Here is a 115,343-nt window from a genome sequence, read left to right as displayed (position 1 = left end):
GCCGCCCGTCGTAAATCCGGCCATCAGCAAGTTTCTTTACTTCTTCAACGGGCATATTTCTGCCTTCGGAGATCACCTTGACAAAACCTTGATATGAATTGTTAATCATATCCTGAAGGATTTTTCTTTCCGCATCGGTCATCTCTCTCGTCGGACTCATGATATCCTTGTATGGGCCACTTTTGATTGTTGTAAATTCAACCCCATATTTTTCGGCGAGCCCTTCATAATTGATTCCCTGCATGATAACGCCTAACGAACCAGTCAAGGTTTCCTGGCTGGCAAAAATTTTATCTGCAGGTGCCGATATGTAATAGCCTCCGGAAGCAGCCATCGATCCCATTGAAATATAGACAGGCTTTTTCGTTTCTTTTTGAATTTCTACGATCCGATCATGGATTTCAGCGCTTTCGACAACACCGCCACCTGGTGAATTTACTCTAATAATGATTCCTTTAACAGCGTCATCCTCCTTGGCACTGTCAAGCTGTTCAAGAAACGTGCGATGATTATATGCAGGGCTTTCAAGCAAAGAAACAGCATCTCCCGTATCCTGAATGGTTCCATTTACATCAAGAACCGCGATTTTTTCAAATTCACTGCCTTCTTCAATAACTTCCTCTACAAATCCTTGTTCTGCTCCAGCAAAGATATCTGTAAAATCGCTTTCGATACCTGCGGAAGCAAAAGAAGATAAGAAACTAATAACTACGGAAAAGAAAAACAATACAGCTGCGATTCCAATCGCGGCCCAGCGTTTTCCATTCATATGCAGGTCCCCCTTTTTTGCTAATTTTCTGTTTCGTTTTTAAAATGTACCAAGACATGCTAAACTTGGTAATAAACAATACTAGTTTATCAAATCGGGTGTTTATTTGATACAAATAACTCTAGCCCTTTGAGGAGGAAATGTGATGCCAAATCGTAAGAATCTTTATCTATATCATAGCAGGGATGCTGAAATCCTGAAGAAGGTTAAGCCCATTTATGACCAGGCAGAGAAATATGGCTTTACGCTGGTTAAGGATTATCACGATGCAAACATCATTACCAGCATAGGCGGTGAGGGAACCTTCCTTCAGGCAGTTCAAAAAACGGGTTTTCGGGATGACTGTCTCTACGTAGGCATATCAACATCAGAGAGCTTAAGCATGTATTGCGATTTTCAAATTGACAACCTTGAAGGTTTGGTTGAAGCTGCTTCCCAAAATGACCAGATCGAGGTACGCCGCTATCCAACCATTGAGGTAACTGTGGATAACGAAAGTACATTCCAGTGCCTGAATGAATTTAGCATCAAGTCCTCCATAATCAAAACGTTCGTCCTTGATGTGTACATAGATGATTTGTACTTTGAAACCTTCCGGGGAGACGGAATGATTGTCGCTACACCAACAGGAAGTACAGCTTACAACAAATCTGTCAACGGTGCCATTGTTGACCCGCTCCTTCCATGTATGCAGGTGAGCGAGCTGGCTTCCGTGAATAACAACCGTTTCAGGACTCTCGGCTCCTCTTTTATCCTGAGCGGCGACCGCACCCTTACCCTTAAGGTGGTTAAAGACGGGAACGATTATCCAACAATGGGTATGGACAACGAGGCATTAAGCGTCCAGCATGTTGAAAAGGTTCAAGTAAAGCTGAGCAATAAAATCATTAAGACTGTAAAGCTAAAGGACAATTCTTTCTGGGAAAAAGTTAAACGGACGTTTCTTTAATATAAAGCGTAAGCGCCTTGGTAAGGCGAGCTTAATAAAAAAAGGCATTCTCCGGTATTTCTACTGGGAATGCCTTTTTTTAGTTAGTGTTTCCTAAGCCTTAGCCCAATCGTTGTAAACAGTTTTGACTTTGACAAGGAGTAAATGGTAAGAGCTGACCAAATGAACATAAATGCCAGAAGCTGTATGCCGCTGAAATGTTCTTCATATACAAATACACCAAGAATTAGAGTTAAAGTCGGTGCAATGTATTGAAGGAACCCTAGCATAGACAGCGGTATTCTTTGCGCCCCTCCAGCAAAAAGCAGGAGCGGCAACGCGGTAGCAGGGCCGGCGGCTGCAAGGAGAAGATTTGTCCCAATCCCATTATGAAGGAATGCCGATGTGCCTTCCATTAGTAGGAATCCGAGATATACAGCCGCAATAGGCGTCACAACCATTGTCTCAAGTGTTAACCCTATAGCCGCCTCTACCTTGATCAGCTTTTTGGCCAGCCCATAAATACCGAATGAAATTGCTAGGGTTAAAGCAATCCATGGGAAATGTCCATAAGAGAACGAAATAATTAACACACCTGTAAGAGCTAAAATAAAGGAAACGTATTGGGCAAGGCTTAATTTTTCCTTTAGAACAATCACACCGAGAAGAACACTGACTAACGGATTCATATAATAGCCAAGGCTTGTTTCTATCATTTGTCCTGAATTGACAGCCCAAATGTAGACAAACCAATTGATTGTAATCAACACAGACGCACAAGCAAGAGCATACATTTGCTTTGGATGTGTCCGGAAACCCTTTACTACAGCAGACACGGATGCCTGTTTATTGGTTAAATATAATAGGATGGCCATAAATACAAAGGACCAAAAAATACGGTTCGCCAGTATTTCAATTGAGTCGACATGGCCGAGAAGCTTCCAGTATATTGGCAAGAGGCCCCAAAGCAGATAGGAAAAGCCCGCTTGAATCGCTCCATTTTTTATATCGTTATTCCCCATCATTCTACCCCGTTCTTTCTAGTTTCGAAATAATTCACATTATAACTCAAAATGAAGTGAATGTGGGGGTTTTTAAAAAAATAGCCTTAGAAACATTAATCATGCGACTTGCTATGCGGATCTTAAGGTGAAGTATTCTACTTATGAAGACGGGAACAGATGATAAAATGATCGCTACCCTGCCTTCATTTAGCTTATAAAGACGGGAACAGACTAAATTATGAAAACGAAAATTTCTATATTTTATTAAAAAAGTCACTGCTGGTCTCAAAGACTACCTCACCGCCAATGATTGTCATGACCGCTTTGGTTTCGGCAATTGTCTCTTTCGGTATAGTAAACAGATCCCGATCGATAACTGTAAAATCAGCGATGTTCCCTTCCCTTATCTCACCACGGTCGTTTTCATGGCTTGCCGCAAATGCACTTCCCTTTGTATAAAGGCTTAGCGCTTCATAAACCGTCAATGCCTGGCCGGCTCCATACACATTGCCATTTGCTATCCTATTAACGGCTGAATCGATTCCCTTAAATGGATCAGGATACTCGATTGGCGCATCGGATCCACCTGAGCAGGCAATTCCACGGTCGATTAACGTTTTCCACGCATATGCATGCTCAAGCCTGCTAGTCCCTATCCTGTCGATCACCCAAGGAAAATCCGATTGCAGGAATACAGGCTGCAGGTCAAGGACAAGCGGCAGTTTAGCAGCTCGTTCAATCAAATCCTCGCGAAGTATCTGAGCGTGAATTAGCCGATCCCGTCCAGGGCCCTTCAAAGGGTGTGCTTCAATGGCATCAAGGCAATATTCAAATCCCAAATCTCCAATCGCATGGATGGCTACCGGCATGTTATGCTTTCTTGCTTCTCCAACAAGCTTTGACAGCTCATCACGAGTAAAAATCGCCACTCCGTTGGTGGAGGGTTCATCATCGTATGGCTCACTTAACAGAGCAGTACGGCCGCCAAGTGCTCCGTCCGAGAAAATTTTCATAGCGCCAAACTCTACCCACTCGTTACCTGAGTGAAAAGAGAATCCCCCATTGGCAAAATCCTCGATTACGCCATGGTGGACAAGCAAATGGGCACGGAATTTCAAGCCATCATTTTCAATCGCTCGTATGAATACCCTCAGAGTCTTTTCAAAGCTGCCGTAATAATTTAAATCTTCCGTGTGTACACCAGTGATTCCTAGACTATATAAATCATGGATGGATGCCTTAATAGCACGTAAAAGATAGTCCTCCGACGCTTCAGGAACGACAGAGTAAATTAGAACCTGGGCACTGTCTTTCAACACACCGCTAATACTTCCGTCAGCGTCAGTCGAAATCACCCCTCCAGCGGGGATTTTTGTTTTTTCATCAATCCCCGCAGCCTCTAGGGCCAGGGAATTTACAACAATTGCATGCCTGCAGATTCTTTTTAAAAGGACAGGCCGATCTGGCACAATTTCATCAAGCTCAGCTTTGTGCAAGGGCGTGGGCTCGTCCCAAAGGTTTTCGTTCCAGCCCTCACCAATGAGCCATTCGCCATCCTTTAAACCTAGCGAATACGCTTTGACAGCTTCGAATACTTCCTGCCTGTTTTTGCAGGAAGACAAATCGAGGCGGATGAGCCGCTCTCCATGCCCAATTAAATGAATATGGCTGTCTACTATGCCGGGAATCATCGTACAGCCCTGCAGGTCAATTTTTTTATCAATTTCTCCCAAATAGGCAGCCTCCAGCTCAGCCTTGCAGCCAATTTTCATAATCTTTCCATCCTTTGTAAGAACGGCCTCTACCTGATGCCCTTCCTCTATCATTGTATAAATTGGGCCCCCATACATAAGTGTAGCCATTCTGTCATTCTCCTTTACTCAAATCTAAAGCAGGCGGAGACCCGCCTGCTTTTCATTTTACAATTAATGCCCCAGTTAAACATCTAAGACCTGTTAGTGCCTTGTGGCCTTGTCAGCTTCCTTTTGCCTTAATTCGACCCGGCGGATTTTCCCCGAAGTTGTTTTTGGAAGCTCCTGAAGGAACTCAATCTTTCGCGGATATTTGTAAGGAGCCGTCAAAGTCTTAACATGTTCCTGCAGGTCCTTGACAAGGTTTTCCCTGTCAACAGTTGTTTCTTCCCTCAAAACAACAAACGCCTTTACAATGTTGCCCCTAATTTCGTCGGGGCTGGCAACAACCGCGCATTCTTTAACAAGCGGATGTTTGACAAGCGCATCCTCGACTTCAAACGGCCCGATTGTATAGCCGGAACTGATAATGATATCATCCCCACGTCCTTCAAACCAGAAATAGCCGTCCTCGTCCTTTTTCGCCTTATCCCCGGTAATATAATACTCGCCCCTGAATTGCATGGAGGTACGCTCAGGGTCTTTATAATATTTTTTAAATAGCGCCGGTGATTCTACGTGGACAGCAATGTCGCCAACTTCGCCCGCTTTGCATGGATTGCCAAATTCATCGATAATCTCAACGGTGTTTCCTGGTGTCGGCTTACCCATTGATCCTGGCCTTAACTCCATCTCCTTGGTAATTCCGACAAGCAGGGTATTTTCAGTCTGGCCGTAACCATCACGAACATCGACATTGAAGTATTTCTTAAATGTAGCGATAACTTCCCTGTTCAAGGGTTCTCCTGCCGAAACAGCGCTATGGAGATGCGCCAGCTTGAAATCTTGGAGATTCTCCGCTTTGGCCATGAGCCTGTATTCAGTCGGAGTACAGCACAGCACATTGATTTCATTGCCTTCAAGTAATTGCAAATACTTTACAGGTTCAAATTTACCATGATAAACAAAGCCTGTCGCACCCGAGCCCAGAACAGAGAGGAAAGGGCTCCAAATCCATTTCTGCCATCCCGGCCCCGCCGTCGCCCAAACTGTATCTGTTTCTTGAATACAGAGCCAATGGGGAGCAGCAGTTCTCAAATGGGCATAGGCCCAGCCATGGGTATGCACAACTCCCTTTGGATTTCCAGTTGTACCTGATGTATAAGAGAGGAATGCCATATCGTACTTCGTGGTATCAGCAAGTGCAAGTTCAGTGGATGCCAGTTCCATCTCCCTATCAAGGAATGCCCACCCTTCTGCTGGCTTGCCAACGATGAATTTAGCCATACCCTCATTTTGAATACCCGCGAATTCGTTTGCGAAAGGATAATAGCTGACAACAGCCTTCACATCACCATGGGATACCCTGTATTGAAGATCTTTCTCCCTTAGCATTTCGGAGCTTGGAATGACAGCAAGTCCGGTTTTTAGCGCTGCAAGATAAACGACATATGCTTCAATTAGCCTTGGGATTACGACAAGGACAACATCTCCTTTTTCAAGGCCGGCTGCTTTGAAGACGTTTCCTGCTTTGTTAACTCGTTCAGTTAATTGTTGGTATGTAACTTCCTTCTTTTCACCGGCCTCATTTTCCCAAATAAGTGCTTTTCTTGTGGGGTTTGCTACAGCAAATCGTTCGACCTCTGAAACCAGGTTGTACTTCAAAGGTGCAATTAAATCTTCACGTTTCATTACTTCCACTCCTTAAGTTCGCTTTCCCACCTCAATTATATATAATTTTTTAAAAATTAGGAATTTATTTTATCAGTACATTTAGGAAAGGAAAATAAAGGTCAAAATCTGTGGAACGCCAAAAAGGAGCGGTTTTACCCGCTCCCTGTAGCCATAGTATTTAATTTACTTACCTAGAGAAACCGCCGTTAAGTTGTTGCTGAGCCATAGAAACGAGGCGCTTAGTGATTTCACCACCTACAGATCCGTTAGCGCGAGAAGTAGTTTCTGCACCAAGGTTTACACCGAACTCAGACGCGATTTCTACTTTCATTTGTTGAAGAGCTTGCTCAGCTCCTGGTACTAGAAGATTGTTGTTGTTGTTTGCCATGTGATTTCACCTCCTTGTGAGTATATAATGTGTCATATCACATGGCTTCATTCAACAACATAATTGGTAATTGTTCTCATCGTTTTTGCAACGCTTAACTTATCTAGTACCACTTTTTTTTAAAAAAGATCATCCAGTTCATGCTCCTGCCTGCTGTAGCCAGGTGTAATCCTGATTGTTTCGGTTCCTTCAACCGCCCGCTCTACATAAGGGCCAAAATCGATAAAGCTTTCATAAAAGACAACCTTGTCTTTTTTCGGCTTTGTTTTTGGTGAGGCTGGGACAAATACGGTGCAGCAATCTTCATAAGGCAGGATGGAAATATCATATGTCCCTAATTCCTCTGCCAGCTTGATTATTTCTGTCTTATCCTCTGTAATCAGCGGACGAAGGATTGGTGTATTCGTTACATCATTGATTGCATACATACTTTCAAGCGTCTGGCTGGCAACCTGACCAAGGCTTTCCCCAGTTATAATTGCCAGTCCATCATTTCGTTCCCTGATTGCATCTGCAATTCTAAGCATAAACCGTCTTGTCGCTGTCATTGAATAGTTTTCCGGAATTTGAGCCCGGACCGCCTCCTGAAGCTCTGTAAAAGGCACAATATGGAGGACAATTTCTCCACTAACCTCTGCCAGTTTTTCAGCAAGGTCAATTACTTTTTGCCTTGCTCGTTCACTTGTGTACGGAGGGCTATGAAAATGGACAGCCTCAATCTGGACGCCGCGCTTCATCGCAAGGAAGCCTGCCACAGGGCTATCGATTCCTCCGGACAGCATCAGCATGGCTTTTCCCCCTGTTCCAAGCGGCAGCCCCCCGGCTCCTTGAATCGTTTCACATGACAAATAAGCTGCTTCATTTCTTATTTCAATTACAAGGTTTATGTCTGGTTTTTTTAACTGTACTTTTAGGCCAGGCAGATTTTTTAGCAAATATTCCCCGAATACCTGATTGATTCCATCTGTATCCAGCTCAAAACTCTTATCTGACCGTTTCCCGGTAACTTTGAAGGTTTTTCCTTCTTCAAACACAGATTTCAATAGGCCCAATGCAGCCACCTGCATGGCTGGAATATCTTTTTCTACGCGGATGGCCGGGCTGAACGACTGAATTCCGAAAACTTTTTTCAGCTTGAGCATGACCTCGCGGCTGTCTTCTCCATTTAAAAGTACGTACATTCTATCCCTGGACGCTTCAATTTTAATTGCAGGGTGCTCTGTCAGGGCAAGCTTAATGCTTCTTCTCAGCATGTCTACAAACTTGCCCCGGTTGCGCCCTTTTGTTGAAATTTCTCCATAGCGGATTAATATTCTGTCATAGTGCATCTATTTCAAAACCCTTCCCAATTCGTTTACTGTTTTTTGAATCGCCTCAAGTACAAACCTGGCTTCTTCTAAAGTATTTTCAAATGAGAGACTAATTCTCGCCGCACTTCCTGCCAGACTTTCTGGCACTCCCATTTCCAAAAGTGTTGTGCTTGCAGTTCTTTTCTTTGAAGAACATGCGCTTGTGGTCGAAATAAACACACCTTTTTCTTCTAGTGCATGGACAAACGTTTCAGATTTAATTCCCACTACGGAGAAATTAACAATATGGGGAGCAATACCCTCTGAAGGAGTATTGAGGACAATTCCTTCCATTTTGTCCAAACCCATTCTTATAGTTTCTTTAATTGTAATCAATGAATCCATTCTAGTTTTTTGTTTTTCCATGGACATCCGGAACGCTTTTGCCATGGCCACGATGCCAGCTGGATTTTCTGTTCCCCCACGCCGGCTGCCTTCCTGGCTTCCTCCGGCTAATAGCGATTCCAGCCTAAGTCCCTTTTTAACAAAAAGTCCGCCAGTTCCTTTTAAGCCATGAAATTTATGCGCAGAAAATGTATAAAGGCTTATTCCAGATTTGCTTAGGTCAAGAGGGACTTTCCCAGCCCCCTGGACACCATCGACATGAAAAAGGACTTTGGGGTAGTTCTTAAGCAAGGAACCAATTTCTTCTATAGGCTGAATGGTTCCAACCTCATTATTTATATGCATGACGGAAACGAGAATGGTTTCATCTGTAATCGCCTTCTCAATATCCTCGGGATTTACTCTTCCACTGTGGTCAACAGGGATAAAGGTAATCTTGAATCCATCCTTTTCGAGTTGAAGCAGAGGCTCCCTGACTGATGGATGTTCAATCGCCGTTGCAATTAAGTGCCTTCCCCGGTTCTTGTAGCCGTATGCGGCACCTTTAATAGCAAGATTATTGCTTTCTGTTCCGCCTGATGTAAAAACCACTTCTTCCGCTTCGCAGCCAAGCAGCCCGGCAATTTGTGCCCGCGCCTGGGTGATGAGACGTTCTACCCTGGCTCCCATTCCGTGCAGTGAAGAAGGATTCGCAAAAAAGTCTGATGCGACCTTCACATAGGAATCTACAACATCCGGATATGGTTTTGTTGTTGCACTGTTGTCAAAATAAATCATTGCGTTACCCTCCGGTATATTAGTGTCCCCTAAATTTTATCGATTCGATAACCCAAAAGTAGCATTATTCAATTTTGGGGGCAATTGAAAAGTGCAAACCTTGATGACAAGGGACATCCACTTATCCAATTGAAAAAGAGATGTGTTAACTCGAAAAAGAAAAGCGCTAGCGAATCGATGTTGACCTTTCGTAACGAGTAGACCGAAGTGAGCTAGGCGCTCCTCGAAAAAGCAAACCGCTTTTTCTTCGTGCGATGCTTATGCTATTTCTTGTGAAGCTAGACAGAAAAAGAACCGGGCTGATATGCCACGGTCCATTGACTATTATTGATCTACAGAAACAAAAGTTTCAATTTTTTTGATTGCTCCAGGGTCAATTTCTTCGATAGATGTAGCTGCCTGTTCGAGCGCAGCTTCATAATTAAATTCCCTGAATGACTTTTCCGCGTCCGAAAGGCCCTTGGCAACGGATGGATACTTACTCCGGTATCTGTTTCCATACTGGATAACCCGCTCGGCAAGAATGACGTTTTCAATCATTTCCTTGGTTGTTACAGCAAGCTTTTCTATTGTCAGCTCCGCGATTTCAAGATGCTGTTTGACAGCATCTATATCTAGCGGCTTTTCTTCAAGCTTCTGCCTGACATTGCGGATACTTTCATTGCCATCTTCCAACAAATACGTATACTGTTCAGGAAGACCAGGGATATTGCTTCTGGCCACCAATCTGGTAGTTTCGGAAATTTTCTTAATCAATTCCCTGACTGTTTCCCTAGCTTCCATTTCATCTTTTCTTAGGTCGCTCAATTTTTTTGCAAAAACCTCTTGTTCCTCACTGAATACTTGAAGCTCATCTTTCATTTCAGCCAATTCGGAGCTAATGACGGTTTGAGCCGTTTCATTCAGCTTGATTTTTTCTAGAAGGATATCATATCGTTTAACAATGTCGGCGAGTTTTTTCTCAAGCTTGCGCTGAGAAGCAAAATCCTTTTCATTCAAATGATATGTTTCCTGTATATGAGTAACTTCTGCTTTAACACTTTCATTTTTCTCGATTGCATGTTCCAGGGCATCCCCGGATTGATCCACATTTTGCTGAATATACAGTTTTGCCTTTACTTCGTTTTCGAGGAGATCCATTAGTCTATCAATACGGATTTTTAATTCCTCAATTCCGTGCTCAGCTTTTTCAATCTCGACGTTTTCCAGCATGGAAAGAAAGCCTTCAAGTTCTTTTTCCATCTCGGCAAGTTCTGAATCTATTTCGAGATGGTCAAGACAATATCCGTTTGAGACCATATCCCGGTAACCGTCAGCCAGTTCATTTACCTGGGATGGCAGCAAGGATTGGCATTCAATCAGCAGCTGAGGGGCCCGCTCCATCTTATTCCCCATGTCCTCTAGCAGCTGCCGGAGGCTAAGGACGGTTTCTCTAGCCTGAAGATAATCACCATTATTTGTTTTCTCCTCAAACTCGGTGAATTTTAAAGCTGCCTCTTCAAGTATTTCTTCCAGTCTTTTTTCAGCTCTGCCAAAGCTGTGCCGATGTGCGAGCAGGGTCTTTTTCGATTCCCTGTAAATTTCCCGAAGTTCTTCAATCTCACCCCGGTTCTTCTCCTCGCTTCCTATCAGCTCATTTAGCTCAGACAGAATTCTCTTAATTTCTTCTTCGGTCGCTTCGAGAACCGCCGTTATTTCACGCTGAACTTCCTTTGCTTTTCCAAAGCGGTACTTATCTATGTATTCCTCACCATCGAAAAGCATTTCTTCCACTTCAGGAAGCTTGACAGTGACAATCTCATCCCATTCATTGCGCCAGCGTTCAAACAATTCTTCCGTCTGGCCTGTCATGTTCAGCTGCTTGACCCTGGACATCTCCGCCAGGACAGGCCTATCCATAATATCAAGCTTCCAGGCTTCAAGCCTGTCTATCTCTTTAAAGTGTTTCCTTTTAATAAAATAACCTATAATAAACAATGCAATCGCAAGGAAAATAACTCCAATAATAATTTCCATAATATCCCCCTGTTTCATAAATCAAAGACAGATACTTACTTATGTAAAAGTGCAATTATACGTAATTTAATGCCTTTATGATACCATGGAAGCGACATTTTTTGACGTGGAATTTCATTTTTTTTCAAAAAACTTGGCTTTTTTAGTTGAAAAAGCGCATTTTCGCCTCTTATGGCTAAAATGCGCTCATTAAGAGCTATGTTCATTCAACTACATTGACGATGGAAATGCAAATGATTTACGAGGCAAATATATGATGTTTTCTGTTCTTGCGGGTGGAAGTACAACTTAAACCAGACCTAACAAAAAACATCCGGGATAATTTCCCGGAGTTTGCTTATTCTATATTAAATTGCAATGGTTGCTTTATCTGTTACGAGGAGAGAACCATCCACCCAATCGAAAAGCTGATCCAGGTATTTGTCTGCAAAATAACGTTCATGAGGAAAAACATGGAGAACTTCGGTAATATAATGAGGATTTAAAAATGGCATCGTCAACAGCCCTTTTATTTGAATGATTGCATAGGGAACCGCCAGTTTCCGGAAAGCGCCATCCTTCATTCCCCCTTCGAGAATTACCTGAAAATAATACTTTTCTTTTTGGTAATACGTAGACATGATTTCCCTGACTGTCTGCGAATCAAGCGACATTTCCCTTACAATGAAGCGGGACATCTGGGTGTTGGCACATTGGAAATACATCAGGTTTTCCATTACTTTTTTAAGGCACACACTGGCGCCAAACTCGAGCAGGGACATCGCCTCCTCAATTTGAGCAAGGTATAGCTCGAAATAAGTAGTTAAGCAGTATTCCAGCAGCCCATGTTTGTTATCAAAATAATACGCAATGTTTGCCGGATTAACACCGGCCTTGGCTGCGATGTCGCGAATTGATGTACCTGCAAATCCTTTTGTATTAAAAAGTGACACAGCGGCAAGAACAATGGCTTCCTTTTTGTTTTTCCTCATGACAAGCCTCCCCTGTGCCCCGATTTTGACAAAGGAACACTCTTGTATAGTTTCTCTCTTTCCTCTTAATTTCCTTTTAAAAAATATCGACAGTTTCTGCCCAAGATGTACAATATCTGATAAAATTGTTTAAATAGCTCTACGAAGAAAGGGGAATGAGAATGTTTAATGTCGAAATGTACAAAGGCAGTCGAGAAGAAAATTACAACCTTGTCATAAAGCAATTACAAGCTTTGCTTGAAGGGGAGAAAAACGCAATTGCCAATTTAAGCAATGCCTCCTCCCTACTAAATCAATTCCTTGACCGCATCAATTGGGTCGGATTTTATCTGGTTGATGGGGATAGCGAACTGGTACTCGGGCCATTTCAGGGACTCCCTGCCTGCGTAAGAATTCCTTTTGGCAGAGGGGTTTGCGGCACCTCGGCAGTAAAACTGGAAACAGTCCGCGTGGAAGATGTACATTTGTTCCCTGGTCACATTGCCTGCGATGCCGCCTCGCAATCGGAAATTGTCGTACCACTGATTAAGGACGGCAAGCTAATTGGGGTTCTTGACATTGATTCTCCAGAGAAAAACAGATTCGATGCACTCGACCAGGAAAAGCTGGAAGAGTTTGCAGCTGTATTAGTAAAATATCAATAGGAGAAAAGCCGGGACAATAGCAGTTGTCCGGCTTTTTTTCTTATAGTTTTTCCAGCGCCTGCTCAAGGTCATTTTTGATATCAACCCATGCCTCGAGCCCAACGGATAGCCTGATCAGATTGTAGCTGATCCCCATCCTTAACCGTTCATCTTCCGGTACAGCTGAATGAGTCATTGTTGCAGGATGCTGTGCGAGTGTTTCGGCATCCCCTAAAGAGACGGCAATTTTTATCAATTTCAGCTCATCAAGAAATCTTTGGGCTGTCTCCTTTGTTCCTTCAATTTCAAATGAAATGAGAGCACCTGGTTTCTTCATTTGTTTTTTTGCAATATGGTAATCTTCATGTTCCGGATCTCCCGGATAAAAAATCTTGGAAACCTTAGGATGTTTTTTTAAATAAGCAAAAATATGCTCTGTATTCTCACAATGCCGGTCCATCCTTACAGCAAGAGTCTTAATGCCCCTGAGCAAAAGCCATGCATCAAACGGCGACATGACGCCTCCAACATCCTTCTGTGCCGACATGGCTACCTTTTTCATAAAATCGGCTTTTCCTGCCGCGACACCCGCAATAACATCGCCATGTCCACAAATGTATTTTGTCGCACTATGAAGCGTTACATCACAGCCCAACGCTAGCGGGTTTTGCAGATACGGCGAGGAAAATGTATTGTCAACAACAACTGGAATACCTTTGGCGTTTGCGACGTTGGCAACCATTTCAAGATCAACAAGCTTCATTGTTGGATTGATGGGCGTTTCTATAAAGATGCAGGTTGTATTCGGCTGAATCGCTTGTTCAACTTGGTTGGCATTATCCATAGGCGAGAAACTGTGAGTGACCCCGAACCGATCCTGCATTAGTTGCAAGAGGCCGAATGTGCAGCCATATACTCCTGGAGAACACAAAATATGGTCTCCCGATTTTACAATAGAAAATAGAATCGCAGATACGGCAGCCATACCGGAGGAAAAGGCCAGTGCCGCTTCGGCTCCCTCAAGCTCCGCAATCCTTTTTTCAAGAATGCTAATGGTTGGGTTTCCCAATCGCGTGTAAATATAGCCATCCTCATTTCCCGCAAATCTTTTTTCTCCCTGTACCGCATCGTCAAAAACAAATGTCGAAGTCTGAAAAAGTGGCGGCACAAGACTGCCATGATGGTCCTTTGGCTCATAACCTGAATGAATCATCCTTGTTTCAAGCTGTAATTCTTTCTCGTCCATGTTTTTCTCCCCCTTTAACCTTTGAAAACGCTTACATATTATACTTCCAGCATATGATATCCCCTCCAATTTTGAAAGCAAAAACATGCGGACAAAATTATTTACTAGCGCTACTGGGATAACGAGGAATGGTTTTTTATAATAGACTTGTACTTATTTTTCTATTGAAAAGGGAGTGTCCCATGAGTGAACTACCCACCACTTAATTTCTACGAAATTTGAAGTGGGGGCTTCCAAAGGCTTTCACCTTTTTCTTTTATTGCTAGGTCATCCACAAGACTAATGCCTCATGTCACTAGCCTTGAATTCGTGGCGTCCCTGCCACTACTGAAAATGGATACAGCCTATACGGGCACTGGTACCCCAGCCATAAACCCTAAATCCGACAGTATCCTGATTCCGTACTGTTTTAGATTTCTGGCCGCATTATAGTCTCGATCCATTTTTGTGCGGCAATGCTCGCACACATACACTCTCTCTGAGAGTTTTACGGTTTCCTTTTTTGAATTGCATTCACTGCATTGTTTTGTGGAAGGAAAGAATTTATCTGCGAAGATAAGATGCTTTCCTTTTTTCTTCGCTTTATACTCCAACATGGTTCGGAACATGCCAAACCCGTTGTCATGCAATTTCTTGCCCAGGGACAGGCATTGTGCCAAATTGCTCAAATCCAGGTCTTCCACCACAATAGCGGCATAATCATTGGTTATCTGATTGCTTCTTTTGTGGAGAAAATCTTTCCGCTGGTTTTTTGCCTTGGCCATGGTTTTTTGATAGTTCTTAAGCGTGTTTTGATAAGTAGTTGAGTAAAGAATCCTGCCCTCTGAATCGACCAGGGCTTTATTCCTTTTCCTGGCCAATGACTTGTTCAACCGTCTTTGGCGCTTTTCAATGATCTTATGGTACCTGGGATACCCGGCTTTACGCCCCTGGCTATCGACGTATAAATCTGTTTGGCTATAATCCAGAGCCAGCACTTCATCATCCTTGATGTTACTCCGCAAAGGCTCTTGTTTCATTGGAAAATCCACAGACAAAGAAACCATATAGCGATTACCTTCCCGTTTAATGGTCGCCTTCTTGATAACCGCTTCTTTAGGTAACTCACGATGCATGGCAATCGGGATTCCATTACGAAACTTCGGGATACATAGCAGGGATTGGTCGTTACGTTGGACGATTTTAATATTTCCATTCGTTTGATTGGTGGTGTAGCTGAACTTTCCTTGCTTCTTGCTGTGGAATTTGGGGAGGCCTTTCATGTCTCGCAGAGTCGGAACATAACCAGTCGTTCGCATCTTTTTCCGGACCGCTTTTTTGTACTGCATCGACTTTTTGGCGAATCCATCATTATATTTCTTTACCGCAGCCTGAAAACGGATTTTCGCATCATTGTAAACAAACGAATCGTTGGATTTATCGAGAAATTCATATTTCTGAGTGATGGTGGTGTAGTTAGGCGTTTTGTATTGAATATAGCCGCCTTGAAACCCAATTTCCCCCAAATGTTCGTAGAGCCTAGCTACATACTCGTTGTATACCTTTCGTTCGCATCCGAAAGAGCGTTCTAATACTTGTCTATCTTCTTTAGAGGGAAAAATTGCATAACGAAAGCCATACGTAACCCAACCTTCAGGCAGCTCTTTTTTGGTACCTTTTATATAGTTTCCATTCTTGTCGGTAGCCATCTTTTCACCTCACTTGTCCATGGTTGAGCGAAACTACTATATAAGAATATTTTACCAAATAGAACATATGTTTGTCTCGTCTTAGTATATATATTTTTAAGCATTTTCTTTACTTTCGCAAAACAGAAAAACACCCACCATTCATCCCCCACCTAAAATTTTTCGGATTTTTGAGGAAGGGGACTTCTGGCTAAAATTCGTTAAAAAAATTAGGGCCAAATCCAGAGAACTGCGAATCCTCCGCTATGTGGACAGACGGATGGAATTGCCAGAAGCCTTCAAACAGCAATATAGCAACCTGAAAAAGGGCTATGAAGGAGAGTTGATGTTTGATGAGCGAACTGAATTGCTTACCTGTGACTGTATTATTTTGAATGATTTATTACTGCAATTTAACGGCAGGACATTTCAAATCGACACATTGATTATTTTTCCAAACGGGATTATCCTCTTTGAGGTGAAGAATTTTGAAGGAGAATTTTTTTATCAAGACGAAAAATTATTTATAAAGCCGCATACGGAAGTTTCTGATCCCCTGCTTCAATTAAGCAGGTGCGAGACCTTAATAAGGCAGCTCTTGAAAAGCATAGGTTTCAATATGCAAGTGGACGGCTCTGTTGTCTTCATCAACCCCGAATTCACCTTATACAATGCACCTCTCGATAAACCCATCATTCTTCCCACCCCTCTCAACCGTCATCTTAAAAAACTTGATACAAACACTTGCAAGCTCAGCGGATACCATTCGTTACTCGCAGATAAGCTAAACTCAATGCATATGGAAAAATCCACTTTTGAACAGCTCCCCGCTTATACATTTGAACAGGTTCGACCCGGAATGGTTTGCAAAACGTGTGATTCATTTGATGTTTACGTGGAGGGGAAGAAATTAATATGCAAAAAATGCGCCCATGCTGAGAATGTTGAGGATGCTGTTATGGGTCACGTGGAGGAGTTTAAGCTTCTATTTCCGGATGAGAAGGTTACAACCATCCTAATGCATAAGTGGTGCGGGATATTGTCCATGAAATGGATAAAGGGGATTCTCGAAAGAAATTTAAAGATCGTTAAATTAAGTAGATGGTCTTATTTTGAGTAGCAAATTTTTAAGGTAATTGCTTCTTTAAATCTATTGAAGACCCAATCAGGTTTTCTAGCTCATAGAATCGCCAGGATGTTATATTGACGACCGGACACCACTTTTTCCGGCTCACAAGGGCGTCAAGAAGCTCATTATTATACCGGCCCTCTAACAAGAATCCACGGTTTAGTGCAAATCCCCTTGACTAATAGTTAACAAAAGTTATATAATACTCTTTGTGTAAAATATTGCAGCCTGAATGAACCCTTTATGGCTCGCATTTTGTTCCTCACTTAAGCGGACGCATCAATGTGCCCATGGCAATAAGTGATGGTGCATCTTGTAACCCTATGCTGCTGGGGCGAAGGTGCATGAAAACAAAATGGCCCATACTGATGATTCATACGGTTTTTATTTTACCAAAATAAAAACACGAGGAGGAGTCAATTATGGCTCGTTATACCGGCCCAAGCTGGAAACTGTCCCGCCGTCTAGGTGTATCCCTTAGCGGAACAGGTAAAGAAATAGAAAAGCGTCCTTACGCTCCAGGTCCCCATGGACCAAACCAACGCAAGAAGCTTTCCGAATACGGATTGCAATTACAGGAGAAGCAAAAGCTTCGCCACATGTATGGTGTAAACGAGCGCCAGTTCCGCACACTGTTTGACAAAGCAGGCAAAATGGCAGGCGTTCACGGCGAGAACTTCATGATTCTTCTTGAATCCCGCCTTGACAACGTTGTTTACCGCCTTGGTCTTGCTCGCACTCGCCGTGCAGCACGCCAGTTGGTAAACCACGGCCACATCCTTGTTGATGGTTCACGCGTTGATATTCCATCATACCGCGTTGCTCCTGGCCAAACAATCAGCCTTCGTGAAAAGTCTCGCAACCTTGATGTTGTAAAGGAATCTCTTGATGTGAACAGCTTTGTTCCAGATTACCTGACTTTCGATGCTGACAAGCTTGAAGGAACATTCACTCGCCTACCAGAGCGTTCTGAACTTCCTGCTGAAATCAACGAAACTCTTATCGTTGAATTCTACAGCCGTTAATAATCCGGCAACAGCCGAAAGAGACCCGGTCCAACCATTGGACCGGGTCTTTTTTTATTTGGCTCTGTTATTAGTCATTGTTGATTTTCGTGCAGGTATAAGAATTTATAGGAGGAGAATTTCCGTCTAATGTAAAAAGTGGATGCTTAAAAAGAAGATGTAAGCGGAGATTTCCGTTTAAGCTGCTCTATATAAGACCAAAATCCAACGATTGGGATAAAACAGACGGAAAAACTCCGCTTATTTTTAGGGAAATTTCGGTATTTCCCAATATAAACGGAATTCTTCCGCTTATTTTAAAACACAATGAAAATCAACATTCAAATATAATAGAGCCTTTTATTTAAATCCAAATCGTTTATATAAGAAACCAAGCAGGACGTATAAAGCCAACACGATCAACGCAGTAATCAGCCGCTCCGTCCATACCCCGTCTGCCATGAGCACTGGGCCAAGCCCAAAAAACGTCAGAAGGCCCAACAGAACAAAAAAAACAAGATGCACCAGCCATTTCATTGGTTCATCACTCCTTTCTAAAATAGACGAAGACTGCCTGTCCCCAGTTTCTCTTGATTACCCCTCATCTGAAGAACAAAAGCGCAAGCGCCTTGGTCATCGCCGTACAAAATGGAGGGACTTCGACTGAGATAAAGGAATCACGAAGAGCGCTAGCGATTCGATGATGACTTATCGTAGGGAGGAGGCCTGAAGTTTGCTAGGCGATAGGCGCTGGAGCTAGACGGAGATACGCTCAGTAAAAGTTATCACAGTCGCGAAATTTATATTTTCCTTAAACATAAAAAAATTACCGCAGGCATATACCTGCGGCAACGATCATTAAAACCTGATTAACGTGTATTTCTTCTTGCCTCGGCGGATGATGGAAAACTTCCCTTCAATCCTGTCGTCATCCTTTAGGACATATGCTGTATCGGTAACCTTTTCACCATTCACGGAAACTGCACCTGTTGTTATATCCTCACGGGCCTGACGCTTGGATGAGGAGATTTTTGCTGCAACCAGCAGGTCGACAAGTGTTTCTTCACCGGCAAATTCGTAGGAAGGAACGTCCTTGAAGCCTTGTTCAATTTCGGAAGCTGACAAGCTTTTTACATCCCCGCTGAATAATGCAGCGGAAATCTTGATTGCCTGGTCAAGCGCCTCCTGCCCATGGATTAGCCTGGTCATTTCTTCAGCAAGTGACTTTTGCGCTTTCCTTAGATGAGGCTCTTCCTGAACTGACTTCTCCAATGCATCAATTTCCTCATGAGACAAGAATGTAAAGAATTTCAGGTATTTGACTACATCGGCATCAGCTGTGTTTACCCAGAATTGGTAGAACTCGTAAGGAGTCGTCTTTTCTGGATCAAGCCAAATTGATCCGCCCTCAGTTTTCCCGAACTTTGTTCCATCAGCCTTTGTGACAAGTGGAATGGTCATTCCAAATGCTTTGTCTCTCTCAGGAAGCATTTTCCGGATCAATTCCAGCCCTGTTGTTATATTCCCCCACTGGTCACTGCCGCCGACTTGCAGCCTGCAATGATGGTTCTCATACAAATGCTTGAAATCCATTCCCTGCAGGATGGTATATGTGAATTCCGTAAACGATATCCCGGAATCAAGGCGGCTGGCAATCGTATCTTTTGCGAGCAAGTAATTGATCCCGATATGTTTCCCGTAATCCCTCAGGAATGTAATGATATCCAAATCTTTTGTCCACTCATAGTTATTCACCATAAGTGCGCCATTCTCACCTTCAAAGTCAAAAATGGTCTTCAGCTGTTCTGTCAGCCGCTCAACATTATGCTGCACCGTTTCAATAGACTGCAAGGTCCTTTCGGCGTTTGGCTTTGGGTCTCCAATCAGTCCGGTTGCGCCGCCAACTAGTACAATTGGACGATGGCCCGCCTGCTGGAACCTCCTTAATGTAAGAAATGGAATCAAATGCCCAATGTGCATGCTGTCGCCGGTCGGGTCCATACCGCAATATAACGATATTTTTTCGTTTGAAAGAGTGTCCCTCAACCCCTCTTCATCTGTTTGCTGATAAATGATTCCTCTCCACTGTAAATCCTGTAACAAATCCATAGAAACTCCTCCATCTTTGGCAAAATAAAAACGCCCCTGCAAAAATGCAGGGACGCAAAACGTAATCGCGCGGTACCACCCAGCTTGAGAAAATAAATTCTCCAACTCTTGAGATAACGGTTCACACCGTGCCGCCCACAAATCTGCAGGGGTCAAAAGCTCCGGGTTGTAATTCATTTTTCCATTTGGACTGCCTCGCACCTGCCGGCAGCTCTCTTCAACCAGTGATGGAAAAACTACTTATTCCTTTCACAGCCTTCAATATATTCAAATTAAACGTTAATTCTTTTTACCATAGGGAAGAATAAATGTCAATTCCCCGGCAGATTTTGAAAATTCCAGACTTTCTCCATTTTTGCTGTCGCTTTATGCTATAATGTATGTGATTTTGGAGGGATGATATGGAGAAGAATAAGCACTCATTTTTCGATAGGGCAAAGTCCATTTTCACTAATAAAAAAACGGTCAAGAATGCCAGGATTGCATATGGGGTCCTCTGGAACCTGTTCCTGATGTTCCTGGTTGTTTCCGTTGCTGGCGGCGCATTTGCTGCAGGAACAGGCGCAGGATATTTTGCATCACTTGTGAAGGATGAGCCAGTGCGCAGCTATGAAAGCATGAAGAAGGATATTTATAATTATACCGAAACTTCGGATGTGTATTTTGCACATAATGTTCCGCTCGGAAAGCTTCGCAGCGACCTTTACCGGGAGGAAATAAAGCTTGAAAATGTATCACCACATTTAATTAATGCGGTCATTGCCACTGAAGATGAGTATTTCTATGAGCATGATGGTGTCGTGCCAAAGGCTATCCTTAGGGCGCTTGTCCAGGAAGTAACGAATGCGCCAATGCAATCAGGCGGAAGTACACTCACCCAGCAGCTGATTAAGAACCAGATATTGACGAACGAGGTCTCCTTTGAACGAAAGGCAAAGGAAATACTTCTTGCCCTCAGGCTAGAAAAGTTTTTTGAGAAAGAGGAAATCCTTGAAGCCTATCTCAATATGGCTACCTTTGGGCGTAATTCATCTGGACGTAATATAGCCGGGGTTCAATCAGCGGCTAAAGGAATTTTTGGCACTGATGCGAAAAAGCTGAATCTTGCCCAGGCCGCCTTTATTGCCGGCTTGCCGCAGAGCCCTTTCGGCTACACGCCATTCACTCAGGACAAAAAGCTGAAGGAAAACCTTGAACCAGGGCTAACAAGAATGAAGGTCGTCCTGAAACGTATGTACGATGGCGGCTACATTGATGAAAAGCAATATGAGGAAGCACGGGCTTATGATATTACAAAGGATTTTGTAAAACCAGGAGCGGATCCTCTTGAAAAATATCCTTGGGTAATGGTTGAAGCCGAACAGCGCGCGACTGACATCCTTGCAAAATTAATCGCTGATAAGGATGGCGTTACTGAAAAGGAACTTAGCAAGGACGATAAGCTATACAACAAGTATTTTACTCTTGCAGGACGCGAGTTAAGACAGAACGGCTATAGCATTCATACAACTATTGATAAGAAGATTTATGATGCCATGGAGAAGGCAAAGAATAAATACCCTTATTATGGCCCTGATAAACCTGAAACAAAAATAGATCCTGAAACAAAGAAGAAGAAAACAGTCATGGAGCCTGTTGAAGTAGGGGCAATCATGATTGAAAACAAAACCGGAAAAATCATCAGTTTCGTCGGAGGCCGGGATTTCAAGAAACAGGAATTGAACCATGCGACGAGGTCTCTCAGGAACAACGGCTCGACCATGAAGCCTCTGCTGGTTTATGCGCCTGCATTTGAATTGGGAGCAGCATCACCCGGCACAATCCTGCCTGATGTTCCTTTGCACCTGAATCCTTCAGACCCAGGCAATCCATGGCCGAGAAACTATGGGGGCGGCTACAGCGGGATGGCTACGGCGAGGTATGCATTTGCCAAGTCCTATAACGTCCCTGCCGTCAAACTATATTCAGAAATCCAAAGTAAGAATCCGGCGAAGTACCTTGAAAAAATGGGCTTCACCTCTCTTGGAAAAGATGATTATCATAACAGGTCGACCGCCCTCGGCTCGATGGCTAAAGGTGTGACTGTTGAAGAAAATACTAATGCATTCTCGACCTTTGCAAATCAGGGCAAGTTTGTCGATGCTTATATGATTGAAAAAATCACCGATAAAGAAGGCAAAGTTATTTATCAGCATAAGGTAAAACCGACAAACGTATTCAGCCCGCAAACTGCTTATCTCACCCTCGATGTCATGCGTGACGTCTTTGATTACGGTACAGCAGCCAGTGTTAGAAACAAACTGAAATTCAGTACTGACTGGGCTGGAAAAACTGGAACAGGAAATGAGTATTATGATTCCTGGATTGTCGCAACAAATCCAAACATCACAATGGGTATATGGACAGGATATGATACACAAAAATCCCTGCGGGCCAAAGGAAATCTCAGTTACAGCCAGCGGACGAATTATCTGTGGGCTGACCTTTTAAATGCAGCCTATGATATAAATCCAAAGCTTGTCGATCCGGAAGCCAGGTTCAAGATGCCTAGCGGGATTGTCACAAGATCATTCTGTGCGATTTCCGGAACGCTGCCATCGGAGGCCTGCAAAAGAGCCGGCCTTGTCGAAACTGACATTTTTAATGCCAAGTATGTGCCAACAAAAACAGATAACAGCCTAAGTTCTGGCAAGTATGTGAGGATTGGCGATAAAAACTACATGGCGCTTGATTCCACCCCGGATGATTTTGCTGAAACAGGGCTTGTCCTGAATCCGGAATATGCATCTGCATTGACCGGTACGAATTTCAAGAATGCATCGGCGCTTATTCCGAAAATGAAGCGATGGTCAAATCTTTTAGTTCCGGATGCAAAGCTTCCTGAGAACGGGAAAACCCCTGCTTCTGTCAAAGTCGCTGCCCAAGGCAATACTCTAAAATGGAATGCTGTCAACGAGTCGGATATTATCGGATATCGTGTCTATAAGGTTGGCGGAGCCAAGGTTGCCAGTATCCGGGCCGGCACAGGACTATCCTATCCTGCGAAACCAGGCATCTATTATGTCACTGCAGTCGATATTGCAGGAAAGGAATCCGCACCGTCAAATGAAATTGAAATTGGCGGATCAAAGAGTGAAGAAAAATCAAAGAAAGCGCAATCGCCTTCGTAACAGGTTTGTCCATGTTTTCTCACTAGCTTCCCTTTGTGTCCCTGACTTTCTGCTAATTCAAAACAAACAAACCGCACCGGAGAGTTTCCGGTGCGGTTTGTTTGTTCATATAGTCAATGTAAATTAGTCTTCCATTGTCGAAAGGTCGCCAGTCGGCAAGTCGAGCTCCCATGCTTTCAGGACACGCCTCATGATTTTTCCGCTTCGGGTCTTCGGAAGCTTGTCGCGGAAATCGATTTCCCTTGGTGCCGCGTGCGCAGCCAGACCCTTTTTAACATATTGGCGGATTTCTTCCTTCAGATCCTCAGATGGCTCATAGCCGTCCCTCAAAGCAATGAATGCTTTGATGATTTCTCCGCGGACTGGATCAGGCTTTCCGATAACTCCGGCCTCGGCTACAGCTGGATGTTCAACGAGCTTGCTCTCTACCTCGAAAGGACCTACCCTTTCCCCTGATGTCATAATGACATCGTCAACACGGCCCTGGAACCAGAAATAGCCGTCCTCATCCATATAAGCAGAATCACCTGTTACATACCAGTCCCCGGGCATAAAATACGATTCATATTTTTGAGGATTGTTCCAGATCGCATGCATCATCGATGGCCAGCCTCTTTTAACGGCGAGATTGCCCATTCTGTATGGCGGAAGTTCTTCACCCCGGTCATCGACGATCGCGGCCTGAACGCCAGGCAGCGGTTTACCCATTGAACCAGGCTTGATTGGCATACAAGGATAATTGCAAATGAGCTGTGCTCCGGTCTCTGTCATCCACCAAGTGTCATGAATACGCTTATTGAACACTTTCATGCCCCATTTGACCACCTCGGGGTTTAACGGTTCACCTACACTCAGGACATGGCGGAGGCTTGAAAGATCGTACTTCTTCACAATTTCATCACCCGCACCCATCAGCATGCGGAAGGCAGTCGGAGCGCTGTACCATACCGTTACTCCGAATTCCTCAATCATTTTGTACCAAGTATCCGGCGAGAAACGGCCCCCAACAATGACATTCGAAACCCCGGCAAGCCATGGCCCGAAAATGCCATAGGAAGTTCCTGTGACCCAGCCTGGGTCTGCTGTACACCAGTATACGTCGTCTTCTTTCAGGTCAAGGACCCATTGCCCTGTCTGGTAATGCTGAATCATGGCATTATGGACATGGAGAACTCCTTTAGGCTTCCCTGTCGAACCGGAAGTATAGTGAAGGATTAGGCCATCCTGCCGGTCCACCCATTCAATCTTCAGTTTTTTATCAGCCTCTGCAAACTTTTTCTTAAAATCGATGATTTTTTCCGTCTCCTGGACTCCGTCACCAACGATAAATATGTACTTCAATGCAGGAAGTTCATCAACCGGAACCCTATTTAGCAACTCCGGAGTTGTGACAATTACTTTCGCTTCGCTGTCCTGGAGACGGTCCCTTACTGCACCCTCCATGAAGGCTTCAAAGAGCGGACCAACAATCGCACCAAGCTTAATGGCACCGAGAACTGCAAAATAAAGCTCCGGTGAGCGCGGCATGAAAATAAAGACGCGGTCCCCTTTTTCCACATCCCCATATGTTTTTAGCACATTTGCCGCTTTGTTGGACAATTCCTTCATTTCCTTGAACGTGTACTTTTCATTCCGCTCCTGGTCCTTGTAGTAAAGGGCCACCTTATTCTTGCGGAATGTGTCGGCATGACGGTCAATTGCCTCGTGAGCCAAATTTACAAGGCCTGTCTCATGCCAGCTAAATGCCTTTTCAGTTTCTTTCCAGTCAAAATTCTTGTAGGTTTCATTATAATCCTTAAGATTATAATCCCCTTGAATAACTGGCAGCGCTTCCATTTTCACTTTAAACTTTCCCCCTTTATCGCGTTTATATTATTATAGTATAAAAGAATGCTATTCACAATTTTTAAAATATTTCCCCTTTATACTTTAATATCGTGGCTCTTTTTCCAGAAAATTTAGTGAAAGCGCTTTATCAGACCGGAATTTATGTATAATAGAAGTATTATCTAAGCTTAGCAGGCGGTGACGTAATGGAACATATAAAAACATATAATGCGAAAGAGCTAAAAACCGCAAAAGGGAATCTCATAATTGAAGGGCCAATTTCCGCCGAAAAACTAGCGGGCTATGAATTTCACGAGAATCTTGTTGCTTTCCGGCAGCCAGCCCAGCAGCATAAGGCCTTAATTGAAATTGCCTCATTGCCTGAGGGCCGTATTATCATTGCCAGGCACAACCATGAAATTGTCGGCTATGTAACGTATTTATACCCTGATCCGCTTGAACGCTGGTCTGAGGGAAAAATGGAAGATTTGATAGAACTCGGGGCCATTGAGGTTATACCCGAGTTTCGAGGGGCATCCGTTGGTAAAAACCTTCTTAGAGTATCGATTATGGATGATGCAATGGAGGACTACATAACGATAACCACCGAATATTACTGGCATTGGGACTTAAAAGGAACTGGGTTAAATGTATGGGAATATAGAAAGGTCATGGAGAAAATGATGAATGCCGGCGGCCTGGAATGGTATGCCACCGATGATCCCGAAATCAGTTCACACCCGGCCAATTGCCTTATGGCCCGTATTGGCAAAAGGGTAAGCCCGGAATCCATTCAAAAATTTGATCAGCTCAGGTTCATGAACCGCTTCATGTATTAGGGGGTAGTGTGATGATTATAGAACAAATCATGAAAACCAATGTTGCCACCTTGAGGGCTTCAAATACGATTGCAGATGCAATTAAAATGATGGAAGATCACAAAATACGCCACATCCCAATAATAGATGAACAGGGTCATGTTGTTGGACTTGTGTCAGACAGAGATATCAGGGATGCGGCTCCGTCTATTTTTAGGAGGGAGGAGCATGTTGAAGATCTTCAAAAGCCTTTGGAAACGATTATGAAAAGAAATCTCATTACGGGGCACCCTCTCGACTTTGTTGAGGAAATTGCCGCCCTGCTTTATGAGCATCATATTAGCTGTGTACCGGTCATCCAGGACCAGAGGCTTGTGGGGATTGTGACAGAAACAGACCTGCTCCACACACTTGTGGAGCTCACTGGCGCACATCAGCCGGGTTCACAAATTGAAGTAAAGGTGCCCAATAAAGCCGGGACTCTCTGGGAAGTAGCCAATGTGATTAAGAACCGTAAAGCTAATATCCAAAGTGTCCTTGTTTATCCTGATAAACAAGATGAAGCATACAAAATATTGGTCATCCGCGTACAGACAATGAATCCTGTTGGCCTTATCCATGACCTGAAGGCTGCCGGTCATCATGTGGTATGGCCAAATATTCCGGGTATGCCAATATGAACGATTCAAGCGCCTTTATTTTTTCAGAAGAACTACTGAAATACAATTTTGGCAGCCAGCACCCTTTTAATCAATTCAGGATTAAGCTGACAATTGACCTATTAAAACACTCAGGCGCTCTAGATGACTCATCAATCGTTCCACCAAGGATGGCCACTGAAGAGGAATTATGCCTCATTCATGATCCTTCCTATGTCCATGCAGTCAAAATGGCTGGAAAAGGTCTTTTAACTGGAGATTCGGCAGAGAACTTTGGCCTGGGAACCGAGGACACCCCAATATTTACCAATATGCATGAAACAAGCGCAATGATAGTGGGAGGAACACTCGAAGCGGTCGATATGGTTATGACAGGAAAAGCAACCCATGCATTGCACCTCGGGGGAGGGCTTCATCATGGATTTAGGGGAAAGGCCTCAGGATTTTGCATTTACAATGACAGCTCCGTGGCAATAAAATACCTGCAGGAAAAATACAAGGCAAGGGTCCTTTATGTAGACACGGACGCACATCACGGGGATGGGGTTCAATGGTCCTTTTATGATGATCCTGATGTATGTACCTTATCTATTCATGAGACAGGTAGGTATCTCTTTCCTGGTACCGGTTCAATAAACGAGCGCGGCCAGGGAAAGGGGTATGGTTTTTCTTTTAATATCCCTCTGGATGCCTTCACGGAAGACGAATCTTGGCTGCATATCTACAGAACAGCCCTGACAGAGGTTACTGAGTTCTTTAAACCCGATATAATCCTGACCCAAAACGGTGCGGATTCACATTACTATGATCCGCTTACCCATTTATATGGGACTATGAATATCTACCGTGAAATACCAAAGCTCGCCCATGAACTCGCACACCGCTATTGTGATGGCCGATGGGTTGCTGTAGGCGGCGGCGGCTATGATATTTGGAGAGTTGTTCCAAGAGCATGGGCTTTGATTTGGATGGAAATGACAGGGAAGGCTTCAAGTGCGACCGGAAATCTGCCTGCTGCCTGGACTGAAAAGTGGCAAACGAAAGCCGGGGTGCCTCTTCCCGATTCGTGGTGGGACGGTCCGGATATTTATAAGCCTATCCCCAGAAAAGCTGAGATAACTGAAAAGAACTTATTGACACTTGAAAAAGCACTATATCCTATCAGAAATACATCAAAAACTGAATCGGTATAGTTTTTATAGTGTTTACGTTAGCTTTGTTGCTATTAAGATAGAGAATGTAAGGTAAAACCGGAATTTTTGTTTAAAACCGCTCCGTCCGTTTAAACATTCAAAAGGCTGTCCAAAAAGCTCGTTTAGTGACGAGCTTTCGAGACAGCCTTTTTATACGTCCAGCTCCTGCGCCTATCGCCTAGCAAACTTCAGGTCTCCTCCCTACGATAAGTCATGCACGAATGCGCTGTCGCTCTTCGTGATTCCTTTACCCCACCTTAAAGGACAGTAGGCCTCCTTCGTCGGCAACTGTCCCTAAAGGTCCGATTCATTCACCTAACCATCAGCAAAAAGCGCTGATGGAAGGTTCATTTTATCTCAGTCGAAGCCCCTCCACTTTGTACGGCGATGATCACTAAGGAAAGCACCTGAGAATAATCATCGCAGGGACAGGCGTTTTTTGCCTGTCACGAAGGCGCTTGCGCTTTTGTTTTTTACTTCGTTGAATTTCTTTGTTCGATTCGATGCGGAAGGACAACGGTATGCTCATCGACCTTTTCCTTATTCATATACTTGGTCAAAAGCCTCATTGATACTGCACCTATATCATATAGAGGCTGCACGAGTGTCGTAAGCTGGGGACGAACCATGAGTGAAAGCCTGGTATTATCCGAAGTAATCACCTCAAAGTCCTCCGGTATACTAAAGCCCTTATCCTGAGCCCCATGGATAACCCCAAGTGCCATTTCATCAGATCCAACGAGGATTGCAGTCGGCCTTTCGTCTGACTCAATCAGTTTCTCTATTGCTTCGATGCCTGAATCATACGTATAGTCACCTTCTACAATATATTCCTCATTAAATTGAATACCTGCCTCATCAAGAGCCCTCTTGTATCCCTTCAGCTTCAACTCGCTGTTCTTTGGCTCGTGAAGCGGCCCGATTATGAAGGCGATGCGTTTATGGCCCCGCTCGACATATTCCATTACTGAGTCAAATACAGCCTGCTCGTAATCAATATTGACAGATGGAATTTCCCTGGTCTGTTCCACTGATCCAGCCAATACAATCGGGACCGGGGATTTTTTAAATTCTTCAACATGCTCCGTAGTGATATTTCCTCCCATAAAAACAATACCATCCACCTGCTTACCCAGCATTGTGTTCAGAAGGTGAAGTTCCTTGTCCTTATTTTGGTCGGAGTTGCTGAGGATAATATTATATTTATACATCGTAGCGATGTCCTCAATACCCCTTGCTAATTCAGCAAAGAAAATGCTCGAGATGTCTGGAATAATGACACCGACTGTTGTAGTCTTTTTGCTCGCAAGTCCCCTTGCCACAGCGTTTGGCCTATAACCAAGTCTGTCGATTACTTCCATAACCTTTTTTCTTGTTGCAGGTTTAACATTCGGGTTTCCGTTTACAACCCTTGACACCGTTGCCATTGAAACATTTGCTTCCCTGGCAACATCATAAATCGTAATATTCATCTGTGTAACACTCCTTAAAAACAGGCCATTTTTTTTATTTTGCCTCTTCTTGAATTCGCTAGTCATTTTTAGTATGTGATTGAATATACATACTAGTTTTGTTTAATCATACGATAACCGCCGAATTGCTGCAATTAACATCCTCTAAATTTATTTGAAAATTTACAAGTTCCCGGAGCTTTGGCAGGTTGCTTTAGGCACTTCGCCTTCTCCGTTACCTTCACAAACTCGAGCAACTCAATTCGGGTACTGAAGCCTTCTCTGTACCTTTCAATCCAAGGCGGCTCCCTTTCGGAACTGACAGGACTTTATTGAGTAATCATTGAGCACGGCCGCATTATGGCAATAGAATTTTCTTTTTAACAAAAGAATGCCTTCTGTCCCGGACAGAAGGCATTCTGAGGATTATTGGCGCACTAGGTTTGAGGCCATAAGCTCTGATAGAAAACTGTCAAACTGCTCCAGGTTCATTTGTTGAGCCGAATCCGACAAAGCGACAGCTGGATCCGGATGGACCTCTGCCATCACGCCATCCGCACCGATTGCAAGGGCAGCCTTAGCAGCAGGAAGGAGTAAATCCCTTCTGCCAGTAGAATGAGTTACATCAACCATGACAGGAAGATGGGTTTCCTGCTTTAAGATTGGCACTGCAGTAATATCGAGCGTGTTCCTTGTTGCTTTTTCATACGTCCTAATACCGCGCTCACAAAGAATGATATTGCCGTTACCCTGTGACATGATATATTCAGCAGCATTGATAAATTCTTCAATAGTTGCGGAGATTCCGCGTTTTAGCAAAATTGGCTTTGTTGAAGCGCCTGCTGCTTTCAGCAATTCAAAGTTCTGCATATTTCTCGCGCCAATCTGGATGACATCAAGATATTCTTCAGCCATCTCAATATCGGCAGGGTTAACGATTTCACTAATAACCGCCATATTGTACTCTTGGGAAATCTGCTTTAGAATTTTCAATCCTTCCACACCAAGACCCTGGAAGTCATAAGGAGATGTACGCGGCTTAAATGCCCCTCCTCTAAGCAGCTTGAGGCCCTTTTGCTGCATATGCTTCGCGACAGTGGCAACTTGTTCATAGGACTCTACTGCACATGGCCCAAAAACAAAGTGAGGTTTTCCGTCGCCAATACGCTCACCATTAACTTCTACAATTGTGTTTTCAGGGTGCTTTTTCCTGGAAACAAGCAGAGCTTTGCTGTGATCATCTTTTTGCAGCTCCAGGCTGGCCTTGAAAATTTCCTTGAAGATATGCTCTATGGTTGAGTTTTCAAATGGCCCTTCATTTTTCTGCTTGATGATATCGAGCATTTTTCTTTCACGTACAGGATCAAATCGATACACTCCCTGGTTTTCCTTCACACGCCCAATTTCCTGAGCCAATTGTGCTCGCTCGCTGATAATCTGAAGGAGTTCCATATTGAGTTCATCAATACGGGACCGTAATTTATCCAATTCATTCATACCGTATTCCGTCCTTTCGTCAGCCCGAATTTCATCAATAGTTTAGGCAATAATGGAGAATTAGCGCATCTCCCGGCTAATAGGATATATTATACTTTATTACGAAAATTTTGTCATCATTTTCTTTAACAATTAAACGCTTTTAAGTGCTAAAGTATATTTATTTCTCTGCTCCCCTATTATTACCCATCCCTTATAAAAATAAAGAAAACTCGCCATTTGGCGAGCTTGGGAACAAAATTAAAAGTACGGCCACTTTCAGTGGTTACCCAGCATGAAGGCGGCTATCAAATCAATATAATGATTAAAAACTATTAATTATCCTTGGATTGCTTCGTTAAGGGATTTTTTTGTTATTTTCCAATGAGATGCATTCCACACTGGCTGTCCATCTGCAAAGAGGATAGCTTGAGGGGATTCATGCTTAATGCCATATGTTTCAGCGATATGATTGGATAGAGGGCGTGATTCCTGAACAATCAGCATCCAGGCAGGTATGCTGTCATCGCCGGCAAATTCACCATATTCTTCAAATGCCGCATGCGAAATGGGGCAAGTGCTGCTATGCTTCAGGATCATGACTTTCGATTCCTTTTTAATAATTTCATCGAATTGTTCAATTGACTCAAGTGTATTAATCATTACGATTCTCCTTTTCCTAGTGATTTCATGCAAAACGGTGAAGCAATAATATCACTTCACCGTCCCGTTTTTCAACTAATCAGTTCCAGACTGTTAGCTATTGTATTTAGATTCTTCGCCATCAAGAGCTTCCTTGACTTCCTCGAGCTTTTCACGGACTTCGGCATCATCGGAAAGGGTCAATTCCTCAAAAGGCCTGTTGGAGGTTTCAAGCGGAATATACTCAGTCTCTACAGCCGGAACCTCAGCCTCACCAGCTGGTTCCTCAACAGTCTCAGATCCCTTGATTTTCCCAATCAAATTGGAGGATTGCTGAGAGACTGCCTGTGTTAATGAAGATGTTTTTTCTTTCGTGATGTTGGTTAGTTCGCCAGTCTTTTCAACGACTGTATCCTTCATTTGGACTGTTCTGTCCTTCAGAGCGGATGCTTGTCCTGAGACAGATTCCCTCATTTCACGCCCTGACTTTGGTGCGAGGAATAAAGCTGCAGCGGCACCAATCAATCCGCCTATTACTGCACCTGTTATGAAGTCTTTTGATGTGACATTCTTTTCTTCAAACTCTCTCATTCCATTATCCCTGCCTGTCATTGATTCAAGGCCTCCCTTATTGTAAATTACCCCTATCAGTTTGGGGCTCCAACAACTCACGTTTCACTGAAGCTGTAGCTGCAGCCTGTTTTCTAGCATTCCACTTGTCCTTCAATTCAATGAGAACATTACTCCATTGAACGATTTGTGAAATCTTGTCCTTATTCTGGTCAATTTGTTTATCAACCGAGCCAACAATAGTCTGGACAGATTGGTTAAATTTGTTGACTGATGTCCCGACATTTTTCACCGCTTCAACAACCGTATTGAGACTTTCAGATTTCCTGTGGATATCATCTGCCAAAGCATTGGTTTTATGCAGGAGAACTGCTGTTTCCTTCGTAACCCCATCAAGCTGGCGTTCGAGGCCCACCAGTGTCTTCGATACACTTTCTAGAGTGATTTGGAGCGATTTCAATGTCTTTGATAAATAGATTACAAGGACAAAAAATGCTATAGCAATAACCGCCACACTTAAATATAAGATTACTTCCATCTGTTTCACACCTCCGTTAATCTACAGTTACTTTTACCCATAGGGAAAAACCATAAACAGCTGGTTGTATTATTATTTCCCTAAAACTTATTTTTTTCCTTCAAAAGAAAGAAAATTTTTCTTCTTTAATCTAAATTTTAAACTTTTTCCACCAATTGGGTTAAACTAGTAGGTGGAATAAATAACGCGAAAGCATCTTTCCTGAACGTAATGAAAGGTTTATTCTCTAGATAAATAAAGGAGGTTTCCGATATGAAGGACCCTAGAATTGAGACACTGGCAAAGAATTTAATTAATTATTCTGTCCGGCTGCAAAAAGGTGAAAAAGTATTGATTGAAAATTTCGGGCTTCAGCGCGAGCTTGTAACAGCCCTGGTTAAAGAGGCATACGCTGCTGGCGGCTACCCCTTCGTCCTTCTTAAAGACCATCAGGTAGACCGGGCGCTGCTGATGGGCGCACAGGAAGAAAACTTTAGCATGATTGCCGGCTTTGAAGCTGCTGTAATGAAGGAAATGGATGCATACATAGGCTTGCGCTCCGGAAATAACATTAGCGAACATGCTGATGTTCCGGATGAAAAAATGAAAATCCATGGGAACACGATTGGCAAGAAGGTACATAGAGATATCCGCGTCCCTAAGACTAAATGGGTAGTACTCAGGTACCCGACATCATCCATGGCCCAATTGGCGAAAATGAGTACAGAAGCATTTGAAGACTTTTATTTTAATGTATGTAACTTGGATTACAGCAAGATGGATAAAGCAATGGACAGCCTTGTCGAGCTGATGAACAGGACTGATAAAGTGCGCTTGACCGGCCCCGGAACTGATCTTACCTTCTCAATTAAAGATATTCCAGCAATTAAGTGTGCAGGCCAAATGAATATTCCTGACGGCGAGGTTTATACCGCCCCTGTACGGGATTCAGTAAATGGAGTTATCACATACAATACACCTTCACCTTATCAGGGCTTTACTTTTGAGAATGTCAAGCTTACTTTCAAGGATGGCAAAATTGTTGAAGCAATCTCGAATGATACAGAACGCATTAACAAAATTTTCGATACCGATGAAGGTGCCCGTTATGTAGGGGAGTTTGCAATTGGTGTCAATCCTTATATCCAGACTCCAATGCAAGATATCCTGTTTGATGAAAAAATTGATGGAAGCTTCCACTTCACACCTGGACAAAGCTATGATGACGCCTATAACGGCAACCACTCCAATATCCATTGGGACATGGTCAATATCCAGCGTCCTGAATACGGTGGCGGGGAAATCTATTTTGATGATGTACTAATCCGCAAGGACGGCCGCTTCGTTCTTCCTGAACTAGAGCAACTGAATCCGGAGAACCTAAAGTAAGCAGTCTAACGCGGAATTTCATGTGATGAAATTTCAGAGAAGCTTTCCTTGTTCAGCTAGACGTAGACAAACTCAATAAAAAAGTTATCCAAAGTCTAGAATTTAAAACTTCCTTAACAATAAAAAGGATGCAGGTAAACCTGCATCCTTTTTTATTCTCTTTTGCAAACGAACATTTTCCGTGAGTATCCTGGTAAAGATTAAGCGGTATATGCTTTTTCATAAGCTACCTGGAACTTTTGGATATCGCCGGCACCCATGAATATGATGACGCCGCCCTCATGCCCCTGGAGGATTTCGGTATGTTCCTCCGATAGGACCTCGGCACCGCCAATTTTATCTACCAAATCATTAATGGACAGCTTTCCATGATTTTCCCTGGCGGAACCAAAGATATCACACAAATAAACTTTATCAGCCAGGCTGAGGCTGTCTGCGAATTCCTGGAGGAATGTCTGTGTCCTGGTGAACGTATGAGGCTGGAACACAGCGACAATTTCCCTGTCAGGAAACTTTTGCCTTGCTGCATCAAGTGTAGCCCTAATTTCAGTAGGATGATGGGCGTAATCATCTATAACAATTTGGCTTCCAAGCTTTTTCTCTGTAAACCTTCTTTTAACACCTTCAAAGGTTCTGAGCTGATCCTTGACGATGTTGACATCCATACTTTCATAATGGCAAATGGCAATCACCGCAAGTGAGTTAAGGATATTATGGTCTCCGTAGGAAGGAAGCGTAAATGTTTCGAAGTACGTATTACGTACGAAAACATCGAACGTAGTCCCCTCAGGGCTTTTGACAATATTTCGAGCTTGAAAATCATTGTCCTCCCCAAAACCATAAAACACAACAGGTACTTTCGCTTGAATTTTCTGAAGATGCTCGTCATCGCCGCAGGCAATGATGCCTTTCTTGACCTGAAGAGCTACTTCCTGGAATGCCGAAAATACATCCTCAATATTTGCAAAATAATCGGGATGGTCAAAATCGATATTCGTCATAATGGCATAATCCGGGTGGTACGACAGGAAATGCCTCCGGTATTCACATGCTTCAAAAACAAAATAAGAAGCATCCAGCTCACCTTTGCCTGTACCATCACCAATTAGGTAGGAAGTAGGCTTAGCCCCTTTCATGACATGGGCAAGAAGACCTGTTGTAGAGGTCTTGCCATGTGCCCCAGTAACTCCTACACTAATGAACTTCTCCATAAATTCCCCGAGAAAACGGTGATAACGGATAACCTCAAGGCCAAGCCTTAAAGCCTCCTGAATTTCTTCATGTGTATCGGGAAAGGCATTACCTGCGATAACAACCATGCCTGGCTGAATATTTTCTTTTTGAAAAGGAAGGATCTTTATTCCGGATTCCTCAAGAGCCTGCTGAGTAAAAAACCGCTTTTCGACATCAGAGCCCTGCACCTCATAATTCATATCATGGAGAACTTGTGCGAGAGCACTCATTCCGGACCCCTTGATACCTACAAAATGGTAAATAGTCATATAAAGAACCTCCAACAAACATCTTTCTGTAACACAGTATATGACGCCCAATGTTAATTGTTAATTGGAAAAAAAGCCCAGTACTATCCAATGAAACAATATAATATTGAATTATAACACGTTTGCCGGGCAGACACTATTAAACAAACTCTTTAAAGCACGAAAGCAAGGATGGTCCTTTTGACTAGAACGCGTCCCAATACGTGTCTGTTACTCTAAAGTATTTACCCAAACTGATAAAGAATACTACAAATTAACCAAATAAAACCAAACCTACCGGCGTCCAATTTCATGAATAGATTCAAGTTCCGCTTCGGTTATCAGGACATCCCTAGGCTTCGATCCCCTTGCTCCTGAAATATATCCCGACTCTTCCATCATATCAATAAGCCGGGCCGCCCGGTTATACCCAACTTTAAACCTTCTTTGAAGACTAGATGTGGAGGCCCCTCCCTGTTCAACTACAAATTCACACGCTTCAAAGAATAATTCATCCTCTTCCTCAGTAACTTGAGCCTTTTTTAACAGTTCTTCCTGTTCAAACAAATAATTCGGACTTCTTTGCTCTCTAGTAAAATCAGCTACCTTGTCAATCTCATCATCAGTGACGAACGTTCCTTGAAGCCGGACTGGCTTTGATGATCCATTTTCAAGAAACAGCATATCACCACGGCCAAGCAGCTTTTCAGCACCGGCCATATCTATAATAGTTCTTGAATCAATCTGGGAGGAGACGGAGAAGGCGATACGAGTTGGCACGTTCGCTTTGATTAAACCAGTAATCACATCCACAGATGGCCTTTGTGTTGCTATGATTAAATGTATCCCGCACGCCCTTGCCTTTTGTGCAATCCGGCAAATCGCTTCTTCTACATCTGCTGGTGCCATCATCATTAAATCCGCCAACTCATCGATAACGATTACGATGAACGGCAGTTTGTCTGAATAACGTTTCGTTTTCATGGCAAGGTCATTGTAGCGTGTTATCTCCCTTACACCAGCGTGTGCAAACAGTTCATAGCGCCTCTCCATTTCCTCGACTGCCCATTTCAGGGATGCTGTAGCAGCCTTTACATCAGTTATGACAGGGCTGACTAAATGCGGAATCCTGTTATATGGTGCTAGTTCAACCATTTTAGGGTCAATTAGCAAAAGTCTTAAATCATCCGGACTTGCCTTGTATAGAAGGCTGACAAGTATGGAGTTAATGCAGACACTCTTCCCAGAACCAGTGGAACCGGCTATTAATCCATGTGGCATCTTCTTTAAATCAGTAACAATCGGCTTGCCGGAAATATCCAGCCCTAATACTGCAGTTAAGGGCGATTGGTTCTCTTTAAAGACAGAGCTGTCAATTATCTCCCGAATCATTACAGGACGTGATGTTGAATTCGGGACTTCAATTCCAATTGTATGCTTACCTGGAATTGGGGCCTCAATCCGTATATCTCTCGCAGCCAAGCTTAATTTAATGTCATCTGAAAGGTTTGTTACCTTATTCACTTTCACGCCCGGTTCGGGATGTACTTCAAACCTAGTTACTGAAGGTCCTTGAGTCACATTGACAACCTTGGCTCCGACATTAAAATTATGAAGAGTCTCCTCAAGCATTCGCCTTCGTGAATCGAGCCAGGCTGGATCTCCATCTGCATGTACTGGAGGATCAAGCAAATTGGCCCCTGGGAAACTATACACATCTCCATACTCATCATTATCAGGAGGATTGGTAGTAGATGTGCTTTCTGGCTTGGCAGGCACTTTATTCAGCATAGAGCGGTTTGCGGCAGTTTTCTGCTGTTCCAGTTTTCGTTTATCATCTTTGAGCATCAATACATTAAACGGAAGATGCGACCTTCTTTTTGGCCTGTCTTCCTCTTTCTTATGTTCCTCTTTTACAAGCTGGGCAGCTTCCTTGCCATCGATAGGCAGTGAATCACCTTTTACATAATTCTGTTCAGGCTCTGTTTTTTGTGGGGGTAGAATGTCAGGTTCAACAATCGGAGCCGGCGGATGAACCGGTTCCTGCAGGCCTTCAGTCTCAATTTCCTCTTCCACTTCAAGGTCAGTTCCTGTATCACGAACATCTTCAAGGGTTTCAGCCATGACTTGAATATCTGGAGCTTCAGAGACAGTTCTTTCAGCTTCAATATCATTGGAATCTTCTACTTCATGCTGCGTCACAGCCTTGGTTTCATGGTCTGTTTCTAGAGTATCAGGAACAACTTGAAGGTCCCCAGCTTCGGAAACATTGATCGCAGCTTCCGTATCAGTGGAAACTTGGATCAAAGCAGGGCTCTCATCGACCACTTCAAGTGCATTAGCTATGCCTTGAATATTAGCAGTTTCAGAAATACTTTTTGCAGCTTCCGCCTCATTGGAAACTTCCACTTTAGGTTCCGTCAATACATGAGCATTATCGACTACTTCCAGAGTGTCTGCAACAACTTGAATATCAGCTGTTTCGGCAACAGTTATTCCAGATTCAGTTTCATTTGATACTTCCACTTCAAGGTGAGTCAAAATAGGAGTTTCATCGACTACTTCAAGTGTTTCAGCTATGACTTGAGTATTAGTACCAGAAACACTATTTGTATCTTCCTGTTCTTCTAAAATTTGATCAGCTAGTTCGATTACAGATGGAATTGTGGTTTCTTCCCCGGTGAGCCCTTTGGTGATCTTAGGATTAATTCCTTCATCAGAAACAGGAGCTACATCCATAAAGGCAGTCCCATTATTCCGCACTGCATCATCCTGATTATTTACATTAAATCTTTCGTCAGCTGGTAAGATGCTATTGAGATTTTCTTCTTCAGCTAGCAAACTTTCACGTACTGGGGCGTTCCCGGGCACTTTAATATGTATCGGAGACTCTGGTGATATATACTCCTCTACATCCAGAAAACCGTTCAGTTCATATACGATTGGCTCCTCAACTACTGGCTTCTCCGGCTTATCTTTCTTTTGATTTAAATATCCGAATACAGGTGATGGAATTTCAGTAGGCGTGAACGGACGAACTTTTTTTACTTGGCGTTCTTTCTGGGCAGGCTCCTGTTTAATTTCATTGACCGGGTTTCGCCTGTTACGATTCTCATTTCGAACCTTTGATTCTTCTGTCTTGGCAATTCGGTTATCTGGTATAAGTGGAAAACGGAAGTTGCCTTTTGGATACTCATAGGCAACTCTGGCTTCCGTTTCTTTTTTTGCGTGACTAGTCGATAACAAATGGCTCTTATAAGGCGTATCTTCAACTTCTACGTCTTCCTCTTCCTGATTGCTCAGGAACTTATTGTAAATATTCTTGATAAAACTCAATTCAATCACTCTTTCCCGAAATCTTCTTCTATTGTATTTTAACAGGATTCCGAAAAAGTTCGACAGTATTTATCGAATTATAGCGAAAAACAGCTCGATTCAGACTTTTGAACTATTGGACTTTCACTAAGAGTCAGTCCTTTGGGCATGTATATTGGAAAATGAATGAAACTGCACTTTACAAAGTCATGATGAACCGGAGCGTGCCTATTAATGAGCAGCAAATTCATGATAGCTATTTCTTTGGCCGATTTTTACCAAGAATGAAAATTGGCTCAAGCTCTCCATTTTCAAATAGGAATGACAAAGCTGTAACTGGAGTTTTGCCGGCTGCGAAGAAGCCCATTGCCATCTGGGCAAGAACATCATAACCAGTGTCATTCCGAATATCAGCAATAATCAATACGTCCTGATGCGGTACTGCCAGCGCCATTGTTCCTGAGATTCTCGTTTGCATCTCAACAAGGAAACCTTTGTTCAGGATCCTGCTCGCGTCATATCCATCATTCGTATTCAAAAAGTAGAAAATATTGTCAGCTACCTTGTCTTCCTTTAACGGTACCGGGAGTGACCTTACGTTGAACATAGCCACTTCCCTAATTTGCCCCTGATCCCATCCTTCCTTTTGTAAAAGCTTCGTATCAATCAACCTATAGGTGTTGCCCATATCATAGGCATAATAAATCCTTGTTTCTGCTGTATGCTCATCGTAGAGAAAAAGGTTTCCTTCCTCTGGCTCAGTCGGGAAGGAGGCAGACCTGATCACCGGAAATACCTTCTTCATCTCCCCGCTTATTTCCTTTTGCCCCGACATTGCTTCCAGGCCTTCCTCTATGTAATAGATTACCTCTTCGATTGCCGTATCGTTTCGTTCGTGCCATTTTGCAACAATCCCGCCTATAGAGACGGTTATTCCTTTTCCACTTACTTCATGTTCAATTCTAAGTTCATCTTTATCTCGATCATGGATAAACTTCCGGTCGGGCTTAGTTAGCCGTTCCTCCAGTATTTTCCGCATTTTCCGGCTGTCCATTTTCAACCTTTAAACCCCCAATAAATAGTGTAAATTACTGAAGAACTCGCCAATTGACAAGTTTTTGTTCCCGTCAGTGCTATAAACATAGTTATTCCAATAACCCTGTCTTTCGACCAAAAAAAATCCATCTCAAGCAGAGAGATGGAAGATTGTCCATTAGCGAAGTCCAGTCATGAAACCTGTTATTTCTTCTGGGGTTTTCCTGTCCTTACTTACAAAACGGCCAAGTTCCTTTCCATTTTCAAAACCAATAAAGCTCGGAATCCCATAAACATCAAGCTGCTGGCAAAGGTCAATGAATTTGTCCCGGTCTACATGGACAAATGTAAAATCCTTGAACTGTCCCTCAATATCAGGCATTACTGGTTCAATAACCCTGCAATCAGGGCACCAATCAGCCGAAAACATGAAAACATGTTTACCTGTATTTTTTAGATCCTCAAATTGATCCATAGATTCTAATTGTATCATCAAGTATTCCTCCTATTTGCCACATGTCATTCCTTGTTTCCATAATAGCAAGCGAATGGCGGCAGGTCTAATCAAACGGCCCGCGCCTGTTTTATAATTCCCCAAACAGCCTGAACACAAACCAAGAAAAGCGAAAGCGCCTTGCCCAGCGCCGTATGGACTGGAGAGCCTCGAAGGAGATAAAGGAAACACGATGAGTGCAAGCGAATCGATGTTGACTTATCGTAACGAGGGGACCGAAGTACACTAGGCGCTAGGCGCTCCTCATTACGCTATCGCGTAATTTCGTGCGATGCAATTTCGGGGAAGCTTTCCTTGTGTAGCTAGACAGTTCTCAAAGAAAATATATATTTCTGATATTAAAAAAATGGATGGCCAGCCGGCCACCCAATTAACGTCTATTTATTAATCTCTACAGAATTAGCAATTCGCATCAGTACTTTCGCCTCGTCATCAAGGCTTCCGGTTTTGGTTTCGGTTGTTACTTTAACACCGCCTATTCCGGTTGTCAGCGAATTCAATCCCTCGTCAAGCTGTTTAATTACTAGGTAGCCCAATCGGCCTTCACCCTGAAACTCTTCTACCGCCTCTGGGTCGTTGTAAGCCTGGGTTGTTGCATCAAAGACCACCCTGCTATCCTTGCCTTCATGTGGGTTATAGAAAAGGATATACGTCTTTGCCCCATTTTTCAAAATGACATTATTCGGCTTGACCTCTTCAACTTCGAATCCAAACGGCAAGTAAAAGCTAATTTCATCGGTTTTCTGATTGGCTTTTTTCTTTTTTTCTTCAAAAGAAGTTTTTGCCTCAACTCTGGCTTTTTCTCTTTCTTTTTCAAAAGAAGGGCCGCCGCAGGCACTCAAAACCAACATGGCAGCAATAATAAAAATTGCTATTGGAAATCGTCTTTTCATCATTTTCCCTCCCGGCAGGATCCGCCAATTCAGATTTTGCCCAAGAAGGAAAAAGTCGAATTTTGCACCCCGGCCGACAATTTTAGATTTCTCTTTTATCATACTCCCATTGGGTATGAGTGACAAGTCTACCTTTTAATTGCCATTTAATTTAAGCAGGTTGATTCGATACAAATATTGCCCATATAGCAGTTTAACAATGTGTGTGAACATTGTGGCTCTGTCTACCTGGCCGTTTGAAAAGATGCCTATTGCACCTTCAGTCTTTCGTATATTTGTCATTTTAGTGTATTCATCCATGACTGGGCCGAGTTCTCTTCCTCCCAGCAGCTTACCCGCCACTTCATCAGGCAGCCGGATTCTTGCACCCCCGGCAATTAAAGGTGATTGGCCAGGCTCAGCAAGCGCTCCCCAATTGCATAGGAAGAGGCCATATTTTGTCATTTGCACTCCGCCTTCTAGTCCGATGCCTAGGTCACCCTTTTCTAGAGCCTTTTGAGCTCTATTTATTGCTCCCTCTATTGTTTCCTCATCTGTAAAGGGCTGTGCTGAAACACCAGAAGGTACATCACAGGAAATGAAATCAGCCCCAACAATCTCTTTGAACACATCCTGCACCGCAGAGATTTTCGCGGGATTTTCTGATCCAATTGCTACTTTCATAAGCTCCCTCCAACTCTAACCGAATACAACGAAAAGCCTTCGCGGCCAGAAGCAGCGAAGGCAAAAACATAACTGTAACCGGGCAAGAAATAAGATTAACTATTTGATTTAATCGTTTGTACTGTAGTTTTGTCAAAAGACTTGACAAGATTTACTAACAATTCTTTCGCGGCTGCATAATCATCAACATGCATGATTGATGCATGAGTATGGATGTATCTTGCACAAATACCGATAACTGCACTTGGTATTCCTTCAAGTGAAGTATGGACACGTCCTGCATCCGTTCCTCCTGGTGAAACAAAATATTGATAAGGAATTTTATGCGTCTCAGCGGTATCCAGGATGAACTCCCTCATCCCGCGATGGGTTACCATGGATCTGTCGAGGATCCGAAGAAGCGTCCCCTTGCCAAGCTGGCCAAATTCTTCTTTGTTTCCTGATGCATCATTGGCAGGGCTGGCGTCGAGAGCGAGGAAAAGGTCGGGCTTAATCATATTTGCTGCAGTTTGTGCTCCCCTTAAGCCCACTTCTTCCTGAACTGTTGCTCCTGAAAATAATGTATTTGGAAGGTCAATACCGTTTACTTCTTCCAATAATTCAATTGCCAAACCACAGCCATATCGGTTATCCCAAGCTTTAGCCATTATCTTCTTTGGATTTGCCATTGGAATGAACGGACATATAGGCAAAATGGACTGCCCTGGCCGAATTCCAGCCTTTTCGGCATCTTCTCTATTATCTGCGCCAATATCGATTAGCATATTTTTTATTTCCATTGGCTTATTCCGTTTCGCTTCATCAAGAAGATGTGGCGGGATGGACCCGATGACACCAATTACAGGCCCATTTTCGGTTATAATCTGTACTCGCTGGGCAAGCAGTACCTGGCTCCACCATCCTCCAAGCGGCTGAAAGCGGAGCATTCCATTCGGAGTAATGGAAGTGACCATGAAGCCAACCTCATCCATATGGCCGGCAACCATGATTTTTGGATCTCCATCCTTTCCTTTTCTAATCCCGAAAATACTTCCCAGATTATCCTGAATAATCTCATCGGAAAAAGGTTCAAGACGTTCTCTCATATAACTTCGAACCGCATGCTCATTACCAGGAGCACCTGGCAGTTCGGTTAATGTTTTAAACAGTTCCATTGTTTTTTGATTCATAGCTGTTCTACTCCCTCCAAAGGACAAATAAATCTCATTAAAATACCAACTAATTTTTATGTATACACCCAATTTTACAGAACTTTCACACGGGATGCCATATCATTTCTTTTTTCAGTGGGTTCTTTCACCATTCTAGGATATACTGGTATTGAAATGTAACCGATTAATATCCTGTTAAGGAGGCGATTCATGTGAATTGGAAAACTTTTTTATTGGGAGCTGCAACCGGAGCGGCGGCAGCCTATGCAGTAAACGAAGTAATTTCAGATAACAAGGATGTCCCTGCACAAAAAGTCCTTTCCCATGCTAGAAGCCAGTTCAAATCTTCCGGTCCTGTAAGTGGTTCGTGGATTCATATGGAGGCACTTCCATTTGAGAAAAATGGTATCCACTACCGGGTCTACAGGGGGGGAATTACCAGGCAGGTTTCTGATAGCACCCAACCTGGAGAGCAGTTTGAATTTGTTGCAGATGCTACAACCGGCACAATCCTGGAAGTATCCAAGTTATAAACAAAAGCGCAAGCGCCTTGACCATCGCTGTACAAAACGGAGGCTCCGAATAAGATAAAGGAACCACGAAGAGCGAAAGCGCATTCGTGCATGACTTATCGTAGGGAGGAGGCCTGAAGTTTGCGCACGCGTAGGCACTCCTCCAGTGAGCTATCGCGTAATTTCGTGCGATGTGATGCTGCCGAAGCTCTCCTTGTGGAGCTAGACGTCAGACTGAGACTGGCAGCCAGCCAGTCTCTTTTTAGTAATGCCAAAAGCGACTATCTTTAAGCAGGGATACCATCGTGCCAGGCGTCTCCTGTTACTACCGTTCCCTCTTTACTTCCCCTATAACATTTCCGTTTTCATCCCATTTGACTGCCCGATAATAGGCATCATGGTAAAAGAAAAACCATGCATTGTTTTCCTTCCCATGAGCGATCCACTTTTGCTTGGCAGGAATTGAGTCCATAGGATAGTCATCATATGCAAGAACCCAAAGCGGATTTTGATGGGCTTGTGTTGGCATGATATCAGCCAGATGAATCCCTAACTCGCCGCCATCTTCGATTAAAATAATTGAATGGCCGTTACTATGGCCGCCTGTATGGATCATGGTAAACGGGCCTTGATTCCACTCCTTATCGAATGTCTCTACCTGCCCTTCAATCGATTCCCAGTTTTCCTTCCAATATGTATTCTTTGAACGGACGTTTGGATTTCTCATCTCATCCCATTCAATTTGCGAAGTGATTATTTTAGCATTTGGAAAAGACGATGAATAATTCCCCTCAGCATCCACTTTTGTCAGTCCGCATGCATGATCGAAATGAAGGTGTGTCATCAGGACATAATCAATGTCCTCATAGCCAAGACCAAATTCGGCCAAGTCCGATTCCAATTGTGATTCCTCTGTTGCACCATAATTTCTTTTTTGCTTGTCAGTCAGTTTATTGTTTCCTAATCCAGTTTCAATTAAATAATTTTTACCTTCATATTGCACAAGGATAGGGTCAGATCTTAATTCAATTTGGTTCTTTTCATTGCACGGATATTTCTTTTCCCATAGCGGCTTAGGAACAACACCGAACATCGCCCCGCCATCCATATGGGTTACACCGCCCTTTAACCAGGCAAGTTCAACTCCACCAATTTGTAAACGCTCCATCGAATATCCCTCCTTAATTTGGCTGACAGGAAAGCATGGATTATTTTTAAATATTTTCGATGCCAAGCTTTTCTATACTTTTTCTATTTTACCACTAACATTTCCAATTTTCGCTTTTGAGACATTTTTCGAAATAAAAAGAAAAGCACCCTCGCATTGGAGGATGCCTGTAACTCAATTTCTATATTGAACTTCGCATCGGTAGATCCGGCTGCCCTTACCGGAAAATTTCTCTTCATACTCAGTCATGATGTTTCCAGCAAAATTGCTGTTGTGTAAATCAAGGCTTACATATTTCAAAAGCATGCCATACTCTGAAAAGCTCACTAAAGAATATTCAAAAAGACCCTGATTATCCGTCTTAAAATGAATTTCTCCGCCATCAATTAGTATTTGCTCATATAATGCTAAAAAGCTTTTATAAGTAAGACGCCTTTTCGCATGACGTGTCTTTGGCCATGGGTCCGAAAAGTTAAGATATAACCTGCTAACGTCTCCCTTTGCAAAAATGGACAGAAGTTCAGCCGCATCCACGTTGAGAAGCTTTACATTTGGAAGCTCCGCCTCAATAATCCGGTCCAATGCAGTCACAATAACTCCCTCGTGCAGTTCAATACCAAGGTAATTAATGTCGGGATTGGCAGCAGCCATGCCTGTAATGAACCTTCCTTTTCCTGTACCTACTTCAATATGGAGGGGGTTCTCATTTCCAAACACTTCATTCCATTTCCCCTTATGCTGCTCAGGGGATGAAATAACATATTGGGGGTACTGCCGAATTTTTTCGCCGGCCCATGGTTTATTACGAAATCTCATACTCGCACTCCTATCATAAAAACCTTTGTCTGAAAGGATAGTCTGAACCTTACCTGTCAGAAAAGGTTATACGTCCTAAAACATCATTCGGTTTAAAAGATATCATGAACTGAAAATCCATGCAAGCAGCTCAATGAATAAACAAACATGGGAATCCACAACCTAAGTTATGGATTCCCATATAGAAAAGAAATTAACATTGAAAGGATGACACATATGCCATTAAACAGCCAGGATCAGGCTGCTGTCCTTAAGGATATCCTAAGCAACCATCAAACCGATTGCTGTGGTTCTGTCGCAGAGTGCGAACAAGTTGAACGATTGGTAAAGTCACTAATGGCCCACACTGGCATAAACAAAAATGTAAAAGGCATCTTACAGGATATATATGAATATGGCCAGCATGGTGCCCAAAGCACGGACCTGGATAATCATATTCAGGCTCATCAAGGTCAGCTTTCAAACTGGGTAAGTGATATCGACCAGTTTTCAGGCCAACTTTAATAACCTGGCCAGAAATCCCAGCCATTTATTCATCTCGCCATCCTGGTTTTTGTCCTTACACCATTGGACTGTCGAAATAGCCTGGCCTGTAACATACCATTTCATGCGCAGCTCCAGGTTTGAAGTCAAAGGCATTCCATAACGGCTAAGCCAGGAAAGCCAATCTTTCTCGGGAACATACCAGTATAAAAGCATTCCCAAATCGATTGCCGGATCCCCAACTGTCGCTCCGTCCCAATCAATCAGGTATAACTGGCTGTCTTCACCTAGCAGCCAGTTATTATGATTAACATCACTATGGCAAACAACATGGTGAGAATATTGAACATTTCCAATTTCGTTTTTCAAAAAACGCAGGCCTTCCTTAACCACAGGGTGCTGGGCAATATCGGGGTCAAGGCTTTTAATAAGGCTATCCAGCATATTTTGTGGAACTACTGGTTTTTTTCCCAGCCGAATAAGCATCGAAAGCAGCGGCTCAGAGCTATGAATCTTTTTGAGCAGCTTTGCGACACTTTCCTGGCCCATTTCTTCCGGTTCCAATTCCCTGCCATTCTTCCATTGCTGGGCAGTAATAACATCGCCAGTTTCAAGCCTTTTTGTCCATACAAGCTTTGGAACAATTCCCTCTGCAGAAAGCACCGCCAAAAAAGGCGATGAATTGCGTTTCAGAAAAAGCTTCTGTTCCTTATACTCTGCATAAAAGGCTTTGCCTGTGGCGCCCCCGGCCGGGACTATTTCCCATTCATTCCCTAATATATATTCCAAAACAGGTCACCTACACTATGTCCGTAACATCTTGCGCTGTCCGCGGTTGCGGTCCGTATTTTTGGGCAATGTACGCTCATTGCTGTTAAACGCCGGTGCCCGGTTGTATTGGAGAATCGAGGTTCAAAGAGAAAAGTAAATTGACTTATAAAGTAAAAAAGACAGCTACTGTAAGCTTATTACAATAGCTATCTTATAAATATTAGCGCCATTCGGCATTATTCGTCAAGAGACTATAGACAGAAAAGACAAATTCCCTAATTATTTTTTGACTAAAACCATTATACTGACCGGTTCCAATACGGCTGTTTCCTCACGTGTAATCGTCCTTAGGGGCTGGGTTGCTGCATGAAGATCATCTGCAAGCACATCCCATTCACCGTCAGGAAGCGTAATATGGTGGATATATACGGTTGGATTCACAATAAGGATTACCTCCTCATCATCAACCCCCGAATTAAAGTGGAAGCCGATTAACGGATGCTGCAGACCCAAATCCATTAAATTAATCCTAATATCCTCCGCACTTCTATATCGGAAGCATTCGAGCTGTTTTCTAATTTCAATGATTCCCTTAATATAGCGAACATTTTCCGAATGCCTAATTTTTCGTTCCCAGTCTAATTGATTTACCTCATCAGGTTCTTTATAGCTATTGCCAATTCCTCCCTTTGTCCTGAAAAATTCCTGGCCGCTGTGAAGAAAGGGAACTCCCTGTGCAAGCAGTACAAGACTAGTTGCAAGTCTATGGCATTTCATTTTTAATAAATCACCTGAATTGTCCAGGCAAGCTTCCAACTTATCCCAAAGTGTATGGTTATCATGCGCCTCAACATAATTAACTGACTGTACTGGCTCATTGAATACTGCTTTGCCATCCGTAAATAGGCCAATGCTTCCAGCAAGAGCTTCCTTTGCTCGATTGGTATAGGTTCCATTCCCCAGGGCATAGCCGCGTTCATAAAGATTAAATGTACTTCCCTTGATGGAGTCACGGAACTGGTCATTGAATTGGCCGATGGACGGCATCAAATTCTGATTCCGCATAGCTGCCTTTTCAGATGAAGGAAGCGGAGTGTTCAATTCCCATCCCTCTCCAATAATAATCATACTTGGCTTTAGGCTGTCGCAAATCTCGCGGATTCCATTTACCGTTTCAACATCGAGAATGCCCATCAAATCCATTCTTATCCCGTCAATGTTGTATTCCTTCACCCAATATCGGACAGAGTCATGAATGAATTTTCGTGCCATTAGCCTTTCAGAAGCAATATCATTGCCTACACCCGTGCCATCCGAAGGCTGCCCATCTGAATTAAACCGGAAGAAGTATCCCGGGACAATTTTTTCAAAAGGAGATTGTTCCCTAATAAAAACATGATTATAGACGACATCCATAATGACTCTTAAACCCTCGGAATGAAATCCCTCAATCATCTGCTTCAATTCAACGATTCGTTTATATGGATCGGATGGGTCTGTTGAATAACTGCCCTCTGGAACGTTAAAAAGGAGCGGGTTGTAGCCCCAATTGTATTCCGTTTTTTCCAATTCATTAATGCCCGCAAAATCATTGAATGGCAGGAACTCAACATGTGTCACGCCCAGTTCTTTTACATATGACAGACCGGCAGCCTTTCCGTCAGCACCGTTCGCATCCGTCTCTGCAGCTCCGATATAGAGGCCTTTGTTGCTGACTCCGCTATCAGGATGGATTGTAAAATCCCGGATATGCGTTTCATATATAACCGCATCCACAGGATGAGTGAACGACGGAAGCTGGACTGGCTGAACTCTTGTATTTTCTAGCTTGGCGACAACACTATGAGTTGTGTTCGCAGAAGCTGCTACTGAATAGGGGTCCACCGCTTCCCTCCATTCATGGTTTACAAGAACCATAAAAGTGTAACGGTAAAATTCAAGGTCTCGCGCCAATTCTGCTGACCATACCCCCTTTTCTCCCCTGGACATCTTCACAAGTTCAAAAAACTTCCCTCCTGGTGGGAAGAGTTTTACTTTTACTTGTATAGCAGTTGGGGCCCATAGTTTAAAGGTTGTATAGCCATCCTTACAAATTGCCCCCAGATCTTCACCCTGATAAAAAAAGGTCTCATCGAAATCAGTCGTCCGAACTACAGCGCGAATTTCCACGTCCGCTTCTATGCCGTTCATTCCTGATACAAAATACTCCGTCCCAAATTCAAATTCTCCCTGGAATCTGTAGGATAATTTTAAACCATCCTCTACCTCTGTGATATCAACTAATTCTAGGGGAATATCAGTTGTTCCATTTGATAATGTGAATGAATCGGAAGCTGCTTCCCGATAGGAGAGAGGCAGCAAAATAGTGATTTCATTCATTGCATCAAGGTATGCATTAAAGTCTCGCTTAACGGAAGCCATTTGACTCACCACCAATTTTTCTATTCTTGTAAAGTTCTGCGATTGGACAGGATTTTGAATGCTCCGGGTAATACCGTTGCACTCCCATTGTTGGCTTTTCCAATATATTCTCCATCTGCATGAAAATCAATTTCTGCAGTTGAGGAGATTGAAATTTCCTTGCCCTGAAAAGTATGTACTTCATTAAAGTATATATGTTTCCCCCAGAATACGCTCATAAACACTAACAACAGCTTAAGTCTGGAAAGGCGGGTCACCACAGTGATATCGAGCATGCCATCACGGGCCTTTGCTGATGGCGATATAATCATCCCGCCTCCATAATAAGGCTGGTTCGAAATTGTAACAAACCATGTTTGTTCATATATATGCCTATTTCCGTCAATCGTTAATTCAATTGTTCCAGGCTTATAGGAAAATAGCTCCTTTAAAAGGATATACACATACACAAGCCTGCCTAGCGAAAAACGGTTGAACACTGCTTTCATGCTTGTCTCATTCGCTTTTTTTGAAACGAGCGCATCAAACCCTCCGCCCATATTATTAATAAACAGGCGTTCTTGACTTCCTTTTAATGCCAGCTTACCACCATCAACTGTATCTGTGAGTTCGGTATTCGTTTCAAGCAAATCATTCAATGCCGCCAAGGGCTCACGCGGCAAGGAAAAGCCACGTGAAAAGTCATTTCCTGATCCACCCGGAATAAAACCAAACGAAATAGGCACGCCGCTGCCAATCCCATTCAGCACTTCGTGTGCAGTTCCGTCACCGCCAACCGCTATAACCGATATATTGCCATTCCCTGCATTTGTTACAACGTTTCTTGCGAGTTCCGTTGCATGGCCAGGCCTTTTACTAAAATAAACCTCATAGGGGATTGATTGGTTTTGCAGGCTACCTTCGATTGCTTCCCATTTCTTAAGGCATTTCCCATTTCCAGCCTTCGGGTTTACGATAAAATAATACTTTTTCATTACCTGCCAGTTTCTCCTGTCCCTGTCTCTATAATGTGCGGAAAGCAATAACTAGTTAAGCCTATGATTTCCACTCCAATTTAGTCTTCGTCTACTGTACATCAACATAAGATTCTTTAATTTATCCACATATTTATTTTAAATGATAGATTTCAACCGCTTCATATTTTGGGTTTTTTGCCATATTGGTTCGATACAACACCACTTCGTCCAGCAAAAATTCATAGTTGTTAAATGACAGCGACTCCTCTTGTTTTTGAAAGGGAGCTTTTCCTTCCCAATTTCGGGCTAGTGTTATATGCGGGGAAAACGGCCTTGTCTCCAGAGGAAATCCTGCCTTTTCACAAGCTTGAAAGACTCGGTCACGCAATATACTTAATTCATCACTTTTTGAAACACCGGCCCAGAAGATTCTAGGCTGGTCTTTACGGCCAAAGGTTCCCAGGCCTGCCACTGACATATTGAACGCTTCAAAATCCTGAATAGATTCCTTTACAAGCGCTTTTGCTTCCTCCAGTTTATCCTCAGGAGCATGTCCCAAAAATGCAAGTGTAATATGCAAATCTTCATGATGAACCCAGCGCCTGAACGGATACGAAGCTTTCAATTTCTCCATCTCTTCCTTCATTTTTACTTTTGTGTCTGAAGGAATTTTCGCAGCAAAAAAATAATGGCTCATACGTCACACCCTTTTGTTTTATTGTAGCAAACTCCCAGGATAAACCGGGAAAAAATTGTACTACTAGTATTAACTTTGCCTTGTCCTTAATCGAGTAACCTTCGAAAGTAAAATAAGCGGAGATTTTCTGGTTAGCTAGAGAATGGAAATCGTATCGGTGTAAATAAGCGAGGATTTTCCGGTTATGCAAAGAAAAAGCCCCCAATTTCTAATGTTTTGAGTAAATAGGCGGAATCTCTCCGTCTATTTAAGCTTTTTTTAATCATAATTTCTAATTAAGCGGAATTTTTCCGTGTATTTATCGGATCGGCTAGTTGCTTAACCTGCTCCCCAAACCGATAGGTGCTAACCCTCTTAATTCTAAATGCGGGAATCTGCAGGCTATAAATATTAATAAAATTGGTACTCAAAACAGCACTTAAAATGACAGAAGTTTTGTCAAGTTAATGGCAGTCCAGATAATTAAGAAAGGACGTATGACAATTCATACGTCCTTTCTTGTGTCTTTTGATAAGATAACCGATAACAGAACTCCTTGTTCTTTCCATTGGGCAGCCTTAAATCCTTTTATTTCTTGACTTTAATATTACTGCTTTACAGCTATGCTGCCGCACTGCTTTTCAATTTCCTGTTCAAAAAGCATTTGAACCTTTCTTGTCACAGGTCCCGGCTCGCCATTTCCCACAAGTTTACCATCTATTTTTACAATAGGGGTGAGCTCGGAAGTAGTGCTGGCAAGAATGACTTCGTCGGCACTGTTTAAATCTTCAACTGTAAATGCCTTTTCAACAAAAAGAATTCCTTCCCTTTGACAGAGCTTTGCGAGAGTTTGTCTCGTTATCCCATTAAGGATAAGGTTATCGGCTGAGTGGGTGTAGATTGTTCCACTTTCAACAATAAAAATGTTTGAGGAACTTCCTTCAGTAACCGTTCCATTCCGATGGAGGATGGCTTCATAGCAGCCAGCATCCGCGGCTTTTTGTTTGGCGAGGATGTTACCTAGAAGATTTAGGCTCTTTATATCGCAGCGCAGCCATCGGAGATCCTCTTCCACAATTGCTGCTGCTCCATTCGTAATCGTTTGGAGCGGACGATCTGTCTTTCTTGTGTAGGCTACTAGTGTCTGAGCCGTTCCTGCAGGCGGAAACACGTGGTTTCGCGGCGATATGCCCCTAGTCACCTGAAGGTAGACAATCCCAGTAGTTAATTGATTTTTATCAATCAATTCTTTGAACTTCAATTCAAGTTCCTGAATGGTCCAGCCTAGGCTAATGCCGATTTTCTTCGCACTAGCTTCAAGCCTTTCAAGATGCTCCATTGCCGTGAACATAGTTCCGTTATACACCCGAATAACCTCATACACACCATCACCAAATTGATATCCTCGGTCCTCCACATCAATAGACGCCTTATCCCGCGAGATGATGTCCCCATTCAACACTACGAATTCCATCTGGTTTCCTCCTGCTCTTCTCTATTTACTCTTCCTTTGCAAGCTCCCATATCGCCTGGGCATAAAGGGCTGCGGCTTTCAGTAGATCCTCAATAAACATATATTCATCTTTTTGATGTGCAACATCAGGCCTTCCAGGAAATAGCGGGCCAAACGCCACGCCCGATTTAAGCGATCTTGCATAGGTACCCCCGCCGATTGCAATCAACCCTGCCGGTTCTCCTGTCTGCTCCTCATACACCTTTTTCAAGGTTTGAATCAAGAAGTCATTTTCATCGACATGATGCGGCTTGGAGTCAGTGAAATTGGAAATCTCAAACCCGCGTTCCAACACCACAAACTCCAGCTTTGTTTTAATCTCATCCATAGTTGCGGTTACAGGATAGCGGAGATTCAAACCAAGCATACCTGCTTTTTCTTTTGTATACGACAGTTTTCCAACATTAATTGTCATGTCGCCGGTAATGTCATCACTATAGGCAATTCCAAGATTTTTCCCTCGTGAGTCTTTATAAAAATAATCCGAAACAAAGGTAAAATACTTTTTAGCTTTCGAATCGATAGTTAGACTCGAAAGGAACTCAGCTAAAAACAAACCAGCATTTTTTCCCTTTTCCGGTTCCATGCCATGCGCAGACACACCCTTGACTTCCAACACAACGGTTCCTGCATCTACATGAAGTTCCCTTTCAAGGCCATTCTGGTCCATGAACTCGATAAACCTTTGCATAATTTCCGTGTCTCCATTATGTACATGAAGGGAAGCTCTAGCAAAGTCAGGCACCATGTTATAGCGAAGCCCAGCCTGGAATTCCAGCACTTCAACTTGGGGAGCGTCTTCTGCTTCATCCCCGGAGAGGGTTTGAACAAGGTCAAAGTCGGAAATGCCTTTTTCAGCGTAGATAATTGGAAAATCAGCATCTGGCGCAAAGCCCATTCCCGGCATTTCCTCGGTTTCAAAATAACGGGAAACACAGCGCCAATCGCTTTCTTCATCAGTTCCAAGGATCATCCTTACCCGTTTTTTCAAAGGCAAGCCAAGTTCCTTGATTATTTTCATTGCATAATAGGCAGCCATTGTCGGCCCCTTATCATCAAGTACGCCGCGGGCATATAGTTTCCCATCACGAATTTCCGCATCGTACGGCCCGCTTGTCCATCCATCTCCTTCTGGAACAACATCGAGATGGCACAGAATGCCAACAAGCTCCCTGCCCTCCCCTAACTCAATATGCCCCGCAAGATTATCTGTGTTTTTAGTCACAAAACCATCAGCTTCTCCTAGGTTAAGCATAAAATCAAGGGCCTCTTTGATTCCCTTCCCAAGAGGTGCTTCCGCAGTAGGATTGGATTCATCCAATACACTTTTTATCTGCAGGAGCTTCTGTGTATCTTTAATAAAAGTATCCTTCCTCTTACCAACTTCTTCAAGCCAGTTTACATATTCCACTAGAAATCCTCCCACTAAACAATATATGGGCACTGCCTCCCCATATTCTACGGCTTACCATATGAAAATAATCTTACCAATCTTTTTTAAAAAAACGAAGTGATAATAACAGATATATTGTCTTACTTGCAAAATTTTCACATAACTTCACATAAACCTCCACCTAATGTGCATATCCTTAGTAAAAAGGGTAATAGAAAGGTAAACCCGAATATTACCTGCAAAAAGAATATAAATATATTGTAAATTTCGTAAATATGGTGGAAATCTTAAGAAATTAGGGATACAATAATGACAAAAGCACAACGTAGATATCCTTTGCAAAAGACTATCTGCAATTGTGAACCTATTGTTCCTAATAATGGGACAAAGGATTGACACTATGTTTTGGAAGGGAGTGGCTGCTTGGAAAGGATTTCTTATTGAACCTTAACCAGCCGGCCGTCAGCAGGAAAATGCCCAGGGTTTGAAAAATGGATAGGGAGTGGTTTTTTGAAACCTTCGACTAACCGTATGTTGAACCGCATCAAGTGCATCTACATGTTCATCTCAAAGAATGGGACTGTATCAACCCAGGACCTTGTAGAGGAATTCGGCATCACTCCTCGTACCATTCAGCGTGACTTAAACGTCCTAGCCTACAACGACCTCGTCAAAAGCACGAGCCGGGGCAAATGGACAACCACCCAGAAAAAAGTAAAAATGTCCTCTTAACAGGTATACAAAACACTTCAATAACTTAAGCGTTAATTAAAACGCTCCTCCTGCAGAAAACCGCCAATTTTGGCGGTTTTCTCTTGTTTATATGGCTGTAAGTCTCCATTGAAAAATAAACAACTGGCCGGGTCCACCCCCGGTCCATCTTGTTAATTTTATTCAGGCTGGTAACTCATCAGGTTTTCTAATTCCTCGTCAGTCAATTCCCGATATTCACCGAGTTCGAGAGTTTCATCAAGTAGAAGCGGGCCCATTGAAATTCGTTTCAGGTAGACAACACGCTTCCCTACAGACTGGAACATTCTCTTAACTTGATGGAATTTACCCTCTGTTATTGTCAATTCAATATCGGACATCATACCTGATTTTAAGATTTTTAATTCACCTGGTTTCGTATGATAACCATCTTCAAGGGTAACTCCCTTAGAGAACGCCTCCACATCTTCTTCGGTTACTTCCCCTTCTATAACAGCAAAATATGTTTTAGGAACATGTTTTTTTGGTGAAAGCAGGCGATGTGATAACTGTCCGTCATTTGTAATCAATAAAAGTCCCTCGGTATCCTTGTCCAGCCTTCCAACCGGGAAAGGTTCAAATACCTGATCTTCCAACTCGAGCAAATCTATGACTGTTTCGTCCCGGTTGTCTTCCGTCGCTGATATAACGCCCGGTGGTTTATTCATCATCAGATAAACAAACTCCCTGTACTCTATTTCAGTTCCATTGACCGTGACTGTGTCTTGTTCCGGGTCAATATGCTGCTTTGCATCCTTAATAGAAGTTCCATTTACTTTAACGGTGCCGCTTTTCAGGAGCTGCTTAACTTCCTTCCTGCTTCCATAGCCAAGATTGGCGAGCATTTTATCTATTCGCAAAGGAACTCACTCCTCATCTTTTATCGTCGCTATCTTGAAATCTAGACCCGTATCCTCAGTTTACCCAGCAGCCTGTCAACCTTGTCCCCAAATAGGAAGTAAATTAAGCGGGTTTTAATGGAAAGGTAAAAATACACAGCCCCTCCCACAAGTGCTGTTACAGCAATAAGAATTAAGGACTCCCATTCGACCTCTGGTGAAAGGTAGTTCGATAGGAGCCGGTATGTGACAGCTGAGGCTGCGAGCATGAGGCCACCAAAGATAACAATTAATAAACTCCGGCGAAACACCAGCCTAAACCGGTACCCTGAATATTTTTTAATAATAATTAAATTAATCAGGATAGCCGCCCCGTAGCCTAAAGCGGTAGCCGCAATGGCACCATCAGTTTCGAACGCCTTAATAAGCGGGATATTGAAGGTCAGCTTTATCAACAACCCTGTCAGCAAGCTTAAAATGGTCCATTTCTGCTCATTGATTCCTTGAAGAATCGCTGCCGTTACAGAGAACAAGGCAAATAAAATCGCAACCGGCGCATACATTTTCAGCACCTCAGTTCCAAGTTCCATAGGACCGTAGAATACGGTATAAAAAGGCTCGGCAAGCAGTGCAAGTCCCGCGGCTGCAGGCAGCGTCAGGAATAATAGCACCTGGAACGTCTGGTTCAGCTGAAAATTAAGACCCTTTCTGTCCCCCTCAACAAATGCTTTTGTAACACTCGGTACAAGTGTCAACGAAAATGCAGTCGCAAGCGAAACTGGTATGATGACTAGTTTGTGGGATTGGAAATTCAGAATAGAAAATGCGTCGCCGGCATCTTTAGCCTTCACCCCGGCTTGAACCAATGCATTCTCGAACGTAAGCTGATCAATAAATTGAAATAGCGGATTTGCAATCCCAACAAGTACAAACGGAGCTGCATATATCAGAATCTCCTTGTACATCTCTTTTAAAGAGATATTCACTGTACCCTTATCTTGTTCAAGTAATTTATCAAGGCCGGGTTTTCGTTTAATCCAATACCAGATCAACACGAACAGACTGCCAATGGCCCCTATAAAGGCAGCAAAGGTAGCTGCTCTTACAGCATCTACTGTATCACCGTCCATGAACTTCAAAATGATGAAAGCTCCGGCCAAAACAAAGGTAATCCTTACTACCTGTTCTACAACCTGTGAGACTGCAGACGGTCCCATTGACTGATGTCCCTGAAAAAAGCCACGGATCATACTCATAAAAGGAACAACAATCAAAGCAAACGAGACAGCCCGGATGACTGAAATAATGTCTTCTGCTGGCTGTGTTTTTCCCTGCGCCAAAAGCGGAGCCGAAAAATACAGAATGAGAAATGAAAGAATTCCAGTACATAGCATGACGACCAACCCGGATTTAAAAAGCCTTCTTCCAACCGCATATTCTTCAAGTGCATTATATTTTGCTATGAATTTTGAGACAGCAAGAGGTATGCCTGCGGTCGCAATGCTGATGAAAATTGTATAAGGAATATACGAATATTGGTATAAAGCTGTCCCGTCCAACCCAACAAGCCTGGTAAACGGAATAACATAAAATAACCCGAGCATCTTGGAAATCATGGTTCCAAGAGTCAGGATAAACGTTCCTCTAATAAGCTTTGATGACATAAAATCCCTTCTTACTTTAGAAATGAGCAAATACCCGCAATCACACTGGATACAGGTAGTTATAAAAACACGCTAATTAGTAGTGTACCTTTCTTTTCCCCAATTCGCCACTGCCACTCCTTACATTTCGATTAATTTCGGATTTGGTCACAATTACAGAGTATGCTTATAATAATAAGAAACCAGTAAATAATGTAACTGGATAATTAATAAAGTTGGTGTTGTAAAATGAAATACGATGTTATTGTCATTGGCGGAGGCCCATCTGGTCTGATGGCTGCGGCTGCGGCTGGGGCAAAAGGCGCTAAGGTTCTGCTTATTGATAAAGGAGACAAACTTGGAAGAAAGCTGGCCATTTCCGGCGGAGGGCGCTGCAATGTCACGAATAGGCTTCCTGTTGATGAAATCATCAAGCATATTCCCGGAAACGGCCGATTTTTATACAGCGGTTTCTCTCTCTTCAGCAATGAGGACATTATTGCTTTTTTCGAAGGGCTCGGAATTCAGTTGAAGGAAGAAGACCACGGTAGGATGTTCCCTGTAACAGACAAGGCACAATCCGTTGTTGATGCGCTTTTGGGTAAGCTGGAGGAGTTGAAGGTTAAGATTTTTACTAACTCACCTGTCCGGGATTTACTGTTTGAAGAAGGGCGTACAACAGGCGTTTTGCTTGCAAATGGAACAAAAATAGAAGCAGATGCTGTCGTCGTTGCAGTCGGAGGAAAGTCAGTACCGCATACAGGTTCAACCGGAGATGGATATGCATGGGCAAAAAAGGCCGGCCATACAATTACCGAACTTTTCCCAACCGAAGTTCCCGTCACATCCTCTGAACCATTTATAAAAAAGAAAGAATTACAAGGTTTGGCGCTTAGAGGTGCAGCCGTAAGCGTCCTAAATCAGAAAGGCAAACCGCTCGTCACTCACAGGATGGACATGCTGTTCACCCATTTCGGAGTCAGCGGTCCGGCCGTCCTCCGTTGCAGCCAGTTTGTTGTCAAAGCATTAAGGAAGTGGGACCTTAAGGAAGTTCAAATGCAAATCGATGCAATCCCTGACAAAAATGCAGAAGAGCTGTTTCAGGAAACAATTTCAGTAATAAAAGGAGAGCCTAAAAAAAGCATTAAGAACCTGTTGAAGGGGCTCCTCCCTGAGAGGTATCTTTTATTCTTGCTTGAACGCTGCGATATTGACCCTTCAGCCTCTGCCGGTGAAGTACCTCACGACAAAATCAGGAGCTTTTGTAAAATGTGCAAGCAATTCATTTTTAATGTTAACGGCACTCTCCCTTTGGAAAAAGCTTTTGTTACCGGCGGCGGCGTTTCTGTAAAAGAAATAGAACCGCAGACAATGGCCTCAAAGAAAATGGATGGATTGTATTTTTGCGGTGAAATTCTAGATATCCATGGCTATACCGGCGGCTACAATATAACAGCTGCGTTTGTTACCGGCAGGCTTGCAGGTGGAAGCGCGGCGGGGTATGCCCGTGAAGTGAAGTAAGTTGTTATAAATATACTAAGTAAAAATGCTGCTCCAAACGGTCAAAGAAAATGGACCCGGGGCAGCATTCTATTTTAAGAATTGTGGTCTTGATTTCGTACTGGTCTTGTTTCCATTATACCTCGAAACTTTTCATGGACATTTTATCTAACTGACAGCTTCAAATTGTACTCGAAAACTACTTTTCAAGGACATTTCACCTGTCCGACAGCTTTAAAATGTACTTGAAAACCAATTTCAGGGACATTTTACCTGCCCGACAGTTTCAAAATGTACTCGAAAAAATTTCAAAAGATTCCCTATTTTTAGTGTAGAAACCGTCTGATTTTTTAGCATTTTGTCCGCTAATCTTCTACCGTTTCAATTGTGTCCTATTATTTTGATACATCTCTGATTAATTTCTTACTTAATCCTAGGCTCTATAGATAACCATAGCTGAAAAGCAATAAATTTGGTCATCGTCATCCTCATGCATAGCAGCCACATTGTATTTAATATCATATAGCTTTTTTTCATCAAGATTCCTCAGGAAAAGGTTCATCTCCTTTTCCAAATCTGCTTCATGCTCCTTATCGAAAAGCTTTACCTGAATCATCCTCTTCCCTCCTTTACTATTTTCATTTTTCCCAAAATTCAACCATTTTATAAGTCATCTGGATAAGCTTGATTCGTTTGCAGCAAAATAAGCCCAAGGAGGCTGAAAACATGAGCAGGCGTCGAAATAAAATTTTGGTTCCTGAAGCAAGACAGGAGCTCGATCAATTAAAGGCAAAAGTGGTGGGTGCTGACAGGCCGGAGGATGCAAAGTATGAAGCGGCAAAAGAAGTCGGTGTTCATTTGGAACATGGCTACAATGGCCGTATTGCTGCTCAGGATGCGGGTAAAGTTGGCGGAAGGCTAGGCGGCAGCATGGTGAAAGAAATGGTACGGATGGCAATGGAAAATATGAAGAAGCACTAAATACGGACTCCACGTGCTATATGGAAAAAAGAAGAGTGCTCCTAAAGTAGTAAGAAAGAGCACTCTTTATTCGAGATTTGTTCTTTTAAAAGAACAAAAAATTTCAATCTACAATTTATCGGTCAAACCTCTTGCGGAACCTTTAAAAATTGGCCTCAACTTCGCCTTCCCAGCTAAGCATGCCGCCTTCCATATTGACCACCTTATACCCTTGGTCCTGCAAGTAATGGCAAACGTTTAGGCTTCTGCGACCGGAACGGCAAACGAAGATGTATTCCTTATCTTTATCGAGTTGGTCCATGCTTTCAGGAATTTCGCCCATCTTAATATGCTTTGCGCCAGGAATCATCCCGTAGGCAACTTCCTCGTCTTCTCTCACATCAATAACTTCAAGCTTTTCCCCAGCTTCAAGCTTTTTTTCCAATTCTTCTGGAGAGATTGTTTTAATTTCCTCCATTCAACTTACACCCCTTTTTCGGAAAAACATCCCCCGGTTTTCCGGAGGATGCTCAAACTATTTTTCCCATACAGTTTCCCATAATCCAGCCTTCACAGCCATTATTATGCTTCTGAACCGTGAAAATTAATTCGCTACAATATTAACGAGCTTGCCAGGAACTGCGATTACCTTGCGGATAGTCTTGCCTTCAAGTTCGGAGCTGATTTCTTTCTTCGCCAGCTCTTCCATCGCTTCCCTGGTTGCATCGGCAGCAATCATAACCTTCTTTTTAACCTTGCCGTTGAGTTGGACGACGATTTCAACTTCATTCTCAACAAGCTTGGATTCATCGAAAGTTGGCCATGGCTCGTATGAAATTGTATTTGTATGGCCAAGTTTTTCCCATAGCTCTTCTGCGACGTGTGGAGCAACAGGAGAAAGAAGTTTTACGAAGCCTTCCACAAACTCCTTTGGAAGTACTTCAGTCTTATAGGCCTCATTGATGAAGACCATCAACTGCGAGATACCCGTATTAAAGCGCAGCCCTTCGTAGTCTTCGGTAACCTTTTTGACTGTCTGGTGGTAAACCCGCTCAAGATTGTCAGCCGAAGCACCTTTCTGGATTTTCTTGCTTACAGAGCCATCAGTCTCAATAAACAGACGCCATATACGGTCCAGGAACCTGCGGGCACCATCGAGGCCATTTGTTGACCAAGCAACAGATGCATCAAGCGGTCCCATGAACATTTCATAAAGGCGCAATGTGTCTGCTCCATGAGTCTCAACAATATGGTCAGGGTTTACGACATTCCCTTTTGATTTACTCATCTTCTCATTGTTTTCACCAAGAATCATGCCCTGGTTAAATAGCTTTTGGAATGGCTCTTTAGTCGGAACAACGCCGATATCGTAAAGGAACTTATGCCAGAAGCGGGCATATAGCAGGTGAAGCACCGCATGCTCTGCACCGCCAATATAGATGTCAACCGGAAGCCATTCTTTTAACTTTTCAGGATCGGCAAGCTGCTTATCATTCTTCGGATCAATGTAACGCAGGAAGTACCAGCAGCTTCCGCCCCATTGCGGCATCGTATTCGTTTCACGGCGGCCCTTCTTGCCAGTTTCAGGGTCGACGACATTCACCCAGTCTGCAATATTGGCAAGTGGTGATTCACCTGTGCCTGAAGGCTTAATATCAGTCGTTTTCGGTAAAACAAGCGGCAGCTGGTCTTCAGGAACAGCAGTGCTTGTGCCATCTTCCCAATGGATGATTGGAATCGGTTCACCCCAATAACGCTGGCGGCTGAACAGCCAATCACGAAGGCGGTACGTTATCTTCTTCGTGCCTATACCTTTTTCCTCAAGCCATGCAATCATATCGCGGATGGCGTCAGGTTTGTTCAAGCCATTAAGGAAGCCGGAATTCACATGCTCGCCATCGCCTGTGTAGGCTTCTTTATCAACATCTCCTCCGGCAACAACCTCCACAATCGGAAGGCCGAACTGTTTTGCAAACTCATAGTCACGCTCATCGTGCGCTGGCACCGCCATAATGGCACCAGTGCCGTAGCTTGCAAGGACATAATCCGCAATCCAGATAGGCATTTCTTCATCATTAACAGGGTTGATGGCGTATGCACCTGTGAAGACACCGGTCTTTTCTTTCGCAAGATCAGTCCGCTCAAGGTCGCTCTTTGCCTTTACCTTATCGATGTACGCCTGAACAGCCTCTTTTTGATCCGGAGTTGTAATTTCTTCAACTAGCGCATGTTCAGGAGCAAGTACTGCATAAGTTGCACCGAAAAGTGTATCCGGACGGGTCGTGAAAACCTTAAATGTTCCATCATGGCCTTTAATATTGAAAGTAACTTCCGCACCCTCGGAACGGCCGATCCAATTGCGCTGCATATCCTTCAGGCTTTCAGGCCAATCCAGCTCTTCAAGGTCTTCAAGCAAACGATCTGCATATTCAGTAATACGAAGCACCCACTGCCTCATCGGGCGGCGCTCAACAGGATGCCCTCCGCGTTCACTCTTGCCATCAATTACTTCCTCATTCGCAAGTACAGTTCCAAGTGCCGGACACCAGTTAACCGGAACTTCATCAACATAGGCAAGGCCCTTTTCATAAAGCTTCAAGAATATCCATTGAGTCCACTTATAATAGTCAGGATCGGTCGTGCTGAATTCACGGTCCCAATCGTAGGAGAACCCAAGCGATTTGATTTGGCGGCGGAACGTATCAATATTTTTCTTTGTAAATTCCGCAGGATCATTTCCTGTATCCAATGCGTATTGCTCTGCAGGAAGTCCGAAAGCATCCCAGCCCATTGGATGAAGCACGTTGTAGCCCTGCATTCGTTTCATTCGCGAAAGGATATCAGTAGCGGTATAGCCTTCCGGATGGCCCACGTGCAGCCCGGCTCCGGATGGGTACGGGAACATATCAAGCGCATAGAACTTCGGCTTGCCTTTCTCCTCCGTGGTTTTAAATGTTTTTTCTGATTCCCAAATCTTTTGCCACTTTTTTTCTATTTCCCTGTGGTTGAAGTTCATTTGGATTCCTCCCTAATTACTTAATTTTCTTCGGCCTCTTGCCGATTTCCTTTTTGTTAAAAAGAATCTGCTTCACTCAGCACATCAAGCTGGAGTGCCAACTGGGTGCTTCGGCGGCATTTTCTTTTTAAAAACAAAAAATCCCCACATCCCTACAAAAGGGACGAGAGGATATATGTATCTTCCCGCGGTACCACCCACATTAGTGTGCAAACACTCGCTTCATTCATCCTTAACGCGGAAAACGGCAGACATTACTGTTACTTCACGCCTGCGGCTCAAAGGCGAGTTCATGAATGTCCCGGCCGGCTTTCACCAACCGCCAGCTCTCTACTAGGCGGGACGCTTTCACTACTGCTCCTTCTCACTGCCATGTTATTTATATGGGATTGAGATAGTGTTATTTTATATAAAATCTCTGCTGGATGCAAGCAAACTGTCGAAAAATGGGCTCTATGCGAAGATGTTTGCATATTTCGGGAATTGAAAACGAGAATCCCGTCTGTTTCGTTACTTTATCTGATTCTTTTACAGTTATTACCGATTTTGTTTCAATTCATTCAAAGCCAATATAGAGAATTTCAAAAAGATGCCCCACCTAAACTGGCAGGGCTGTAAAGTATTAAGACATTTTAACTGTTTGTTTTGATTCTTTAATTCCTCTGTCGTATATAAGTGTTGTGACAATTGAAGCAGCGAAAAGCCCAATCATGATGATGAATAGCATTGACATTCCATACAAGTCAACAAGAATTCCGCCGAGCAATGGGCCAATCATTCTGCCGCCAGTCGCTGTGCTGTTAACAATTCCCTGGTAGAAGCCCTCTCGTCCTTTAGGTGCGAGCTCACTGGCAATTGCTGGCACTGCCGGCCAAATAAGCATTTCCCCGGCAGTCAGGATGATCATCCCAGCCATAAAGCCGGAAAAGCTGTTAGAGTATGCCGCTACAATGAAAGATACAGCAAAAATCACCATTCCGAGCACTATTTGAGCTTTAAGTGAACGATTGAACCATTTTAGGAAACGGTTTAAGAACGGCTGTCCAAGAACAATTAGCGCACCATTCACAGTCCATAAAAGGCTGTACTGGGTGAGAGACACATTAATTTCCTGGGTATAGGAAGCAATCGTTGTTTGCCACTGAACATAAGCGACCCAGCAAAGCAGGTATCCAATGCAAACAATCAATAAAGCATGAAGGATTTTGTTCCCTTTGAATCTCGGAGAATTTTCCTGTAAGACGGAAGACTGGGCTCCGCTTGCCACTTTGATTCCCTTGTAGCCAAAAACGGCAATGACGAAAAACACAACATACATGATTAGGTTTGCCAGGAATATTAGCTCAAAGGAAATGCCTGCGACGATTCCCCCAAGAGCGGACCCAACAGCAACACCAAGATTTTGGGCAACGTATATCGCATTAAAAGCCCTTCTGCCTCCGTCTGGCCAAACCGACCCGGACATGGCATACATTGCAGGAAAAATAATTCCTGAACCAAATCCGGCGATCGTCAGGAAAATGACATATTGTGGCCAGTCATGCCAGAGCGTCAGCCCGGCCACTGCCATCAAAGATATGCCGATTCCCAGTAAAATAGATTTATAGCCCCCGATGCGGTCGAATAGGCTGCCTCCAACCAGGTTGCCAGCAACACTTGCCGCTGAATTTAGCATCAGTACGAACCCGGCGGTCGACAGCGACTTCCCGAGGTAATCATGAATATATATAGAATTTAATGGCCATAAAAACGAGGAGCCAATGACATTGACAACCATCCCGATAATTAAGAGCCATAACGAACGTGGCATACTGAAACTCCTTTACTAGTAATACTTTTTTCAGACGCTTAGATGCCTCAGAGGCCAGTTACGTCGAGCTATCTTATTTTTCTCGACACTTCGATACCTGACGAGACCAGTTACGTCGAGTACATACTTTTTTTCTCGAAGATCTATACAGGACCAGTTACGTGTAGTCCTGGTGATGGCAAAAAACAGTGAAATTGCTACGTAAATAGATTGCCCCGATAAAAAAGCACCAAGAGTTATTCTATTCCTTTTAAGGCCGCCATGCAATGAATTTTTCTGCATTATTCTTGACAAGGACACAAAGGTTATCAGTATTTAAAACTATTGCATTTTATATAATATTAAGGCTATTTAGATTGCCATTCTAATCAAGTATTTTATAGCCATAATAAGGACTTCTATTGACGTCGTTTCAGCATTTTGTAACCGGCGAAATGTTCTCAAGAATTTCTATTGGCATCATTTTAGCATTCGAGAAGGGGCCAAACGTTCCAAAGAACCCCTATTGGCATTATTTCAGCACTTGGGAAGTAGCGAAACGATTCCAAGAGGGTTCATTTGTATCAGTTCTAAACTGAGATAAAATCGTAAACTAACAGTAATGAGATAAGAGGCTTCCCAAATCAAAAAGCACTGCTCCAAAATTGGAACAGTGCTTTCCGTAGTCTGTTATTACTTCTTAGGAGCTGCCGGAACCACAGGCTGCTGTGGAGGGAACTCTTCGTTAATTGCGTGGTCCTTCTTCTTCTTGTTGTCTTTTTCGCTTGTTACTGCTTTCTTGGCTTTTTCAATATCTTCTTTCAGCTTATCGATATTGACGCCTTTCTTAACAAGCTCTTCAGTTGCGATCATGATAGCCTTATTGGATTCTTCAAGTGAAATAGCAAGTGAATCCATCGAGCCCTGTGGATTGTGGAAACCTGCAGAGCTTTCAGCAGCAACGATATCCCAGAACCATTGACCCTTCCTCACATGTTCCTGTGCAGCTTTAACCTTATCAGAGCTTACCTTGGATGTAATCATCTTGTTCACATAATAGTGAGCGGATAGAGAAACATCTTCAGCAGTATGAAGCTGATCCATATGTGTATCCTGAATCTCTGTTACACGGCCTTTTAGCTTATCAAGGTCACGGTCACCGTGGCACTGGCCGCAGGATGTGTCCATAGTTTTAAGCGGTGAAGTCCACCAGTGGGATGAAATTTTGCGTTTTCCGTCTACACGCTCGTATGGCATATGGCAGTCTGCACAGGCTACGTTAGCCTTGCCGTGTGTACCTTCAACAAATGTTTCATAGTCCGGGTGCTGAGCTTTCAGCATTGGTGTCCCGGAAATATTATGAACCCAGTCTTTTTCAAAACCGTTTTCTTTTGCAGTAGTATTATAGTATTCGTACATATCTTCAGGCTTAAATCCATTTTTCCAAGGGAACGTTACTTCGCTGTTGTTCGCATCAAAGTAATATTCAACATGGCACTGTCCACAAACATAGCTGCGCATATCGTTCTTGGTTGCTTTTGAAATATCTACGCCTTTGCTCTCCATCGCTTTTGTAAAGCTTGGACGGGTAATGCGAAGATCCATTGTTTGCGGGTCATGGCAGTCTGAGCAGCCGATTGGCGAATGGCCCATTGCTTCCCCTTTAGGGAAAATTTCATTTTTAAAATTGCCGCCCCAGTAATCGTCGCCCATTTCCTCGATCATTTGTGGAACAGCAGTTGATTTACATGTATAACAGGAGCCAACTGATTTATCAGTAATACGGGCTACATTCTCAATATCTTCAAGAGCATACACGTGGCCGCGGTCTTCATTATATTCAGTCGCAAAGCCGTAACCATTGAATAAGATTGGAAGATATGGTTCTTTATCAGCGTCGTACTTGGAACGCTTTACTGATCCGCTGTATTTTGTATCTTCCATTTTTTCATTCTTCATATAGCTATTATATTGAAGCGGAAACATATCCTTAAATGCTTCATTTGATATTTCATCCTTCGAGAGACCTGTCGTCTTGGCCTTGGCGCCAGCCGTTTGTTCCTGGGAACTGCAGCCGGACACGATTAGAATGACAGCCAGAAGCATCAGGTACGCTCCTAAGCGGAACTTACTCATTCTTAAAATCCTCCCTTATTTTCAAGCAGCTCACCTGATACTGGCGGCTCGTTGAATTTATCTTCTGATTTAAAGTTCTTCCCATGCGGTACTAGCCTGTGGCATGTTGTACAGCTTTCCTTTGCATCATGCTCGACATTGGTAAGTGTGCTTTCATGGCATTTCACACAGTTCCCTTCAACCCACTCCTCTGTCTTGTCCGTGGCATGGAGAACCTGCGGAATCTTCTCAGTGCCAAGTGTGTTGTAATAAATATGCCCCATACCAGCCTTGCCTTTATTAAATAATTTTCCTACCTCACTGTCGTGCGGCAAGTGGCAATCATTACAGGCTAATTCAGAATGGGTTGAATCAACAAACGATCCATACGCAGAGTCCATGATATGGCAGCTCTGGCAGAAATCTGGCGAGTCCAAGTACTCCATTCCTTTTACAGAAACAGCAGACAGGACAATCCCCGCGAACAGCGCGACGAATATAAGTATCTTTTTGTCTATCGCCAATAATTTCTTAAACATTCTTTCACCTCCCCAGGTAAATGTTTAATCTATTAAAACACCTATGTGTTCTAACCAAGTTTGAGTTGCTTTCTCAGGCTGAGCTTGTTTTAGTGATGCCGCCTTCATTTTTCCGGCTGGCGTGCTTCGCGGCGTATCTCTTTCAGCGCTTCGAGGATGTCTTCATCCGCTTTGTTTTTCTGTTCGATCGCTTCAGCCGCAATTCGATAATAAGAATCTTTAAGGCTTCCAAAGTCTTCTGCGGAAATCTTGTTCATTAACGCATCCATTTCCAATTCGTTTACAGCTTCATATACGGATTCAAGGTCGAAACTCTCTTTGCTGAAAAGAGGAGCGGCATTTTTTTCTGTAAAAAAGGGACTAAGAATCAGGTAGAGGCAGACGGCAATCATTAATGTACTTGAAAGTATAATGAACAGCATCTACACCAATCCTCCCTCTCTGTTGTTAAAAGTGCCTTTTCCGCTCATTGTCCAGCGTTTTTTCAAAGCTCGAAAATTCATTGCTGGTGTGAGGCGACATTTCCTCACCTGTGGATGGCTTTACAGATTTAGCTGTGGTCACCCTTCTGATGGCAATCGATACGGCCGCACCTCCCGCAAGTACTCCGGCACCTGGGATTAGCCAGGAAAGCAGCCCGGTTCCTTGCCTTTCAGGAATCTTAAGCGCCTGAGGGCCAAGCTCATCTGTGTAATGCTTGATAATTTCATCCGGTTTCATGCCTTCGTTAAGCATGTCAAGCACTTCACTGTTGTACACTTTCCTTACCTTGCAGGTAGTAAGTTCGTGCTCTGAATGGCCATCCATATGTAGCAGGCCCACCACTTCCCTGAATTCAGGGGAATTGGCAGTATAGGCGGCCAAAGCTGCCGAGGGTAAAAGAACCAGCAACAGTGCAGCCAGAACCGATGCATTTTTTACTAGTCCATACCTGCCCATCAGGACGCCCGCCTTTCTGTGATATACTGAACAATTGATTGACCTGCCATCCGCCTGCCACCAAACAATGCTATTAGAATCCCAACAAGCATGATGTAACCGCCTGCCCAAATCCAGCTAATGAACGGATTCACCCGGGCCAGTATTGTGATTTTATTCTTGGTTTCCCATGAACTGAGAACAACATACAAGTCCTCATTCCAATGTGACTGTACAGCTACTTCAGTGGAAGGCTCAGCCCAGTTATCGTAGTAGATTTTTTCCGGATAAACCGAATCAAGCTCTTTTCCATCGCGGATAACTGCCATTTCAGCGTACAAAATGTCACGGTCGCTTTTTTCGATCTCCTGGAACCTTTTGAAGGTGAGTTCGTATCCGCCAATTTCGATGCTTTCTCCTCGATTCACTGTTTTAATGACTTCCAGAGGATAGGCCTGTGAGCTAATCACCCCGACCGCCAGCACACCAATGCCAATATGGACGATATAGCCTCCGTACCTGCGGCTGTTTTTCTTAAAAAGCTTCAATGCAGCAAGGATATAATTCTCAGAAGTTGCCTTTCGTCGAGCTTTTATGCCATTGGCTATTTCCGCCACATGTGTTGAAAGCATGAACATACAGGCTGATATACCGATAATGGCAAAAGCACCTTCAACACCGTTAATAATCAGCAGTACTGCAAATACTGTTGCCGCAGCCAGCGGCCAGCGAATCTGCCTAAGAAAGCGTGCGGGGCTTGCTTTTTGCCAAGGAATGACCGGGCAGGCCGCCATCAACAGGATGAGCCCGAGCAGGATCGGCGCCATCACCTTGTTGAAATACGGTGCCCCTGTATTTATTTTTGTACCAATAAAGGTTTCTGAAAGAAGCGGGAATACGGTTCCCCAGAAAACTGCGAAGGCGGCAGCCAGCAGGATATAATTATTAAGCAGGAAACTGCTTTCCTTCGAAAAAATTGATGTAACGGGAACACTCTTTGCATTAATAAGCCCATATCTTGAAACGACCAGGTAAGCTGCAAACAAGACCATAAAGGCGAGGAATATAAAGAAGTAAGTTCCCAGAACGCTATCCGCAAACGCATGTACACTTGTCAGGATGCCGCTCCGTACTAGGAACGTTCCAAATAGAGTCAGCCCATAGGAGAGGATGACCAGGATCAGGTTCCATTTTCTCAGCATATTTTTACGTTCCTGAATCATCACTGAATGAAGCAATGCTGATACTGTCAACCACGGCATGAAGGAAGCGTTTTCGACCGGGTCCCATGCCCAGTAACCACCCCAGCCGAGCTCAACATATGCCCACCAGGCACCAATCAGGTTGCCCGCTGTCAGGAACAGCCACGCTGTCAGTGTCCATCTTCTCGTCAGCCTGAGCCAGGACGAGTCCATGTTCTTCAACATGAGGGATGCCATTGCATAGGCAAAGGGAACTGCGAGCCCAACATAACCAAGATAAAGTGTGACCGGATGAAGAACCATTCCCGGATTTTGAAGCATTGGATTTAATCCGTTGCCATCCTCAGGCACTGTTACCGACATCTCAAACGGATTTGCCAGAACCAGCATAACAATGAAGAAAAACAACAAGTTCATTGCGAGAACCGCGAGTGCGTAAGGTTTGTATGGATTGTTTCTGCCTGTTGATAATGCGACGACAGCTGTATAGATAGCCAGCAGCGCCGTCCAAAGAAGAAGCGATCCGGCGTTGCCAGCCCAAAAGGCAGTCATTTTATAAATAAGCGGCAACGAATCATTTGTATAGGAAGCCACATACGTGAATTCATAATGGCCTGTAGCCAGGAAGTAAATCAGGAAAGCAGATGCTGCCAGGGCCGAAACAAGAATACCGAGCACACCGCCCTTTGCACTATCCAGCCATTGGGTGCTCCGCTTCCTGATTCCAAAAACTATCGCGGTAAGGGTATAGGCGGAAAGCATGATACCAAGCACTAACGATAAATTTCCGACTACATACATGCTGCCGCCCTCCCCGCTGCCTCTAACTCTTTAATTTCTTTTGCAATTCGTTGTATTCATCTTCAGTAATCGAGCCATCAATCAGCATTTTGCGAAGCTGAGCTTTCTTAAACCCGGATACATCGGCTTCAATCACAGCTTCAGGCAGAGCTTTCTGGCGCCTTTTAAGGAATAAAAGCAACAATCCTGCAGTAAGGATACTAGCTGCGGAAATACCTGCGATTGTAAGGCCAAGAGGAACTTTATCCGTCTTGATGGCTTTTGTCGGGGATTGTTTACCGACTTTTGATTCCATCAGTTCATTTGTTGTTTTCGTTTCTTTACGGTCGTAGGAAAGTTTGACATTGAACTCCTGGCCCGGCTTCATTGATTTACCTTGGTAGATATGCTTAGTCAACCCGTATGTGTCACCATGCGGCGTTTCGGTTGGAACAGGGTCAAGCTTTACCTTTGAAGATTCCATTGGTTCCACGACAGCGAGATTGAACATTGTAATATCTGTAAAGCTTGTGAATGTATAGTTCAGAGATTTTGATTCTTTGTCATTTTTTATAGCATCTGTATAAAATTCAATAATGAATTTATATTGTTCGTTTGGTCCAATCTCCATGCTCGTTTCCCAGGCTATCGTCCCTTTTTCTTTATCCAGCTCATATTCAATCTCGAACATTTGAGACAGGTCACTGGCATAATCCGCTACAAAGCCAATCCGGAAATTCTTTTCTTCTACAGGCAGCGGAATCTCAATTTTCCCCTTTTGAGCTTTATCCGAAGAATTAATCAGGCTGCCCTGGTAACCAATTAACAAAGAGGGCTGAGCCTTATCCTTATCCTGATCCTCAGGATGTTTTGCAAACTCCGGGAGAACTTGGACTGTCAGTTCTTCAAGCTTTAGAACATTCTCATTCTTTTCTTCTGCAAAAGCCGATCCCGGCAACATTAAAATAAAACAGATGAGTATGCTTGCTAATTTCTTGCCCATCTTGCCACTTCCTTTCCATGGGCTTGCTTTACGCGAATATTTTTTTGCCTACGCAAGTAAGAAACATTCAAGTTGATATCTTATTTAAACCATGGATAAGAATGCCATTCTGTGACCTAAATCACAAAATTTTTCCGAGTTCTTTCCGAATTGTGAACGCCTCTCTGATGGGTACAACCGATAAATCCGTGATTTCCGCAAAATAGGATGATTTCATTTTTGTGAAAGCTGTGAAGAAATTATGAAGAATTTATGAACTTACACAAACCTTCACAAAGTCTCTTTTATACAGTGGGAAAGATTGTTGGTACATAAAAAGGCAGGAACCGATGTGGTTCCTGCCTTAACTAAAACACCCAATCAATTTTCAACGTGCATTTTTGATTTAACCGGCTGTCCGCCTTTCTTTTCATACGCTTTCTTTGCCCTGTCAATCAGGTTAAGATCAGTGCCTACCTCTACGTCCTGGCTATTGTAGCCATTGCGAGTTTTTTGCTCCGGGTTATTTTGTTTCGAACGTTTTTTCATTGAGTTAGCCTCCCTAGTAGCGCTGCAGAATAAGATCGTTCTGGACTTGCTGAAGCTGAAGCCTCATCCTGTTCAGCCTTTCGCGCTGTTGCGAGTTCGCACTCAGGGCAAGAACAGCCATCTCATTATAAGCATCCTCGAGTGTCTGCAACGCTTGCGTATAACCCTCTGCGTTATAATGTTCCTGCCTTGCAGTATGGTTATACTGATCCTGTGCAAACTCAATCGCTTCCTGGCATCTATGGATGTAGTCTTCAATTGATTGGCGGGTTGCCATTGGATTCCCCCCTACTGGTTTATCAGTCCTTGGACCGGAACCTGCGTAAAGCAGTTTCATTCTTATTTTGTCTCCTATAGCTTTTACTATCACTCGATATTATTGGGAAGAAATGAAATGGCTCATCCTACACTTTCATGGTAAAATTCATTTTATGCCATTGCTTGGCAAAACTAATGAACAATGGGGTGACCCCAAATGAAAGATCCTAACCCTTTCCCTTATGCACTGGACCATAAACGGTATCATTCCTGGAATTATCACTTGCGAAGCCAGTTTGGCCATAAAGTATTCAAGATTGCCCTGGATGGCGGCTTTGATTGTCCGAACCGTGACGGCACGGTAGCCCATGGCGGCTGCACATTTTGCAGTGCAGCAGGTTCCGGGGATTTTGCAGGAAGGCGCACCGATGAGCTTGAGGTTCAATTCAATGAAATAAAGGCAAAGATGCATTCAAAATGGAAAGATGGCAAATACATGGCCTATTTTCAGGCATTTACAAATACGCATGCTCCAGTTTCCGAGCTGCGGGAAAAGTTTGAAACTGTACTTAACAAAGAGGGCGTAGTTGGGCTTTCAATTGCAACCCGGCCAGATTGCCTGCCTGATGACGTTGTAGAGTATCTTGCCGAGTTGAATGGAAGGACCTACCTTTGGGTTGAACTTGGCCTGCAGACTATACATGAGAAGACAGCTCAAATTGTGAACAGGGCTCACGACTTTGACTGTTATGTAAAAGGCGTTGAAAAACTTAGAAAACATGGAATCCGAATCTGTACCCATATTATTAACGGCCTGCCTCTTGAAACAACTGATATGATGATGGAAACGGCTCTAGAGGTTGCAAAACTAGATGTACAAGGAATAAAAATCCATCTTCTTCACCTTCTTAAAGGAACACCAATGGTGAAACAATATGAAAAAGGCATGCTTGAGTTTTTGTCCTTTGACGAGTACATCAACCTTGTCTGTGATCAGCTTGAGGCACTGCCGCCAGAAATGATTATCCATCGGATAACCGGTGACGGGCCAATCAATCTCATGATCGGTCCCATGTGGAGTGTGAATAAATGGGAGGTCTTAAACGCAATTGACGCTGAACTGCTGCGCCGTAACAGCTGGCAAGGAAAGTTTTACAAAAAGGTGGAAGTTTCGATATGAAAAAAGGATGTTTACTATGAAGCTTGACGGAATCCTCCCTTTCGCAAGAGGGCTATTACAAAAAGCCGTTGAGGAAGGCGGCAGCGCGGTCGATGCAACGATGGGAAACGGACATGATACTCTGTACCTGGGCAATCTTGTTGGAGAAACCGGTACTGTTTTCTCTCTCGATATTCAGCCTGAAGCAATTAGCTCTACCTCTGCCCGGCTTGAACAAAGCGGGATAGCTGACAGGGTAAAGCTGTTCCAAACAGGCCATGAGCTTGTATCTTCGTGTATTCCTGCGAGCTTTCATGGCAAGATACACGCTGCCATTTTTAATCTTGGTTACCTTCCGGGCAGCGACAAAAGCATAATAACCAGACCGGGGACAACCATTTCGGCTGTTGAACAGCTATTTGCAATGCTAAAACCCGGAGGTATTATCGTTCTTGTCGTCTATCATGGACATGATGGAGGCGAGGAAGAACGTGACGGTTTGCTTAAATTTGCTGGTGGGCTCGACCAAAAACAGGCGCATGTCCTGCAATACGGTTTCATCAATCAGAAAAACAATCCTCCCTTTATTGTAGCCATTGAAAAGAGATAAGGCATTCGCTTATGCGAATGCCTTTTTCGATTTAATTTAACTTGGTTTGCCACCTAAATTTAAAATTGCGTGGCAGCGGTATTATGCCCTGGTTTATTGGGTACATTTTGCCTGGCTTCATAGTTCAAAACGATTCCAATACAACTTGTTGGGTACATTTTGGCCTGCCTTAGAGCTCAAAACAATTCCAATACAGCTTGTTGGGTACATTTTGACTAGCCTTAGAGCTCAAAACCATTCAATGCAGCTTGTTAGGGTACATTTACTTCTTGAACGGACGTTTTACGGGTCATACTCTCCATGATGCTTAATTTTAATCAGTCTCTACCTAAGCTAGTTCAAACGGACTTTTTGAAAAAACCTGTATGCCAGCCCGTTCATATAAAAGAATTTACTTACAGGGCCGCCCGCTTTTATAATTTTTTTAGCAAGCTTCCTGACACCCTCCTGGCTTTGCACCTTACTGTCTGACAAATACAATCCCAAAAGTCCTCGATTAATCATCATATGAAACTGCTGATGTGGAAGCCCTTCTGTGTGGCGATCAGCTTCCTCCATAAAATGGAGCAGCCGATTGAACAGGACTTCCTGATCTTGATAATAAAAACAAAAATTGAGATCTCCGCCAAGCCTGTCCTCATCTTGATCAATAAAATAATCCAATAAAATATGGAGCCCCTGAATATAGGGGAAATAACCATTGACTACTTTTTTGGCATTCTCCTCCCCCATCGGACTTCCTATCGCATAGGAAACCAGGCAAAAAATACCCAGTGTCGAGCCGGAACAAGCAGAAAACTCATACCAATCCATCTCAGGCATACTTTTTTTATGGCGGCTAAACCATTCCTTTAACCGTCCTTCCCTTTCATCGGGGTGAACGTGTTTGTGGACCTGCAGTTCACAGTAATAGCCACAAAGATCGAGAAGATGATCCACGATCACAGGATAACTGCTTACGGATTGAAGAACTTGTTTACAAGTGCCAACGAGATCGGCTAAATAACCACCATCATTCTTATCTTCCCTTTTGCTGTAATAATCCCCAAGGGTTGGCCCAGGCAAGAGGGCATCAAACATAGCATCGTGAAGCGCGGCAAAATCATCGGGATCAAGTGAGGTACTGCGATCACAAAGGTTATCTAGGTAATCACTGATGGTTTGATAGGCGACAATAAACTTAATTGCCTTTCTATACTCGTTTTTTGCAATTAAAGCAATGATGGAGCCGCCCTCGCAATGAAACGTTTTGGTGTTGATACTTGCAATTGCCTGATTACGGAGCTCATGATTCGGAATTGCTTCTGCCCGCTGTTTCCAATAAGCCAATTCTTCCTTTACAGCAGGGAATATCTTTCTATAACTTAGAGCCATCAGGCTGACTGGTTTTGCTGGAATCATCAATTCTAAATCACCTACTTGTATTTGCACTTTTTTTAAAAAAGTATGCTGGATTCTAGTGTTTCCTTTAATTTACTAATGAAGACGGGAACAGACTTTAAAATAAGTCCTAGCCGTCCTTCATCAAGCCTATGAAGACGGGAACAGTCCTTAAAATCGTGTCCAACCGTCCTTCACCGAAAATAATAAAGGAGGGAGACCTAAAAAAACGACGGAGCTCCCTCCTACTTTCTAAAGAACATAACCGATTGCGCGCAATTGGCTATGAACAAAATCAATTGAGTATTGAAACACTTGCTCACGCTCTGGCTCGTTGAAAATTTCATGGTACAAACCTGGCCACTCTTTATAACGTTTTTCAGATAGCGGAGCATGATTGAACCAGGTGCTGACTGCCTTTTTATTTACGATCAGGTCATCCCCAGCCTGCATGACAAGAGTTGGCGTATCCTGAGTTTTATCAAGCTCTTCAAATGCCGTTTTCATAGCGTCCTGCAGTTCACGGTACCAGCGGACAGATACCTTGGTAACGTACAAAGTATCATTTGAATCTGCTTCCTGGACATCTTTGTTCCGGGTAGCCATCTGGACAGTGAGTCCCGAATTCATGCGAAGGGATGGGAAAACTACATTCAAACCATAAGAAAGGCCATTAATAACCTTGGAAGGCTGGTGAATGAGACCCAGGCAAGGCGAAGACAGAATGACTCCTGCCAGAGTAAGTTGTTCTTCTTGCAAAAGCCGTATCGAAATTAATCCACCCATGCTATGCCCCAGCAAAAACACAGGCAGGCCATATGTATATGCTGCTTGAATCCAATCCTTTACTTCAACCAAATAATCATCGAAGGAATCGATATGGCCGCGGCTTGATCGTGTTGTCATTCCCTGTCCGGGAAGATCACCCATAATTACATGAAAACCGGATGTTCTCCACATTTCAATCAGCCAGCCATAGCGGCGGTGGTGCTCCATTGCCCCATGAACGATGACAATTACTGCTTTTGCTTCACCGTCTGCTTCCCATTTCCACATACGAAATTCCTCCTAAAGACCGAACTGTTCATTAAAGTACTATATCACACTTATGTCTCTTAAAAACCCAATATGCTTTGCATCTTTCTGTGGCTTCGTTACAATAATCGTATAAAAGATGAACTAATTAGTTTAAGCTGCTTTTTAATTTCCGCTCCAGGCGCTTCGCTTTCCGCGGGGCGGGCGGTGAGCCTCCTCGGCGCTTTTCGCCTGCGGGGTCTCACCTGTCCCGCTGCTCCCACAGGAGTCTTCGCGCCTTCCGCTCCAATTAAGATAAGATTCATTAGTTCATCTTATATAGCTTGTATTAAAGGAGTGTCAAAATGATTTACCCATATAAAGGGAAGTATCCACAAATACATAATACGGCATTCATCGCAGATTTTGTGACCATAAGTGGTGATGTTGAAATCGGCCCGGAATCAAGTGTATGGTACAACACCGTAATCCGTGGTGACATCGCTCCAACTATCATTGGTAAAAAAGTCAGTATACAGGACAACTCTGTCCTTCACCAGAGCCCGAATAACCCGCTTATCATTGAAGATGAGGTAACTGTGGGGCATCAATGCATTTTACACAGCTGTATTCTTCGCAAGAATTCCCTTGTTGGAATGGGCTCAATTGTCATGGATAAAGCTGAAATAGGCGAAGGTGCATTTATAGGTGCTGGAAGCCTTGTTACGCCTGGCAAAAAAATCCCGCCTGGCACACTGGCCCTCGGCAGGCCGGCAAAGGTCATTAGGGAACTGAATGAGGATGATATCCGGGAGATGCAAAGAATTACAAAGGAATACGCAGAAAAGGCCCAGTATTACAAAGCCGTATCTCAAGGAAACAAGGAATGATTATTATAGAGAAGGAGGCTGACCCGGCTGGGTCGCCTCCTTTTAATTGAGAACTGTCTAGCTCCAGCGCCTAGAGCCTAGTGCACTTCGGTCCCCTCGTTACGATAAGTCAACATCGATTCGCTAACGCTCATCGTGTTTCCTTTATCTCCTTCGAGGCCCTCCAGTCCATACGGCGCTGACCAAGGCGCTTGCGCTTTTCCGATTAATTTCTCGCGGCTTGGATCTCGCTGGTTTGACCAAACGAATACTTCTCTTCAACAAAGACTTGGTGCCAAACCATAAACATAAGAACAGTCCAGATTTTCCGGCTGTTGTCTGCTTTGCCTTGGCAATGGTCATCGAGCAGGTTCAATACATACTGCTTATTGAATAGATGATCTGTATTGCTTTCACGGATGATGTCCTTCGCCCAAGTATTCATTTCATCCTTGAGCCAGTGGCGGATTGGTACAGGGAAACCAAGCTTCTTCCTGTCCAGAACGTGCGCTGGCACAAAGCTCTCGGCTGCTTTCCGCAAAATGTATTTCGTCGTTCCATTAGCTGTTTTTAAGTCTGATGGAATTTGCGATGCTACCCGGAATACTTCTTTATCAAGAAACGGTACACGAAGCTCCAGAGAATGTGCCATTGTCACTCTGTCTGCTTTTAAAAGAATATCTCCCCGCATCCAGGTATGAATATCAATATATTGCATACGGTCAACAGGATTGTATCCGGTACTCTCCGCATAAAGCCGTTTTGTAATGTCAGTAAAATCAAGGCCATTTTTGTATACATTAAGAAGTTCGCGCTTTTCGTCCTCGGAGAACATTTTCGCATTTCCAATGTAGCGTTCCTCCATTGGAGTTACTCCACGCTCTATAAAGCTCTTTCCTTTTGTTCCTTCAGGCATGATTCCTGCTATCCCTTTTAAAAGGACTTTGCCGACACGCGGAATTTTATTGAAAACTTGCAGGTCGCCTGGTTCGCGGTAAATATTGTAGCCGCCGAACAATTCGTCCGCACCTTCCCCCGACAGGACAACGGTAACATGCTTCCTTGCTTCACGGGCAACAAAATAAAGCGGCACGCAAGCCGGATCAGCCAGCGGGTCATCCATATGCCACATAATTTTAGGAATCTCATTCATATATTCTTCAGGCGTAATCACATATGAGATATTCTCTACACCGAGCTTTTCCGCAGTTTCCTTCGCGACATCAATTTCGCTAAAGCCGTTTCGTTCAAATCCTACAGAGAACGTCTTAATTGCAGGGTGGAACTCCTTGGCAATCGCAGCGATGATAGATGAGTCAATCCCGCCTGAAAGGAATGAGCCTACAGGAACATCGGAACGCATATGGATTTTGACTGAATCGAAGAGGATATCACGGATTTCTTTCGTAAAATCATCCTCGGACTTTGCGACCGGTGAAAAACGAGCCTTCCAGTACCGTTTAATTTCCATTGGCTTGCCTGCTTTTTTAATAAAGTAGTGGCCAGGTTCAAGCTTATGAATACCTTCTGTCATCGTCTCTGGTTCAGGGACAAACTGATAGGTCAAATAATGCTGAAGTGAATCGTAGTTCATTTCCTTTTTATCTAAGGCAAGCAAAATACTTTTCTTTTCAGAAGCAAAGTAGGTCTTTCCACCTTCTTCATGATAAAAGAATGGCTTAATACCAAAGTGGTCTCGTGCTCCGAACAATACTTTTTCTTGCTTATCCCAAATTACAAACGCAAACATGCCACGAAGCCTGTCAACGGCTTTTTCCTTCAGATGGCTGTATAAAGCAATGATGACTTCTGTATCAGAATGTGTAGCAAAATTTAATCCCTCTTTTAACAGCTCATCACGAAGCTCAACATAGTTGTAGATTTCTCCATTAAAAATAATCCAATATCGCTCATTTTCATAAGTAAGCGGCTGAGCTCCGCATTCAATATCAATAATGCTTAGGCGTCTAAACCCAAACTGGATATGTTCATCAAAATAGTAACCATCATCATCAGGACCCCTGTGTGTGATGATATCATTCATGTTTTTAAATAGCTGTTTGTCTTCACCTGAATAACTTTGTGGCTTTTCATGGACACAACCTATAAAACCGCACATTATGTAGTTCACCTACTCCGATCATTGCATTTTATTTACGCATGGTAGAATTACTATGCCTTTTATTTTCGGCATGCCATATTATACTATCATTTTTCTGTAAAAAATGGCATAGATAGCTGCAGGAAAAATTAGCCACGGCTGCTTCTTAATAGCTCTTCCCTGCTATGGATACTACTACCCAGAAAAATTGCTTCAAACACCATCAGACAATTTGACGAAAAAGAAAAACGGGAGTTACATCATCATGTAACCCCCGATATTTGAACCTATTTAGATGCTTGTTCCTTTAAAATCGCTGCCTTATCGGTACGCTCCCAAGGGAGGTCAACATCATTGCGGCCAAAGTGCCCGTAGGCAGCTGTCTGCCTGTAAATTGGCTTGCGCAAATCAAGCATATTGATAATACCAGCAGGACGCAGGTCGAAGTTAGATTCAACTAGTTCAATCAGGATGTCTTCATTTACTGTACCAGTTCCGAAAGTATCAATAGAAATTGATACTGGGCGCGCTACACCGATGGCATAGGCAAGCTGGACTTCAACTTTTTCTGCAAGGCCTGCCGCTACAATATTTTTAGCAACATACCGGGCTGCATAGGCAGCGGAACGGTCAACTTTTGTTGGATCTTTACCGGAGAATGCTCCCCCGCCGTGGCGGGCATAACCGCCGTACGTATCAACAATGATTTTACGGCCTGTGAGACCGGCATCCCCTTGAGGTCCACCGATAACAAAACGGCCAGTTGGATTGATGAAATACTTAGTGTTTTCATCAATTAAATCAGAAGGAACAACAGGGTTAATAACATGTTCTTTCAAATCTTTTTGAATTTGCTCTAGTGTTGCCTTTTGACTGTGCTGGGTGGAGATAACAATGGTATCAATACGAACTGGCTTGTCGTTTTCATCGTATTCAACCGTTACTTGAGTTTTCCCATCCGGGCGCAAGTATGCAAGTGTTTCGTTTTTACGTACTTCAGCCAGCCTGCGTGACAGTTTATGCGCAAGTGAAATAGGAAGCGGCATTAGCTCTTCGGTCTCGTTGCAGGCAAAGCCGAACATAAGGCCCTGGTCACCCGCACCAATCGCTTCAATTTCCTCATCACTCATTTGGCCTTCACGGGCTTCCAATGCCTGGTCAACACCTAGTGCGATATCGGCAGATTGCTCGTCAATTGCGGTTAATACTGCGCAGGTATCAGCGTCAAAGCCATATTTGGCACGTGTATAACCAATCTCCCTAATTGTTTCACGGACAATTTTTGGAATATCAACATACGTTGAAGTAGTAATTTCCCCTGCTACGAGGACTAGACCGGTTGTAACAGACGTTTCAGCTGCTACACGGGCATTTGCGTCTTTTTCCAGGATTGCGTCTAAAATCGAATCAGAAATTTGGTCGCAGATTTTATCTGGATGACCTTCTGTAACTGATTCAGAAGTAAATAAACGGCGTTTTGATGGCATCTGGATTCCTCCTATATTTTTTAACTGATAGAACAGTAAAAATTAAAACAAATTTCACTCTCCTATTGGAGCAACTAAGCCTCCAGATTTAGCGGCTAGTTTTAATTAAATGAGGTCAGCTTAGGACACGATCCGGCCAGCCGAAAACCTCGGTCACGGTACTCATTTCCCTAAGTAGTATGAAGTAAACATAGGGTTTTTATGTCTAAATATGTATACCACTGCCTAAATTGAGCGGGAACAAAATAAAAAACCTTCCCTGGTTAGAGGAAAGGTTCAATTGAATGATTAGCGCCTTTCACTCTTATCGTTCAAGGCAATCGCCTTGCGTCAGGTTGGCACCTTTTCTGAAAACTGTCGCTTTTCAGCAGGTTGCCGGGCTTCGTAGGGCCTGTCCCTCCACCGGCTCAGGATAAGAGAGTATCCGTTCAAGGGTAAATATTATCATACTCAAGAGGCATGTCAATGGATTTAACCAAATTTTTAATTAGTTTTTGGCAAAATGGCAAACATGGTGGGAAAAACTTGATTAAAGTGAGCAACTTCCATCCTCACAGGTTGTTCCCATCCATTTGTAGCGATTCCTGGCAATCCAGTTATAGATTCGAATACCAATGAGTGATGCGAAGGGAATATAGAGCAGGAGGGCTGGCAATATGGTTAACGGAAATTGGAGGAGCATTTTTCTAGCGGCAAAAAAGCCTTTATAAAGCTTCACACCTTCTATAAGATGGAGCTCCCGCCTCAAGTCTACCGCCTGAAAAGAAGGCTGCAGGCCCTTTTTTTCATACTCCTGCAACGAAATCCACTGAATCCTTCCTAACCAGTCAAGTTTATTTGACTTCTCCTTTGAAGCTTTGCATAAAGCACAGTTTCCATCATAGAGCGCAAGCAAGCCGTAACCGCCTCCATTTTTTTAAATTAATCAAACGTTTAATAATATACCCCATTTATGCTAATGTGTTATACTGTTTTCGGGATGAGGATTCACTAAAATATCTTAAAGGGGAAATTAAATTAACATGAACGGAGTACAAATTCCAGAGAACCTGAGCAATCTCTTAAACGGGGAAAACATACTTACCCAACTTTCTGTACCCCAACTCGTCGAAAAAGTTCTTAGCCGCGGGGAAGGCATCCTTACTTCAACAGGTGCAGTATCCGTTTCGACCGGTAAATACACTGGACGCTCTCCAGAAGATAAATTTATAGTCGACGAGCCATCTATCAGAGGCAAGATTGACTGGGGCAAGATTAACCGCCCTATTTCCGAAAAAAACTTTACTACCTTATATAATAAAGTAATTGAGTATTTAAAACAAAAAAATGAACTTTTTGTTTTTAACGGTTATGCCGGTGCTGATAAGAAATACCAACTGCCTATTCAGGTTATCAATGAATATGCCTGGCATAACTTATTCGCCCGCCAATTGTTCATCCGTCCTGGCCATACAGATTTTTCTTCAAATAAACCGGAATTCACGGTCATTTCAGCTCCCGGCTTTAAAGCCGATCCTGTACTTGATGGAACAAACTCAGAAACATTCATCATCATTTCTTTTGAAAAAAGAACCGTTCTTATTGGTGGAACTGAATATGCAGGCGAAATGAAAAAATCTATTTTCTCAGTTATGAATTACCTCCTCCCTGAATCCGGGATCATGCCGATGCATTGCTCAGCGAACGTGGGCATGGAAGGAGATGTCGCCTTATTCTTTGGGTTATCGGGAACTGGAAAGACAACGCTTTCAGCCGACGCCAACCGCCGTCTGATTGGAGATGATGAGCACGGCTGGTCATCCAATGGGGTATTTAATATTGAAGGCGGCTGCTATGCCAAGACCATCAACCTTTCAAGAGAAAAAGAACCTCAAATTTTTGACGCCATCTGTTTTGGGGCAGTACTTGAAAATGTTGCGGTCAACTTGGACACCCGCGAAACTAATTATGATGATGGCACATTAACAGAAAACACGAGGGCTGCTTATCCGCTAGAAGCAATTCGTAATATCGTTACACCAAGCGTTGCTGGCCATCCAAATACAATTGTATTCCTTACAGCGGATGCATTTGGGGTACTCCCTCCGATTTCAAAACTAACAAAGGAACAGGCTATGTACCATTTTCTAAGCGGATATACGTCAAAGCTGGCCGGAACAGAACGGGGCATTTCATCGCCTCAAGCCACCTTCTCTACATGCTTTGGAGCTCCTTTCCTTCCGCTTCCAGCAAACCGGTACGCAGAAATGCTTGGAGAAAAAATCCTTGAGCATAACTCAAAGGTCTTTCTCGTTAATACTGGATGGACCGGCGGAGAGTACGGAGTTGGCAGCAGGATGAAGCTAAGCTACACACGGGCCATGATCCAGGCTGCACTTGGAGGCGAACTCAACAATATTGATACAGTCCGCGATGAGATTTTTGGCCTTTATGTACCGCTTCATGTACCGGGAGTTCCCGATGCGGTCCTACAGCCGGAGAAAACATGGCAGGATGCTGCAGAGTATAAGCGCAAGGCAACAGAATTGGCAGCCCAGTTCCGTGAAAACTTTAAAAAGTTTCAAGGCGTCGACCCTACCATCGAACAGCTTGGCGGTCCATTGCAATAATTCCTGGACAAAAAAGAGGCTTTCCTGTGAGAAGCCTCTTTTTTTGCTTTTTATTGAGTTTCTTACGTCTAGCTCCACAATGATAGCTCCAGCAGTATAATCATCGCAGTGACACAAAGAAATGCTACCATGAATAATCATCGCAGTGACAGGCGATTTTTGTCTGCCTCGAGGCGATTGCCTGTCTCGGAGGCAATTTTTGCCTGTTGCGAGGCGCCTTCTGCCTGTCACGAAGGCGCTTCCGCTTTTTTTTGTCTAGCTCCAGCGCCTAGCGCCTAGTGTACTTCGGTCCCCTCGTTACGATAAGTCAACATCGATTCGCTTGCGCTCATTGTGTTTCCTTTATCTCCTTCGAGGCCCTCCAGTTCATACGGCGCTGACCAAGGCGCTTCCTCTTTTCTGTTAATTTGGTGAATAAAGTGAAGTGAGTTCATAGGTAATCCGCGTTAACGCGCCTTCCCATTCAACCTTCTTAATTTTCGCTGTCCCACTTGAATCGGCATCAATTGTCCTTCTGATATCGATTGGGATATCAATAGGATAAAGCCGGTATCCTGCCTTTTCGAGGATAAACAAGTTTTCCTCAATTCTTTGTTCCTTGCCTTTTGTCACAATCATGGTGTTGAGTTCAAGAGGCATCCCCATAACTGTTCCTCCTTTTTCCATCCTTTTGTTGCTAGTAACAGAATGCTTTTCTTTTTAGAAGAATTGTCTAGCTTCAGCGCCTAGCCCCTCGAGGTCTTAAGCCGTGCCCCTCCGGAGGGCAGGCCCTCCTGCGGGTCCCGTCTTAGGCTGGTCGGGGCTGATCAATGCGCTTGCGCTTTTCTTATATAGTACCACTACTTTGCCTGCCTTTTCATCCATGCACAGAGGTCTTTGACGACTTTTCTATTTACGGCCGGGGGAAAGTAGTGAGTAAAGTCATCGAAGTACCACGTTTCCGGTTCCTTTCCAAGTTCTTTGAGCCGTTTTTCCAACCTGTAGGCATGGTCGATTGATACATTATCATCATGAACACCATGAATAATCAATACCGGTGGCACAAGCCGTTCCAGCTCGTATAACGGTGTCCTGCTTTCATACCGTTCTGGATATTTCACCGGGGTTCCTCCGATGACCCTCTTCATCATCCTTCTTAAATCTTCACGCTCCACATAGGTGAGGCTCATATCACTTACACCGCCCCATGTAACGACAGATGCAGACTCAGGAAACTCAAGGGCAGTTAGTAATGCCATAACTCCTCCTCTTGAGAAACCAAAAATATGGATATGAGTGACTCCATGGATTCCCTTTAGTAATTGGAAAGCGGAGAAAGCGTCAAGCCGGTCTTCACCTGCGAAGTCTTCGTCGCCTTCTCCTCCCTGGTTGCCCCTATAAAAAGGCGCAAAAACTACAAAGCCCTCAGAAGCAAACTGAGCAATTCTTGCGGGCCGTACTTTTCCTACATTTTTTATTCCGCCCCTCAAATACAAAAATGCATCAAATGTATCTCCTTTAAGGGGCTTTGCGAGGAGGCCTTTTACCTTTAAACCGCCTGACATATATGTAACAAGCCATAAACCAATATCAGGATTTGGAGATGGGAATGTATCCATTGTGATGATTTTTCCATCGACTGCTTTTTCCATTCAATTTCCTCCTTATTTTCCCCTTATGGGCATTCACACAATCATTTCTGTTTCATACGATATCACAGGCACTTAGCCCAATTCATTTAATTCGGGAGGTAAACCACTATGTTCAAACGGTTCAAGAGAAGTTACCTGCTCTTGATTGCTTTGCTTCTTGCATTGCCCCTTGCAGCTTGCCAGGATAAACCCGCAGAGAAAAAGCTTGAAAAGGTGCGTGTTGCAGAAGTAACCCATTCACTATTCTACACTCCTCAATATGTTGCCCTTGCACAAGGCTTTTTTAAAGACGAGGGGCTGGATGTGCAGGTAACGACAACACCTGGAGGCGACAAAACTATGACTGCCCTTCTCTCCAATGGTGCTGATATCGCCCTTGTCGGATCTGAAACATCCATTTATGTGCAGGCACAGGGCTCAAGTGACCCAGTCATCAACTTTGCCCAGCTAACACAAACGGACGGGACTTTTCTCGTAGCCCGTGAAAAAATCGATAACTTTTCCTGGGATATGTTGAAAGACACTACCTTTCTTGGCCAACGCAAAGGCGGCATGCCTCAGATGGCAGGCGAGTTTGTTTTAAAAAAACACGGAATTGACCCGCACAAAGATTTAACTCTAATCCAGAATATCGACTTCGCGAACATCGCGACAGCCTTTGCATCCGGGACAGGCGACTTTGTTCAGCTCTTTGAACCAACTGCCAGCATATTTGAAAAAGAAGGAAAAGGCCATGTTATTGCTTCATTTGGAACCGAGTCCGGACATATTCCTTATACCACTTTTATGGCAAAAGAAAGCTATATGAAAGAAAACGCTAAAACCATTGAAAGCTTCACTAAAGCGATCTACAAAGCACAGCAATGGGTTCAGGATACTGATTCAAAAGAAATTGCAAAAGCGATTCAGCCTTACTTCGAAGACACAGACCTCGATATAATGGCAACGGTTATTGAACGATACAAGAGCCAGGGTTCATTCGCAACGGACCCCATCCTTGATCAAGAAGAATGGGATAACCTCCAGAATATCATGGATGAAGCAGGAGAGCTCCCTAAGAGGATTGAGCATGAAACACTCGTGAACACAGAGATAGCTGAAAAAGTAAAATAACATTTCCTTTAATGGAGGGCGTGATTCAGGCCCTCCATTATGGATAACCAATTGAGATAAAACAAAGCGAAGGAGGCCGCTGCATGAGTTTCCTATCCATTGAAGGAATTAGCCACACCTATTTTACAAAAGATATGGCGGTTACGGCCCTCTCCAATATCACTCTTTCTGTTGAGGAGGGAGAGTTCATTTCCTTCCTGGGCCCGAGTGGCTGTGGAAAGACGACCTTGCTTTCAATCATTGCCGGCCTGATTAATCCAACAGAGGGCAAAGTTCAGCTTGGCGGCAAGGAAATCGAACAGGCTAGGAGCGATATTGGATATATGCTTCAGCAGGATTATCTGTTCCCATGGAAGACAATCGAGGAAAATGTCCTAATTGGCCTCAAACTATCGAAAAATTTAACAGTGAAAAGGAAGGCCCAGGCAATAAAGCTTCTGGAGGATATTGGGTTGCCAGGAGTTGAAAAAAAGTTACCTAAACAGCTATCTGGAGGAATGAGGCAACGGGCTGCCCTTGCCCGGACACTTACAGCCGAACCAAAGGTGCTCATGCTTGACGAGCCATTCTCCGCACTGGACTACCAATCGAAATTAAAGCTTGAGGACCTTGTATTAACAACGTTAAAAAGTTTGGGAAAGACAGCTATCCTGGTGACACATGATATTGGAGAAGCCATTGCCATGAGCGATCGTGTTTACTTATTTTCGGCAAGCCCGGGCCGCATCCATAAAGTTTTTGATATTCCTGAGGAATTAAGAAAACTCCAGCCATTTGATACTAGAAACCACGAAAGCTATGGAAAATTGTTTAAAGAAATATGGAAGGAGCTGGAGTCACTTGAATAACCCTCAGACCCTTATCAGCTCCCAGCATGCTCAATATTTAAAGAACCTAAAAAAAGAACAGCTTTTAGTCCGATTTTATCAGCTTCTAATATTTGCCGCGTTTTTCTCTGTTTGGGAAATCAGCAGCCGCAAGGAATGGGTTGATCCGCTCATTTTCAGCGCACCAACAAAAATATGGCAATTGCTTTTAACAAAACTGCAGGACGGGACACTTCTTGCTGACCTCGGCATAACCCTGACGGAAACGGTCGCCGGTTTTCTGTTGGGAACGTTCCTGGGAACATTGATTGCAGCCATCCTTTGGTGGTCCCCGCTTTTATCAAGAATTTTAGACCCTTATCTTGTTGTCCTGAATGCCATGCCTAAAGTCGCGCTAGGGCCAATTTTAATAGTTGCAATGGGTCCTGGTTTTGCTTCAATCATCTCAATGGGAGCGATTATATCAATCATAATCACTACCATCGTCGTTTACACCTCTTTCAGGGAAGTCGATCCCAATTACCTGAAAGTCTTACAGACCTTCGGGGCAACGAGGTTTCAGTGCTTTAAGGAAGCAATTCTCCCTGCTTCATTTCCGACAATCATCTCGACCTTGAAGGTAAATGTCGGCCTTTCATGGGTCGGTGTCATTGTTGGGGAATTCCTGGCTTCCTCGAAAGGCCTTGGCTATATGATTATTTACGGATTCCAGGTGTTCAATTTCACCCTGGTCCTGCTCTCACTGCTTGTTATAGCCGTATTCGCAACCCTTATGTATCAGCTTGTAGCCCTGGTTGAAAGAAAGCTTGTAAAAGAATAGACTGGTAGAAAAATACGGCCGAGCACTTTTATGCCGGCCGTCCATTATTGTTCTCCCCTGAACTTTTCCAATTGTTTGAGGCACTCTCCTATGACTTCATCCTTCATAATAAAACTGAACTTTTGGCCATGCCGTTCCAGATCGAGATTTCCTTTAAGCAAAGTTGGCCCTTCTGTTTCGTAATATGTCTCCTTTTGTTCAATCCTGTCGGCAATTCCCCAGAAAACCGCCTTTACGAAAGACTCACCAGTGTCCTTGTCCGTTACGCGATAATCCGCAATCCATAAGAGCTTTTTGAGGATTGCGCCTGTTTCTTCATTTACTTCCCTTTGTGCAGCTTCTTCAAGGGTTTCTTCCTGTTCTACTTTACCTCCTGGGAATTCCAATCCCCTTACGCTGTGCTTTGTCAACAGCCATCTGCCATTAAACTCGCACATGATTAATACATGCCCTGCCAGCCCGGAAAAGGTACTTTTCGAAAAAGAAAGCTCAATTCTGTTCCCATTAATGTCTTTAAACTCGACCATATATTTACCCTCGCAAAATAGAAATGGTAGCTGTATCATTACTTTAATGGTAGCTTTAAAAAGAATTGGCATCAATTATTTTTGTAAAATCATGTTTTACATTTTAAGGATAGGCTAAAAAGAGAGTAACGTTCGAAACTACCGGGGAGGAGGACACATTTGGGGAAAACAGCAAACTTTATCACAGGAATTTTCCTTCTATTTGTACTATCCGCATGCTCTACCAAAGATGAAAGTGTCTCAGAGATAAAGCCGGCAGATACCATGGATATCGAATTAACAGCCATTCAGGTCCTCCAAGAAGCAGAGAAAGCCTTTGAATTCCTTGATAGTCTGTCAGTTAATTTGACAATTGAACAACTAATTTCAGAACAGAATGAACAAAAAGACATAAAACTGTCTTCAGTCCTAAATACTGATGTAATGACGAATCCTTTATCCTTCCACCAAAAGTCGGAAATGAGGATGGAAGGAGGAGAAATCCCCTATCTTACAGAAGCGTACTTTACCGAACAAGGAATGTTTGTATATGACAGCAGAAATAGGTTGTGGACAAAGCATCCGGCCTCTTCCGCGGAAAAAGCCCTATCTGCCGCTGCCGGCAAGCTTAATCCCGCAGCCGAACTCAACAAGGCTTCACATTATGAAGGGAATTTTGAGTTAAAGGAAGGCGAAGAAGAATATGTTGTCATGTTGAAAGCAACTGACAGCAACCAAGGTATGCAGGAATTTGCAAAAAGCACGCTGCCTTCTGATTTGCGGGACAATAAAGAGCTTCTCGCCAATCTCTCGATTAAAGATTTAGATTATGAAATCGCTCTTAATAAAAAAACCTTCTATCCTTCGCGGTTAAATGTAAAGATAGAAATGGAATGGTCCTCAAATTCAAAGCCTGTAAAGCTAATCCAGGAACTTGATGGAGTTTATACAAACTTTAATTCACTTACTGAGATTTCTGTTCCGGATACTGTACTTGAACAAACCCGCTAGAAACTTAGGGGTTGGGCGGCTGGTTTAGAATACCCATTGATTCAATGTGATTCCTTGCCTGCTCGTCCCCAAGATCATGAATCATACTGTATATCTTTTGCATACTGATATCATAAGCGTCATTATCCTTATCATGGTGGTATTCCAGATATGGGATATGCGCTCTGACAAAATTGCCTAACTCATGGGTATAATTTTCATCAAAATATTCCCGTAAGGTTGTAATTTCTTCATCGGTTGCTTCAATCTTAAAATTCCAGGGTGAACTAGTCGCACTTTGAGAAATCTCGCCATTTGCTATTGAAACATAATACGTTTTCTTATGACCATCCATGATTGTCAAACCCTCCCTGCCTGAATGTATGCAGCGGAATTGCAAACCCGTTTATCTTTGTATCCCTCAACAATATTTTTTTATACTTTTAATCATTTTTTAACCACTAAAGCCATAGATTGTTTAAAATAAGAAATGATGCTTCAAACTAAAGGAATACTTTTCGATGCAAAGGGTATTTAATTAGTATAGAGATAACGGCAGAAGTAGCCTATTTCACTTTATAAAAAATTTCTCTTGTCTGGAGGTGAATGTTGTGAAATTGGTTGATGAGCTTTACGAATTATACCGCAACAAGCTTACCGGAGACGAAGAGGATATCGATATGCTTGCCTTCGCCTTTCTTGAGGAAATGAGCCACGAAGATTTGTTGGCGCTGATTCAGGAAATGGATAAACAAGAATTGTATAATTTAATGGGCATTTACTTAATTGAGAGCCTTAAGGGCAAGTTCGCCAAGGATGAATATGGACAACGGCCGACAGGCTTTCATCCTAGGAATATACATTAGATTATTACATAGGGGTTGGGTTAAGAAGGGCCTAAAGAGGGGCTCTTTTTTTCGTTTATTGCTTTTAACTGAACAAAAATACTGATTTTATGACTTCTCCCAAAGGCCGAATGCCTTATGGTAAAATGGAAGTAAGAGTAACGGTAAGGGGGATGGGAATGGTCATAATTATGGTAATTTCTTTCATTATTATTTTCGCAGTTATCGCTTTGGCAGTCATTACAACATCTAAGGCTTATGGCTTTAAGCATACGGTCGACCCTGTCGACCAAGCTTCCACTGTTGAAGCCCATCAGGAGAGGGAACCACGGAATTAATAGGTTTCAATACACAAAAAGAGGCGTTTCCATCGTGGAAAGCCTCTTTTTCTATTATTTAAGATTTAATTTAAGCAAATACTTGTTTAAGATCTTCTTTGCTTTGTGTCAGCCAGAAGCGCATTAACTTCTTCGCACCTTCAAGGTCATGCAGCTTTGCCTGTCCGCATTGTTTTTCATTCGCGGCCGGAATATCCGTAATTTCCACAGCTTCCTTCATTGTAGCATCAAGCAAGTCAATAATTTCTTCAACTGTCGGTTCACCGCTGACAACAAGATAGTAGCCAGTTTGGCACCCCATTGGAGAAATATCAATAATGTCAAAATGGTCATATTTCTCGGAATGCTTACGGATATTAAAAGCAAGCAAGTGCTCAAGTGTATGAATTGAATCTGGCTTCATTGCTTGTTTGTTTGGCTGGCAAAAACGAATATCAAATTTATTAACAACACCGTCGCTGCCTACCTTGTGAACACCACAGTGGCGCACATAAGGGGCTTTAACTGCATCGTGATCAAGTTCAAAACTTTCAACTGAAGGCATGAATGTCACTCCTTTTTTCCTTTTCCTAGTATCATATCATAAAATCCGACTATTTTCATCTACTTTTAAGGAAATTCACCTTTTAGACGATTCTTTCCCTGTTGTGGTAGAGTAGGAAAAGAAAATATATAATTGCTTATTCTCTAGTAAACCATTGTTAGTTTAGAGCCAAGGAGATTATTTATATGTTTAAAAAATTATTCATTGGGCTTATCCGGTTCTATCAAAAAGCCATCTCTCCCCTCAAACCACCGAGCTGCCGATTCTATCCTACCTGCTCAAGCTACGGTCTGGAGGCGATCAGGCAATTCGGGGCTTTTAAGGGCGGATATCTGACCATAAAAAGAATCCTAAGATGCCATCCTCTCCATCCCGGGGGAGTTGACCCAGTCCCTGAGCAATGGCCTGGTTTCCGCAAGCATGCCGATCATAAGCACCAGCAATAATTTAATAGCCCTCTACAACCAAATCAAGTCTGCCTGTCTCCGGATCGATGACGAGACCGTGTACATTAACATCTGCTGGCATAAGTGGATGTTTTTTTATTGTCTCGACACTATGTTTCACACTTTCGGTCACATTGTCAAATCCATGAAGCCAACTAGTGATTTCAATCCCGGAATAATCGAGAGTGTCGAGGGTTTCCTGTTTGACTCCCCTTGCCTTCATTTTCTCCATCATTGTTTCCGCCTTCAATGAATTCATGCCACAGTCATAATGGCCGATGACGAATACCTCGTCAGCTTGCAGCTCATAAACTGCCACCAAAATGCTTCGCATAATACTTCCAAATGGATGGGCAATCAATGCACCAGCGTTTTTAATTAATTTTACATCACCATTCGATAAATTCATTGCTTTTGGTAATAGTTCAAGCAGGCGAGTATCCATACATGTTAGAATGACTGCCTTCTTATTTGGGAATTTCGTCGTTTGAAATTTTTCATATTCTTTGTTTTCGACAAAGTGCTTATTGTATTCAAGAATTTCATTCAGTTTGTCCATGTCTTTTTCACCTTTCCTAAACATAAGATAAGCGTGCAATTATTTTGCACCTTTATAAGAATACATGATTTTTTTATGGATGACCAATTTTCACTTGCTTTCATTCTATAATTTATGTATTATAATCAAGTCGATAAATCGGAATCATTACGCATTACTTATATTTTTTTATTTTTCAAATCGGAATTGCTACGATTTACTGGAGGCATATTATGAAAAAAATTCTTGCGGTATTAATAACAGTTATACTACTTGCCGGCTGCGGCAATGGCGGTGACGCGGTACAAAAGAATAATAAAGATGCACTAACCATTTACACAACTGTTTTTCCTTTGCAGTACTTCGCAGCAAGAATTGCGGGTGAACATGCTGAAGTCCATACGATTTACCCACCAGGGGCAGATGAACACTCGTTTGAGCCCTCCCAAAAGGATATGATTGCCTTGGCTGAATCTGATTTGTTCTTTTATATCGGATTTGGATTGGAGGGTTTCGTTAACAAAGCAAAATCCACTCTTGAAAATGAAAATGTACAGATGATTCCTGCAGCAAAGGATATTCATCCAGAAAGCAGCCAGGAATCCGGGCATGAAGAACACGCAGAACAAGAAGAAACTGAAGAAAATGAAGATGCTCATAACCATGGAGATGTTGATCCCCACGTTTGGCTGGATCCCATTTATGCCAAGGAGCTCGCAAAATCAATTAAAGATGCGCTTTCAAAACAGAAGCCGGATTTGAGCACTGAGTTTGATCAGAATTATAATGAATTGATTGGGGAACTCGACAAACTCGATCAAAGCTTTAAGGAAACAGCCTCTAATGCAAAATTGAATAAAATAATTGTTTCCCATGCAGCATTCGGTTATTGGGAATCCAGATACGGGATCGAACAAATTTCAATTGCCGGGATGTCCACTTCCAGCGAACCTACCCAAAAGGATATGGAAAAAATTATTGCGACTATTAATAAGTATGATATTCACTACATCCTTGTTGAGCAAAACGTGACCTCTAAGCTTGCTGAAACTATTGCGGCAGAAACAGATGCAGAGCTTCTCAAAGTCCATAACCTCTCAACATTGACGGATAAGGATATTAAAAACAAAGAAACCTATTTTACCCTCATGGAACAAAATCTAAAAACCCTTGAGAAAGCAATGAATTAAACATCAAGATCACCCTGTCCCAATGGATAGGGTGATTTTTCATATCCTGAAAAATTGTGTAAAATCTCCCACTTTGGTGAACACTGAAGCTATGTAATTTTTGAAAGGGAGAATACAATGAGTGACTTAACGATTGCGAGGTCCCTATTTGGCACTACTATGGGATTCCATATAATCCATGCCACAATTGGGGTTGGTCTGCCACTTATGATTCTGTTGGCCGAACTTCAATATCAACGGACAAAGGACCTTGAATATGTTGTCATGGCCAAACGCTGGACTAAAGCATTTGCAGTCCTGCTCGGAGTCGGCATCCCGACTGGCACGATTGCCGGTGTGCAGCTTTCTTTGCTATGGCCTGGATTTATGGAAGTCATCGGCAGGGTGATGGCTCTACCATTTCAAATTGAAATTTACGCTTTTTTTGTCGAAGCCTTGTTTATGTCGATCTATGTGTATGCAGCTGAACGAATCAAACCGTGGATGCGGATTGCAAGCCTTACTTTAGTAGCCCTCGGTGCACTTGCCTCTGCTGTCCTAATAACCAATGTTCACGCCTTTCAGGGAACTCCTGCAGGCTTCGACATTGTGAACGGTGAGATTGTAAATGTTGACCCATGGGCTGCTTTTTTCAACCCAAGCTTTTTCGTAACTGCAGGGCATGTCGCCCTTTCAGCTTATGTTGTTGGTGCATTTGTGGTAGCAATGGTCGCTGGCTTTAAAATGATGCGAGTGGAATACGGCTCAAGAATTTATAAGTTCCACCAAAAAGCCCTTTTCCTGTCACTTGTGGTAGGTGCAGTGTTTTCACTCCTTACTGCAGTTAACGGGCATGAATCTGCCCAAATGCTCCATGAATACCAGCCAGAGAAGCTTGCGGCAGCTGAAGGATTATTTGAGACCCAATCCCATGCTCCACTTGCGATTGGCGGTGTTGTAGACCCTGAAACCAAAGAGGTCAAATACGGCGTTGAAATCCCATGGGCGCTAAGCTTCCTTGCAGGTAATAATTTCGGCACTGTTGTGAAAGGGCTGAATGAATGGCCTGAGGAGGAATGGCCGCCTCTGTTTATCCACACACTGTTCAATGGAATGGTTTTCATAGGTACATTTTTAATCGCAATATCATTATTCGGCCTCTTCTGGAAAAAAATATTAAAAAAGCCGAAATATCCGAAATGGCTGCTCTGGTCATATGTGGCTTCTGGACCTCTCGCTATTCTCGCAATTGAATTGGGCTGGATCTTCGCCTGCACAGGCCGTCAGCCATGGAACATTTATAGGATGCTTACTACCGCCGAATCAGTGACAACTCAGACAAATCTTGGGCCGCTATATATACTGTTTTCAAGTGTATATGTCATCTTGGGAGCGGCCGCAATTTTTGTTTTGCTCTATTTTTTCAAAAAAAATCCCGTTCAACGGGATCTCGACCGTGCTGAAAATCCGGATGAACAGCTGTTCAGTTCAAACACATAGGAGGTTGACTGATGGTTGATGCCTATATAGCAATTACCATCCTCTGGGGTTTTGTCTTTATCTATGCCGTCATGGCAACCATGGACTTTGGGGCAGGCTTCTGGTCAATGATTTACATCAATAAACCAAAAACAAAGGCAACGAATATTGCCAACCGATATTTGTCCCCGACATGGGAAGTTACGAATACCTTTATTGTTGCTCTGGTTATTGCAGTATACAGCCTGTTTCCAAGGGGAGCCTATACGCTCGGAACTGTATTGCTTATTCCAGGGAGCATAATACTTGCGTTACTTGCTTTAAGGAGCGCGTTTCTTGTATTCTCAAATATTGCTGAAGAGTACAGGAAGCCTTTGACATATGTTTCTGGTATATGCGGTTTCTTGATACCGGGACTTCTGATAAGTGTTTTGCCGATTACCCATGGCCAATACATCGATACCCTTGAAGGAGGCCGTCAGACACTTAACCTTGTTCGTCTTTTTACAAGCCCGAACGAGTATGCGTTTTTTGCTTTTGCAATCAGCTCTACTCTCTTTTTATCATCTCTCTTGCTAGCGGATTATTCAAAAGTATCAAATGAAATGGAGGCCTATAACGTATATAGACGTGATGCACTCATTATGGGCCCTGTTTCCCTGGTTATGACCCTTGCCATCATGATTACTCTTGAAAGAGAAGTAGGCTGGCTTTACGAAAGAATGCTCGATTACCTTCCTTTGCTATTTCTTTCATTTGGATTCTTCCTGCTAGGCGGGCTTGCTCTTTTCCTTCCCTCTTTAAAGGATGGGAAAAAAGTGATTGGAATGCCTCGGCTTGCAGTTATCGCGATAACAGGACAGTACCTGGTGGCAAGCTATGTGTATGGTAAAGCGCATTTGCCATATCTCGTCTATCCTGATGTGACGATTCATTCTGCGTTTACCGATCCAAATTCATTCAGGGCTGTTTTTGCCACATATATAGTCGGCTTCGCCATTCTCTTCCCGGGCTTTGTATATTTTTGGAGTTTGTTCATGCATGATAAAAAATATTTACGCCAAAAGCGGGAAGATCCAAGCAAATCCTAGACCATAACAAAGAGGCTGCCCAATGGATAGCCTCTTTGTTAATTTTGTCCTATTTAATTTGGCAGCTATGCCTATAGTAATCCCTCGAGTTGCTCATAGAGGGTTTCGCGTTCTGTCTCGAGTTTTTCTTTTTCATGAAATAACGTTTGCAGCTCACCAAGGTCTTTCTCCAGTAGCAATTGTGTTTCCAAAGAGGATAATTTCTCCTCTACCTTGATAAGAATAGATTCTACTTCATCCAGACTCATTATCTGGTGCTTTTGTACTCGTTGTTTAACAGGTTTTTGCTGCGGCTGCTCAGGCTTAAATGCAGCCTCTTTTGAATGGAGCTCATTAAGTTTCTCTTTTGCCCAGGAATAGCCTCCTTCGAAATAATGAAGCTTTCGGTTATGAAGCCAGTAGGTCTTTTTAAAAAGTTTATTTAAAAAATATCTATCATGGGAGACAGCGAGAATGGTCCCTTTGAACTCTTCCAATGCGTCCTCAAGGACTTCGCGCGAATCAATATCAAGGTGGTTTGTCGGCTCGTCAAGGACCAGGAAGTTAATGTCCTGGTGCATCAATTGGGCAAGCCGGAGCCTCATTTTCTCCCCACCGCTTAATTGGCCTGCCTTGCGAAATACATTCGGGCCGTAAAAAAGAAACTTTGCCAGAATGTGGCGTGCCTCTCCTTCGCTTACATGAACCTCGTCACGGAATACATCAATCAGCCTCATATTGGGATCGCCTATTGTAAAATGCTGAGAGAGGTAGCCTATCTTCACATTGCTTCCAAGCTTAACTTCTCCGTTTTCCGGCTTCACTTCATCAAGGAGCATTTTAATGATAGTCGATTTGCCTGTGCCGTTCGGGCCTACAATTGCGGTCCGATCTAGGTAGTGAACAAGAAGGTTTGCTTCATTAAACAATTGCTTCTCCCCAAATGTCTTCGAAACATTTTTCATGATAAAAACTTCTTTTCCGCTCCGGTCGGTTATTTCAAATTCCAGGCCCATTTGCTTCCGATCCAGAACTGGACGTTTTAATTTTTCCATCCGTTCGAGTGCCCGTTCCATATTCCGTGCCCGTTTATGAAGACCATCGTTTGGTGGATTAGCTTGGTTTGCCCACTCCCTGAGCCGCTTAATTGCCTCCTTCATCTTCTTTATCTTCTTCTGCTGCTCCTGGTATGCCTGGAACTCCTGCAGCAGCCTCTCCTCTTTTTCTTTTAAAAAACCTGAATAATTCGTATGGTAAACCGTTAGTTCTCCGTCCTCAAGGTCAAAAACCCTTGTTATTACATTATCCAGAAAATAACGATCATGCGAAATGCAGATGATTGTTCCATCATACTCCTTCAGGTATTCCTCCAGCCATTCTACTGCGGGAATATCTAGGTGGTTCGTCGGCTCATCTAGCAGAAGCAAATCCGGTTTCTGTAGGAGGACTAACCCCAGACAAATCTTTGTCTGCTCACCCCCGCTTAATTGCCCGAATTCTGTATGAAGCAAATCGCTTATTCCTAACCCATTTGCAACTTTTCCTATATCCGCTTCCATCTCGTATCCACCTGAAAGCATGAATTCATCCTGCAATCGGCCATACTCTTCTATGTCTTTAGATAATTTTACATCGTCCGTTTCACTTGCCATCCCTACTTCCAGCTCCCTGAGGCGGTCTGCTGTTTTCAAAACTTCACCAAATGCTGTTTGCAATACTTTCAAGCCTATTGTTCCTTGAGGATATCGCGGGATTTGGGCGAGGTACCCTATCTTGGCCCCTCTTTTAATATGAATCCTGCCTTCATCTGGAGTTTCAATATCCGCCATCAACTTAAAGATGGTAGTCTTTCCGGTTCCATTTCGGCCAACTAAACCAATCCTGTCTTTCTCCTGTATTTCAAAAGACAAATCTTCAAAGATTTTATTTCCGCCAAACATCTTTGAAATTTGTTGTATGCTGCAAAGGGTCATGTTCCTCTTCCTTTCGTCATTAAGATTTAATGGTAAGAGGCTATATCACAAAAAAGCCATGGAAGAGTTACCTTCCATGGCCTTTCGACAGTAACAAGTGGCTTGGACTCCTGGAATCCAGAAGTATTAGGGTACAAAACTAAAGTGTGTACCCACGTAAACCACAGTTTTATATTATCGAGGAGGAAATAGAGATCTCTTACCGGTCTGTGTTCAATTCAATTGCAAAAAAGGGCATACGTATCCCGTTAAAAGCAATTTCATGAAAAATTGCACGGCAAATATAGATAAATTCCAAAAATTGACCATGCAATCCAACAGAACGGTTCATCTCATTTCCACCTCCTTCAAAACCAAAATATATTCATCTTATTATATTGTGTTCAGATAATTTCTGCAACTCTTTAAAGAAAATTTGAAAAGCCTCTGAAGCAATGCTTCAAAGGCACGAACTTTATGCGACTCTTGCTGGTGTAGCAGTATTTGATCGCTTATTTTGGAAGAATACTACAACAGCTGCCAACGCAAGACCAGAAATCAGGAAGAATAATAGGACAAACGCATTGGCCCATCCAGCACCTGCATTATCAAGTGAAATAATTGATCTGAAGCTGTCGATTGCATATCGCATCGGCAGGAATGTACTTAGTGTTCGTAATCCTTCCGGCAGCATAGCGATCGGCAAGCTTGAGCCTGTGGTTGAAAGTTGAAGGACCAGGAAGACAAATGCAATGAATCTACCAATGTTACCTGCAGCAGCTACTAGGAAGAATACAATTGACAGAAAGGCAAGACTTGCTATTATTGCAAAAATAACCAGAAGAATACTGTGATAAGCTGAAAGCTTCAAGAAGAACAGCGTACAAACACTTGCAATCACAGCCTGCAGTACAGCAACACCCGCCATTTTACTAAATAATGAACTGTACCAGGTGAAGCTGGATACTTCTTGTGTATCAGGCTTTCTCATATTAAATACAACTGTCATCACCAAAACACCAACAAACAGTGCTAGTGCGAGAACATACGGAGCATTCGCGTAACGGTACATTGGGAAACTGTTTAAAACGTTTTGCTTAAGAGCAACAGGGGATGCAAATTGGGCGATATTGGAATCATCCGCTCTTATAGCCCCCACTTTTTCAGCGCCGCCCTTCAAACCATCGGCCAGTTCCTTGGAACCGCTTTCAATTTGACCAATGCCGTTATCGACTTGTTTAACTCCATCTGTCAGTGTTCCCCAGCCTGTATTTACAGTTTGGTTTCCTTCACTGACTTGTGCCATCCCATTATTAATTTTTTGTGCACCATTAGACAATGCAGTCCAAGAACTTTGGAGAGTTCCATTGCCATCAGCAACCTTTTTAGCACCTGCTGCAAGTTCATTTGCCCCAGCGACAATTTTGCCTGAACCTGTCGCTAGCTCTCCAGTGCCGGCTGCTAAATCAGAATTGCCCTTTGCAATCTCCCCGGCACCTGCTGCAAGCCGACTAGTTCCATTAGCTAGAGCACCCGATCCATCTAACAATGCTTTAGCACCCTTGTCCAGTTTATCACTTCCAGCCACCAATTGATCGACAGCACCCTTAATATCCAGCGTCTTAGGGTCCTCAGCATCAAGACCATTTGCGATCCGCTGTGCACCCGGGGCGAGAGGGGCTGTTTTGTTTTTATACAACGTCATACCGTTGGCTAGTGCCTCACTGCCTTCGAGAAGTCTCTGAAAATCCTTATCGGCAAGCAGCACAGGACCCAGAATTGGATGTTTAGATAATTGTTTGACTCCATCTGCTACTTGTCGGGCACCAGGTTCCAACAAGGTTTCTACTGAGGTTTTTGCCTCTCCCAAGCCAGCCGCGATGCTTTTAGTTCCTTCAATTAGTTCTGGTAGCTTTCCCTGAACTCCTTGCAACCCCTCTAGCACTCCATTTGTTCCAGCTTTTAGTTCTTTCATACCGTTATTCAGGGTTATTGCTCCATTGTTGGCATCATTAAGTCCTTTACTGAGGTCATTAGAACCTTTCGCAAGTTTAAACGCGCCACTTTTTGCAGCCAAAATACCGGCATTTAATTGATTTGTCCCATCGCTAAATGGTTTAAATCCAGCAGCCAATGTTTTTGATCCATCTGCAAGCTGATTAACCCCAGCAGTTCCCCCCTGGATTTTTGTAGCAAGTTCCCCGGTCCCGGCTTTCAACTCCTTCGCACCATCTGCGAGCTTGCTTATATCCGGTGCTTTTGTTTCAAGAGAACTAAGAATTTGGCCAGTCCCACCCTTGAGTTTAACAGAGCCCTCATTAATTTTAGTTGAACCCTCTGCGCCATCCTGGAACCCCGCTGCCACCTGTTCAAGCTGAGTAAAGACATTCCTCACGTAAGTTTCGGTTATTTGGTTCCCCAGCTGCTCCCTGATCTGTTCTGCAGCTTTATTTGTAACCTGTGCCGCCATGAAGTGCAAGCCTTCATTTTGTGTATAAGTCAGTTCAGGGATTTGAGGGTTTTCTTCAAGGACTGTTGTAACTCTTTGTGAAAAGTCCTCAGGGATTTCGATTGTCATATAATAGGTTAAATCCTCCATCCCCTTCTTTGCCTCTTCAGAACTGACAAATTTAAAACCTAGTGTCATGCTTTTCTTAAGTGAATCGACAAGCTGATTGCCTACATTGACTTCTTCATCTCCAGACATAGCACCTGCATCATTGTTAACTACAGCAACCGGTAAATTAGACAGGTTGTCATAAGGTCCCCATGAAGCAGAGAGGATCAGGGCAGCGTATATCAGTGGAACTAATATGACGGCAATAATTGCAATTACTGCTCCTTTTCTCTCCTTCAGTGCTGATAAAGATGTTGAGAAATTTTCCATAACCGACCTCCTTTTAGTTTTTGAAAAAATGAATGAACATTCATTCTCTTTTCATAAATATTTATATTCTGAATATTTAGATGAATTCCTTCCTCTTTTATAAGTTTTTTCTAATTTCCTTGTGAAAATAATAAAAATACGAAAGAAAGTCTACCTTTCTACATCTTTAGTAGTAGTCAGATAAAATAAAAAGGGAAGCCGCATCGGTGATTTGCAGCTTCCCCTGATTCTTACTAAATCAGAAAAGTATATAACTATAGCCTAAAAGTTTCGGTTTTGACTGTAACTTCAGACAGCCGTTTCCGATTAAGCCCAAATCCTATCCCGTCTCCCTCTGGGATTGATATCCGGCCGTCCTTAACCGTTATTTCCGGTGTAATGATATCCTCTTCCCAAAAGCGGGAGGAGGCTGAAATATCACCCGGTATTGTAAAGCCAGGCAGGGATGCAAGAGCTACGTTATGAGCCCGGGACACCCCAAATTCAATCATTCCGCCACACCAAACAGGTATGTTCCTATTCTTGCAATAATCATGGATTCGGATCGCCTCACTGAGTCCACCGACTTTTCCGGCCTTTATCGTTATTACTTTGCAGCTGCCCATTTCTAAAGCGAGGACAACATCTGAATACGAAGAAATACTCTCATCTAGGCATATTGGCGTGGAAATCATCTTCTGAAGCTTCGCATGCTCAATAAAGTCATCGTATGCTAGTGGCTGTTCTATCATCAGTAAGCCTAATTCATCCAGTGCCTTCAGTTTATCTGCATCTTTAAGAGTATAAGCAGAATTGGCATCCGCCATGATTGGCAATTCTGGAAAGTCCCGCCTAATCGCTGAGAGCAACGAATAATCATTGGAAGGGCCTATTTTGACCTTGATTCGCTGATAGCCCTCTTCCACATAACGCGAGGTTTGTTCGAGTGCCTCAGCCTCGTTCCTCGCAGCAACGACAAACCCTGAAGGTATGAGTTGGTCTTCGCTTCCGATGAATCGTGAAAGAGGCTTCCCTTTTTTCTTGGAAAATAAGTCCCACAAAGCCATTTCAACAGCCGACTTTGCCATATGATTTCGTCGGACTGCACTAAATACCTCAAACACTTCATTAGGATGGCTTATTGCATTTCTTTGAAGCAGAGGGATTAAAGAAGATCTAATCACCGACCAGCTACTCGAAACAGTCTCTTCCGTGTACCAGGGCGATGAGAAGGCTACTCCTTCACCATATCCTTCTAATCCTTCATTATCACACACCTCAACCAGTATCCCTTCCCTGACGCTAACTGTTTCCAGATGTGTATGAAAGGGATGTTTTAATGGCATGGAAATAATCGATAACTTGATTGAATGGAGATTCATGTAAGGTCTCCCCCGATAAGGCTAGTTAGGTTTCTACGTAAAAGCTTGTTGGATGCGTTTCTTGGAAGCTCTTTTACAAAATAAAAACTCCGAGGGACTTTATATTTCGCTAGCCTAGAAAGACAATAAGACCGCAATTCCTCTTCAGTAAGTGAATAGCCATCCATTAAAATCAGGAATGCAACAGGAACCTGTCCCCATTCGGAGTCGGAAATCCCTGCTACCCCTGCGTCCCAAACATATGGATGAGAAACGAGTACACTTTCCACTTCTGCAGGATATATGTTTTCCCCGCCCGAAATAATTAAATCAGATCTCCTGTCAATTACATACAAGAAACCTTCCTCATCCAACTTGCCAATATCACCTGTATGGAACCAGCCATCCACAATCTTTTCCGCTGTTGCCTCCGGCCGGTTCAAATATCCAGGCATAACATTGGGACCTTTAACAAGGATTTCTCCCTCTTCCCCGGCTGGTGCCTCGTTTCCATCATCAAGCTGAATCTTGATAGAAACCGGAAAAAGCGGCTTCCCTGCTGAACCTAATTTAGACAAACTATACTCTGAAGCAAGCGTGGCCGATTGAGATGCTGTCTCTGTCATGCCATACGTTTGGAAAACAGGGACATTCTGACGGCGGCAAGCTTCCAGGAGAGGAAGCGGTGCTGGTCCGCCCCCGAGCAGCATACACCCAAAGGTATCCGGGAGATTCCTGTCACCCAGTTCATCCAACACGCGATTTAAAGCTGTTCCGACAATACTCATATACGAGACTTTTTTCTCTATAATATCTTTGACCACGTGCTTCGGGTCAAAATGTTCATGTAAAATGACAAGATTGCCATAAATAATTCCCCTTATAAGAATCGAGTAGCCGCTTATATGAAAGAGCGGTACTGTGCAAAGCCAAGTATCGTGTTCGGTCATACCTAGATTCAGTGCTGACCCAGAGGCACTCCACCAATGGTTTCCATAGGTTTGTAAAACCCCTTTTGGATGTCCGGTTGTACCCGATGTATACATGACAGTGCAAATGTCTTCAAGGGACACCTCATCTGATGGAATCCAATTAGCGGGCTTTATGGAGGAAAGTTCAGTTAAGGTTAAGGTCGTAACCGATTCATGGCTTGATGCTGCCTCCTTAGCCAAAGAAGTTAGTGAGGGTTCACTAATGAGGATGCTGACATTTGCATCCCGGAGCTGCCAGGCAATTTCAGCAGCAGTTAATCTGTTGTTTAGCATCACAGCAGGTGCCCGACATATCTGCAACGCATATAGAAGGATGGCTGATTCAAGATTGTTTTTTATTAGCACTCCAGTAAATGTGCTGGAATCAACACCTGCTGACGTTAATTTCGTAGCAAGTGACAGACTTTTCGCATATAGTTCTTTAAATGTTAATAGCTGATTATTAAATAATAATGCCGGGCGATCCGGAGTAAGGAAGGCTCTTTTTTTCAAAAAATGCGGCATTCTCATAGTCATGATGTACACCTTCTTTAACGCTCTATCTCTAGTATTGTTTCGGAACTGAGTTATCGTATTCATACAAATAGGAAAACAGCTTGATGGGATTTCCATCAAGCTGTGAATTACATTTAAACGTACCTGTATAACTAGCTCCAACAAAAGGAGCTTCCGCTTTTCTTATGGAAATCTTGGGAACTGGCCGAAGTCTGGCTTGCGTTTTTCCTTAAATGCATCGCGGCCTTCTTTTGCTTCATCGGTTGTGTAATATAGAAGTGTTGCATCTCCGGCAAACTGCTGTAGTCCAGCAAGTCCGTCTGTATCTGCATTCATCGCGGCTTTTAGGAAACGAATGGCAGTTGGGCTCTTCTCAAGGATTTCCTCACACCATTGGATTGTTTCCTCTTCAACTTGATCAAGTGGTACAACTTTGTTGACAAGGCCCATATCAAGAGCTTCCTGGGCATTGTACTGGCGGCAAAGATACCAGATTTCACGGGCCTTTTTATGGCCAACTATTCTAGCAAGATAACCTGAACCATAGCCCGCATCAAAACTGCCGACTTTCGGGCCAGTTTGTCCAAAGATTGCGTTATCTGCAGCAATGGTTAAATCGCTGACAACGTGGAGAACATGCCCGCCACCAATCGCATAGCCTTTTACCATTGAGATAACCGGCTTTGGAATGACACGTATTAAACGCTGAAGGTCAAGTACGTTCAGGCGCGGAATCTCATCAGAACCAACATAGCCGCCATGGCCTCGTACTTTTTGGTCACCGCCGGAACAGAAAGCCTTATCTCCTGCACCTGTTAGAATAATTACACCAATCTTGGAATCATCCCTTGCATAAGCAAAGGCATCAATCATTTCCATTACCGTTTTAGGAGTAAACGCATTGTGTACATGCGGACGGTTGATGGTTACTTTTGCAATACCATTATATGTTTCGTAAAGAATTTCGTCGTATTGGCGTTCTGCCACCCATTCTACTGCCAAATGGATAACCTCCTCTATGTATTTGTCAAAAACCCACTTACTATTGTACCAAACTTTTCCGATTGTTCCACATGAATTGCATGTCCAGCCTCATAAACTAATTCAATTCTGCAATTTTTTATCCTGGCTGCCATCTCTTTAGCAATTTTGCAATACTTTTCATCTTTGCTGCCTGCGATGAGCAAAGTCCTACAATTAAGTTCTCCAAGCTTATTCCAATATGTTGGCTGAACTCCTGTCCCTATTCCAACCAATGAGCTTGCAAGGCCTTCAGGGCTGTTTCTTAAACGTTCCTTCCTTACCTTTAAAGTAATTTCGTTAGATAAAGACTGAAGCGAGGAAAATAGGGGGATGTTTTCCCAATAATCGACAAACTCCTCGATGCCATGCTCCTTTATAAAGTTGGCAAGTTGGTTGTCTTTCATGCGCCTTGCCTTTCGATCATCGGAATTCTCCAGCCCTGGAGACGAGCTTTCCAAAATAAGATTCCGAATTCTTTCTGGGAATCTAAGAGCAAAAGCAAGCGCCACTCTACCACCCATGGAATAGCCAAGGACGTCTGCCTTTTCAATCTTGAAATCATCCAAAATGCACTTAAGGTCCTCGACCGTATTTTCCATGGAAAGCCGTTCAGGCTTAGGAATTGGCGTGGTTCTGCCATGCCCAGGCAAATCCGGACAAATAAGGGTTGAGTGGGCTCCCCATCTTTCGAAGAAGGACTGCCATGTTCCGCTGCTCCCGGTAAACCCATGGAGCAGCAAAAGCGGATGTCCCTCCCCGCTTATTTCAATGTGGTAATCCAAGCCATTAATTCCTGCATTCATGATAAGTCAACCAGCTTTTTTATTTCCTGGGAAACCGAATTCCAAATTCTTCGATGGTCAGCTGTATTTGTTTCTCTATCACTCATAACTTCAATAATTTTTAACCCCCGAACTTCTCTGGACTTCATCATTGCATTCTTAAAATCGACAAGGGTTTCGACACGGGTGAATGCTCCGCCATATAAAGCAGCTGCATGGGAAAAATCAAGCCCGGTTGGTGTTCCAAATAGTAACTCAAAATTCTTCTTATCATTCGACTGCGGAAGGAAAGAAAAAATTCCTCCGCCATTGTTATTTATAATAATAATTGTGATATCGAGTCCATACAACTTTGCAGGGAGGAGTCCGTTCATATCATGATAAAATGTTAAATCGCCAAGTACAAGATACATCGGCATTGCATGGACAGATGCTCCGAGCGCACTGGAGATAATCCCATCGATCCCGTTAGCCCCACGATTGGCCAGGACTCGAATATTTTTATCGTTCAGCCAAAAAAAGCTGTCCAAGTCCCTAATGGGCATACTATTTCCGACAAAGATGCTGGCTCCTTCGGGAAGAAGCTCCTGCAGTTGATTGTAAACAAAGCTTTCTGTAAGCGCGTCACGGTTTAATTCGGAAATCATCGTTTCCTTTGACAAGTGATTTACATCAGACCACTCATTCATGTAAACACTATCATAATTTGATTCTACAAACGGAAGAAGGCCTTCACAAAAAAGTTCTTCATCACAGTAAATCATTTCAGTTGATAATGAGTGAGGATCACGCCATCCATCACCGCCATCTATAACAAATTGGCGGGCACTATGGTTTTCCCGAAGGAAAGTTGTCAATGCTTTGGAGACTGGCATCGCACCAAAACGAATCACAACTTCTGGCTTTAGTAAAGATTTTGCTTCTGGTAAACGCAGGAATGCATCATATGTATCAATAAGCAATTCCCGGCTTACTTTGCTGCTCCTAAGCTGTGAAAGAGGGTCGGCAAGAATTGGGTAGCCTGTCTTTCTGGACAGACTCTCTATCCTTGTTTTTAAACTGCCTGCTTCGAGTTGGCCGCATACAATGATTCCTTTTTTATTACTGTTTAAAACAAGAGCAATCTCCTTGTATTCTTCCTCCGATAGTTCAAGTCTGCCGCGGCTAATTGAAACATACTTTTGCGGCCTTTCCAGCATTTCAAATAGCTGCTCTTTATCCAGCTTTGGTATAAGCGGTTCACGGAATGGGAAGTTAAGATGAACTGGCCCAGCTGGTAATTCCGTTGCCTTTGAAACAGCCCTGGCACAAACGGTCCGGGCGTATCTGATCATATCAGAGCCTTCCTCAGGAAGTGCCATTTCCGAAAACCACTTAACATGCTTGCCATATAAATCAATTTGGTCAATCGCCTGAGGTGCACCTACGTCTCTTAATTCATGCGGCCTATCCGCAGTCAATACAAGCAAAGGAATACGGGAATACTTGGCCTCAACGATCGCCGGGAAATAATTTGCCGCTGCCGTTCCGGATGTACAAAGAATAGTAACAGGCTTGCCACTTCCCTTTGCCAAACCAAGAGCGAAAAATGCGGCAGAACGTTCATCGACATGAATATGAATTTTTAGCTCCGGATGTTCTGCCATAACCAATGCCATTGGTGTAGAGCGCGAACCAGGGCTAATGACAACTTCCTTTATACCAGTTTTAACAAGTTCAGCTACGAATGCAGCCAAATAGGATGTTAATGCTTCTTGATGATTCATTCCTGTACTCCTCCAAGGGCTGAAAGCATCGGCCTGAATTTAAGGCCTGTTTCCAGGTATTCACTATCTGCATCTGAATTTGCAACAACACCACAGCCTGCAAACAGGGAGGCTTCGTTTCCCTGAATTAGACCTGACCTAATTGCCACAGCAAATTCACCATTCCCGGAATAATCCAGCCACCCAACAGGTGCAGCATACAAACCACGGTCAAGATTCTCCATCTCGCGGATCTTTTCTACTGCCAATTCTTTTGGAAGCCCGCCTAAAGCAGGAGTTGGATGAAGCCTGTCAACCAGTTGAAGCAGGCTTGTCTCTTCCTTAGCAATTCCTTCTGCCGGTGTATATAAGTGCTGTATATCCCTAATCTTCATTAGTTGGGGCTTTTCTGGAATGAAAACCGATTCACAGGTCTCCTCCAATGCTTCCCGTATCATTTCAACTACATACTGATGTTCCGAGAGGTTTTTTTCATCCGACAGCAACAGATCACCCAATTTTTTATCTTCAACATCTGTCCCACCTCTTGGTATCGAGCCGGCAAGGCAGGCTGATTGAACTTTCATTCCTGCCTTCTTTACGAGACGTTCAGGTGAAGCTCCGATAAAGCTATCTCCTGCAGATTCAAAAGAAAACACAAAACTAGTTTTTTGCTGTTCCTTCAGCTTGCCAAGAATTTTAACCGAGTCAATCAAACCATCAAAATAAAGGCGAAGCTCCCTTGCCAGAACCACCTTCTTAAGCGGTCCACCATTATTTAAATCCTCAACTACATTTTTTACGGTCACTTTCCATTCAGCAGCACCAATTTCTTCAACTCGGACAAGGGAAGATTTTTCACCCTCTGAACCCTCGATTACCTTATTTAATAGGGCCTCCCTCTCAGAGGCAACCTTAGTGAAAAGTGATATTCCATCATACTTCGTACACATGATGTTTGTAGTTAAATACACATCCCCCTTCAAAACAGAAACCATAAAGCGAGGAATGTGAAACAAAGCATCCTGGTATTTTGACCATAGCGCTGTTCTTGGCTTTTGTGGGTCAAATGCAAACCCGCCAAACATTAGAGGCCCAATACCCTCAGAAGAATAGCTGTTCATTACGATGCTATCCTTTATAAGCCTATCCCATTGTTTATTAATAATCGTAAACCGGTCATCATCGGAATCAACACTTAATTGCGCGGCAATTCCAAGTCCGGCTATAGTAATTTCTTCTCCTGGGCTTTTCCAAAAAAAACGTTCACCCAGGAACTCTTCTTTTCCACTGGCAAAAAACAACAAAGGATCCATAGCTCCAACCTTGCTAACTTCACTTACCAGCACAGGCCTGCCCAATTCCTTTGCTCTAATTATTCCTTGAAGGATGCCTTCCTTTAACTCTGTATCGTGGATGGTAACCAACATTATCCCTCCAAACAGCGCAAACCACTGTCCCCATTCAGTTTAAAACCTATTTAAAAATACTACTCAAATTGCGGGAGTGTCAATAACAGTAGTCACAGTCACCATGTTTTTTCCTATATTATATCCTATTCTGTAACAAACCTCGATTAAGCTACATTCCTAAATTTCCACAGGGGTCGATTCGGTAAACTGACTGGAAGCTGGCAGGAAAAAGTAATTGACACCTTTCCTTAAATTTCATACACTTAAATGTGGCATATAAGAATTCATCGCCATACTACTACATCAGGGAGTGTTATGCATGCAGACACAATTACAGACAGGCACACCCCATATCCCAGAATCCAATCGCGGTTTTCACGCATGGTGGCAGCTAACACGCCCCCATACCTTAACTGCTGCATTTGTCCCAGTTTTTTTGGGCACTGTCCTCGCACTTGAAGAAGGAAAAATAAATGGACTTCTGTTTGGTGCAATGCTGCTCGCCTGCCTTTTGATACAGGCGGCTACAAATATGTTTAATGAATACTATGACTTTAAACGCGGTCTAGACAACGAACATTCAATTGGTATTGGCGGGGCCATAGTCAGAGATGGTATTAAACCAGCGACAGTCATGCAACTGGCTCTGCTTTTATACGGCGTATCTGTCTTGCTGGGTATCTACATTTGCATGGAAAGCAGCTGGTGGATTGCAGTAATAGGGAGTATTTCCATGCTGTTCGGCTATCTTTACACGGGTGGTCCAAAGCCTATTGCCTATACACCATTCGGAGAACTATTTGCCGGGTTCTTTATGGGCTGTTTAATCATTTTAATTTCGTTCTTTATTCAGACAGGCTATGTTACGGGTGTAAGTATTTTGGTTTCGATTCCAGTATCTATTCTTGTTGGTGCAATCCTGCTTTCGAATAATATCCGGGATTTGGACGGAGATAAAGAATTTGGAAGGAAAACACTCGCGATTCTACTTGGCAGGGTCAATGCGATTCGTTTCCTTGCCGGAATGTTTACAGCTGCTTATATAATTGTCGCGTTACTAATTGTATTGCAAATTATTTCACCTTGGGCTGCTATTGTCGTTCTAAGTCTGCCAAAGCCTATTTTGGCAGTAAAGGGATTCAAAGCCGGCAGAACCCCAATTGAAATGATGCCAGCAATGAAAGCAACGGCACAAACCAATACAATTTTTGGTTTCTTGTTTGCCATTGGTTTATTCATCGGCCACTTCATTTAATTAGTTTTATCAAAGCTCCTGCTTATGCGGGGGCTTTTTTCATTTGCTTTGGCAATGCGCCACTTTGGGAAGTTCTTTTGAGAAAGTACCGCCGGCCTCCGATAGGTACTTCATACTACATACGATTGGGCTTACGCTCCTCTTGATGCCTTTATATCGGCCGAAGCCTCCAGTCCGTATCGAAACCCCAAAGTGTGTTTATGTTTTCATTACAATCCGGAAGGGTATCAAAAATACTAAAGGAAGAGTAAATTGCAACGAAACGGATGTGGAATTTATGTTAACGACAAATCAGTTAAATACATTGAAATATTTATTAAAAGAGGAAGAAAAAAATCTGGAGACCCAGTTGAAAATGGAAGACGGTTATACTGACCGGAAAGATGCAGAAACCGAAACGGTCGGGGAGTTATCTTCACTTGACAATCATCCTGCTGACTTGGGGACAGAACTGTATGAGCGACAGAAAGACTATGCCCTTGAAGATCATGCGGGGGATGAGCTGGAAAAGGTAAAAGAAGCATTAGCAGCTATGGAAGATGGAACATATGGAATCTGCCGTGAATGTGAAAAGGAAATTCCTTTTGAAAGACTCGAAGCAATACCCTCAACTCTTTATTGCGTTGAACACACTCCTGAAAAGGTACCTGCAACCGACCGGCCAGTAGAAGAGGATTTGCTAACACCGTCCATTCCTAATTCATTCCGGGGCAGAAGCGAGGGCGGCGTTATTGATACAAATGACAGTTTTGAAGAGGTTGCCCGCTATGGAACAGCAGATGGCCCACAGGATATGGTTGGTGATTACGACAACTATAATGACTTATATAATAAAGGCGTTAATGAAGAAGCCCAAGCGGAGGATATCGAGGAAATAGTTTCGAACGATATTGAAGGTGGAAACCGCCAGTTCAGTAAGGTTCAAAAGCTGGAAAAACTTGAAGAAACCCTTGATCGAAAAGGACTAGAATCACAAATGGGAGATGTCCCTTACAAGCGTAAGGATAGCTATTTGGAAGAGGATTGATTATATAAACAGCAAAAAACAGCCTCCCTGTAATTGGGAAGGCTGTTTTGCGATTCTACAAAGCCAAAAGAGAGCTAACTTTTGCCGAAGTAGGCTGGACGACTGAACCTTTTCCTATAACAATAGGATTCTGGGGACTTCCAATAAGTATTGTTCCGGGTTCAACTTTAACATCCTTATCCAGGATCACCGACTCAAGGATACAATTTTCTCCGATTTGGCTCTTCTGCATAATAATACTATTTCGAATAATCGTTTCCTGTCCGATGCTTACTCCTCTGGAGATTATACTATTTTCCACCTCTCCCCTTACCTTGCAGCCGTTAGCCAAAAGGGCTCGCTTAACACTAGAACCTTTATAATAATGGGAAGGTGGCTCATCCTTAACCTTGGTGAATACCGGCTGTTCTTTCTTAAAAAGAGTATGCCAGACAGTTGGGTTAAGCAAATCCATACTGACCTTGTAAAAGCTTTTTATGGAATCTACTTGTTCTGCGTAGCCTTTATATTCAAACCTGCAGCTAGTATAAGGGCTCGAAAAATCGTCAAGTACATCATCAAGACTTCTATATCCTGTATTTTCTCTGTTCTCGATTAAATCGATTAAGAGTGATGTTTTCAACAAGTAAATATTTAAAGATTTTCCATTTTTATAAACCTCAGTGATATCACACCCATATACCTGATGTGTATCTAGCATTGTTCTAAAGTCCTCATTGATTACTGTGTAGGAATTTGATACTAACGTATATTCCTGTGTACTTCTATAAAAGAAATCGAGATTTTCTGCAAAATGTGCAAAGCATCCTGTTCCTCTAAAAGCATTATCCTTTACCTCCATAGGAGGAAAAAAGAATAATCCATCTCTTTTTCGATTAAGATCCCAATTTTTTCCGGACCCCAAATGATCCATAAGTGAGCGGTAGCCTCCTCTAGGAAATACTGCAACACTTTGTATACCCGAGTTCACCATACTTGATAAGGCAAAATCAATAAGTCGGTATCTTCCGGCAAAAGGCAGGGCAGCGACTGGCCTGTGCAGCAACAATTCCTGCAGATCTTTGTGGTTAGCAGCAGCATCAATTACACCTAATAGCTGTTTTAACATTCCTGTCCCTCCTTTTTCATTTAGCCAAGTTATATTCCTGACATAATTTTTCATCAACTAATACTATTTTCCCGGGTTCGGGACAAATCACCATGCCATCTGGAACCTTCATATTGGCAGGAACAATTGCACGCTCTATCGAAGTGTTCTTGCCTATGATGGCTTCCGGCATGATGACTGAGTCCTTTATATAGGCACCACTACCAACACTGACACCCTGAAATACTACGGACCGAACAATATCTCCTTCTATCGTACAACCCTCATTTATTAAAGATTCCATAATAGTAGCATCACTAGATATGAATTGGGGAGGCTGATTTGGATTAACAGAATAGATTCTCCAGCCATGATCAAATAAATCAAGCGGGCAATTTTCATCAAGAAGATCCATATTCGCTTCCCAAAGGCTTTCGACTGTGCCTACATCCTTCCAATAGCCGCTAAACGGATAAGCATATACCTGCTCCTGCCCCTTGACCAGGCTAGGTATGATATCCTTGCCAAAGTCATGGCTCGAGTTTGAATTACTATAATCCGACTCCAGGCAATTTTTAAGGACTTCCCAGTTAAAAATATAAATGCCCATGGATGCGAGAGTGCTTTTGGGGTTATCGGGCTTCTCTTCAAATTCAAGAACCTGCATATCTGACCCGGTATTCATGATTCCAAACCGGCTTGCCTCTGCTCTTGGAACTTCAACCACCGATATGGTTACATCAGCATTTTTTTCAATATGGTATTGCAGCATATCTTCGTAGTTCATCTTATAAATGTGGTCTCCGGAAAGAATCAGTACATATTCTGGGTCATACTGCCTCAAATAATTAAGATTTTGATAAACAGCACATGCGGTTCCTGTGTACCATTTAACATCCGCAGATTCGCTAAATGGAGGCAATACAGTAACCCCGCCATCCGTTCTATCGAGGTCCCATGCACTTCCAATTCCAATATAAGAATTTAAAAGCATAGGCTGATATTGGGTAAGAACCCCTACGGTATCAATACCAGAATTAGTACAATTACTTAAGGTAAAATCAATAATTCTATATTTGCCTCCAAAAGGGACTGCAGGCTTTGCTATGGTCTCAGTCAATTCCCTTAGCCTTGTCCCCTGACCTCCAGCCAGAAGCATTGCCACACATTTTTTCTTCTCCATCCAGCCGCTCCTCTCTTAATCCGGACATTAATAAATAAAGCCTGATTCTGAGGTATCCCCTACACCTCAAAAGGCTTTTTCCTGGCAGCCCGGATTTTTAAAGATTGGAACCGTTAATCCCCCATACCCCACAACTTACGATAGGCGAAATGCTAGGGCCCACTATTTTTCAAGTTTCACCGTTTTTGTTGTGATACTCTTTTCCCCTTTGAAAAGAATATTCCTATTCCGCTCTATAATTCGTTTGTTTAAACAATATCCCTTTATAAAAAAAACGTCCTATTTAGACAAAATAGGTTAAAAACCTTTAAAAGGTCTACCGTTCCTACCCTAAAGCGGATTAAATGATAAACTTTATACCACTAACAGACAAATTTCCCTTTGATATGTCGAACGAAATATGGCAACTTAATGACTACCAAACGGGGAAAAGATATGTAACTTACTTACATAATTATTGGGTTTAACGAGCAAGAAGTATCCAGGTAAACCAGGGGGACGATACTATTAGATTTTAATTAAATACCCAAATTAAATAGAAACTAATCCTATTTATTAATTTTTTTTAAAAAAATTTCTGAAAACAAGAGACTTATTTAGAAAATAAGAGACTTAATAGAAGAAACAGGAGTTTTGTTAAAGTGAAGGTTGCGTAGCTTATCCTAGTGCGTTGTCTTTTTCTCGCATCAGGTAAATAATTGAGGAGAAGTAAAAAAATATAGATGAATTCTTTATGTTTGTTTTAAAGAGTATGTAAAAAGCATGAGTATTAGGTGCCTCAAAAAATCTTTCAAGTTCATTAATGATCTAAAGCGCAATCGGATTCATGACAGGCACGGAACGCATCGCGACAGGCAAAACGCGCCTGTCTCTGGGATTATTATTTCTATGAGCTTTCCTTTGTGGTCATCCCCGTTCAAAATGTATGGACCTTGTCTTAGATTTAGGAATTACGAAGACGAGTGTTCATTCGTGCATGACTTTATTGTAGGTAGGAGGCCTGAAGTTTGCGCCACGAAAGCGTCCTCTTTGCGCTACGCGTGTAATTTTGTGCAGAGTAATTTCTGGTAAGCTTTCCTTCTGGAGCTAGACATATACATGCCAATAAAAATTTTAGCCACTGTCACGCAGCTTCATAAACATAGAAAAAAAGCTGCAGACATTTTGTCTGCAGCCTTTTCAGGATGACCCCTACGGGATTCGAACCCGTGTTACCGCCGTGAAAGGGCGGTGTCTTAACCGCTTGACCAAGGGGCCATAAGGAACGGAGAAGGAGGGATTTGAACCCTCGCGCCGGTTACCCGACCTACACCCTTAGCAGGGGCGCCTCTTCAGCCTCTTGAGTACTTCCCCAAATGGCTCCGCAGGTAGGACTCGAACCTACGACCGATCGGTTAACAGCCGATTGCTCTACCACTGAGCTACTGCGGAATAATAAATATCATACATTTTAATTTTTACACAAAAATGGTGGGCCTAAATGGACTCGAACCATCGACCTCACGCTTATCAGGCGTGCGCTCTAACCAGCTGAGCTATAGGCCCACATATGGAGCGGGTGATGGGAATCGAACCCACGACATCAGCTTGGAAGGCTGGAGTTTTACCATTAAACTACACCCGCATATTAAGTTATGAATGGGGCGACTGATGGGAATCGAACCCACGAATGCCTGAACCACAATCAGGTGCGTTAACCACTTCGCCACAATCGCCATTATCAAAAAGTAATGGTGGCTCAGGACGGAATCGAACCGCCGACACATGGATTTTCAGTCCATTGCTCTACCGACTGAGCTACTGAGCCATAAAAAATGGCGGTCTGGACGGGACTCGAACCCGCGACCTCCTGCGTGACAGGCAGGCATTCTAACCAACTGAACTACCAGACCGAATTGCGGGGGCAGGATTTGAACCTGCGACCTTCGGGTTATGAGCCCGACGAGCTACCGGACTGCTCCACCCCGCGACGATAAAAAGTATAAAGTTTTGTCTATGCCCTAAGAAAGCATCGACTGTCCCACTCAGAAAAATAAATGGCGGAGGAAGAGGGATTCGAACCCCCGCGCGGTTTAACCCGCCTGTCGGTTTTCAAGACCGATCCCTTCAGCCAGACTTGGGTATTCCTCCATTTATAATAAATCAGGTGGACCTTGTAGGACTCGAACCTACGACCGGACGGTTATGAGCCGTCTGCTCTAACCAGCTGAGCTAAAGGTCCTTGTAAAGAATGGTAGCGGCGGAGGGGATCGAACCCCCGACCTTACGGGTATGAACCGTACGCTCTAGCCAGCTGAGCTACACCGCCATATGTTTAATTCAAATAATTAATGGTGGAGGATAGCGGGATCGAACCGCTGACCTCCTGCGTGCAAGGCAGGCGCTCTCCCAGCTGAGCTAATCCCCCATTAAATAAAACCTGCTGGTCGGGAAGACAGGATTCGAACCTGCGACCCCTTGGTCCCAAACCAAGTGCTCTACCAAGCTGAGCTACTTCCCGATAATAATGGCGCGCCCGAAAGGAGTCGAACCCATAACCTTCTGATCCGTAGTCAGACGCTCTATCCAATTGAGCTACGGGCGCATATTTTAAAAAGAAATGCCGAGGACCGGAATCGAACCGGTACGGTAGTCACCTACCGCAGGATTTTAAGTCCTGTGCGTCTGCCAGTTCCGCCACCCCGGCATATATCTTGGAGCGGAAGACGGGATTCGAACCCGCGACCCCCACCTTGGCAAGGTGGTGTTCTACCACTGAACTACTTCCGCGTGAATAAAGTGCGGGTGAAGGGAGTCGAACCCCCACGCCTCGCGGCGCCAGATCCTAAGTCTGGTGCGTCTGCCAATTCCGCCACACCCGCATATTAAAATGGTGAGCCATGAAGGACTCGAACCTTCGACCCTCTGATTAAAAGTCAGATGCTCTACCAACTGAGCTAATGGCTCTAAACAAAATGTTACTCTACAACTCAATAGTAACGGCTCGAAAAGGTGCCGGCTAGAGGACTTGAACCCCCAACCTACTGATTACAAGTCAGTTGCTCTACCAATTGAGCTAAACCGGCATAAATGGTGGAGGATGACGGGATCGAACCGCCGACCCTCTGCTTGTAAGGCAGATGCTCTCCCAGCTGAGCTAATCCTCCATCTTGCCTGGCAACGTCCTACTCTCACAGGGGCTTACGCCCCAACTACCATCGGCGCTGAGAAGCTTAACTTCCGTGTTCGGGATGGGAACGGGTGTGACCTTCTCGCCATAGTCGCCAGACAATGAAGACATATATTATTATAATGTCTTTTTGATTTTTTTCAAGGGGAAATTTATTCCCTCAAAACTGGGTAATCGTAAAGGAAGAATCAGAAGAAACGAAGCAATCAAATATGGTTAAGTCCTCGATCTATTAGTATCAGTCAGCTCCACACGTCGCCGCGCTTCCACCTCTGACCTATCAACCT

At 43.3% G+C, this 115,343-nt stretch carries 100 protein-coding genes, 21 tRNA genes, 1 rRNA gene, 1 riboswitch and 2 other annotated features (1 of these 125 running past the window's edge); of the genes, 30 read left to right on the top strand and 92 right to left on the bottom strand.

Annotated elements, in window-relative coordinates; genetic code table 11:
* Positions 1-769: the 5' portion of a signal peptide peptidase SppA gene (gene sppA / locus TY16_RS23280; protein ID WP_043934101.1), read on the bottom strand. The gene continues 242 nt to the left of window position 1, outside the view; 769 of the gene's 1,011 nt are visible here — the first part of the coding sequence; it begins with the start codon at positions 767-769; the stop codon falls past the left edge of the window.
* A gap of 145 nt (positions 770-914) precedes the next feature.
* Here sppA and TY16_RS23275 point away from each other — a divergent pair, with 145 nt between their 5' ends.
* On the top strand, positions 915-1,718 hold the full coding sequence (locus tag TY16_RS23275; RefSeq protein WP_043934100.1) for an NAD kinase: 804 nt from the start codon (positions 915-917) through the stop codon (positions 1,716-1,718).
* 83 nt (positions 1,719-1,801) lie between these two features.
* Here TY16_RS23275 and rarD read toward each other — a convergent pair whose 3' ends face one another.
* The 8 genes from rarD to refZ form a co-directional block, all read right to left on the bottom strand.
* Positions 1,802-2,719, bottom strand: coding sequence for an EamA family transporter RarD (gene rarD / locus TY16_RS23270; protein WP_043934099.1), 918 nt, complete (start codon positions 2,717-2,719; stop codon positions 1,802-1,804).
* A gap of 236 nt (positions 2,720-2,955) precedes the next feature.
* Positions 2,956-4,563, bottom strand: coding sequence for an amidohydrolase (locus TY16_RS23265; protein ID WP_043934098.1), 1,608 nt, complete (start codon positions 4,561-4,563; stop codon positions 2,956-2,958).
* Positions 4,564-4,656: 93 nt separating this feature from the next.
* The gene (gene mbcS, locus TY16_RS23260; protein ID WP_043934097.1) at positions 4,657-6,243 is read right to left on the bottom strand and encodes an acyl-CoA synthetase MbcS; all 1,587 of its coding nucleotides are present in this window, start codon (positions 6,241-6,243) and stop codon (positions 4,657-4,659) included.
* A 169-nt stretch (positions 6,244-6,412) separates the two neighbouring features.
* Complete coding sequence (locus TY16_RS23255) at positions 6,413-6,613, bottom strand: alpha/beta-type small acid-soluble spore protein (protein ID WP_043934096.1); 201 nt, start codon at positions 6,611-6,613, stop codon at positions 6,413-6,415.
* Positions 6,614-6,732: 119 nt separating this feature from the next.
* A complete protein-coding gene (thiI, locus tag TY16_RS23250) occupies positions 6,733-7,941 on the bottom strand; it encodes a tRNA uracil 4-sulfurtransferase ThiI (RefSeq protein WP_043934095.1) in 1,209 nt (402 codons plus the stop codon).
* The gene (locus tag TY16_RS23245; protein WP_043934094.1) at positions 7,942-9,084 is read right to left on the bottom strand and encodes a cysteine desulfurase family protein; all 1,143 of its coding nucleotides are present in this window, start codon (positions 9,082-9,084) and stop codon (positions 7,942-7,944) included.
* Between the two features lie 324 nt (positions 9,085-9,408).
* The gene (gene ezrA / locus TY16_RS23240) at positions 9,409-11,100 is read right to left on the bottom strand and encodes a septation ring formation regulator EzrA (RefSeq protein ID WP_043934093.1); all 1,692 of its coding nucleotides are present in this window, start codon (positions 11,098-11,100) and stop codon (positions 9,409-9,411) included.
* A gap of 347 nt (positions 11,101-11,447) precedes the next feature.
* Positions 11,448-12,071: a forespore capture DNA-binding protein RefZ gene (gene refZ / locus TY16_RS23235; RefSeq protein WP_043934092.1), complete on the bottom strand. Its 624-nt coding sequence runs from the start codon at positions 12,069-12,071 to the stop codon at positions 11,448-11,450.
* A 161-nt stretch (positions 12,072-12,232) separates the two neighbouring features.
* Between refZ and TY16_RS23230 the strand changes: the two genes are divergently transcribed.
* Positions 12,233-12,715: a GAF domain-containing protein gene (locus tag TY16_RS23230; protein ID WP_043934091.1), complete on the top strand. Its 483-nt coding sequence runs from the start codon at positions 12,233-12,235 to the stop codon at positions 12,713-12,715.
* Positions 12,716-12,755: 40 nt separating this feature from the next.
* Here the strand turns inward: TY16_RS23230 and megL are convergent, their stop codons facing one another.
* Positions 12,756-13,940: a methionine gamma-lyase gene (gene megL / locus TY16_RS23225; protein ID WP_043934090.1), complete on the bottom strand. Its 1,185-nt coding sequence runs from the start codon at positions 13,938-13,940 to the stop codon at positions 12,756-12,758.
* A 344-nt stretch (positions 13,941-14,284) separates the two neighbouring features.
* Positions 14,285-15,628, bottom strand: a complete 1,344-nt coding sequence (locus TY16_RS25450; RefSeq protein ID WP_052342841.1) for an RNA-guided endonuclease InsQ/TnpB family protein — start codon at positions 15,626-15,628, stop codon at positions 14,285-14,287.
* Between the two features lie 247 nt (positions 15,629-15,875).
* Here TY16_RS25450 and TY16_RS23215 point away from each other — a divergent pair, with 247 nt between their 5' ends.
* Both TY16_RS23215 and rpsD read left to right on the top strand, forming a co-directional pair.
* On the top strand, positions 15,876-16,727 hold the full coding sequence (locus tag TY16_RS23215) for a nuclease-related domain-containing protein (RefSeq protein ID WP_331281072.1): 852 nt from the start codon (positions 15,876-15,878) through the stop codon (positions 16,725-16,727).
* A gap of 431 nt (positions 16,728-17,158) precedes the next feature.
* Entirely contained in the window at positions 17,159-17,761 is a 603-nt protein-coding gene (rpsD, locus tag TY16_RS23210) for a 30S ribosomal protein S4 (protein ID WP_043934088.1), read from the top strand.
* 339 nt (positions 17,762-18,100) lie between these two features.
* Here the strand turns inward: rpsD and TY16_RS26430 are convergent, their stop codons facing one another.
* Together TY16_RS26430 and tyrS are read right to left on the bottom strand one after the other, a co-directional pair.
* On the bottom strand, positions 18,101-18,277 hold the full coding sequence (locus TY16_RS26430) for a DUF6954 family protein (protein WP_155922307.1): 177 nt from the start codon (positions 18,275-18,277) through the stop codon (positions 18,101-18,103).
* A 321-nt stretch (positions 18,278-18,598) separates the two neighbouring features.
* The gene (gene tyrS / locus TY16_RS23205) at positions 18,599-19,849 is read right to left on the bottom strand and encodes a tyrosine--tRNA ligase (protein ID WP_043934087.1); all 1,251 of its coding nucleotides are present in this window, start codon (positions 19,847-19,849) and stop codon (positions 18,599-18,601) included.
* 45 nt (positions 19,850-19,894) lie between these two features.
* Positions 19,895-20,111 (bottom strand) — a binding site (T-box leader).
* A 139-nt stretch (positions 20,112-20,250) separates the two neighbouring features.
* On the opposite strand from tyrS, the gene TY16_RS23200 reads away from it, so the two are divergent.
* On the top strand, positions 20,251-23,019 hold the full coding sequence (locus TY16_RS23200) for a transglycosylase domain-containing protein (RefSeq protein ID WP_043934086.1): 2,769 nt from the start codon (positions 20,251-20,253) through the stop codon (positions 23,017-23,019).
* Positions 23,020-23,142: 123 nt separating this feature from the next.
* Here the strand turns inward: TY16_RS23200 and acsA are convergent, their stop codons facing one another.
* Positions 23,143-24,861, bottom strand: coding sequence for an acetate--CoA ligase (gene acsA, locus TY16_RS23195; RefSeq protein WP_043934085.1), 1,719 nt, complete (start codon positions 24,859-24,861; stop codon positions 23,143-23,145).
* Positions 24,862-25,052: 191 nt separating this feature from the next.
* Between acsA and TY16_RS23190 the strand changes: the two genes are divergently transcribed.
* Genes TY16_RS23190 through TY16_RS23180 form a run of 3 tightly spaced genes read left to right on the top strand, consistent with a single transcriptional unit; the run spans position 25,053 to position 27,516 of the window.
* Positions 25,053-25,685 carry a GNAT family N-acetyltransferase gene (locus TY16_RS23190; RefSeq protein WP_043934084.1) on the top strand — a complete coding sequence of 211 codons (633 nt, stop codon included), beginning with the start codon at positions 25,053-25,055 and terminating at the stop codon, positions 25,683-25,685.
* Positions 25,686-25,696: 11 nt separating this feature from the next.
* Positions 25,697-26,344, top strand: coding sequence for an acetoin utilization AcuB family protein (locus TY16_RS23185; RefSeq protein WP_043934083.1), 648 nt, complete (start codon positions 25,697-25,699; stop codon positions 26,342-26,344).
* Entirely contained in the window at positions 26,341-27,516 is a 1,176-nt protein-coding gene (locus tag TY16_RS23180) for an acetoin utilization protein AcuC (protein ID WP_043934082.1), read from the top strand. The genes TY16_RS23185 and TY16_RS23180 overlap by 4 nt, the downstream gene beginning before the upstream one ends.
* Before the next feature lie 473 nt (positions 27,517-27,989).
* Here TY16_RS23180 and ccpA read toward each other — a convergent pair whose 3' ends face one another.
* The 5 genes from ccpA to TY16_RS23155 all read right to left on the bottom strand — a co-directional run bounded on the left by ccpA (position 27,990) and on the right by TY16_RS23155 (position 32,193).
* The gene (ccpA, locus tag TY16_RS23175) at positions 27,990-28,988 is read right to left on the bottom strand and encodes a catabolite control protein A (protein ID WP_043934081.1); all 999 of its coding nucleotides are present in this window, start codon (positions 28,986-28,988) and stop codon (positions 27,990-27,992) included.
* A gap of 405 nt (positions 28,989-29,393) precedes the next feature.
* Entirely contained in the window at positions 29,394-30,464 is a 1,071-nt protein-coding gene (locus TY16_RS23170; protein ID WP_043934080.1) for a bifunctional 3-deoxy-7-phosphoheptulonate synthase/chorismate mutase, read from the bottom strand.
* Positions 30,465-30,782: 318 nt separating this feature from the next.
* Positions 30,783-31,106: a bacillithiol system redox-active protein YtxJ gene (gene ytxJ, locus TY16_RS23165; RefSeq protein ID WP_043934079.1), complete on the bottom strand. Its 324-nt coding sequence runs from the start codon at positions 31,104-31,106 to the stop codon at positions 30,783-30,785.
* Positions 31,107-31,199: 93 nt separating this feature from the next.
* The gene (locus TY16_RS23160) at positions 31,200-31,697 is read right to left on the bottom strand and encodes a YtxH domain-containing protein (protein ID WP_043934078.1); all 498 of its coding nucleotides are present in this window, start codon (positions 31,695-31,697) and stop codon (positions 31,200-31,202) included.
* Positions 31,698-31,713: 16 nt separating this feature from the next.
* On the bottom strand, positions 31,714-32,193 hold the full coding sequence (locus TY16_RS23155; protein ID WP_043934077.1) for a DUF948 domain-containing protein: 480 nt from the start codon (positions 32,191-32,193) through the stop codon (positions 31,714-31,716).
* Between the two features lie 252 nt (positions 32,194-32,445).
* On the opposite strand from TY16_RS23155, the gene TY16_RS23150 reads away from it, so the two are divergent.
* A complete protein-coding gene (locus TY16_RS23150) occupies positions 32,446-33,561 on the top strand; it encodes an aminopeptidase (protein WP_043934076.1) in 1,116 nt (371 codons plus the stop codon).
* 200 nt (positions 33,562-33,761) lie between these two features.
* On the opposite strand, the gene murC is transcribed toward TY16_RS23150, so the two are convergent.
* The 7 genes from murC to TY16_RS23115 form a co-directional block, all read right to left on the bottom strand.
* On the bottom strand, positions 33,762-35,063 hold the full coding sequence (murC, locus tag TY16_RS23145) for a UDP-N-acetylmuramate--L-alanine ligase (RefSeq protein ID WP_043934075.1): 1,302 nt from the start codon (positions 35,061-35,063) through the stop codon (positions 33,762-33,764).
* 273 nt (positions 35,064-35,336) lie between these two features.
* Positions 35,337-38,378, bottom strand: coding sequence for a DNA translocase FtsK (locus TY16_RS23140; RefSeq protein WP_043934074.1), 3,042 nt, complete (start codon positions 38,376-38,378; stop codon positions 35,337-35,339).
* 235 nt (positions 38,379-38,613) lie between these two features.
* Entirely contained in the window at positions 38,614-39,411 is a 798-nt protein-coding gene (locus TY16_RS23135; protein WP_043934937.1) for a DUF1444 domain-containing protein, read from the bottom strand.
* Between the two features lie 159 nt (positions 39,412-39,570).
* A complete protein-coding gene (locus TY16_RS23130; RefSeq protein ID WP_043934073.1) occupies positions 39,571-39,885 on the bottom strand; it encodes a thioredoxin family protein in 315 nt (104 codons plus the stop codon).
* Between the two features lie 398 nt (positions 39,886-40,283).
* Positions 40,284-40,799, bottom strand: coding sequence for a hypothetical protein (locus TY16_RS23125; RefSeq protein WP_043934936.1), 516 nt, complete (start codon positions 40,797-40,799; stop codon positions 40,284-40,286).
* Positions 40,800-40,934: 135 nt separating this feature from the next.
* Complete coding sequence (locus tag TY16_RS23120) at positions 40,935-41,462, bottom strand: DUF84 family protein (protein ID WP_043934072.1); 528 nt, start codon at positions 41,460-41,462, stop codon at positions 40,935-40,937.
* Positions 41,463-41,557: 95 nt separating this feature from the next.
* Positions 41,558-42,631, bottom strand: a complete 1,074-nt coding sequence (locus TY16_RS23115; RefSeq protein ID WP_043934071.1) for a M42 family metallopeptidase — start codon at positions 42,629-42,631, stop codon at positions 41,558-41,560.
* Between the two features lie 194 nt (positions 42,632-42,825).
* Here TY16_RS23115 and TY16_RS23110 point away from each other — a divergent pair, with 194 nt between their 5' ends.
* Complete coding sequence (locus tag TY16_RS23110) at positions 42,826-43,146, top strand: peptidase M4 (RefSeq protein WP_043934070.1); 321 nt, start codon at positions 42,826-42,828, stop codon at positions 43,144-43,146.
* A gap of 304 nt (positions 43,147-43,450) precedes the next feature.
* On the opposite strand, the gene TY16_RS23105 is transcribed toward TY16_RS23110, so the two are convergent.
* Positions 43,451-44,293 carry a YtnP family quorum-quenching lactonase gene (locus TY16_RS23105; protein WP_043934069.1) on the bottom strand — a complete coding sequence of 281 codons (843 nt, stop codon included), beginning with the start codon at positions 44,291-44,293 and terminating at the stop codon, positions 43,451-43,453.
* A 174-nt stretch (positions 44,294-44,467) separates the two neighbouring features.
* On the bottom strand, positions 44,468-45,109 hold the full coding sequence (gene trmB / locus TY16_RS23100) for a tRNA (guanosine(46)-N7)-methyltransferase TrmB (protein WP_043934068.1): 642 nt from the start codon (positions 45,107-45,109) through the stop codon (positions 44,468-44,470).
* A 216-nt stretch (positions 45,110-45,325) separates the two neighbouring features.
* On the opposite strand from trmB, the gene TY16_RS23095 reads away from it, so the two are divergent.
* Positions 45,326-45,613, top strand: coding sequence for a YtzH-like family protein (locus TY16_RS23095; protein WP_043934067.1), 288 nt, complete (start codon positions 45,326-45,328; stop codon positions 45,611-45,613).
* Here the strand turns inward: TY16_RS23095 and TY16_RS23090 are convergent.
* The 6 genes from TY16_RS23090 to pepV form a co-directional block, all read right to left on the bottom strand.
* Positions 45,599-46,381 carry a phosphotransferase family protein gene (locus TY16_RS23090; protein ID WP_043934066.1) on the bottom strand — a complete coding sequence of 261 codons (783 nt, stop codon included), beginning with the start codon at positions 46,379-46,381 and terminating at the stop codon, positions 45,599-45,601. The genes TY16_RS23095 and TY16_RS23090 overlap by 15 nt on opposite strands.
* Before the next feature lie 261 nt (positions 46,382-46,642).
* Positions 46,643-48,784, bottom strand: a complete 2,142-nt coding sequence (pulA, locus tag TY16_RS23085; RefSeq protein WP_043934065.1) for a type I pullulanase — start codon at positions 48,782-48,784, stop codon at positions 46,643-46,645.
* Positions 48,785-48,804: 20 nt separating this feature from the next.
* Positions 48,805-49,758, bottom strand: coding sequence for a diacylglycerol/lipid kinase family protein (locus TY16_RS23080; RefSeq protein ID WP_043934064.1), 954 nt, complete (start codon positions 49,756-49,758; stop codon positions 48,805-48,807).
* Positions 49,759-49,891: 133 nt separating this feature from the next.
* Entirely contained in the window at positions 49,892-50,437 is a 546-nt protein-coding gene (thpR, locus tag TY16_RS23075) for an RNA 2',3'-cyclic phosphodiesterase (RefSeq protein ID WP_043934063.1), read from the bottom strand.
* A 586-nt stretch (positions 50,438-51,023) separates the two neighbouring features.
* Entirely contained in the window at positions 51,024-51,890 is an 867-nt protein-coding gene (dat, locus tag TY16_RS23070; RefSeq protein WP_043934062.1) for a D-amino-acid transaminase, read from the bottom strand.
* A gap of 25 nt (positions 51,891-51,915) precedes the next feature.
* Positions 51,916-53,340 (bottom strand): dipeptidase PepV, encoded by a 1,425-nt coding sequence (gene pepV, locus TY16_RS23065; RefSeq protein ID WP_043934061.1) that lies wholly within the window; start codon positions 53,338-53,340, stop codon positions 51,916-51,918.
* Between the two features lie 492 nt (positions 53,341-53,832).
* Here pepV and TY16_RS25980 point away from each other — a divergent pair, with 492 nt between their 5' ends.
* The gene (locus TY16_RS25980) at positions 53,833-54,054 is read left to right on the top strand and encodes a DeoR family transcriptional regulator (RefSeq protein ID WP_081773086.1); all 222 of its coding nucleotides are present in this window, start codon (positions 53,833-53,835) and stop codon (positions 54,052-54,054) included.
* Between the two features lie 158 nt (positions 54,055-54,212).
* On the opposite strand, the gene TY16_RS23060 is transcribed toward TY16_RS25980, so the two are convergent.
* Both TY16_RS23060 and TY16_RS23055 read right to left on the bottom strand, forming a co-directional pair.
* Positions 54,213-54,932: a pseudouridine synthase gene (locus TY16_RS23060; RefSeq protein ID WP_043934060.1), complete on the bottom strand. Its 720-nt coding sequence runs from the start codon at positions 54,930-54,932 to the stop codon at positions 54,213-54,215.
* A 41-nt stretch (positions 54,933-54,973) separates the two neighbouring features.
* The gene (locus TY16_RS23055) at positions 54,974-56,575 is read right to left on the bottom strand and encodes a putative polysaccharide biosynthesis protein (RefSeq protein WP_043934059.1); all 1,602 of its coding nucleotides are present in this window, start codon (positions 56,573-56,575) and stop codon (positions 54,974-54,976) included.
* 228 nt (positions 56,576-56,803) lie between these two features.
* On the opposite strand from TY16_RS23055, the gene TY16_RS23050 reads away from it, so the two are divergent.
* A complete protein-coding gene (locus tag TY16_RS23050; RefSeq protein WP_043934058.1) occupies positions 56,804-58,075 on the top strand; it encodes an NAD(P)/FAD-dependent oxidoreductase in 1,272 nt (423 codons plus the stop codon).
* Positions 58,076-58,487: 412 nt separating this feature from the next.
* On the opposite strand, the gene TY16_RS23045 is transcribed toward TY16_RS23050, so the two are convergent.
* Entirely contained in the window at positions 58,488-58,670 is a 183-nt protein-coding gene (locus tag TY16_RS23045) for a sporulation protein Cse60 (protein WP_043934057.1), read from the bottom strand.
* A 110-nt stretch (positions 58,671-58,780) separates the two neighbouring features.
* Here TY16_RS23045 and TY16_RS23040 point away from each other — a divergent pair, with 110 nt between their 5' ends.
* Positions 58,781-59,035: an alpha/beta-type small acid-soluble spore protein gene (locus TY16_RS23040; protein WP_043934056.1), complete on the top strand. Its 255-nt coding sequence runs from the start codon at positions 58,781-58,783 to the stop codon at positions 59,033-59,035.
* Positions 59,036-59,177: 142 nt separating this feature from the next.
* On the opposite strand, the gene TY16_RS23035 is transcribed toward TY16_RS23040, so the two are convergent.
* From TY16_RS23035 to TY16_RS22985, 11 genes are all read right to left on the bottom strand, one after another.
* Complete coding sequence (locus tag TY16_RS23035) at positions 59,178-59,492, bottom strand: rhodanese-like domain-containing protein (RefSeq protein WP_043934055.1); 315 nt, start codon at positions 59,490-59,492, stop codon at positions 59,178-59,180.
* Positions 59,493-59,618: 126 nt separating this feature from the next.
* Positions 59,619-62,030: a leucine--tRNA ligase gene (gene leuS / locus TY16_RS23030; RefSeq protein ID WP_043934054.1), complete on the bottom strand. Its 2,412-nt coding sequence runs from the start codon at positions 62,028-62,030 to the stop codon at positions 59,619-59,621.
* Between the two features lie 156 nt (positions 62,031-62,186).
* Positions 62,187-62,407: a binding site (T-box leader), on the bottom strand.
* A 245-nt stretch (positions 62,408-62,652) separates the two neighbouring features.
* Positions 62,653-63,840 carry an MDR family MFS transporter gene (locus tag TY16_RS23025; RefSeq protein ID WP_043934053.1) on the bottom strand — a complete coding sequence of 396 codons (1,188 nt, stop codon included), beginning with the start codon at positions 63,838-63,840 and terminating at the stop codon, positions 62,653-62,655.
* A 672-nt stretch (positions 63,841-64,512) separates the two neighbouring features.
* Positions 64,513-65,955 (bottom strand): ammonia-forming cytochrome c nitrite reductase subunit c552, encoded by a 1,443-nt coding sequence (locus tag TY16_RS23020; protein ID WP_043934052.1) that lies wholly within the window; start codon positions 65,953-65,955, stop codon positions 64,513-64,515.
* A gap of 2 nt (positions 65,956-65,957) precedes the next feature.
* Positions 65,958-66,473, bottom strand: coding sequence for a NapC/NirT family cytochrome c (locus tag TY16_RS23015; RefSeq protein WP_043934051.1), 516 nt, complete (start codon positions 66,471-66,473; stop codon positions 65,958-65,960).
* Between the two features lie 104 nt (positions 66,474-66,577).
* Complete coding sequence (locus tag TY16_RS23010; RefSeq protein WP_043934050.1) at positions 66,578-66,895, bottom strand: hypothetical protein; 318 nt, start codon at positions 66,893-66,895, stop codon at positions 66,578-66,580.
* Between the two features lie 25 nt (positions 66,896-66,920).
* Positions 66,921-67,412: a cytochrome c-type biogenesis protein CcmH gene (locus TY16_RS23005; RefSeq protein WP_052342838.1), complete on the bottom strand. Its 492-nt coding sequence runs from the start codon at positions 67,410-67,412 to the stop codon at positions 66,921-66,923.
* Positions 67,412-69,394 (bottom strand): heme lyase CcmF/NrfE family subunit, encoded by a 1,983-nt coding sequence (locus tag TY16_RS23000; RefSeq protein WP_043934049.1) that lies wholly within the window; start codon positions 69,392-69,394, stop codon positions 67,412-67,414. The genes TY16_RS23005 and TY16_RS23000 overlap by 1 nt, the downstream gene beginning before the upstream one ends.
* 22 nt (positions 69,395-69,416) lie before the next feature.
* Positions 69,417-70,376: a hypothetical protein gene (locus TY16_RS22995; RefSeq protein WP_043934048.1), complete on the bottom strand. Its 960-nt coding sequence runs from the start codon at positions 70,374-70,376 to the stop codon at positions 69,417-69,419.
* 360 nt (positions 70,377-70,736) lie between these two features.
* The gene (locus TY16_RS22990) at positions 70,737-70,904 is read right to left on the bottom strand and encodes a hypothetical protein (RefSeq protein WP_043934047.1); all 168 of its coding nucleotides are present in this window, start codon (positions 70,902-70,904) and stop codon (positions 70,737-70,739) included.
* Between the two features lie 13 nt (positions 70,905-70,917).
* On the bottom strand, positions 70,918-71,241 hold the full coding sequence (locus TY16_RS22985; RefSeq protein WP_442853237.1) for a YtzC family protein: 324 nt from the start codon (positions 71,239-71,241) through the stop codon (positions 70,918-70,920).
* Positions 71,242-71,379: 138 nt separating this feature from the next.
* On the opposite strand from TY16_RS22985, the gene TY16_RS22980 reads away from it, so the two are divergent.
* Positions 71,380-72,342: a TIGR01212 family radical SAM protein gene (locus TY16_RS22980; RefSeq protein ID WP_043934046.1), complete on the top strand. Its 963-nt coding sequence runs from the start codon at positions 71,380-71,382 to the stop codon at positions 72,340-72,342.
* 16 nt (positions 72,343-72,358) lie between these two features.
* A complete protein-coding gene (locus TY16_RS22975; RefSeq protein WP_043934045.1) occupies positions 72,359-72,931 on the top strand; it encodes a class I SAM-dependent methyltransferase in 573 nt (190 codons plus the stop codon).
* Between the two features lie 333 nt (positions 72,932-73,264).
* On the opposite strand, the gene TY16_RS22970 is transcribed toward TY16_RS22975, so the two are convergent.
* The gene (locus TY16_RS22970; RefSeq protein WP_043934044.1) at positions 73,265-74,335 is read right to left on the bottom strand and encodes a tetraprenyl-beta-curcumene synthase family protein; all 1,071 of its coding nucleotides are present in this window, start codon (positions 74,333-74,335) and stop codon (positions 73,265-73,267) included.
* 228 nt (positions 74,336-74,563) lie between these two features.
* The gene (locus TY16_RS22965) at positions 74,564-75,367 is read right to left on the bottom strand and encodes an alpha/beta hydrolase (protein WP_043934043.1); all 804 of its coding nucleotides are present in this window, start codon (positions 75,365-75,367) and stop codon (positions 74,564-74,566) included.
* A gap of 323 nt (positions 75,368-75,690) precedes the next feature.
* On the opposite strand from TY16_RS22965, the gene TY16_RS22955 reads away from it, so the two are divergent.
* The gene (locus TY16_RS22955) at positions 75,691-76,215 is read left to right on the top strand and encodes a gamma carbonic anhydrase (protein WP_043934041.1); all 525 of its coding nucleotides are present in this window, start codon (positions 75,691-75,693) and stop codon (positions 76,213-76,215) included.
* 205 nt (positions 76,216-76,420) lie between these two features.
* Here TY16_RS22955 and asnB read toward each other — a convergent pair whose 3' ends face one another.
* From asnB to TY16_RS22940, 3 genes are all read right to left on the bottom strand, one after another.
* On the bottom strand, positions 76,421-78,313 hold the full coding sequence (gene asnB / locus TY16_RS22950) for an asparagine synthase (glutamine-hydrolyzing) (RefSeq protein WP_043934040.1): 1,893 nt from the start codon (positions 78,311-78,313) through the stop codon (positions 76,421-76,423).
* 269 nt (positions 78,314-78,582) lie between these two features.
* Positions 78,583-79,782, bottom strand: a complete 1,200-nt coding sequence (metK, locus tag TY16_RS22945) for a methionine adenosyltransferase (protein ID WP_043934039.1) — start codon at positions 79,780-79,782, stop codon at positions 78,583-78,585.
* A gap of 301 nt (positions 79,783-80,083) precedes the next feature.
* Positions 80,084-80,201, bottom strand: a riboswitch (SAM riboswitch).
* A 110-nt stretch (positions 80,202-80,311) separates the two neighbouring features.
* On the bottom strand, positions 80,312-80,677 hold the full coding sequence (locus TY16_RS22940) for a thiol-disulfide oxidoreductase DCC family protein (protein WP_043934038.1): 366 nt from the start codon (positions 80,675-80,677) through the stop codon (positions 80,312-80,314).
* Between the two features lie 127 nt (positions 80,678-80,804).
* On the opposite strand from TY16_RS22940, the gene pckA reads away from it, so the two are divergent.
* Positions 80,805-82,391: a phosphoenolpyruvate carboxykinase (ATP) gene (pckA, locus tag TY16_RS22935; RefSeq protein ID WP_043934037.1), complete on the top strand. Its 1,587-nt coding sequence runs from the start codon at positions 80,805-80,807 to the stop codon at positions 82,389-82,391.
* A gap of 402 nt (positions 82,392-82,793) precedes the next feature.
* Here the strand turns inward: pckA and TY16_RS22930 are convergent, their stop codons facing one another.
* Positions 82,794-83,036 carry a DUF2584 domain-containing protein gene (locus TY16_RS22930; protein WP_043934036.1) on the bottom strand — a complete coding sequence of 81 codons (243 nt, stop codon included), beginning with the start codon at positions 83,034-83,036 and terminating at the stop codon, positions 82,794-82,796.
* 194 nt (positions 83,037-83,230) lie between these two features.
* The gene (locus TY16_RS22925) at positions 83,231-84,022 is read right to left on the bottom strand and encodes an alpha/beta hydrolase family protein (protein ID WP_043934035.1); all 792 of its coding nucleotides are present in this window, start codon (positions 84,020-84,022) and stop codon (positions 83,231-83,233) included.
* A gap of 108 nt (positions 84,023-84,130) precedes the next feature.
* On the opposite strand from TY16_RS22925, the gene TY16_RS22920 reads away from it, so the two are divergent.
* The 3 genes from TY16_RS22920 (at position 84,131) to TY16_RS22910 (ending at position 86,782) form a co-directional block, all read left to right on the top strand.
* A complete protein-coding gene (locus TY16_RS22920) occupies positions 84,131-85,135 on the top strand; it encodes an ABC transporter substrate-binding protein (protein ID WP_043934034.1) in 1,005 nt (334 codons plus the stop codon).
* 83 nt (positions 85,136-85,218) lie between these two features.
* Positions 85,219-85,983 carry an ABC transporter ATP-binding protein gene (locus TY16_RS22915; RefSeq protein ID WP_043934033.1) on the top strand — a complete coding sequence of 255 codons (765 nt, stop codon included), beginning with the start codon at positions 85,219-85,221 and terminating at the stop codon, positions 85,981-85,983.
* Complete coding sequence (locus TY16_RS22910) at positions 85,976-86,782, top strand: ABC transporter permease (protein WP_231505665.1); 807 nt, start codon at positions 85,976-85,978, stop codon at positions 86,780-86,782. Before TY16_RS22915 ends, TY16_RS22910 begins: the two co-directional genes overlap by 8 nt.
* Before the next feature lie 44 nt (positions 86,783-86,826).
* Here the strand turns inward: TY16_RS22910 and ytkD are convergent, their stop codons facing one another.
* Positions 86,827-87,309, bottom strand: a complete 483-nt coding sequence (ytkD, locus tag TY16_RS22905) for an RNA deprotection pyrophosphohydrolase (RefSeq protein ID WP_043934031.1) — start codon at positions 87,307-87,309, stop codon at positions 86,827-86,829.
* A gap of 159 nt (positions 87,310-87,468) precedes the next feature.
* Here ytkD and TY16_RS22900 point away from each other — a divergent pair, with 159 nt between their 5' ends.
* Positions 87,469-88,299, top strand: a complete 831-nt coding sequence (locus TY16_RS22900; protein WP_043934030.1) for a DUF6612 family protein — start codon at positions 87,469-87,471, stop codon at positions 88,297-88,299.
* 4 nt (positions 88,300-88,303) lie between these two features.
* On the opposite strand, the gene TY16_RS22895 is transcribed toward TY16_RS22900, so the two are convergent.
* Positions 88,304-88,633, bottom strand: coding sequence for a hydrolase (locus tag TY16_RS22895; protein WP_081773085.1), 330 nt, complete (start codon positions 88,631-88,633; stop codon positions 88,304-88,306).
* A 256-nt stretch (positions 88,634-88,889) separates the two neighbouring features.
* Between TY16_RS22895 and TY16_RS22890 the strand changes: the two genes are divergently transcribed.
* Positions 88,890-89,144: a DUF6154 family protein gene (locus TY16_RS22890; RefSeq protein WP_043934029.1), complete on the top strand. Its 255-nt coding sequence runs from the start codon at positions 88,890-88,892 to the stop codon at positions 89,142-89,144.
* A gap of 158 nt (positions 89,145-89,302) precedes the next feature.
* Positions 89,303-89,461: a YtzI protein gene (ytzI, locus tag TY16_RS25975; RefSeq protein ID WP_081773084.1), complete on the top strand. Its 159-nt coding sequence runs from the start codon at positions 89,303-89,305 to the stop codon at positions 89,459-89,461.
* Between the two features lie 70 nt (positions 89,462-89,531).
* Here the strand turns inward: ytzI and TY16_RS22885 are convergent, their stop codons facing one another.
* Positions 89,532-90,005: an S-ribosylhomocysteine lyase gene (locus tag TY16_RS22885; protein ID WP_043934028.1), complete on the bottom strand. Its 474-nt coding sequence runs from the start codon at positions 90,003-90,005 to the stop codon at positions 89,532-89,534.
* Positions 90,006-90,190: 185 nt separating this feature from the next.
* Here TY16_RS22885 and yidD point away from each other — a divergent pair, with 185 nt between their 5' ends.
* On the top strand, positions 90,191-90,451 hold the full coding sequence (gene yidD / locus TY16_RS22880; RefSeq protein ID WP_043934027.1) for a membrane protein insertion efficiency factor YidD: 261 nt from the start codon (positions 90,191-90,193) through the stop codon (positions 90,449-90,451).
* A 1-nt stretch (position 90,452) separates the two neighbouring features.
* On the opposite strand, the gene TY16_RS22875 is transcribed toward yidD, so the two are convergent.
* Positions 90,453-91,010: a beta-class carbonic anhydrase gene (locus TY16_RS22875; RefSeq protein ID WP_043934026.1), complete on the bottom strand. Its 558-nt coding sequence runs from the start codon at positions 91,008-91,010 to the stop codon at positions 90,453-90,455.
* A gap of 212 nt (positions 91,011-91,222) precedes the next feature.
* Between TY16_RS22875 and TY16_RS22870 the strand changes: the two genes are divergently transcribed.
* The 3 genes from TY16_RS22870 to TY16_RS22860 all read left to right on the top strand — a co-directional run bounded on the left by TY16_RS22870 (position 91,223) and on the right by TY16_RS22860 (position 94,728).
* Positions 91,223-92,179 (top strand): metal ABC transporter solute-binding protein, Zn/Mn family, encoded by a 957-nt coding sequence (locus TY16_RS22870; protein WP_043934025.1) that lies wholly within the window; start codon positions 91,223-91,225, stop codon positions 92,177-92,179.
* Between the two features lie 117 nt (positions 92,180-92,296).
* Positions 92,297-93,658 (top strand): cytochrome ubiquinol oxidase subunit I, encoded by a 1,362-nt coding sequence (locus tag TY16_RS22865; protein ID WP_043934024.1) that lies wholly within the window; start codon positions 92,297-92,299, stop codon positions 93,656-93,658.
* An 11-nt stretch (positions 93,659-93,669) separates the two neighbouring features.
* On the top strand, positions 93,670-94,728 hold the full coding sequence (locus TY16_RS22860) for a cytochrome d ubiquinol oxidase subunit II (protein WP_043934023.1): 1,059 nt from the start codon (positions 93,670-93,672) through the stop codon (positions 94,726-94,728).
* Between the two features lie 71 nt (positions 94,729-94,799).
* Here TY16_RS22860 and abc-f read toward each other — a convergent pair whose 3' ends face one another.
* The 9 genes from abc-f to TY16_RS22820 all read right to left on the bottom strand — a co-directional run bounded on the left by abc-f (position 94,800) and on the right by TY16_RS22820 (position 107,353).
* Entirely contained in the window at positions 94,800-96,680 is a 1,881-nt protein-coding gene (gene abc-f, locus TY16_RS22855) for a ribosomal protection-like ABC-F family protein (RefSeq protein ID WP_043934022.1), read from the bottom strand.
* Between the two features lie 199 nt (positions 96,681-96,879).
* Positions 96,880-97,011, bottom strand: coding sequence for an RAxF-45 family protein (locus tag TY16_RS27165; RefSeq protein WP_269320320.1), 132 nt, complete (start codon positions 97,009-97,011; stop codon positions 96,880-96,882).
* 123 nt (positions 97,012-97,134) lie between these two features.
* Positions 97,135-99,546 carry a YhgE/Pip family protein gene (locus tag TY16_RS22850; protein WP_043934021.1) on the bottom strand — a complete coding sequence of 804 codons (2,412 nt, stop codon included), beginning with the start codon at positions 99,544-99,546 and terminating at the stop codon, positions 97,135-97,137.
* 254 nt (positions 99,547-99,800) lie between these two features.
* Complete coding sequence (gene menC, locus TY16_RS22845) at positions 99,801-100,907, bottom strand: o-succinylbenzoate synthase (RefSeq protein ID WP_043934020.1); 1,107 nt, start codon at positions 100,905-100,907, stop codon at positions 99,801-99,803.
* A complete protein-coding gene (locus TY16_RS22840) occupies positions 100,904-102,394 on the bottom strand; it encodes an o-succinylbenzoate--CoA ligase (RefSeq protein ID WP_043934019.1) in 1,491 nt (496 codons plus the stop codon). Before TY16_RS22840 ends, menC begins: the two co-directional genes overlap by 4 nt.
* Positions 102,395-102,556: 162 nt before the next feature.
* A complete protein-coding gene (gene menB, locus TY16_RS22835) occupies positions 102,557-103,375 on the bottom strand; it encodes a 1,4-dihydroxy-2-naphthoyl-CoA synthase (protein WP_043934018.1) in 819 nt (272 codons plus the stop codon).
* A 14-nt stretch (positions 103,376-103,389) separates the two neighbouring features.
* The gene (gene menH / locus TY16_RS22830; protein WP_043934017.1) at positions 103,390-104,199 is read right to left on the bottom strand and encodes a 2-succinyl-6-hydroxy-2,4-cyclohexadiene-1-carboxylate synthase; all 810 of its coding nucleotides are present in this window, start codon (positions 104,197-104,199) and stop codon (positions 103,390-103,392) included.
* A complete protein-coding gene (gene menD / locus TY16_RS22825) occupies positions 104,196-105,944 on the bottom strand; it encodes a 2-succinyl-5-enolpyruvyl-6-hydroxy-3-cyclohexene-1-carboxylic-acid synthase (protein WP_043934016.1) in 1,749 nt (582 codons plus the stop codon). Before menD ends, menH begins: the two co-directional genes overlap by 4 nt.
* Positions 105,941-107,353, bottom strand: coding sequence for an isochorismate synthase (locus TY16_RS22820; protein ID WP_197028443.1), 1,413 nt, complete (start codon positions 107,351-107,353; stop codon positions 105,941-105,943). The genes menD and TY16_RS22820 overlap by 4 nt, the downstream gene beginning before the upstream one ends.
* 301 nt (positions 107,354-107,654) lie before the next feature.
* Between TY16_RS22820 and TY16_RS22815 the strand changes: the two genes are divergently transcribed.
* Complete coding sequence (locus tag TY16_RS22815; RefSeq protein WP_043934014.1) at positions 107,655-108,590, top strand: 1,4-dihydroxy-2-naphthoate polyprenyltransferase; 936 nt, start codon at positions 107,655-107,657, stop codon at positions 108,588-108,590.
* 277 nt (positions 108,591-108,867) lie between these two features.
* Positions 108,868-109,617 carry a TraR/DksA C4-type zinc finger protein gene (locus TY16_RS22810; protein ID WP_043934932.1) on the top strand — a complete coding sequence of 250 codons (750 nt, stop codon included), beginning with the start codon at positions 108,868-108,870 and terminating at the stop codon, positions 109,615-109,617.
* Positions 109,618-109,672: 55 nt separating this feature from the next.
* Here the strand turns inward: TY16_RS22810 and TY16_RS22805 are convergent, their stop codons facing one another.
* The 24 genes from TY16_RS22805 to rrf all read right to left on the bottom strand — a co-directional run bounded on the left by TY16_RS22805 (position 109,673) and on the right by rrf (position 115,155).
* Entirely contained in the window at positions 109,673-110,725 is a 1,053-nt protein-coding gene (locus TY16_RS22805; protein WP_043934013.1) for a sugar phosphate nucleotidyltransferase, read from the bottom strand.
* A 16-nt stretch (positions 110,726-110,741) separates the two neighbouring features.
* Positions 110,742-111,887 carry a glucose-1-phosphate adenylyltransferase gene (locus TY16_RS22800; protein ID WP_043934012.1) on the bottom strand — a complete coding sequence of 382 codons (1,146 nt, stop codon included), beginning with the start codon at positions 111,885-111,887 and terminating at the stop codon, positions 110,742-110,744.
* Between the two features lie 1,185 nt (positions 111,888-113,072).
* Positions 113,073-113,144, bottom strand: a tRNA-Glu gene (locus tag TY16_RS22795).
* An 8-nt stretch (positions 113,145-113,152) separates the two neighbouring features.
* Positions 113,153-113,240: transfer RNA gene (locus TY16_RS22790), tRNA-Ser, on the bottom strand.
* A 3-nt stretch (positions 113,241-113,243) separates the two neighbouring features.
* Positions 113,244-113,318, bottom strand: a tRNA-Asn gene (locus TY16_RS22785).
* A 37-nt stretch (positions 113,319-113,355) separates the two neighbouring features.
* Positions 113,356-113,432, bottom strand: a tRNA-Ile gene (locus tag TY16_RS22780).
* 5 nt (positions 113,433-113,437) lie between these two features.
* Positions 113,438-113,511 (bottom strand) — tRNA-Gly (locus TY16_RS22775).
* A gap of 15 nt (positions 113,512-113,526) precedes the next feature.
* Positions 113,527-113,602 (bottom strand) — tRNA-His (locus TY16_RS22770).
* A gap of 16 nt (positions 113,603-113,618) precedes the next feature.
* Positions 113,619-113,694 (bottom strand) — tRNA-Phe (locus tag TY16_RS22765).
* 8 nt (positions 113,695-113,702) lie between these two features.
* A tRNA-Asp gene (locus TY16_RS22760) sits at positions 113,703-113,779 on the bottom strand.
* 3 nt (positions 113,780-113,782) lie between these two features.
* Positions 113,783-113,856: transfer RNA gene (locus tag TY16_RS22755), tRNA-Met, on the bottom strand.
* A gap of 68 nt (positions 113,857-113,924) precedes the next feature.
* A tRNA-Ser gene (locus TY16_RS22750) sits at positions 113,925-114,017 on the bottom strand.
* A gap of 17 nt (positions 114,018-114,034) precedes the next feature.
* A tRNA-Ile gene (locus TY16_RS22745) sits at positions 114,035-114,108 on the bottom strand.
* Positions 114,109-114,118: 10 nt separating this feature from the next.
* Positions 114,119-114,195 (bottom strand) — tRNA-Met (locus tag TY16_RS22740).
* Positions 114,196-114,218: 23 nt separating this feature from the next.
* Positions 114,219-114,294: transfer RNA gene (locus TY16_RS22735), tRNA-Ala, on the bottom strand.
* 16 nt (positions 114,295-114,310) lie between these two features.
* A tRNA-Pro gene (locus tag TY16_RS22730) sits at positions 114,311-114,387 on the bottom strand.
* A 7-nt stretch (positions 114,388-114,394) separates the two neighbouring features.
* Positions 114,395-114,471: transfer RNA gene (locus TY16_RS22725), tRNA-Arg, on the bottom strand.
* Positions 114,472-114,487: 16 nt separating this feature from the next.
* A tRNA-Leu gene (locus TY16_RS22720) sits at positions 114,488-114,573 on the bottom strand.
* Positions 114,574-114,581: 8 nt separating this feature from the next.
* A tRNA-Gly gene (locus TY16_RS22715) sits at positions 114,582-114,656 on the bottom strand.
* A 10-nt stretch (positions 114,657-114,666) separates the two neighbouring features.
* Positions 114,667-114,748 (bottom strand) — tRNA-Leu (locus TY16_RS22710).
* Between the two features lie 9 nt (positions 114,749-114,757).
* A tRNA-Lys gene (locus tag TY16_RS22705) sits at positions 114,758-114,833 on the bottom strand.
* A gap of 46 nt (positions 114,834-114,879) precedes the next feature.
* A tRNA-Thr gene (locus TY16_RS22700) sits at positions 114,880-114,952 on the bottom strand.
* 5 nt (positions 114,953-114,957) lie between these two features.
* A tRNA-Val gene (locus tag TY16_RS22695) sits at positions 114,958-115,033 on the bottom strand.
* Positions 115,034-115,038: 5 nt separating this feature from the next.
* A 5S ribosomal RNA gene (rrf, locus tag TY16_RS22690) occupies positions 115,039-115,155 on the bottom strand.
* Positions 115,156-115,343: the final 188 nt, after the last annotated feature.

Origin of the sequence: Bacillus sp. EB01 (assembly GCF_000613125.1) — a bacterium.
Taxonomy (GTDB): Bacteria; Bacillota; Bacilli; order Bacillales; family Cytobacillaceae; genus Bacillus_D.
This window is presented reverse-complemented; position numbering and strand designations above follow the sequence as displayed.

Bases quoted from the DNA above. Each gene is read 5' to 3' on its own strand.
- TY16_RS23275 (WP_043934100.1), top strand. From the start codon at position 915: ATGCCAAATCGTAAGAATCTTTATCTATATCATAGCAGGGATGCTGAA.
- rarD (WP_043934099.1), bottom strand. From the start codon at position 2,719: ATGGGGAATAACGATATAAAAAATGGAGCGATTCAAGCGGGCTTTTCC.
- TY16_RS23265 (WP_043934098.1), bottom strand. From the start codon at position 4,563: ATGGCTACACTTATGTATGGGGGCCCAATTTATACAATGATAGAGGAA.
- mbcS (WP_043934097.1), bottom strand. From the start codon at position 6,243: ATGAAACGTGAAGATTTAATTGCACCTTTGAAGTACAACCTGGTTTCA.
- TY16_RS23255 (WP_043934096.1), bottom strand. From the start codon at position 6,613: ATGGCAAACAACAACAACAATCTTCTAGTACCAGGAGCTGAGCAAGCT.
- thiI (WP_043934095.1), bottom strand. From the start codon at position 7,941: ATGCACTATGACAGAATATTAATCCGCTATGGAGAAATTTCAACAAAA.
- TY16_RS23245 (WP_043934094.1), bottom strand. From the start codon at position 9,084: ATGATTTATTTTGACAACAGTGCAACAACAAAACCATATCCGGATGTT.
- ezrA (WP_043934093.1), bottom strand. From the start codon at position 11,100: ATGGAAATTATTATTGGAGTTATTTTCCTTGCGATTGCATTGTTTATT.
- refZ (WP_043934092.1), bottom strand. From the start codon at position 12,071: ATGAGGAAAAACAAAAAGGAAGCCATTGTTCTTGCCGCTGTGTCACTT.
- TY16_RS23230 (WP_043934091.1), top strand. From the start codon at position 12,233: ATGTTTAATGTCGAAATGTACAAAGGCAGTCGAGAAGAAAATTACAAC.
- megL (WP_043934090.1), bottom strand. From the start codon at position 13,940: ATGGACGAGAAAGAATTACAGCTTGAAACAAGGATGATTCATTCAGGT.
- TY16_RS25450 (WP_052342841.1), bottom strand. From the start codon at position 15,628: ATGGCTACCGACAAGAATGGAAACTATATAAAAGGTACCAAAAAAGAG.
- rpsD (WP_043934088.1), top strand. From the start codon at position 17,159: ATGGCTCGTTATACCGGCCCAAGCTGGAAACTGTCCCGCCGTCTAGGT.
- TY16_RS26430 (WP_155922307.1), bottom strand. From the start codon at position 18,277: ATGAAATGGCTGGTGCATCTTGTTTTTTTTGTTCTGTTGGGCCTTCTG.
- tyrS (WP_043934087.1), bottom strand. From the start codon at position 19,849: ATGGATTTGTTACAGGATTTACAGTGGAGAGGAATCATTTATCAGCAA.
- TY16_RS23200 (WP_043934086.1), top strand. From the start codon at position 20,251: ATGGAGAAGAATAAGCACTCATTTTTCGATAGGGCAAAGTCCATTTTC.
- TY16_RS23190 (WP_043934084.1), top strand. From the start codon at position 25,053: ATGGAACATATAAAAACATATAATGCGAAAGAGCTAAAAACCGCAAAA.
- TY16_RS23185 (WP_043934083.1), top strand. From the start codon at position 25,697: ATGATTATAGAACAAATCATGAAAACCAATGTTGCCACCTTGAGGGCT.
- TY16_RS23180 (WP_043934082.1), top strand. From the start codon at position 26,341: ATGAACGATTCAAGCGCCTTTATTTTTTCAGAAGAACTACTGAAATAC.
- ccpA (WP_043934081.1), bottom strand. From the start codon at position 28,988: ATGAATATTACGATTTATGATGTTGCCAGGGAAGCAAATGTTTCAATG.
- TY16_RS23170 (WP_043934080.1), bottom strand. From the start codon at position 30,464: ATGAATGAATTGGATAAATTACGGTCCCGTATTGATGAACTCAATATG.
- ytxJ (WP_043934079.1), bottom strand. From the start codon at position 31,106: ATGATTAATACACTTGAGTCAATTGAACAATTCGATGAAATTATTAAA.
- TY16_RS23160 (WP_043934078.1), bottom strand. From the start codon at position 31,697: ATGACAGGCAGGGATAATGGAATGAGAGAGTTTGAAGAAAAGAATGTC.
- TY16_RS23155 (WP_043934077.1), bottom strand. From the start codon at position 32,193: ATGGAAGTAATCTTATATTTAAGTGTGGCGGTTATTGCTATAGCATTT.
- TY16_RS23150 (WP_043934076.1), top strand. From the start codon at position 32,446: ATGAAGGACCCTAGAATTGAGACACTGGCAAAGAATTTAATTAATTAT.
- murC (WP_043934075.1), bottom strand. From the start codon at position 35,063: ATGACTATTTACCATTTTGTAGGTATCAAGGGGTCCGGAATGAGTGCT.
- TY16_RS23135 (WP_043934937.1), bottom strand. From the start codon at position 39,411: ATGGACAGCCGGAAAATGCGGAAAATACTGGAGGAACGGCTAACTAAG.
- TY16_RS23130 (WP_043934073.1), bottom strand. From the start codon at position 39,885: ATGATACAATTAGAATCTATGGATCAATTTGAGGATCTAAAAAATACA.
- TY16_RS23125 (WP_043934936.1), bottom strand. From the start codon at position 40,799: ATGAAAAGACGATTTCCAATAGCAATTTTTATTATTGCTGCCATGTTG.
- TY16_RS23120 (WP_043934072.1), bottom strand. From the start codon at position 41,462: ATGAAAGTAGCAATTGGATCAGAAAATCCCGCGAAAATCTCTGCGGTG.
- TY16_RS23115 (WP_043934071.1), bottom strand. From the start codon at position 42,631: ATGAATCAAAAAACAATGGAACTGTTTAAAACATTAACCGAACTGCCA.
- TY16_RS23105 (WP_043934069.1), bottom strand. From the start codon at position 44,293: ATGGAGCGTTTACAAATTGGTGGAGTTGAACTTGCCTGGTTAAAGGGC.
- trmB (WP_043934068.1), bottom strand. From the start codon at position 45,109: ATGAGATTTCGTAATAAACCATGGGCCGGCGAAAAAATTCGGCAGTAC.
- TY16_RS23095 (WP_043934067.1), top strand. From the start codon at position 45,326: ATGCCATTAAACAGCCAGGATCAGGCTGCTGTCCTTAAGGATATCCTA.
- pulA (WP_043934065.1), bottom strand. From the start codon at position 48,784: ATGGCTTCCGTTAAGCGAGACTTTAATGCATACCTTGATGCAATGAAT.
- TY16_RS23080 (WP_043934064.1), bottom strand. From the start codon at position 49,758: ATGAAAAAGTATTATTTTATCGTAAACCCGAAGGCTGGAAATGGGAAA.
- thpR (WP_043934063.1), bottom strand. From the start codon at position 50,437: ATGAGCCATTATTTTTTTGCTGCGAAAATTCCTTCAGACACAAAAGTA.
- dat (WP_043934062.1), bottom strand. From the start codon at position 51,890: ATGGAATTCGTAGTGTTGAATGGGGACATCATCTCGCGGGATAAGGCG.
- TY16_RS23055 (WP_043934059.1), bottom strand. From the start codon at position 56,575: ATGTCATCAAAGCTTATTAGAGGAACGTTTATCCTGACTCTTGGAACC.
- TY16_RS23050 (WP_043934058.1), top strand. From the start codon at position 56,804: ATGAAATACGATGTTATTGTCATTGGCGGAGGCCCATCTGGTCTGATG.
- TY16_RS23045 (WP_043934057.1), bottom strand. From the start codon at position 58,670: ATGATTCAGGTAAAGCTTTTCGATAAGGAGCATGAAGCAGATTTGGAA.
- TY16_RS23040 (WP_043934056.1), top strand. From the start codon at position 58,781: ATGAGCAGGCGTCGAAATAAAATTTTGGTTCCTGAAGCAAGACAGGAG.
- TY16_RS23035 (WP_043934055.1), bottom strand. From the start codon at position 59,492: ATGGAGGAAATTAAAACAATCTCTCCAGAAGAATTGGAAAAAAAGCTT.
- leuS (WP_043934054.1), bottom strand. From the start codon at position 62,030: ATGAACTTCAACCACAGGGAAATAGAAAAAAAGTGGCAAAAGATTTGG.
- TY16_RS23025 (WP_043934053.1), bottom strand. From the start codon at position 63,840: ATGCCACGTTCGTTATGGCTCTTAATTATCGGGATGGTTGTCAATGTC.
- TY16_RS23020 (WP_043934052.1), bottom strand. From the start codon at position 65,955: ATGAGTAAGTTCCGCTTAGGAGCGTACCTGATGCTTCTGGCTGTCATT.
- TY16_RS23015 (WP_043934051.1), bottom strand. From the start codon at position 66,473: ATGTTTAAGAAATTATTGGCGATAGACAAAAAGATACTTATATTCGTC.
- TY16_RS23010 (WP_043934050.1), bottom strand. From the start codon at position 66,895: ATGCTGTTCATTATACTTTCAAGTACATTAATGATTGCCGTCTGCCTC.
- TY16_RS23005 (WP_052342838.1), bottom strand. From the start codon at position 67,412: ATGGGCAGGTATGGACTAGTAAAAAATGCATCGGTTCTGGCTGCACTG.
- TY16_RS23000 (WP_043934049.1), bottom strand. From the start codon at position 69,394: ATGTATGTAGTCGGAAATTTATCGTTAGTGCTTGGTATCATGCTTTCC.
- TY16_RS22995 (WP_043934048.1), bottom strand. From the start codon at position 70,376: ATGGGCAAGAAATTAGCAAGCATACTCATCTGTTTTATTTTAATGTTG.
- TY16_RS22990 (WP_043934047.1), bottom strand. From the start codon at position 70,904: ATGAAAAAACGTTCGAAACAAAATAACCCGGAGCAAAAAACTCGCAAT.
- TY16_RS22985 (WP_442853237.1), bottom strand. From the start codon at position 71,241: ATGAAACTGCTTTACGCAGGTTCCGGTCCAAGGACTGATAAACCAGTA.
- TY16_RS22980 (WP_043934046.1), top strand. From the start codon at position 71,380: ATGAAAGATCCTAACCCTTTCCCTTATGCACTGGACCATAAACGGTAT.
- TY16_RS22975 (WP_043934045.1), top strand. From the start codon at position 72,359: ATGAAGCTTGACGGAATCCTCCCTTTCGCAAGAGGGCTATTACAAAAA.
- TY16_RS22965 (WP_043934043.1), bottom strand. From the start codon at position 75,367: ATGTGGAAATGGGAAGCAGACGGTGAAGCAAAAGCAGTAATTGTCATC.
- TY16_RS22955 (WP_043934041.1), top strand. From the start codon at position 75,691: ATGATTTACCCATATAAAGGGAAGTATCCACAAATACATAATACGGCA.
- asnB (WP_043934040.1), bottom strand. From the start codon at position 78,313: ATGTGCGGTTTTATAGGTTGTGTCCATGAAAAGCCACAAAGTTATTCA.
- metK (WP_043934039.1), bottom strand. From the start codon at position 79,782: ATGCCATCAAAACGCCGTTTATTTACTTCTGAATCAGTTACAGAAGGT.
- pckA (WP_043934037.1), top strand. From the start codon at position 80,805: ATGAACGGAGTACAAATTCCAGAGAACCTGAGCAATCTCTTAAACGGG.
- TY16_RS22930 (WP_043934036.1), bottom strand. From the start codon at position 83,036: ATGGGGATGCCTCTTGAACTCAACACCATGATTGTGACAAAAGGCAAG.
- TY16_RS22925 (WP_043934035.1), bottom strand. From the start codon at position 84,022: ATGGAAAAAGCAGTCGATGGAAAAATCATCACAATGGATACATTCCCA.
- TY16_RS22920 (WP_043934034.1), top strand. From the start codon at position 84,131: ATGTTCAAACGGTTCAAGAGAAGTTACCTGCTCTTGATTGCTTTGCTT.
- TY16_RS22915 (WP_043934033.1), top strand. From the start codon at position 85,219: ATGAGTTTCCTATCCATTGAAGGAATTAGCCACACCTATTTTACAAAA.
- ytkD (WP_043934031.1), bottom strand. From the start codon at position 87,309: ATGGTCGAGTTTAAAGACATTAATGGGAACAGAATTGAGCTTTCTTTT.
- TY16_RS22895 (WP_081773085.1), bottom strand. From the start codon at position 88,633: ATGGATGGTCATAAGAAAACGTATTATGTTTCAATAGCAAATGGCGAG.
- ytzI (WP_081773084.1), top strand. From the start codon at position 89,303: ATGGTCATAATTATGGTAATTTCTTTCATTATTATTTTCGCAGTTATC.
- TY16_RS22885 (WP_043934028.1), bottom strand. From the start codon at position 90,005: ATGCCTTCAGTTGAAAGTTTTGAACTTGATCACGATGCAGTTAAAGCC.
- yidD (WP_043934027.1), top strand. From the start codon at position 90,191: ATGTTTAAAAAATTATTCATTGGGCTTATCCGGTTCTATCAAAAAGCC.
- TY16_RS22875 (WP_043934026.1), bottom strand. From the start codon at position 91,010: ATGGACAAACTGAATGAAATTCTTGAATACAATAAGCACTTTGTCGAA.
- TY16_RS22870 (WP_043934025.1), top strand. From the start codon at position 91,223: ATGAAAAAAATTCTTGCGGTATTAATAACAGTTATACTACTTGCCGGC.
- TY16_RS22865 (WP_043934024.1), top strand. From the start codon at position 92,297: ATGAGTGACTTAACGATTGCGAGGTCCCTATTTGGCACTACTATGGGA.
- TY16_RS22860 (WP_043934023.1), top strand. From the start codon at position 93,670: ATGGTTGATGCCTATATAGCAATTACCATCCTCTGGGGTTTTGTCTTT.
- abc-f (WP_043934022.1), bottom strand. From the start codon at position 96,680: ATGACCCTTTGCAGCATACAACAAATTTCAAAGATGTTTGGCGGAAAT.
- TY16_RS27165 (WP_269320320.1), bottom strand. From the start codon at position 97,011: ATGAACCGTTCTGTTGGATTGCATGGTCAATTTTTGGAATTTATCTAT.
- TY16_RS22850 (WP_043934021.1), bottom strand. From the start codon at position 99,546: ATGGAAAATTTCTCAACATCTTTATCAGCACTGAAGGAGAGAAAAGGA.
- menC (WP_043934020.1), bottom strand. From the start codon at position 100,907: ATGAATCTCCATTCAATCAAGTTATCGATTATTTCCATGCCATTAAAA.
- TY16_RS22840 (WP_043934019.1), bottom strand. From the start codon at position 102,394: ATGACTATGAGAATGCCGCATTTTTTGAAAAAAAGAGCCTTCCTTACT.
- menH (WP_043934017.1), bottom strand. From the start codon at position 104,199: ATGAATGCAGGAATTAATGGCTTGGATTACCACATTGAAATAAGCGGG.
- menD (WP_043934016.1), bottom strand. From the start codon at position 105,944: ATGAATCATCAAGAAGCATTAACATCCTATTTGGCTGCATTCGTAGCT.
- TY16_RS22820 (WP_197028443.1), bottom strand. From the start codon at position 107,353: ATGTTGGTTACCATCCACGATACAGAGTTAAAGGAAGGCATCCTTCAA.
- TY16_RS22815 (WP_043934014.1), top strand. From the start codon at position 107,655: ATGCAGACACAATTACAGACAGGCACACCCCATATCCCAGAATCCAAT.
- TY16_RS22810 (WP_043934932.1), top strand. From the start codon at position 108,868: ATGTTAACGACAAATCAGTTAAATACATTGAAATATTTATTAAAAGAG.
- TY16_RS22805 (WP_043934013.1), bottom strand. From the start codon at position 110,725: ATGTTAAAACAGCTATTAGGTGTAATTGATGCTGCTGCTAACCACAAA.
- TY16_RS22800 (WP_043934012.1), bottom strand. From the start codon at position 111,887: ATGGAGAAGAAAAAATGTGTGGCAATGCTTCTGGCTGGAGGTCAGGGG.